Annotated in this window: 95 protein-coding genes and 4 pseudogenes (1 of these 99 running past the window's edge); 58 read left to right on the forward strand and 41 right to left on the reverse strand. The window is 67.3% G+C overall.

Going from position 1 to position 108,202, the window contains the following annotated elements:
- Both AB0G11_RS18885 and AB0G11_RS18890 read right to left on the reverse strand, forming a co-directional pair.
- A protein-coding gene (locus AB0G11_RS18885; protein ID WP_357586998.1) for a hypothetical protein crosses the window boundary here: on the reverse strand, nt 1 shows a 1-nt sliver of it. 446 nt of this gene lie to the left of the window's left edge; only 1 of the gene's 447 nt is visible here; the start codon is cut by the window's left edge — 1 of its three bases falls inside, at nt 1; its stop codon lies off the left edge, out of view.
- Nucleotides 2-20: 19 nt separating this feature from the next.
- On the reverse strand, nt 21-926 hold the full coding sequence (locus tag AB0G11_RS18890) for an AAA family ATPase (protein WP_357587000.1): 906 nt from the start codon (nt 924-926) through the stop codon (nt 21-23).
- Nucleotides 927-1,167: 241 nt separating this feature from the next.
- Here AB0G11_RS18890 and AB0G11_RS18895 point away from each other — a divergent pair, with 241 nt between their 5' ends.
- The 6 genes from AB0G11_RS18895 to AB0G11_RS18920 all read left to right on the forward strand — a co-directional run bounded on the left by AB0G11_RS18895 (nt 1,168) and on the right by AB0G11_RS18920 (nt 11,398).
- Nucleotides 1,168-2,283: an XRE family transcriptional regulator gene (locus tag AB0G11_RS18895; RefSeq protein ID WP_357587002.1), complete on the forward strand. Its 1,116-nt coding sequence runs from the start codon at nt 1,168-1,170 to the stop codon at nt 2,281-2,283.
- Nucleotides 2,284-3,028: 745 nt separating this feature from the next.
- Nucleotides 3,029-3,874, forward strand: a complete 846-nt coding sequence (locus tag AB0G11_RS18900) for a hypothetical protein (protein WP_357587004.1) — start codon at nt 3,029-3,031, stop codon at nt 3,872-3,874.
- 353 nt (nt 3,875-4,227) lie between these two features.
- A complete protein-coding gene (locus AB0G11_RS18905) occupies nt 4,228-5,055 on the forward strand; it encodes a DUF6551 family protein (protein WP_357587006.1) in 828 nt (275 codons plus the stop codon).
- 213 nt (nt 5,056-5,268) lie between these two features.
- Complete coding sequence (locus tag AB0G11_RS18910) at nt 5,269-7,014, forward strand: class I SAM-dependent DNA methyltransferase (RefSeq protein WP_357587008.1); 1,746 nt, start codon at nt 5,269-5,271, stop codon at nt 7,012-7,014.
- Nucleotides 7,011-8,249, forward strand: coding sequence for a restriction endonuclease subunit S (locus AB0G11_RS18915; RefSeq protein ID WP_357587011.1), 1,239 nt, complete (start codon nt 7,011-7,013; stop codon nt 8,247-8,249). Before AB0G11_RS18910 ends, AB0G11_RS18915 begins: the two co-directional genes overlap by 4 nt.
- On the forward strand, nt 8,249-11,398 hold the full coding sequence (locus tag AB0G11_RS18920; RefSeq protein ID WP_357587013.1) for a DEAD/DEAH box helicase family protein: 3,150 nt from the start codon (nt 8,249-8,251) through the stop codon (nt 11,396-11,398). Before AB0G11_RS18915 ends, AB0G11_RS18920 begins: the two co-directional genes overlap by 1 nt.
- 689 nt (nt 11,399-12,087) lie before the next feature.
- On the opposite strand, the gene AB0G11_RS18925 is transcribed toward AB0G11_RS18920, so the two are convergent.
- Nucleotides 12,088-12,243: a hypothetical protein gene (locus AB0G11_RS18925; protein ID WP_357587014.1), complete on the reverse strand. Its 156-nt coding sequence runs from the start codon at nt 12,241-12,243 to the stop codon at nt 12,088-12,090.
- A gap of 154 nt (nt 12,244-12,397) precedes the next feature.
- Here AB0G11_RS18925 and AB0G11_RS18930 point away from each other — a divergent pair, with 154 nt between their 5' ends.
- Nucleotides 12,398-14,563 carry a serine/threonine-protein kinase gene (locus AB0G11_RS18930; RefSeq protein WP_357587016.1) on the forward strand — a complete coding sequence of 722 codons (2,166 nt, stop codon included), beginning with the start codon at nt 12,398-12,400 and terminating at the stop codon, nt 14,561-14,563.
- A gap of 299 nt (nt 14,564-14,862) precedes the next feature.
- Here the strand turns inward: AB0G11_RS18930 and AB0G11_RS18935 are convergent.
- A pseudogene (locus AB0G11_RS18935) lies at nt 14,863-15,156 on the reverse strand (inositol monophosphatase family protein); the annotation flags it as partial.
- 41 nt (nt 15,157-15,197) lie between these two features.
- Here AB0G11_RS18935 and AB0G11_RS18940 point away from each other — a divergent pair.
- Nucleotides 15,198-15,428 carry a hypothetical protein gene (locus AB0G11_RS18940; RefSeq protein WP_357587018.1) on the forward strand — a complete coding sequence of 77 codons (231 nt, stop codon included), beginning with the start codon at nt 15,198-15,200 and terminating at the stop codon, nt 15,426-15,428.
- Nucleotides 15,429-15,657: 229 nt separating this feature from the next.
- Here AB0G11_RS18940 and AB0G11_RS18945 read toward each other — a convergent pair whose 3' ends face one another.
- Together AB0G11_RS18945 and AB0G11_RS18950 are read right to left on the reverse strand one after the other, a co-directional pair.
- Nucleotides 15,658-16,287: a 2'-5' RNA ligase family protein gene (locus AB0G11_RS18945; RefSeq protein WP_357587020.1), complete on the reverse strand. Its 630-nt coding sequence runs from the start codon at nt 16,285-16,287 to the stop codon at nt 15,658-15,660.
- 30 nt (nt 16,288-16,317) lie between these two features.
- On the reverse strand, nt 16,318-17,793 hold the full coding sequence (locus AB0G11_RS18950) for a helix-turn-helix transcriptional regulator (RefSeq protein ID WP_357587022.1): 1,476 nt from the start codon (nt 17,791-17,793) through the stop codon (nt 16,318-16,320).
- A gap of 277 nt (nt 17,794-18,070) precedes the next feature.
- Here AB0G11_RS18950 and AB0G11_RS18955 point away from each other — a divergent pair, with 277 nt between their 5' ends.
- The 5 genes from AB0G11_RS18955 to tgmA all read left to right on the forward strand — a co-directional run bounded on the left by AB0G11_RS18955 (nt 18,071) and on the right by tgmA (nt 20,814).
- Nucleotides 18,071-18,898: an SAM-dependent methyltransferase gene (locus AB0G11_RS18955; protein ID WP_357587024.1), complete on the forward strand. Its 828-nt coding sequence runs from the start codon at nt 18,071-18,073 to the stop codon at nt 18,896-18,898.
- A 5-nt stretch (nt 18,899-18,903) separates the two neighbouring features.
- Nucleotides 18,904-19,050, forward strand: coding sequence for a hypothetical protein (locus tag AB0G11_RS18960; RefSeq protein WP_357587026.1), 147 nt, complete (start codon nt 18,904-18,906; stop codon nt 19,048-19,050).
- A 20-nt stretch (nt 19,051-19,070) separates the two neighbouring features.
- Entirely contained in the window at nt 19,071-19,358 is a 288-nt protein-coding gene (locus AB0G11_RS18965; protein WP_357587028.1) for a hypothetical protein, read from the forward strand.
- A gap of 204 nt (nt 19,359-19,562) precedes the next feature.
- Nucleotides 19,563-20,456, forward strand: coding sequence for a phosphotransferase (locus tag AB0G11_RS18970; protein ID WP_357587030.1), 894 nt, complete (start codon nt 19,563-19,565; stop codon nt 20,454-20,456).
- Between the two features lie 100 nt (nt 20,457-20,556).
- On the forward strand, nt 20,557-20,814 hold the full coding sequence (tgmA, locus tag AB0G11_RS18975) for a putative ATP-grasp-modified RiPP (protein WP_357587032.1): 258 nt from the start codon (nt 20,557-20,559) through the stop codon (nt 20,812-20,814).
- A 15-nt stretch (nt 20,815-20,829) separates the two neighbouring features.
- Here the strand turns inward: tgmA and AB0G11_RS18980 are convergent.
- Nucleotides 20,830-21,767: pseudogene (locus AB0G11_RS18980) on the reverse strand (IS5 family transposase).
- 290 nt (nt 21,768-22,057) lie between these two features.
- Here AB0G11_RS18980 and AB0G11_RS18985 point away from each other — a divergent pair.
- Together AB0G11_RS18985 and tgmC are read left to right on the forward strand one after the other, a co-directional pair.
- Complete coding sequence (locus AB0G11_RS18985; RefSeq protein WP_357587034.1) at nt 22,058-22,801, forward strand: hypothetical protein; 744 nt, start codon at nt 22,058-22,060, stop codon at nt 22,799-22,801.
- 5 nt (nt 22,802-22,806) lie between these two features.
- A complete protein-coding gene (gene tgmC / locus AB0G11_RS18990) occupies nt 22,807-23,940 on the forward strand; it encodes an ATP-grasp peptide maturase system methyltransferase (RefSeq protein WP_357587036.1) in 1,134 nt (377 codons plus the stop codon).
- A 268-nt stretch (nt 23,941-24,208) separates the two neighbouring features.
- Here the strand turns inward: tgmC and ribD are convergent, their stop codons facing one another.
- Together ribD and AB0G11_RS19000 are read right to left on the reverse strand one after the other, a co-directional pair.
- Complete coding sequence (gene ribD / locus AB0G11_RS18995) at nt 24,209-25,120, reverse strand: bifunctional diaminohydroxyphosphoribosylaminopyrimidine deaminase/5-amino-6-(5-phosphoribosylamino)uracil reductase RibD (protein ID WP_357587038.1); 912 nt, start codon at nt 25,118-25,120, stop codon at nt 24,209-24,211.
- Nucleotides 25,120-26,328, reverse strand: coding sequence for a hypothetical protein (locus tag AB0G11_RS19000; protein WP_357587040.1), 1,209 nt, complete (start codon nt 26,326-26,328; stop codon nt 25,120-25,122). Before AB0G11_RS19000 ends, ribD begins: the two co-directional genes overlap by 1 nt.
- A gap of 194 nt (nt 26,329-26,522) precedes the next feature.
- On the opposite strand from AB0G11_RS19000, the gene AB0G11_RS19005 reads away from it, so the two are divergent.
- The 10 genes from AB0G11_RS19005 (at nt 26,523) to AB0G11_RS19050 (ending at nt 39,311) form a co-directional block, all read left to right on the forward strand.
- Complete coding sequence (locus AB0G11_RS19005; protein ID WP_357587041.1) at nt 26,523-27,479, forward strand: thymidylate synthase; 957 nt, start codon at nt 26,523-26,525, stop codon at nt 27,477-27,479.
- Entirely contained in the window at nt 27,476-29,200 is a 1,725-nt protein-coding gene (locus tag AB0G11_RS19010) for a carbamoyltransferase C-terminal domain-containing protein (protein WP_357587043.1), read from the forward strand. The genes AB0G11_RS19005 and AB0G11_RS19010 overlap by 4 nt, the downstream gene beginning before the upstream one ends.
- Nucleotides 29,197-30,252, forward strand: coding sequence for a hypothetical protein (locus tag AB0G11_RS19015; protein WP_357587045.1), 1,056 nt, complete (start codon nt 29,197-29,199; stop codon nt 30,250-30,252). The genes AB0G11_RS19010 and AB0G11_RS19015 overlap by 4 nt, the downstream gene beginning before the upstream one ends.
- Before the next feature lie 81 nt (nt 30,253-30,333).
- On the forward strand, nt 30,334-30,846 hold the full coding sequence (locus AB0G11_RS19020) for a topology modulation protein (RefSeq protein WP_357587047.1): 513 nt from the start codon (nt 30,334-30,336) through the stop codon (nt 30,844-30,846).
- 31 nt (nt 30,847-30,877) lie between these two features.
- A complete protein-coding gene (locus AB0G11_RS19025) occupies nt 30,878-31,723 on the forward strand; it encodes a class I SAM-dependent methyltransferase (RefSeq protein ID WP_357587049.1) in 846 nt (281 codons plus the stop codon).
- A complete protein-coding gene (locus AB0G11_RS19030) occupies nt 31,720-32,472 on the forward strand; it encodes a phosphotransferase (RefSeq protein ID WP_357587051.1) in 753 nt (250 codons plus the stop codon). The genes AB0G11_RS19025 and AB0G11_RS19030 overlap by 4 nt, the downstream gene beginning before the upstream one ends.
- Complete coding sequence (locus AB0G11_RS19035) at nt 32,469-33,116, forward strand: histidine phosphatase family protein (protein WP_357587053.1); 648 nt, start codon at nt 32,469-32,471, stop codon at nt 33,114-33,116. Before AB0G11_RS19030 ends, AB0G11_RS19035 begins: the two co-directional genes overlap by 4 nt.
- Nucleotides 33,113-34,993 (forward strand): NAD-dependent epimerase/dehydratase family protein, encoded by a 1,881-nt coding sequence (locus AB0G11_RS19040; RefSeq protein ID WP_357587054.1) that lies wholly within the window; start codon nt 33,113-33,115, stop codon nt 34,991-34,993. The genes AB0G11_RS19035 and AB0G11_RS19040 overlap by 4 nt, the downstream gene beginning before the upstream one ends.
- A 1,503-nt stretch (nt 34,994-36,496) precedes the next feature.
- Complete coding sequence (locus tag AB0G11_RS19045) at nt 36,497-36,880, forward strand: SSI family serine proteinase inhibitor (protein WP_357587056.1); 384 nt, start codon at nt 36,497-36,499, stop codon at nt 36,878-36,880.
- Nucleotides 36,881-37,463: 583 nt separating this feature from the next.
- Nucleotides 37,464-39,311, forward strand: coding sequence for a bacterial transcriptional activator domain-containing protein (locus AB0G11_RS19050; protein ID WP_357587058.1), 1,848 nt, complete (start codon nt 37,464-37,466; stop codon nt 39,309-39,311).
- Nucleotides 39,312-39,363: 52 nt separating this feature from the next.
- Here the strand turns inward: AB0G11_RS19050 and AB0G11_RS19055 are convergent, their stop codons facing one another.
- Nucleotides 39,364-39,753: a hypothetical protein gene (locus AB0G11_RS19055; protein WP_357587060.1), complete on the reverse strand. Its 390-nt coding sequence runs from the start codon at nt 39,751-39,753 to the stop codon at nt 39,364-39,366.
- Nucleotides 39,754-40,035: 282 nt separating this feature from the next.
- Between AB0G11_RS19055 and AB0G11_RS19060 the strand changes: the two genes are divergently transcribed.
- A complete protein-coding gene (locus tag AB0G11_RS19060) occupies nt 40,036-41,382 on the forward strand; it encodes an ATP-binding protein (RefSeq protein WP_357587062.1) in 1,347 nt (448 codons plus the stop codon).
- Between the two features lie 1,012 nt (nt 41,383-42,394).
- Here the strand turns inward: AB0G11_RS19060 and AB0G11_RS19065 are convergent.
- Nucleotides 42,395-43,042, reverse strand: coding sequence for a hypothetical protein (locus tag AB0G11_RS19065; protein WP_357587064.1), 648 nt, complete (start codon nt 43,040-43,042; stop codon nt 42,395-42,397).
- Between the two features lie 401 nt (nt 43,043-43,443).
- Between AB0G11_RS19065 and AB0G11_RS19070 the strand changes: the two genes are divergently transcribed.
- The 6 genes from AB0G11_RS19070 to AB0G11_RS19095 all read left to right on the forward strand — a co-directional run bounded on the left by AB0G11_RS19070 (nt 43,444) and on the right by AB0G11_RS19095 (nt 48,485).
- A complete protein-coding gene (locus AB0G11_RS19070) occupies nt 43,444-44,757 on the forward strand; it encodes a hypothetical protein (RefSeq protein WP_357587065.1) in 1,314 nt (437 codons plus the stop codon).
- Nucleotides 44,758-45,028: 271 nt separating this feature from the next.
- A complete protein-coding gene (locus tag AB0G11_RS19075; RefSeq protein WP_357587066.1) occupies nt 45,029-46,033 on the forward strand; it encodes a DUF932 domain-containing protein in 1,005 nt (334 codons plus the stop codon).
- 206 nt (nt 46,034-46,239) lie between these two features.
- Entirely contained in the window at nt 46,240-46,710 is a 471-nt protein-coding gene (locus AB0G11_RS19080) for a hypothetical protein (protein ID WP_357587068.1), read from the forward strand.
- 142 nt (nt 46,711-46,852) lie between these two features.
- The gene (locus tag AB0G11_RS19085) at nt 46,853-47,425 is read left to right on the forward strand and encodes a hypothetical protein (protein WP_357587070.1); all 573 of its coding nucleotides are present in this window, start codon (nt 46,853-46,855) and stop codon (nt 47,423-47,425) included.
- Between the two features lie 65 nt (nt 47,426-47,490).
- On the forward strand, nt 47,491-48,030 hold the full coding sequence (locus AB0G11_RS19090) for a hypothetical protein (RefSeq protein ID WP_357587072.1): 540 nt from the start codon (nt 47,491-47,493) through the stop codon (nt 48,028-48,030).
- Nucleotides 48,027-48,485 (forward strand): hypothetical protein, encoded by a 459-nt coding sequence (locus AB0G11_RS19095; RefSeq protein ID WP_357587074.1) that lies wholly within the window; start codon nt 48,027-48,029, stop codon nt 48,483-48,485. Before AB0G11_RS19090 ends, AB0G11_RS19095 begins: the two co-directional genes overlap by 4 nt.
- Nucleotides 48,486-48,638: 153 nt before the next feature.
- Here AB0G11_RS19095 and AB0G11_RS19100 read toward each other — a convergent pair whose 3' ends face one another.
- The 9 genes from AB0G11_RS19100 to AB0G11_RS19140 form a co-directional block, all read right to left on the reverse strand.
- The gene (locus AB0G11_RS19100; RefSeq protein WP_357587076.1) at nt 48,639-49,202 is read right to left on the reverse strand and encodes a hypothetical protein; all 564 of its coding nucleotides are present in this window, start codon (nt 49,200-49,202) and stop codon (nt 48,639-48,641) included.
- 261 nt (nt 49,203-49,463) lie between these two features.
- Nucleotides 49,464-50,447, reverse strand: a complete 984-nt coding sequence (locus tag AB0G11_RS19105) for a C40 family peptidase (RefSeq protein ID WP_357587078.1) — start codon at nt 50,445-50,447, stop codon at nt 49,464-49,466.
- On the reverse strand, nt 50,444-51,382 hold the full coding sequence (locus AB0G11_RS19110) for a replication-relaxation family protein (protein WP_357587080.1): 939 nt from the start codon (nt 51,380-51,382) through the stop codon (nt 50,444-50,446). The genes AB0G11_RS19105 and AB0G11_RS19110 overlap by 4 nt, the downstream gene beginning before the upstream one ends.
- 75 nt (nt 51,383-51,457) lie before the next feature.
- Complete coding sequence (locus AB0G11_RS19115) at nt 51,458-54,037, reverse strand: hypothetical protein (protein WP_357587082.1); 2,580 nt, start codon at nt 54,035-54,037, stop codon at nt 51,458-51,460.
- Nucleotides 54,034-55,878: an ATP-binding protein gene (locus AB0G11_RS19120; RefSeq protein WP_357587084.1), complete on the reverse strand. Its 1,845-nt coding sequence runs from the start codon at nt 55,876-55,878 to the stop codon at nt 54,034-54,036. The genes AB0G11_RS19115 and AB0G11_RS19120 overlap by 4 nt, the downstream gene beginning before the upstream one ends.
- Nucleotides 55,875-56,858, reverse strand: a complete 984-nt coding sequence (locus AB0G11_RS19125) for a PrgI family protein (RefSeq protein ID WP_357587086.1) — start codon at nt 56,856-56,858, stop codon at nt 55,875-55,877. Before AB0G11_RS19125 ends, AB0G11_RS19120 begins: the two co-directional genes overlap by 4 nt.
- Entirely contained in the window at nt 56,858-58,303 is a 1,446-nt protein-coding gene (locus tag AB0G11_RS19130) for a hypothetical protein (RefSeq protein ID WP_357587088.1), read from the reverse strand. The genes AB0G11_RS19125 and AB0G11_RS19130 overlap by 1 nt, the downstream gene beginning before the upstream one ends.
- 320 nt (nt 58,304-58,623) lie before the next feature.
- Complete coding sequence (locus AB0G11_RS19135) at nt 58,624-59,034, reverse strand: pilin (RefSeq protein WP_357587090.1); 411 nt, start codon at nt 59,032-59,034, stop codon at nt 58,624-58,626.
- A 348-nt stretch (nt 59,035-59,382) separates the two neighbouring features.
- Nucleotides 59,383-60,321 (reverse strand): hypothetical protein, encoded by a 939-nt coding sequence (locus AB0G11_RS19140; RefSeq protein WP_357587092.1) that lies wholly within the window; start codon nt 60,319-60,321, stop codon nt 59,383-59,385.
- Nucleotides 60,322-60,819: 498 nt separating this feature from the next.
- On the opposite strand from AB0G11_RS19140, the gene AB0G11_RS19145 reads away from it, so the two are divergent.
- From AB0G11_RS19145 to AB0G11_RS19170, 6 genes are all read left to right on the forward strand, one after another.
- Complete coding sequence (locus AB0G11_RS19145) at nt 60,820-61,173, forward strand: hypothetical protein (protein WP_357587094.1); 354 nt, start codon at nt 60,820-60,822, stop codon at nt 61,171-61,173.
- A gap of 227 nt (nt 61,174-61,400) precedes the next feature.
- A complete protein-coding gene (locus AB0G11_RS19150; RefSeq protein WP_357587096.1) occupies nt 61,401-62,087 on the forward strand; it encodes an HNH endonuclease family protein in 687 nt (228 codons plus the stop codon).
- A 659-nt stretch (nt 62,088-62,746) separates the two neighbouring features.
- Complete coding sequence (locus tag AB0G11_RS19155) at nt 62,747-63,610, forward strand: hypothetical protein (RefSeq protein ID WP_357587098.1); 864 nt, start codon at nt 62,747-62,749, stop codon at nt 63,608-63,610.
- Nucleotides 63,610-64,497: a DNA methyltransferase gene (locus AB0G11_RS19160; RefSeq protein ID WP_357587100.1), complete on the forward strand. Its 888-nt coding sequence runs from the start codon at nt 63,610-63,612 to the stop codon at nt 64,495-64,497. Before AB0G11_RS19155 ends, AB0G11_RS19160 begins: the two co-directional genes overlap by 1 nt.
- A 320-nt stretch (nt 64,498-64,817) precedes the next feature.
- Nucleotides 64,818-65,063 (forward strand): DNA-binding protein, encoded by a 246-nt coding sequence (locus tag AB0G11_RS19165; RefSeq protein WP_357587101.1) that lies wholly within the window; start codon nt 64,818-64,820, stop codon nt 65,061-65,063.
- Between the two features lie 5 nt (nt 65,064-65,068).
- Nucleotides 65,069-66,748, forward strand: coding sequence for a tyrosine-type recombinase/integrase (locus AB0G11_RS19170; protein ID WP_357587103.1), 1,680 nt, complete (start codon nt 65,069-65,071; stop codon nt 66,746-66,748).
- Between the two features lie 676 nt (nt 66,749-67,424).
- Here AB0G11_RS19170 and AB0G11_RS19175 read toward each other — a convergent pair.
- On the reverse strand, nt 67,425-67,730 hold the full coding sequence (locus tag AB0G11_RS19175; RefSeq protein WP_357587105.1) for a hypothetical protein: 306 nt from the start codon (nt 67,728-67,730) through the stop codon (nt 67,425-67,427).
- 483 nt (nt 67,731-68,213) lie between these two features.
- The gene (locus tag AB0G11_RS19180; protein WP_357587107.1) at nt 68,214-68,744 is read right to left on the reverse strand and encodes an ATP-binding protein; all 531 of its coding nucleotides are present in this window, start codon (nt 68,742-68,744) and stop codon (nt 68,214-68,216) included.
- A 245-nt stretch (nt 68,745-68,989) separates the two neighbouring features.
- On the opposite strand from AB0G11_RS19180, the gene AB0G11_RS19185 reads away from it, so the two are divergent.
- From AB0G11_RS19185 to AB0G11_RS19195, 3 genes are all read left to right on the forward strand, one after another.
- Nucleotides 68,990-69,817 (forward strand): helix-turn-helix transcriptional regulator, encoded by an 828-nt coding sequence (locus AB0G11_RS19185; RefSeq protein ID WP_357587109.1) that lies wholly within the window; start codon nt 68,990-68,992, stop codon nt 69,815-69,817.
- Entirely contained in the window at nt 69,808-70,020 is a 213-nt protein-coding gene (locus AB0G11_RS19190; RefSeq protein ID WP_357587111.1) for a DUF397 domain-containing protein, read from the forward strand. Before AB0G11_RS19185 ends, AB0G11_RS19190 begins: the two co-directional genes overlap by 10 nt.
- A 946-nt stretch (nt 70,021-70,966) precedes the next feature.
- A complete protein-coding gene (locus tag AB0G11_RS19195) occupies nt 70,967-78,166 on the forward strand; it encodes a LamG-like jellyroll fold domain-containing protein (RefSeq protein WP_357587113.1) in 7,200 nt (2,399 codons plus the stop codon).
- A gap of 802 nt (nt 78,167-78,968) precedes the next feature.
- Here the strand turns inward: AB0G11_RS19195 and AB0G11_RS19200 are convergent.
- The 4 genes from AB0G11_RS19200 to AB0G11_RS19215 all read right to left on the reverse strand — a co-directional run bounded on the left by AB0G11_RS19200 (nt 78,969) and on the right by AB0G11_RS19215 (nt 85,087).
- Nucleotides 78,969-79,349: a hypothetical protein gene (locus tag AB0G11_RS19200; RefSeq protein WP_357587115.1), complete on the reverse strand. Its 381-nt coding sequence runs from the start codon at nt 79,347-79,349 to the stop codon at nt 78,969-78,971.
- A complete protein-coding gene (locus tag AB0G11_RS19205) occupies nt 79,346-80,551 on the reverse strand; it encodes a recombinase family protein (protein ID WP_357587117.1) in 1,206 nt (401 codons plus the stop codon). The genes AB0G11_RS19200 and AB0G11_RS19205 overlap by 4 nt, the downstream gene beginning before the upstream one ends.
- 1,141 nt (nt 80,552-81,692) lie before the next feature.
- Entirely contained in the window at nt 81,693-82,490 is a 798-nt protein-coding gene (locus AB0G11_RS19210; protein WP_357587119.1) for a hypothetical protein, read from the reverse strand.
- A gap of 248 nt (nt 82,491-82,738) precedes the next feature.
- Nucleotides 82,739-85,087, reverse strand: a complete 2,349-nt coding sequence (locus AB0G11_RS19215) for a hypothetical protein (protein WP_357587121.1) — start codon at nt 85,085-85,087, stop codon at nt 82,739-82,741.
- A gap of 239 nt (nt 85,088-85,326) precedes the next feature.
- Between AB0G11_RS19215 and AB0G11_RS19220 the strand changes: the two genes are divergently transcribed.
- Both AB0G11_RS19220 and AB0G11_RS19225 read left to right on the forward strand, forming a co-directional pair.
- Nucleotides 85,327-85,467, forward strand: a complete 141-nt coding sequence (locus tag AB0G11_RS19220) for a hypothetical protein (protein WP_357587123.1) — start codon at nt 85,327-85,329, stop codon at nt 85,465-85,467.
- A gap of 488 nt (nt 85,468-85,955) precedes the next feature.
- Complete coding sequence (locus tag AB0G11_RS19225) at nt 85,956-86,606, forward strand: 3'-5' exonuclease (protein ID WP_357587125.1); 651 nt, start codon at nt 85,956-85,958, stop codon at nt 86,604-86,606.
- A gap of 407 nt (nt 86,607-87,013) precedes the next feature.
- Here AB0G11_RS19225 and AB0G11_RS19230 read toward each other — a convergent pair whose 3' ends face one another.
- A complete protein-coding gene (locus AB0G11_RS19230) occupies nt 87,014-87,502 on the reverse strand; it encodes a hypothetical protein (protein WP_357587127.1) in 489 nt (162 codons plus the stop codon).
- A 470-nt stretch (nt 87,503-87,972) separates the two neighbouring features.
- Between AB0G11_RS19230 and AB0G11_RS19235 the strand changes: the two genes are divergently transcribed.
- Entirely contained in the window at nt 87,973-88,386 is a 414-nt protein-coding gene (locus tag AB0G11_RS19235; protein ID WP_357587129.1) for a hypothetical protein, read from the forward strand.
- A gap of 333 nt (nt 88,387-88,719) precedes the next feature.
- On the opposite strand, the gene AB0G11_RS19240 is transcribed toward AB0G11_RS19235, so the two are convergent.
- Nucleotides 88,720-88,938 carry a hypothetical protein gene (locus AB0G11_RS19240; RefSeq protein ID WP_357587131.1) on the reverse strand — a complete coding sequence of 73 codons (219 nt, stop codon included), beginning with the start codon at nt 88,936-88,938 and terminating at the stop codon, nt 88,720-88,722.
- A gap of 150 nt (nt 88,939-89,088) precedes the next feature.
- Between AB0G11_RS19240 and AB0G11_RS19245 the strand changes: the two genes are divergently transcribed.
- The 5 genes from AB0G11_RS19245 to AB0G11_RS19265 all read left to right on the forward strand — a co-directional run bounded on the left by AB0G11_RS19245 (nt 89,089) and on the right by AB0G11_RS19265 (nt 91,666).
- A complete protein-coding gene (locus AB0G11_RS19245) occupies nt 89,089-89,376 on the forward strand; it encodes a hypothetical protein (protein ID WP_357587133.1) in 288 nt (95 codons plus the stop codon).
- Nucleotides 89,377-89,432: 56 nt separating this feature from the next.
- The gene (locus AB0G11_RS19250; protein WP_357587135.1) at nt 89,433-89,828 is read left to right on the forward strand and encodes a hypothetical protein; all 396 of its coding nucleotides are present in this window, start codon (nt 89,433-89,435) and stop codon (nt 89,826-89,828) included.
- 112 nt (nt 89,829-89,940) lie between these two features.
- The gene (locus AB0G11_RS19255) at nt 89,941-90,408 is read left to right on the forward strand and encodes a hypothetical protein (protein ID WP_357587137.1); all 468 of its coding nucleotides are present in this window, start codon (nt 89,941-89,943) and stop codon (nt 90,406-90,408) included.
- A gap of 188 nt (nt 90,409-90,596) precedes the next feature.
- Entirely contained in the window at nt 90,597-91,247 is a 651-nt protein-coding gene (locus AB0G11_RS19260; protein ID WP_357587139.1) for an HNH endonuclease family protein, read from the forward strand.
- 167 nt (nt 91,248-91,414) lie between these two features.
- On the forward strand, nt 91,415-91,666 hold the full coding sequence (locus tag AB0G11_RS19265) for a hypothetical protein (RefSeq protein ID WP_357587141.1): 252 nt from the start codon (nt 91,415-91,417) through the stop codon (nt 91,664-91,666).
- A gap of 328 nt (nt 91,667-91,994) precedes the next feature.
- Here AB0G11_RS19265 and AB0G11_RS19270 read toward each other — a convergent pair whose 3' ends face one another.
- Nucleotides 91,995-93,110 (reverse strand): hypothetical protein, encoded by a 1,116-nt coding sequence (locus AB0G11_RS19270; protein ID WP_357587143.1) that lies wholly within the window; start codon nt 93,108-93,110, stop codon nt 91,995-91,997.
- 552 nt (nt 93,111-93,662) lie between these two features.
- On the opposite strand from AB0G11_RS19270, the gene AB0G11_RS19275 reads away from it, so the two are divergent.
- The 5 genes and pseudogenes from AB0G11_RS19275 to AB0G11_RS19295 all read left to right on the forward strand — a co-directional run.
- Nucleotides 93,663-95,195, forward strand: coding sequence for a hypothetical protein (locus AB0G11_RS19275; protein ID WP_357587145.1), 1,533 nt, complete (start codon nt 93,663-93,665; stop codon nt 95,193-95,195).
- 729 nt (nt 95,196-95,924) lie between these two features.
- Nucleotides 95,925-96,206 (forward strand): hypothetical protein, encoded by a 282-nt coding sequence (locus AB0G11_RS19280; RefSeq protein WP_357587147.1) that lies wholly within the window; start codon nt 95,925-95,927, stop codon nt 96,204-96,206.
- On the forward strand, nt 96,199-97,389 hold the full coding sequence (locus tag AB0G11_RS19285) for a hypothetical protein (protein ID WP_357587149.1): 1,191 nt from the start codon (nt 96,199-96,201) through the stop codon (nt 97,387-97,389). Before AB0G11_RS19280 ends, AB0G11_RS19285 begins: the two co-directional genes overlap by 8 nt.
- Nucleotides 97,386-97,871 carry a hypothetical protein gene (locus tag AB0G11_RS19290; protein WP_357587151.1) on the forward strand — a complete coding sequence of 162 codons (486 nt, stop codon included), beginning with the start codon at nt 97,386-97,388 and terminating at the stop codon, nt 97,869-97,871. The genes AB0G11_RS19285 and AB0G11_RS19290 overlap by 4 nt, the downstream gene beginning before the upstream one ends.
- 164 nt (nt 97,872-98,035) lie before the next feature.
- A pseudogene (locus AB0G11_RS19295) lies at nt 98,036-98,158 on the forward strand (IS5/IS1182 family transposase); the annotation flags it as partial.
- 6 nt (nt 98,159-98,164) lie between these two features.
- On the opposite strand, the gene AB0G11_RS19300 reads toward AB0G11_RS19295, so the two are convergent.
- The 3 genes from AB0G11_RS19300 to AB0G11_RS19310 form a co-directional block, all read right to left on the reverse strand.
- On the reverse strand, nt 98,165-98,746 hold the full coding sequence (locus tag AB0G11_RS19300) for a hypothetical protein (RefSeq protein ID WP_357587153.1): 582 nt from the start codon (nt 98,744-98,746) through the stop codon (nt 98,165-98,167).
- Between the two features lie 84 nt (nt 98,747-98,830).
- Nucleotides 98,831-100,051, reverse strand: coding sequence for a tetratricopeptide repeat protein (locus tag AB0G11_RS19305; RefSeq protein WP_357587155.1), 1,221 nt, complete (start codon nt 100,049-100,051; stop codon nt 98,831-98,833).
- A 33-nt stretch (nt 100,052-100,084) separates the two neighbouring features.
- Nucleotides 100,085-100,744, reverse strand: a complete 660-nt coding sequence (locus tag AB0G11_RS19310; RefSeq protein ID WP_357587157.1) for a hypothetical protein — start codon at nt 100,742-100,744, stop codon at nt 100,085-100,087.
- Between the two features lie 234 nt (nt 100,745-100,978).
- On the opposite strand from AB0G11_RS19310, the gene AB0G11_RS19315 reads away from it, so the two are divergent.
- Complete coding sequence (locus AB0G11_RS19315; RefSeq protein WP_357587159.1) at nt 100,979-101,506, forward strand: AAA family ATPase; 528 nt, start codon at nt 100,979-100,981, stop codon at nt 101,504-101,506.
- Between the two features lies 1 nt (nt 101,507).
- On the opposite strand, the gene AB0G11_RS19320 is transcribed toward AB0G11_RS19315, so the two are convergent.
- The 6 genes and pseudogenes from AB0G11_RS19320 to AB0G11_RS19345 form a co-directional block, all read right to left on the reverse strand.
- A complete protein-coding gene (locus AB0G11_RS19320) occupies nt 101,508-102,734 on the reverse strand; it encodes an IS30 family transposase (protein WP_357587161.1) in 1,227 nt (408 codons plus the stop codon).
- Nucleotides 102,676-103,281, reverse strand: coding sequence for a hypothetical protein (locus tag AB0G11_RS19325; protein ID WP_357587163.1), 606 nt, complete (start codon nt 103,279-103,281; stop codon nt 102,676-102,678). Before AB0G11_RS19325 ends, AB0G11_RS19320 begins: the two co-directional genes overlap by 59 nt.
- A 438-nt stretch (nt 103,282-103,719) precedes the next feature.
- Nucleotides 103,720-103,842 carry a hypothetical protein gene (locus AB0G11_RS19330; protein ID WP_357587165.1) on the reverse strand — a complete coding sequence of 41 codons (123 nt, stop codon included), beginning with the start codon at nt 103,840-103,842 and terminating at the stop codon, nt 103,720-103,722.
- 183 nt (nt 103,843-104,025) lie between these two features.
- A pseudogene (locus AB0G11_RS19335) lies at nt 104,026-104,193 on the reverse strand (IS5/IS1182 family transposase); the annotation flags it as partial.
- 384 nt (nt 104,194-104,577) lie between these two features.
- Nucleotides 104,578-105,009: a hypothetical protein gene (locus tag AB0G11_RS19340; protein WP_357587167.1), complete on the reverse strand. Its 432-nt coding sequence runs from the start codon at nt 105,007-105,009 to the stop codon at nt 104,578-104,580.
- Nucleotides 105,010-105,099: 90 nt separating this feature from the next.
- Nucleotides 105,100-106,086: a PIN domain-containing protein gene (locus AB0G11_RS19345; RefSeq protein WP_357587169.1), complete on the reverse strand. Its 987-nt coding sequence runs from the start codon at nt 106,084-106,086 to the stop codon at nt 105,100-105,102.
- Here AB0G11_RS19345 and AB0G11_RS19350 point away from each other — a divergent pair.
- Complete coding sequence (locus AB0G11_RS19350; protein WP_357587171.1) at nt 106,085-106,255, forward strand: hypothetical protein; 171 nt, start codon at nt 106,085-106,087, stop codon at nt 106,253-106,255. The two genes, AB0G11_RS19345 and AB0G11_RS19350, sit on opposite strands and share 2 nt — an antisense overlap.
- 56 nt (nt 106,256-106,311) lie before the next feature.
- Here the strand turns inward: AB0G11_RS19350 and AB0G11_RS19355 are convergent, their stop codons facing one another.
- Complete coding sequence (locus tag AB0G11_RS19355) at nt 106,312-106,647, reverse strand: hypothetical protein (RefSeq protein ID WP_357587173.1); 336 nt, start codon at nt 106,645-106,647, stop codon at nt 106,312-106,314.
- A 60-nt stretch (nt 106,648-106,707) separates the two neighbouring features.
- Nucleotides 106,708-107,043 carry a hypothetical protein gene (locus tag AB0G11_RS19360; protein ID WP_357587175.1) on the reverse strand — a complete coding sequence of 112 codons (336 nt, stop codon included), beginning with the start codon at nt 107,041-107,043 and terminating at the stop codon, nt 106,708-106,710.
- Nucleotides 107,044-107,337: 294 nt separating this feature from the next.
- Here AB0G11_RS19360 and AB0G11_RS19365 point away from each other — a divergent pair, with 294 nt between their 5' ends.
- Nucleotides 107,338-107,583, forward strand: a complete 246-nt coding sequence (locus tag AB0G11_RS19365) for a hypothetical protein (RefSeq protein ID WP_357587177.1) — start codon at nt 107,338-107,340, stop codon at nt 107,581-107,583.
- Between the two features lie 108 nt (nt 107,584-107,691).
- On the forward strand, nt 107,692-107,982 hold the full coding sequence (locus tag AB0G11_RS19370; protein ID WP_357587178.1) for a helix-turn-helix transcriptional regulator: 291 nt from the start codon (nt 107,692-107,694) through the stop codon (nt 107,980-107,982).
- A 14-nt stretch (nt 107,983-107,996) separates the two neighbouring features.
- Here AB0G11_RS19370 and AB0G11_RS19375 read toward each other — a convergent pair.
- On the reverse strand, nt 107,997-108,202 hold a 206-nt coding region (locus AB0G11_RS19375), incomplete at its 5' end, for a hypothetical protein (RefSeq protein WP_357587180.1).

Consider the following 108,202-nt stretch of genomic DNA (forward strand, 5'->3'; position numbering starts at 1 on the left):
CGGGAGAGGCTGCGACCTGCCTAATGCGTAGCACGAGACACCTCCGGCAGACCCGTGTCCGCGACAGCGTTGCGTACCGCGTCGGCCAGGTCGTCTTCGGTGAGGTTGCCGGGGTCCAGGACCGTGTCCAGCCGCTGCGCCAAGGCTTCGAAGACCACCTTACGTGTACGGCGACCGTCCAGCCCGCGAGCTGCTACGGCGATGTGGTCTATCGCCGAGGAGCGCGCCAGCTCACCCAAGGCTGGGTACTTGTCGGCCAACGTCAGCAGCGTGGAGGCCATGATCTCCCGCAGCGCCTCCGGCCCGGGAAGCGGTACGAGGATGGCGGCGTCGGAGCGGGAGAGGAACGCCTCGTCCAGAGCAGTGGTGAAGTTACTGGTCGCGACGAAGAAGAGGTGCGGGTGCTCGGCGGCGTTGAGATCCAAGACGGTGAGAACCGCGTCAGTGGCGCGGTGGACATCTGCCGGGTTGGCGGCCAGCGACGCTGCCGAGCGGGCGACCGCCATCGATTCGACCTCGTCCAGGATCACCACGGTCGGCAGGCCATCCGATGCGAGACCCGGCACGTACTCGCTGAGCAGCTCGCTGACTCGCTGCTGAGACTGTCCGTGCTCGGCGCTCATCAGCCCGTGCGGGTTGATCTCGATCCGCCGGACCTTGCCTCCGGGGACGTAGCAGGCGATCTGCGCCGGCAGACCCCGTGCCAAGGTGGTCTTGCCGGTGCCGGGAGGACCGTAGAGCGTGCACAGACCGTGCAACGCCGTCACCGCGAACGGCAGGTCACGCCGCATGAACAGCGACAACACGGTCTGGTTGCGCAGCCGCTCCTTGATTTCTTTCGGCACCACGATGGCGTCCCACAATGCGGCCTCTGCCGAGTCGGCGGAGATCACCTCGTCCGACAGCACGCACTCCTGCACCCTCATACCTCAACTCCGTCCCCACACGCGCCAGGCAACCTCAGATTTCAACATCATCTTCTCGGTTCACGGTAGACTATAGGGCAGGGCAGATGTGTGGTTGAACACACTTTGCCTGGCGTGTCTGCTGAAAGTCGGGAGACTTGACTGTCCAGTAACCAAGGTGTGCCTAAGATGCGAGCGGAGGAATCAAGATCGAGAGTCGTCCGCTGATCGGTGGACGGTGACTGGCGCGGAGACGAGCGACGTGAACGACCCGCAACTGAATGTCGGCGACATCGCGGCCCTGTTCGATCGCGCCCGACTGCGCATGGCGCGCGAACTTCGCGGTCTCACCCAGGTGCAGCTGGCCCGGGAGGTCGGCTCCGTCACCGCGGCCTCAATCAGCCAGTTCGAGAACGGACACACGAAGCCCGCCGCATCGACGCTTCGCCGGCTCGCGGTCGCGTTGCGCGTACCGCCGTCGTTTTTCGCTGCTCCAGCCCGCCTCCCCGCTAATGATCAGGCTAACGGGTTCTTTCGTAGCCTTCGTTCCACCTCCCCTCGAGATCGCCAACAAGCGCTCGCCTACGTCCACCTCGCACGGGAGCTTGCGCTTGAGCTCGAAAAACACGTCGCGTTGCCCGAGCTCAATGTGCCGCGCATCCCCATCTATGAAGGTAAGCCGCTTCAGCCCGCCGACATCGAACAAGCGGCCGCACAGGTTCGTGCCCACTGGAACATCTCACGCGGTCCAATTCGGGACGTTGTGCGACTGCTGGAAATCAACGGAATTGTTGTCGTCCGCTTTCGCGTCGGCATCGAAAAAGTCGATGCATTCTGCGTCGACTTCCCAGACAGGCCTGTTGTTGCTCTCGGGGCCGATAAGGGCCTGCGTGACCGCTCCCGCTTCGATGCGGCCCACGAACTAGGGCACCTGGTCTTGCATGGCATTAGTGGAAAAATTGGTGACAAAGTCACTGAGAGTCAAGCTCATGAATTCGCTGCCGCGTTTCTTATGCCCTCCATCGACATCAAATCCGAGCTCCCGAGGCAGCTTGATTGGCCCGCTTTTCTTCGCTTGAAAGCAAAATGGCACGTCTCGCTAGCTTCCCTCCTGGTCAGGGCAAAAACGCTCGGCGTCATGAGCGAACACACCTATGCGCAGGGATGGAAAGCCTTGTCCGTCCGTGGGTGGAGGAAAGTGGAGCCAGGCGCTCTCGGAAATCCGGAGGCTCCTGTACTCCTGCATCGTGCGCTAGAACTAATGGAAACAACCGGCATGTCCTTCGCCGATTTTATTAATCGTTCAAGCCTCCCGGAAGCTGACGTTCGAACCCTACTCAGCCGGGACATCAGCGAACGACCCCGTGTAGAACTCTGACCTACCTCTTCTGATCCCCTCTTGTGCCTCCGAGGGCGACCACGCCCATAGCGTCGCCGCCGACGATGACTGCGGTCTCGGGTAGATCGAACACGGATCCATCAATGGCCAGCAACCGCTGGTGCCGCCAAGTCCCGTTGGCATCGCTGAGGTGGCTGGGAGGGCCGCCCGCTCGAACATCTCCTGACCGGCTTGGAATCCAAACGGGCCGTGTCCAAGATCGTGGTGTATGAGATTCGTCCACTCCGCGATCTGAATCCTATTTCAGCACCAATAGCACTATTAGTCACATTCGTATCATTATTGTCTTCTTGGGTCTTCCTCTCAGCAGCCTTACGACAATCAGCGAGGATCTCCAGGCCGAGGTAGCGCCGCCCTTCGGTCCATTCGTCGTGCTGCTCAGCCAGGACGGCGCCGACCAGCCGCACGATCGCGTCCCGGCGAGAACTGCCTGCGACGCCTCGTCACGTACCTACCTCTTCCAGACTTCTGTCAGCTTATGTAGCCGACTGTCCGGAATCTGCTGGGTACCTCAAAGCTGCCGGCAGCGATGTCGGGCGTGAATCAGGTTAGCCAACTGCTTGTACATCGGTCGTCGACGACGCGCGGTGGGCCGTCCCCCACAGAGCCCACAGTTGTGCCGTCAACACCCGGGCGCTGCCGGAGGTCCTGCTCGTTGCGACCCACGATTTGTCGGAGGGCTGTTGTAACGTCTGGCGTTACTGTTGCGTGCGCGGAGGATTAGATGCCACGAAAGGTCACCCCGGCCCAGTTCAAGCGCATGGTCGCCGACTACAACCGTAAGGTCGCCCAGCACAACCGCAAGGTGAAGCGCGCCATCGACGACTACAACCGCGAAGTGCGCGCGTACAACGCGCGCGTGCGCTCCAATCGACAGCGGCTCAACGCTGAGATCGCGCGGTTGAACCGCCAGCGTTCGACGACGCGCTACGTCACGGTGCAGACTTCCACCATCGCGCTGCACACTGCCTACTCCCAAGTCGATGAACAGTCCGAACTTTGGAACGAACGGGGGCAAGAGCTGGCCGACTTGGCGGAAGCTGAGACGGCCAACAGCGCGCACGTCGCCAACGCTCTATTGGGCGAGACAGCGGCCGACACGGAGAAGACCGAGGAAACGTCGCTCACCGACGAACTGTCCGTCCTGTCACTAGACCTGCACAAGCGCTGGGAGGGTGCCCTCTTCGCGATCAATCCGCGAAATCCCGACGCTGCGCGGCACTTCTGCACCAGTGCCCGCGAGGTCATCGTAGAGCTGATCAACATGAACGCACCCGACTCCGCGGTGCTGCGGGCTAAGCCGGACTGCGAGCGCGGACCGGACGGCAAGGCGGTCGCCCGGCGAGAGAAGATCGGTTACCTGCTTACTCAATACGGTGCTGGCTACGAAGCCCTGGGTGACTTCGTAGAGACCAATGTCAACGACGTGATGAACCTGTTCTCCCAGTTCAACAGGGGCACTCACGGTACGGCAGGACGCTTCGACATCTCCACTCTCCGCACGATCAAGCACCGGGTCGAGGACTCGATTCGATTCCTCTCCACGCTGGTCCGAGGCTCCAGCCGTTGACCTTAGGGCCAGAGGTCTGCGCTGGTAGAGGTGCGGGGGAACCCACTTGCTCACGTGCTTGGTGAGTTGGTTTAGGGGTCACCGAATCGTGATGTTCCGTCATGTCACGTTGCTGTACGTGAGATTGTGGTCGCATTACCGTCGCGTCACACGGGTGTACAAGGCGAGCGCGGGTGGGGCGATCGCGCGGACCGTAGGGTGCGACGGGTGGGCAAGCAGACGTTGGGGAGCGGTCGCTGCTGAAGAAGTGGCGGCCTGCGCTGCACCCGATGGTCGGCTTCTCGCGCGATCCCGGGGCGTACTGGACGCCGGGAGCTGATGATGAAGGCCGACGACACCCACGTGGAGGGCAGATGAGCAAGCAGCGGATCCCGATCGACTACCAACTGCCCGAGCACTGCGTGATCTTGGACGGCGGCGCACCCGTGGCACGGCTGGAGCCGTGGGAGCATGCCAGCCATCCCGTTGACCGGGACCGAACCAGACGCCTGGCAGCGACACTCCAGCAGGCCGCCCTTGGGGTGCTCGTGGTGTCGCAGCGGGCGGACGGCAGCCGCAGAGTGCTGGATGGCATCCACCGCCTCGCCGCGTGCAAACTGCGAGGAGTCCGCACGGTCTCCGCCGAGATCCACCACGGGTTGAGCGAGCGCGCAGAAGCCGCGTTGTACCTGCTCAAACATCGTGAGGCACGTCGGTTGTCGGGGCCGCAGGAATACCGCGCTGGCGTTGCGGCGGGCCTGCGCCCCTACACAGAGACCGCCCGGGTCCTGCAGGCGAGAAACCTTCAGGTGGGAGAGCCGGCAGACGACCGGCTCAGCGCCATTACCAGCCTTCTGCGCATCACTCATGACCATGGTCCCGGCGTCTTGGACCAGGCCCTCGGTGTCGCCGAGCGCGCGTGGGGCCGGGAGGCTGACACATGGGACTTCACCCTCATTGGCGGGCTGGCCAGCTTCCTCGCCCACCACCCTGAGGCGGTCGAGCTTAGCCATCTGAGCCAGTTGCTCAGACGGCGAGGGAAGGCGAGTTGGTGGCGATCGCAGGTTGTGGTGATGAGTTCACGAGCAGGCTCCAACTCGGACTACCCCGGTTTCTCCCGGGAAACCATGGCCTACCAGCTGATCGTCAGTATCTGCAACAAAGGCCGCAATGCCCGAAACCGCATCGAGCCCGTCGCCTGAACACTCCGCGCAGTGAGGCGGCACGGCAGCTAAGTGCTGGTGGCGCCAGGCAAGGCCTATGTTCCAGCCGTATGGCACATACGCAGAAGGCCGACGTGCGCGAAGATGGCTTCATGACGCCCCGTCAGCGGACGTGCGTTGTCGTGCCGGGGCACGGCCACCCCGGTGGGCCGGTGCAGCCGTGTCCGTTGAGTGATTCCTGTGAGGAGCCTTGTGAGCACGCTCGGTAGTTTCATCTGGTCGATCGCCGACCAGCTTCGGGGTCCCTACCGCCCCAACCAGTACGGGAACGTGATCCTCCCGTTCACGATCCTTCGGCGCCTGGACTGCATTCTGGAGCCGGACCGCGAGGCCGTCCGGGACCTGGCCGCGAAATACGAGAACCCGAACCGGCTCCGGATGGAGGTCAAGAAGGCCACCGGCCGGCCGTTCTACAGCACCTCGAAGTACGGCTTCGCCAACCTGTTGCAGGACGCGGACGGGCTTGAGGACAACCTGGTCGACTACATCGACCGGTTCTCCGCCGATGTCGATGTGTTCGAGTACTTCGACTTCAAGAAGGAGATCATCGCCCTGGAGAAGGCCGGCCTCCTGCGCGAGGTCGTGAAGTCCTTCGCTGCCGTCGACCTGCACCCTGATGTCGTGTCCAACGCCGACATGGGGGACGCGTTCGAGTACATCATTCGCAAGTTCAACGAGGCCGCGAACGAGACCTCCGGTGACCACTACACGCCGCGTGACGCGATCCGGCTGCTGGTCGACCTGCTCTTCGCCGAGAAGGACGCCGCGCTGGGTGAGGAGGGCATCGTCCGATCGCTGTACGACCCCACCGCCGGCACCGGCGGCATGCTCGCCCTGGCCGAGGAGCATCTGCTCAAGCAGAACCCGGATGCCCGGCTGAGCCTGTACGGCCAGGAGTACAACCCGCAGTCGTACGCGATCTGCAAGTCCGACCTGCTCGCCAAGGGCCACGACGCGTCCAACATTGCCTTCGGCAACACGCTCACCGACGACGCCTTCAAGGACCGCAAGTTCGACTTCTGCATGTCCAATCCGCCGTACGGCGTCGACTGGAAGCAGTATGCCAAGGCGGTCACCAAGGAGCGCGACGAGGCTGGCCCGTACGGCCGGTTCGCGCCGGGCCTGCCCGCCACCTCGGACGGGCAGATGCTGTTCCTGCTGCACCTGGCGCACAAGATGCGTGCCCCCGAGGACGGCGGCGGCCGGGCCGGGATCGTCATGAACGGCTCGCCGCTCTTCAACGGCGCCGCCGAGTCCGGCCCGTCGAACATCCGCAGGTGGCTGCTGGAGAACGACCTGGTCGACGCGATCATCGCGCTGCCGACCAACATGTTCTTCAACACCGGCATCGCCACCTACATCTGGATTCTCGACAACACCAAGCACCCCGACCGCAAGGGCCTGGTCCAGCTCATCGACGGCACGTCGTTCTGGACCAAGATGCGCAAGAACCTCGGCAGCAAGGGCCGCGAGATCAGCGACACCGACCGCGCCAAGGTTCTCCGGCTGTACGCCGACTTCGCCGACGCCGACCCCGACTTCTCCAAGGTGCTGCGTAACGACGAGTTCGGCTACTGGACCATCACCGTCGAGCGCCCCTTGCTGGACGAGGATGGCAAGCCCGTCGTCGACCGCAAGGGCAACCCGAAGCCCGACTCCAAGAAGCGCGACACCGAGAACGTGCCGTTCACTTACGGCGGCTCGACGGCCGGTGCGGCAGGCAAGGTCGAGGTCATTCAGACGTACTTCGACACCGAGGTGAAGCCGCACGTGCCCGACGCCTGGATCGACTGGGCCAAGATCAAGGTCGGCTACGAGATCCCCTTCACCCGCCACTTCTACAAGTACGTCCCGCCCCGACCGCTCGCCGAGATCGACGCCGACCTGGAGAAGCAGATCGCCAAGATCCTTGACCTCTTGCGGGAGGTTGAGGGATGAGCAAGCGATACACCGAGTACGTCGACTCGGGCGTGCCGTGGCTTGGCGATGTTCCAGCAGGCTGGACGACGAGGCCACTTTGGTCGATGTTCGAGCGGATCAAGGACGTTGGGCACCCCGACGAACAGATGCTCTCGGTGTTCCGCGACTACGGTGTCGTTGCGAAGGACTCGCGCGACAACATCAACAAGACCGCCGAGAACCGGAACATCTACCAGCTCGTCCACCCTGGGTGGCTGGTCACAAACCGGATGAAGGCATGGCAAGGATCAGTCGGCATCTCCGGCCTGCGAGGGATCGTTTCGGGGCACTACATCTGCTTCGCCCCTCGACACGATGCAGACTCTCGCTACCTGAACTGGCTCTTCCGGAGCTCTACCTATGCTGCCGGCTACGCGTTGCAGTCTCGGGGCGTAAGGATCGGCCAGGCGGAGATCGACAACGATCTCTACCGAGTGATGCCTGTTCTCCTTCCACCAATTGAGGAGCAGCGCGCCATCGCCGACTACCTCGACCGCGAGACCGCCCGTATCGACACGCTTGTCGAGGAGCAGCAGCGCCTGATCGAGATGCTCCGCGAGCGGCGCGCAGCCGTGATCGCGGGAGAGTTCGATGCGCCCACAACTGGACGACTCCGGTACGCAATCCGATTCGCTCAGACAGGGCCGTTTGGAACCCAACTTTCCGCCGAGGAATATGTCGAAGACGGCGTTCCAGTGGTGAACCCGACTCACATAAAACATGGTGTAATCACCCCGGACGCGATGATTTCCGTGACTCCAGAAAAGGCAGCCGAACTTAGACGGCACCAGTTGGAAGTTGGAGACATCGTTCTTGGGAGAAAGGGCGAAGTCGACAAGTCTGCCCTCGTCTCCGAGGCCGAAGCTGGCTACATCTGCGGATCGGACTCGATGCTGCTGCGTCCAAGTGAGGACGTTGATCCGTCTTACCTGTGGTGGTTCTTTCAATCGCCGGAGTCGCACAGCCAGCTTGAGCAGTGGTCGGTAGGGTCGACGGTGGCTGGGCTGAATCAGACGACGATCTCAAGGATCGTGCTACCGCTGCCCTCAGTCGTAGAGCAGCGCCGCATCGCGCAGCACCTGGATGAGCAGATCGCGAAGACCGACGCGCTCATCGCAGAGGCGCAGCGGCTGATCGAGCTCGCTCGCGAGCGCCGGGCCGCGCTGATCACGGCCGCTGTGACGGGCCAGATCGACGTACGAGAGGCGGCGTGATGGCTGACCACAAGGAGGTCGTCTTCGAGGCCGAGATCTGCGAGCACCTCGCGGCCCACGGGTGGCTGTACTCGGTCAACGACACCGGCTATGACCGTGAGCGGGCGCTGTTCCCCGAGGACCTGTTCGCCTGGCTGGAAACGACCCAGAAGCCGGCGTACGAGAAGGCGTTGAAGGCGGCCGGGTCGCAGGCGAAGTTCCTCGACGTGCTGACCACGGCGCTGGACAAGCCGCTGGAGCACGGCGGCGGGATGTTGAACATCCTGCGTACCGGGGTGCAGTACATCGGCGGCGGCCGGTTGAAGATGGCGCAGTTCCGGCCCGAGACGTCGCTGAACGAGACGACGAACGCCGAGTATGCGGCGATGCGCGTGCGGGTGATGCGGCAGGTGCATTTCTCGACCGCCGATCAGCGCAGCATCGACCTGGTGTTCTTCGTCAACGGGCTCCCGGTTGCGACAGTGGAGTTGAAGACCGACTTCACCCAGTCGCTGAACGAGGCGATCCAGCAGTACCAGAAGCACCGTAACCCGCTGACCAACGGCAGGCGCGAGCCGCTGCTGTCGTTCGGGCACCGCGCGCTGGTCCACTTCGCGGTCTCCAACGACCGGGCCGCGATGACGACTCGGCTGGAGGGCGAGAAGACGCACTTCCTGCCGTTCGACACCGGCTTCGACGACGGTGCCGGGAACCCGCCTGGTGCGGATGGGCGGTCGGCGACGGCGTACTTGTGGGGGCGGGTCTGGGAGAAGCACGCCTGGCTCAACATCATCGGCCGGCTGATGATCGTGGAGACCAAGGAGGAGTGGGACGTCGCGGCCGGCACGTCGGTGCGCCGGACGAGCATGCTGTTCCCCCGGTTCCACCAGTGGGAGGCGGTCACGAACATCGTGGCCGCCGTGGCCGAGGAGGGTGTCGGCCGGCGTTACCTGATCGAGCACTCCGCCGGGTCGGGGAAGACGAACACGATCGCCTGGACGGCGCACCGTCTCGCCCGGCTGCACGTCGATGATGAGAAGGTCTTCGATTCGGTCATCGTGGTCGTCGATCGCACGGTGCTCGACGGGCAGCTTCAGGACGCGATCCGGCAGATCGACGGCACGGGGAAGATCGTCGCGACGATCAGCCCCGAGGATGTGCGCAAGGCCGGTGCGAAGTCGAAGTCCGGTCTGCTGGCTCAGGCGCTGAAGAACGGCGAGCTGATCATCGCGGTGACGGTGCAGACCTTCCCGTACGCGCTCGATGAGATCCGGGCCGACTCCGGCCTGAAGGGCAAGCGGTTCGCCGTCATCGCGGATGAGGCGCACTCCTCGCAGTCGGGGCAGATCTCCTCGAAGCTGAGGAAGGTCTTGACCGCCGAGGAGATCAAGGAGATCGAGGACGGCGGTTCGGTCGACGTCGAGGCGATCTTGGCTTCGGAGATGGCCGAGCGTGCCGGGTCGGAGAACATCTCCTACTTCGCCTTCACCGCGACGCCGAAGAACAAGACCATGGAGCTGTTCGGCCGCAAGGGGCCGGACGGCAAGCCGCACGAGTTCCACCTGTATTCGATGAAGCAGGCGATCGAGGAGGGCTACATCCTCGACGTGCTCAAGGGCTACCAGTCCTACGACACCGCGTTGAAGATCGCCGGCAAGGCCGAGAGCGGCGATGGTGGCGAGGTCGAGGAGTCGGCGGCGCGTAAGGGGCTGATGCGGTGGGTTCAGCTGCACCCGACCAACATCAGCCAGAAGGTGCAGATCATCGTCGAGCACTTCCACGCCAACGTGGCCCACCTGCTGGAGGGCAAGGCGAAGGCGATGGTCGTCACCGACTCGCGCAAGGCCGCGGTGAAGTACAGGAAAGCGATCGACACCTACATCGCCAAGCGGGCCGCCGTGGACGCGTCCTACGATTACCGGGCTTTAGTGGCCTTCTCCGGATCGGTGTCGATGGCCGAGAACGACGAGTGGAGCCAGGACTGGGGGCCGGCGCCGTCGAAGGACGACGAGTTCACCGAGGCCAAGATGAATCCCGGAGCGGGCGCCGACCTGGCTGCGGCGTTCAAGGGCGAGACGTACAAGATCATGGTGGTTGCCAATAAGTTCCAGACCGGCTTTGACCAGCCGCTGCTTTCGGCGATGTACGTCGACAGGAAGCTCTCCGGGGTCACCGCCGTGCAGACGCTCTCCCGACTCAACCGCACCCACCGCACCGCCGGCGGGGAGCAGAAGGCCAAGACGTTCGTCATCGACTTCGCCAACAAGCCTGACGACATCAGGGCCGCCTTCGAGCCGTACTTCACCAACGCCACCCTCGAGACCGAGACCAACCCGTACGTCGTCATCCACCTGGCCGATAAGCTCGCTCAGCCGGGGATCTACACCGAGGAGCAGGTCCGCCAGGTCGCCGACCTGTGGGTCACCCGCAAGGGCAACAACGCGCTCTCGGCGGCGATCAGCCCGGCCCAGCATGACTTCCGGCGTCGCTACGCGGCGGCGATCGAGGCCGGGGACAAGGTCACGCTCAACACCCTCGACCTCTTCCGCAAGGACGTCTCCACCTACGTGCGGCTCTATGACTTCATGAGCCAGATCGTCGACTACGGCGACCCGTACCTGGAGATGCTCTCGATCTTCCTCCGGCTGCTGGAGAAGGTCATCGCCGAGTCCTCGTGGAGCGCCGAGGTCGACCTTTCGGACGTGGTCCTGGTCGGGGTGAAGCACACCAAGAAGACCGCGGTTGACATCTCGCTGACCGGAGACGGTCAGTTGAAGGGGATCAGCGCAGCGGGGACCGGGGCCAAGAAGGAGCCGAAGTACGTCGCGCTCCAGCTCGTCATCGACAAGATGAACGACCTCTTCGGCGCTGAGTCGTTCGCCGAGTCCCAGATCCGGGAGTTCGTGCAGGGGCTCGTACACCGGCTGCTCGACAACCCGGACCTGGTCCAGCAGACCCGGGTGAACTCGAAGAAGCAGTTCATGGAGTCACAGGACTTCCAGTCCGCCGTCACCGAGGTCGTCGCCGACAACCAGGAGGCGCACAACACCATGGCTGACTACTTCTTCACCGACGGGCCAGCGATCAAAGGGATCATCGTGGCGCTCGCCGACGCGTTCTACGAGGCCGCAATCGACAAGGGGGCAGGCGGGCCAGGCTCAGGGCCATGAGGTATCCCTCTGGTTCCTCCTGAACCGCTGCGATCTATGGAGGCCGTACCGCCCTTCTGGCCTCATTGCCGCGGGCGGTTCTTGCGTCGCTTGCGGCTTGTCGTCCGCGCGGACTCCCCTGCGCTGGCACCGCGAGGTCATAAAGAGGCGGCACGCCCGTACCTCTCGGCCGAAGCGGCGTGGGCCTCTGCGCATGATCCGCTCCATCCACAGGATCATCTGCGCCTGGTTCAGGAAAACCTGTCCTGGAGCTACCGGAAGCGGGCTGGCGGGTAGACACCTCGGCCGCTTCGTCGTCGCGCCTTATCGCCGGCGGACACGCCGGAATGGTTGAAGGCGAAGATTGCGTGATGGGTGAGGACCGCGCGTAGGCCGCGGTCAGCCGCCCATCGGTGGCCGGCCGTCTGAGCTGGTGTGCTGTTTGCTCGAACGCGGTGACCCGCTCGGCCCAGCCGGGCTCGGCGTCCTGCCGCTGGGTGGCGTCGGCGTTTAGCAGGACGCATGGCCGCGACTACCAACTCACGCGTGGGGCCGGTGGACGGAGTGAAAAGTGGCCCTGAGCGGCGAGCTTCGCCCAGATGTCGCCGCGATCTCGAATGGGTCTGGGCTGGGGCCAGGGCGGCGCGGCTGTCGGCGCAGAACACGCCTTGAGCGATGGCCATCCCGCCAGGGCCGCCGAATGCTTCGGCTTATAGACGCCGCTGGCCCCGACGACTGGCCAGACCGTCGGCGACGATGCCGTCCGACAGGTCTGCGACCGGGCGCTCGATGCGCAGCTGTAGTCCCGCATCCTTGCGCAGGAAGTGAAATCGCTGGTAGAGCAGCGCGAACAACAGCTTGAGCAACCTCCAGGCGCACCCCGGCGCTGCCAGGAAACGAAACGCTGGCGTGCACCAGCTCTCGCGTCCAGACACCGATGGACTTGGAACGCTTCAATCCCTAGCATCACCTACATCCTTTTGATCTTTGATTGGTGCTGCCAAATTCTAAGGTGCACAAATGGTTCACGATGCTCATGGAGTGGCGCCTGCTCCGCTCCATCCGGTAGACCCGCGTCGGGTGGGGCCGTATCGAGTAGTGGGACGCCTCGGCGCGGGTGGCATGGGCGTTGTTCTTGCTGCCCTCGACACCTCAGGCGCGAGGGTGGCCGTCAAGCTCATTCACCCCGCCTACGCCTCCGATCACGAGTTCCGGACGCGGTTCGCCCGCGAGGTCGCGGTGCTGCGCCGAGTCCGCAGTACCTGCGTCGCCGAGGTCCTGGACGCTGACCCGGACGCCGCACTGCCATGGTTGGCGACTGAATACATTCCTGGACCGACCCTCGAAGCCCACATCAATAAGACGGGCGTTCTGACCGGTGACAGTGTGTTCGGCTTGGCCGCCGGGCTGGCGGAGGCGCTGAGCGCCATCCACGTCACTGGAGTCGTTCACCGCGATCTCAAGCCCTCCAACATCATCCTGGGGCCGCAGGGGCCGCGGGTGGTGGACTTCGGCATCGCACGAGCTCTGGATGGCACAGCGATGACCAGGACCGGAATGCTGCTAGGCTCGCCCGGCTGGATCAGCCCGGAGGAGTATCGCGGCGCCGAGGCTGGCCCGGAGGCTGACATCTACGGATGGGGCCTGGTCATGGTCTATGCCGTGACCGGAACACCACCCTTCGGCACAGGCCGGCCCGAGGTGATCGCCACCAGGGTGCTCGGCGAGACGGTGAAGACCGAGGCGGTGCCCGAGCCGTTGCGCGCACTGGTAGACCGTGCGCTGGCCAAGGAACCGGCAGAGCGTCCCGTCGGGCGTGAGGTCCTTTCCGCAGCTCTCAGCTACTGCCGACACGGCGATGAACCGGCGTCGGACGGCGGCGCAGAAACTGCCGGCGATATCACCACCCTGCTCACTCGTACCTGGACGGCGCCGACCGCGATTGAGTCCGTCTGGTCGGCACCTGCCGAACCCGAAGCCGACCGGACTGGGGATAAGTCCCGTCGGGGCAGTAAGACGCTCATAGCGGTGGTGGCCAGTGTGAGCATCGCAGCCGGCGCCGCGATGCTGCTGCCTCCAGTGTTAGCGCAGCCCTCACGTTCATCCCCCGCCACGACTATGCCAGCGGCGACGGCGGTTGCCGTTACCCCTCCCTCCACCCCTACGGCCGTACTTGCTGCTGGATCTCCTTCGCCCTCCCCCTTATCCTCCTTCAGGGTTACGGCCTTCCGGGGCATTACCTTCGACCTCCCGAGCGACTGGCGGCTGACCGAGGTGGGGGAAACGCTCGCCTGCCTCGAATCTCCTGACGACCACGGGGTCAGCGGTCCATGGGGGCTGCCGTGTCGGCCGGACTCGCTGGTGTTGGAACTGCAGCCCGAGCCCCTTACCTGGCCAGTGGCTAGTATCGACGGCCCGGACCAGGGGTGGACCCAGGGCAACGCCATCCTGCCCTGTCTGGCCGGTGGCAGTGTCACAGCCGATCCGAGGTACGCCTCCGCTGATGTGGACACCAATGAGCTTTCCGCCCGGTTGGCCCATGACGTGCTCGCCTACGATGAATACGCCACAGCCAGCGGCGGAAAGACGGTCGTCTCGGACTTGGAACCTCTTGCCGACGGGCGCAAGGCGGCCCACCGCCGGTGGAAGGTCGGATGCCACGAAGAAGATTGGACGTTCATTCAGGAGGCGTGGTGGCTGCCCGTCTCGCGCGTGGTCTTCTACTCACTGTCGGTCCGCCCCGGAAAGTCGGCCGTCTACGAGCGGATCGTGCGTTCAGCGGACTTGACGGAGTATGCCAAGGCTGCGGTAGCTTCGGCGAAGCCGGCGTTCGCCGAGGTCGAGAAGTTGGGCATGCTGAGCTTGTCGGACGATGCCTCCTCGCTGAGCTTTCAGGAAGCCAAGCGGCAGTGGGTGGACGAGAACGGCAGGCATGTCAGCGCCGCTCGAGGCAGTAACTGGTACGCCGCCGCAGTCGGCACCCCGGTAGAGGCCCAGCTATCCTCGGGCTTCACGTTCTATGCGCTTCGCGATGGCATGTCCGATCGCTACGACATGCGCACTCTGTCGGAGCTGAAAGAGTTCATCCGCGCCACTGCAGGAGTCAGGAGAGGCTTCCCAGCCTTCACCGTCTCCTTCGACGAGCGGGGCCGGATCTACGCCGTGGCGCAGGAATTCCAAGCATGACCTCGGGCATGTCCCCGAGCCCGAAAACTGTGCCTACGCCGATATCTCATTCGCCACGTGAGGCGAGGACGGTGGTGACAAGGCCAGCAGGTCGGCCCAGCTCTGCTGGGCCCTACGGAAAGTGACTTCAGCAGCCGCGAACTCACCGATGCGTGGCTGGGTTTCAGTAGAAGGGCCTCTCCACTCTAGGCGGCGTCGATGGAGGTAATGATGTCGGGTGCGAGGGTGTGGCTGGAGGCGGCAAAGAACTACTGCCGCCGGTCCATGGCCTTGTTGATGTTGGCCATGCTGCCGAACTGCTAATCCAGTGGTAAGGGGTTGCTTTCGAGGCCGAGGACCACGTCGCCCGCAGCTTCGAGGATGTAGTGCCCTGGCGCCAAGTCCCAGACTGCGAAGCCCATCGCGAACTCGATTGTCGCGTCGGTGAAGCTTGCCGCTACGTGGCACAGGCTGACGGATCCGAAGTCGACTCCGATGCGGCCGCGAACGGTGCCGTCCGGCGAAGGTGGGTTGAGCGCGTCGAGCAGGCGGGACTGGCGTCCGAGCGGTTGGAGTCGTTCGGCGGGCTTCATCAGGAAGTTCGTGATCATCGCAGTTCCGCGAAGCGGCGCATGCTCGCTCGTCGGGGGATGGCATGCGCAACACCACGCTGGAGCTGGGCTCCACCGAGAAGAGCTCGCGCGGCCCGCCGGCCACGGTGGCGCCTGACCCTGTCACGGTCACGATGAGCCCCTCACCGCGCAGCAACCGCAGCGCCTGCCGTACGGCGATCTGGCCCAGGCCGTGGATCTGCTGCAATCGGGGATTCGGAGGGGAGCGCGTCGCCGGGCTTCAGCCTGCTGGCGGCGACGTCGGCGCGGAGTGATGTCGGCCAGTTGCTTGTGCACTGGCCGGTCGGCGCCGAAGTTGATCACGACAACCTATGATCCTAGGCACCTCGTCTCCTACTTATGACCCTAGGAGCCCAGGCCCTAGCCTGGGCGAACGCAGTCGTCAGGCGTTCACAACCAGGAGCGAAATCTGTTCGTAGAGCGGCTAGACGAGGGCTGGGACCGCCGCCCTGGTGGGGACGGCGGACCTGACCCTCGCGCGCGTCAGTGCTCGTGTCCGGCCAGAGGCACCGTCTCGCACGGCTCCCACTCGTACATGCGCCGGTCTCGGTTGAGCACGATCAGTTCGGCGCTGCGCACCGGCGCGAGGGCGGGCGCCTCGTCCACCGCGTCCAGCGCCGCCTGCACGGGCTCCACAGGCCCGCTCGCGTTGCTGTAGGCGATGCTCACGTGGGCGGCGAACCCGCGCGCCGGTTCCGGCACTGTCGACCACACGGTGGCGATCGCCTTGCGCACGGCGTTGCGGACGGCGGACACCGGGCCGGATGGTGACGCCTCCCAGCGGATCGCCTCGGGCGTGATCCGCGGCCGGTCCAGCTTCAACTCGAACGGCTCGATGCCCGCGAGCATGGTGCGGGCAGCGTTGACGATGGCCTGGACGTCCTCCTCGCTGACCTCGTCGACGAAGCCGAGACCTTGCATCGTCAGGTGGAGCCACGGATCGGGCACCAGGTCCAGGCCGGGAACGTGGGTCAGACCCTGCCGGTAGCTCTGCGCCAGGCGGTGCACCTCTGGGGCGTTTTCGAAGGTGAGATGCCACGTGTAGAACCGCCGTCCCAGCGCCCAGCCTGGCCGCCACCACCAGTGGTCGGCCATCTGCTGTTCGTCGCTCACGATCCGCTGCCTCCTATGCTGAGATTCTCGTCAGATGATGGGCGGGCTTTCAGAGCAGGCCAGCATGCGCGGGACGGCTTGCAGAGCCCAGTCCTCGATCTCCCCCTGGATGATCTGCGCGGGGCTGCTGGTGGCCAGAGGGGATCGGGCCATTGCCGCGGCGAGCTCCCGCACCCGGCGTGTCACCGGATCCAGGCGTTGGTGCGAGGGGAGGGCCAGCACCGCCCGCAGGGGTGCCAGGGCCCCGTCCGGCTCGCCGAGGGTCAGGTGTGCGGCGGCCTGCACGATCCGCACTTGCGCGAGCGTCCCGTACGCCTCGTGCGGGTGCTGGTGGGAGAAGGCCCGATGGGTTTCGTCCAGCGCCTCGTCGGCGGCGCCCGAGCGCAGCAGGACGGCGGAGGCGTAGTTCGCGTGCCGGAACTCGGTGCAGGAGAAGATGCCGCCGATCTCGTCGCTGTCTGAGAGCGCATCCCTGGCTGCCGCTGCGCGGGACAGCGCATTGCGTGCGTCATCCAACGCTCCGAGGGTTGCCCAGGCGTCCGCTTCCTGGCAGGCGAGCAGGACGGACACCGTGCCGCGTGCCTGGTAGGTGGCGCCCCGGCGGGCGAGGTTGATTGCGTCGCGCAGCCGCCCGTCCCAGAACGCGATCTTGCTGCGGGTGGACAGCACCCACGCGCGCAGGTCGTCATGGCCGGCCAACTCGGCGCACAGCCATGCGGTGCGTCCCTGCGTGTCGGCGTCCCGGAGCTGCCCCACGTCGGAGCTGATCCAGGCCAGCAAGGCGCACAGGTAGCCGGCGACCGCGTACAGGTCAGTGCTCTGGCGAGGATGCTGATGTCCTTCGAGTAACGCGAAGACGCGGTCGCGGAGGGCCCGCGCCCGCTGGAACACCTCCAGCGGGTCTTGGGTGATGTAGTGCTGCGCCAGCGTGCGGGTGTCGGCGTGGAGTTGCTCGAGCGCGATGTCGCCAATGTTGGTGGCCTCGGCCCACTGCGCCCACGTCGCTGATTCGGCGGCGGTCGCCTTCACCAGCTCAACGCCGGTGAGGGCGGGGGGCTCCGGAACCGATGCCGGTGCCGTGGACGGCTCCGCGTCGGCGGGCCCGTCCGGTGTGGCGAGGAGTTTCAGTTCCTCGGCAGGGAGGGCGCGCCGGTCGTCCAGATCGAGCAGGTCGCTGATCGTGCAGCCGTACACCTTGGCCAGGAGGGTGAGAACTTGCAGCGACGGGCGGCGGCTGGATGGCCCCGGCCACTTCTCCCACTTGCCCACGAGGGAGGCGTCGGCGGCCAGCGCGCTGCCACGGCGGGCGGCCGCGGCCTCGTTCAGACGATCTGCGGTCTGCTGGAGACTCCAGCCATGCGCGTGGCGCCACGCCTCGCGGGGGCGGAACCCCCAGCAGGCACGCATCTCGGCCACGATCTGTGCGGCGGTGCAGCCAGCTACGGACAGTTCCGTCCGAAGTGCTTCACGCGCGGCGCGCGCCCCGGGCTTGGGGTCTACGGCCATAGGTTCTCCCTTGGCGGTAGTGCTGTCGAGACAACCACAGTAACGGCGGCCCACCCTCCGTGATCGGGCACATCTTGGCCGGGTGTCCAAATCCGCCGCCCAAGTAGCGCATTCACGCATGTCGGAGCCGCCGTGGGGTGTCCAACGGATATGGACATCACTGCCCGTGACGGTCCCCATGCGGGCAGCGTTCAATGGTTTCAGCAGTTCCACCGCCACAGGAGCAACAGCCCCACCGCATGGCTCCGCGACCCGTATCCGTTAGAGGCCAACGCCCATGACCACATCACCGAGCAGCACCCCCGACGCCGGAGGCAACATCCCTTCGACGCCAGCGCGCATCTACAGCGCGCTCAGCCCCACCGGTAGGGACCATTTCGCCGCCGACCTTGATGCCGCAGCCGCCCTCGACGAGGCTCTGCCCGAATGGCGGTTGATCGCCCAGTCGAACCGCCAGTGCCTGGGCCGCATGGTCGCTTACGCCGTCGAGCTCACCGACCAGGACTCGTCGCCGCAGGTCCTCGACATCAGCGCCGGCCTGCCGGATCAGCCGCCCAACGTGCACGAGGTCGCGCAGCGGGCACGCCCTGACGCCCGGTGCGTGTATGTCGATCACGACGAGCAGGTGTGCGTGGACGGACGCGCCCTGCTGCGTGAGGAAGGCGTGGCCATGGTCGAGGCCGACCTACGCGAGTCCTCCCGGCTCCTGGCGGAGGTCGAGAAGGCGGGTCTGGTCGACTTCAGCCGTCCGGTCATCGTCGTCATGGGGGCGGTGCTGCACTTCCTGGATGACGGCCAGGCCGAGGAGGCGCTGACCGTCCTGCACGACCACCTCGCGCCGGGCAGCCTGCTGCTGGCCACGCATGCCACCCGCGACGTGCCCTGCCCGCCCGACTGGGTCGAGGCTGCCCGCGCCCTGTACGAGCGGCCGACCGGCCAGGCCCTGTATCTGCGGACGCGCCAGCGGATCGGGAAGCTGCTCCTTCCGTGGGGGCCGCTGCACCCTCCCGGCCTGACGACGACCGAGACGTGGCATCCGTACTACGCCACCGCGATGGTGGAGCCCGCCCCTTACTTCCTCGCCGGCGTGGCCGGGCCGAGGTGATGAGCGTGGCGTGGCAGCAGCCCACCCCAGCGTCCCCCGCGACGCCGCTCCTGCCGCGCCACGACGCCGGCCCGGTGACTACATCCGCCGGCACCGCCGGGTTCGGGCCGCCCTTCCTCCGCGGCGACCCGAACCCGGTGCCCAACACGTGAGCGTTTTCCCTGGAGATGTGATGTATGAGGACCTGGACGCTTCGGCCACAGAGCGGCTGTGGCCGTGCTCTGACGGCGATCAAGTGGGCCGCCAGATCGCCGACAACGTGGCGAAGCACACCGGCGGCCGGTGGTTGGCGGTATGGGGCTCCTACAGCCAGGCGTTGACCCTCTTCTGGCGCGGCCCCGCCCCAAGAGGCGGCTACTGCTTCCAGACCGGTCTGGACAGCGTCTGGGACAGCATCGCCGCGGCGGAGCTGGAGATGGCCCTCCAGTACCCGTTCGGGCCGCCCCTGACGTGGAGGTGAGCCTGGTGAATGCCGTTGCGCTGTGGTTCCTGGCCCAGCCCATGGCCAAGCGCAGGAAGCCCGACACCATCCAGGGCAGCCCGGGCGGGCCGGACCCGGCCGAGCCGCCCCAGCCGGAGCCCGCTCCCAGCCGGAGCCCGCTCCCGGACGCTGCCCGAGGCCGAAGAAGGGGAACACATGACGATGAACCGAACGGAGCCTACGATGAGCAGGCTCACATGGGAAGACCTGCCCGAGCCTGTCCGCGACCGCGTCCAGGCGGGGACCGGGCAGGTGGTGAAGACCGAACCGGCGGCCCGCAGCGGTCTCATGCCGGGCCTGACCGCCCGCCTGCACCTCCTTGACGGCAGCAGCCGCTTCCTGAAGGCGATCCGGTCCAGCCACGAAGCCGTCCGGCTGAACTGGGCGGAGGAGTGGGTCAACCGCGTCCTCCCGGCGACGATGCCCTCTCCGGCCCTGCTGTGGCACAGCAACGGCGACGGCTGGCACCTGATGGTGTTCGAGTACGTCAACGACCACGCCCGCCACGCCGACCTGTCACCTGGCAGCCCTGACCTGCACGCCGTGCTGGACACGCTCGCTCTGATGCAGGGGCTGCTCACCCCATGCCCGCGCGGCGCTCTGCCGATCGCCCGGAACCTGGCGCCGCTCCACCGCAAAGCCCGCCACCTGCTCGACAGCGAGCAGGTCAACGACCTGGATCTGTATCTGGCGGCGATCGGCCGCTTCTGCGACGACGACCTCGACGGGGACACGCTGATCCACTACGACCTCAACCCGGGCAACCTGCTCGTCTCCCGAGGCCGGGTGAACGTGCTCGACTGGTCGTTCGGATGCCGGGGCGCGGCCTGGGTGGAAAGCGCCCTGTTCGCGCCCCGCCTCGTCCAGGCCGGCCACACCCCCGCCGGCGTCGACGAGCTGCTCACCACGATCCCCGGCTGGTCCGAAGCGCCGCGTGACGCCGTGGCGGGCCTCGCCGCCCTGTGGACCCTCTTCCGCACCTACAAGGCGCTGCACGGGCCGCAAGAGCACCGCCCGGCCCGCGCCGCAGCGGCATCGGCCGGGCATGCCTGGCTGCTGCACGTGGCCGCCAGGTAGCGCTGCCGCACGCGGCTCTGGCGCGGACCGCCACGCACGAAAGGGAGGCTGGCTCACCTCTCGACGCAGCGACAATCCGTCACCCGAAAGGGGCAACACCATGGCAACTCTGCTGAAGCCCTGGGGCCTGACCCGGGCCACCCCGCAACTCCCAGCATCCGCGCCGCCGTGGGCGGCCACCCAGCTCGACCCCGACACCCAGCTCACCGTGTTCCTCGACGAGCACGGCAACCCGATCGACATCACGAACGGCACCAGCCGCACCTACGTGTCCGTGAGCATGTCGAAGCCCACCGATGGTGACGGCAAGGGCAGCGAACAGGCCGACGACTCGCCCAACGACCAGGAAAAGGACTAGGAGCTGTTTCTTGGATCAGGTTCGGAGCCAGATGACCAGGGCGGCCAGGGTGACGGTGCCGAGGAAGATGTAGGCGCGTTTGTCGTAGCGGGTGGCGACGGCCCGGAAGTTTTTCAGCCGGTTGATCGCCCGTTCGACGACGTTGCGCGCTTTGTAGCGTTCGGCGTTGAAACCGGTTGGCCGTCCTCCGGTTGAGCCTCGTCGGCGGCGATGGGCGCGTTGATCGCGTGGCTCGGGGATGGTGTGGCGGATCTTGCGGCGGCGCAGGTAGGAGCGGTTGGCGCGGGAAGAGTACGCCTTGTCCGCGGCCAGGCTGTCAGGCCGGGTGCGTGGGCGTCCCGGTCCCAGCCGGGGTATGCGGATGGTGGCCAGCACTCGCCGGAACTGCGGGCTGTCGCCGTACTGGCCCGGTGTCAGGACCAGCGACAGTGCCCGGCAGCGGCCGTCCGCCGATAGATGGATCTTGGTGGTGAACCCGCCACGGGAGCGGCCTAAGCACTCCCCAGTCTGACCACCTCCTCCAGCCGGGCGGCCAGTGTCGCCAGCACCGGATCGCCCCGGTTTGTCCCGGCGGTGTCCCCCTTTTGCCGTCCCCGCACGGGCGGGGGCGGTGTGCGGGGCGCGCCGGCGGCGTGCTGGTGGGCCCGCACCGTGGTGGAGTCCACGGAGATGTCCCAGCCCACCCGCCCCTCGGCGTCTTGCTCGGCCTGGATCGCGGCCAGCAGCATCTGCCAGGTGCCATCGGCCGACCAGCGGCGGTGCCGTTTGTAGACCGTGATCCAGGAGCCGAATCGTTCGGGCAGGTCACGCCAGGGCAGGCCGGTGCGGGCCCGATACAGCACGCCGTTGATCGTCCTTCGGTGGTCATTCCACCGCCCGCCCCGCCCGCCGCCCTTGGGAAGCAGCGGTTCGAGCCGTTCCCACTCCGCGTTCGTTAAGTCACCCCGACCCATATGCCCATCGTGACGTCTCAACCACGAACGGTCAGCAGATCTAAGAAACAGCTCCTAGCCGCAATGCGATCCACTCCGGGCACCGTCATGGTGATCACGTCCGAGCAGGACGCCACGGCCAACCTGGTCATCGCCGCGCTGAACGAGCGGGGCGCGCCGGTCGCCCGGGTGGATCCGGCGGACATAGGCGCCGGCCTGACCTTCCACGCCCAGGCCGGTGCCGATCTGCCCGGCTGGTCCGGCCTCCTGCGTACCCCAGCCGGGACATCGCGCTGGAGCAGGTGCGGGCGGTGTACTACCGGCGGCCCTCGCTGTGGCGCTTCGACGACCTGGACGTGCAGGCGCGCGAGTTCGCCAAGGCGGAGGCGCGGCACGGGCTGAAGGGGATGCTGGCCGCGCTGCCCGGCTGCCGCTACGTCAACCACCCCGCGGCCAATGAGCGGGCCGAGGTGAAACCCGCCCAGCTCCAGGCAGCGGCCGACGCGGGCCTCGACGTTTCGGCCACCCTGATCACCAACGACGCCGCCGCCGTGCGCGAGTTCGCCGCCAAGCACGCCCCGATCGTCTACAAGTCGCTGCGGGGTGTCCCGCCCGCGCCCGGCGGCGAGGTCGCGGCGATCTGGACGCAGCGCATCGACCCCGCCGACATCGACGACGACGCGCTCACCCTGACGGCGCACCTGTTCCAGGCCGAGGTGCCCAAGACCGCTGATGTGCGCCTCACGATGGTCGGCAACCACGCGTTCGCTCAGGCGATCACCACCCCGGGCGGGGAACTCGACTGGCGGCGCGGCGACTGGGAGAAGCTCCACCACACCCCCGTCCCGGTGCCGCCGCACATCCACGCCGCGGCACGGGCCTACCTGGACATCTTCGGGCTGGCCTTCGGCTGTTTCGATTTCTCCCTCAACGAGTCCGCCGGCGGCGACGCCGACTGGACGTTCATGGAATGCAACCCGAACGGGCAGTGGGGGTGGCTGCCCGACGCGGCAGCGATAGCGTCCGCGTTCGCCGACATCCTCCTGAAAGGATGAACCACATGACCGACCCGGCCCTCATGGCGCGGAGCGAGCTCGCCGACGCGATCGGCTCTCCAGCCTGGCGCACAGCGGTGGAGGCGGTACCGCGCGAGCTGTTCGTGGGCGGCGCCTTCTATCAGCATGACCCCGTCGCCGGCTGGACGCCCGTGCGCGCCTGCGAGTTCAGCCGGGAGGAGTGGCTGGCGAAGGTCTATCGTGACGTGACGCTGGTGACGCAGGTGTCCGGCGTCCTGGCCGAGCACGCCACCCACGGCTTGGAAGGCGTGGTGAGGCCGACGTCGTTGTCCACGCTGCCCAGCCTCGTGGTGCGCATGCTGGACGCGGCCGAGATCGCCGAGGGGGACACGGTGCTGGAGATCGGCACCGGCACCGGTTACTCCACCGCGCTCCTGTGTCACCGGCTCGGCGCCAGCGCTGTCACCTCGGTCGAGTACGACCCCGACGTGGCCGACAGGGCGGCGGCAGCGCTTGCGCTCGCCGGGTACAGGCCCACCCTCGTGCAGGGCGACGGGCTGCACGGCTACGCCCCCAACGCCCCGTACCGGCGGCTCATCGCGACCTGTGCCGTGCGCGTGATCCCGGCCGAGTGGGTGCTGCAGGTTAGCCCCGGCGGGACGATCACCACGCCGATGCTCGGCTGGACCGAAGGAGCGGCGTTCGCCCACCTGTACGTGGCCGACGACGGGACCGCGTCCGGCCGGTTCCTGGACACGGTGTGGTTCATGCCGGCCCGGACCCATGCCGCCCCGCCGCTGGAGTCGATCGAGCTCGGGGTCGGCACGAAAAGCTACACCCGCACCGACCCGTCCCTGTTGAAGGACGACACCGCCCGGTTCGTGGCCCAGCTCGCCGTTCCGCAGGCCCAGCACGCGTGGGCGGGCGACATCCTGACGCTGGATGACCCCGGCAGCGGCTCCCACGCCGACGTCAGGCCCGACCAGGCGGGCCGCTGGCTCGTCCACCAGCAGGGGCCGGCCAGCCTGTGGGACGACGCCGAGAGGGCGCTGAGCGTGTGGCTCGAAGCCGGGAAGCCCGGCCAGTCCGCGTTCACCATCACCGTGACGCCCGACCGACAGTGGGTGTCGCTCGAGATGCAGGGCCGTGATGACCTGCGGTGGGACCTGCCTGCCTGACCCAGGGCCCCTGCCACAAAGACGACTAACCACCCGGGCGCCCCGCCCGAGACTGGCATCAGGACGAGAGCTGCCTCCATGGGGGTGGCTTCGCATCTGTGGGTGAGAGTGGTCGGTCGCTACTATGGCGCGGGGCGAGAGTCGCGCCGTGGAGGAATACGAGACAGACCCTGGGTCCTGTCGCGCGAGGAACGAATGCGTCGAGCTGAAGACGAGGGAGGGCTCGCCCTCGTCATTGCTCGTCAGTGGCAGTTGACGCTAGTTATCGCTATGGCTGGCCGGGAGTCCCATGAAGCCACCTGGCGGCACCAATCACGATGTGTCCAGCAACTCGGCATATGTCAGTGAGGTGAAACCCAACCGGCACCATCTCCAACTGCCCCGCGCTTCGCGATGAAGCGGACGGACCCTGTTCTGGGATATATGCCACGATATGCCCGATGAGAGCGTCCGCTAGAAAGGCCGCAGCCAGATCCTCACCACCGTCGATCAACAGCCGTCGGACGCCGCCGGAATAGAGCGCCTTCAACAGTTCGTCAGTCCCAAGCTGTAGAGGGTTGGACGGGAGGTGAACCACATCAGGCCCGTGGCTATTGGGTACCGCCTCCTCCAGTCGGCCATCGGCGTGCAAGACAGCGTCGGCCGTGAGAAGCAGGTGTCGGGATTCCGGTACGTGATCGAGGGCTCCCGTCAGCCCTGAGGACGTCTGCGTGTAGACCCAAGTGAGAACGGGACGCCCCTGACGGAGTGCGGTTCTCCACTGATCAAGTGCGAGCAGGGCCTCATCGGCGAGGACATCGGTCTCCACGCTCACCCCGGCCTTACGCAGATCGTTCACCCCGCCATCGCCTCTGGAGGTCGGGTCGAGCAGGGCGACGACCACCCGCGATATACCGGCGTCGATGAGAAGCTGGCGGCAGGCGGGGGCTCGGCCGACATGGTTACAGGGTTCGAGCGTGACCACAGCCGTGCCGCCCTTCGCCGCAGGCCCGGCAGCCAACAGCGCGTTGCCCTCCGCGTGGGCTTCGCCTTTGCGGGCGTGATACCCCTCGCCGACCGGTCGCCCGGCTGCGTCGAGGATCACGCAACCGACGGGAGGGTTGGGGCTCGTGGAGCCGAGGCCATGGGCGGACAGGGCAATAGCTCGGCGCATGGCCTGGAGTTCGAGGGGGGAGGCCATCAGCCGGCCGCCGTGCCTGCGAGAGCCAGTCTGAACGTGGCCACCGACGGAAGACGACGGTGGACGCTCAGCTTGCGCTCGACCGCGGTGAGCACGTTGACGATCCTCACTGATCCGGCTGCCCTGGCGATGGACAGAGCCTCGACCGCGGTGGCGGCGGCGTGTTCCGGCTCGCCTTGACCGGCGTAGGCTTCGGCCAGTCCTGCCAGGGCCATCCCTCGATCTCGCCGGTACACCGTGGGAAGGGCGGGAAGTGCGCTCTCGTAGGCGGTGACCGCGCGTTTGGGCTGGTTCAATTCCAGCCAGCAGCGGGCTCGCTGGGCCTGCACGTAGGCGGCGGTACAGAACGAGCCGTGACCGCCGCGGGCGTCACCGGCGTCGTTCACTGCCAAGGCCAGCGAGAGCGCCTCGTCCAGTAGCCGCTGACAGGCCCGTTCGTCGCCATCGAGGGCGTGCCCTTGGGCCTGTTGCTGGACGATAGCGGCACGCATCGGCGAGGGCAGGTGATCACCTTGGCGCAGTGCGGAGGTGGCCAGGCCGAGTACGTCGCCCGCTCGGCGGCTGCCCATCGCCTGTTGACTACGGCGGAACATCGTCCACGCGATCAATTGGTTGTCACCCACTTCGTAGGCCCAGGTGGCCGCCCGGTCGGTCCAGTGCCCGGCCTGGTCCGCATCCCCGGCGTCCTCGAACAGCCAGGCTGCCGACTCCGCGTACCGAGCGGCCAGGCGAAGCACGTCTACCCGGTCGTCTCCGCGAGCAGGGACAAGTAGCTGCTCAAGGACGGCGATCTGCTCGCAAACCGCTGGAATGGTGTGGCGGGGGCCGAGGAGGTTGTCGCGCTGCACCAGCAGATGCCACTGTTCGCGCAGGTGATCCAGAACGTCGCTGTACTGCCCGCCGATGGGCGTCGCCACCGTCGTGTCATGTCGCCTGGGCGGCAGGAGCTCCGTGGCCTGACCACCGAACAACTCGGCCTCGCTCACTCCTAGAGCCTTGGACAGCAGCATCCGATCAAGGGCGTTGGGCTTGTGGGTGCCAGCCTCCCAGTAGCGGATGTTCCGGCAGATGCTCGCCGTCTTGGGCAACGGCATCCCTTCCCCGGCGACCTGCCGCATCAGCCGGACAAGAGCTTTCTGGCTGAGCAACGCTTCGTGCCTTGCCTGGCGCAGTCGTATCGCCCAGTCGGGCGTCGCCTGGTCGTTCATCCGTTGCACCTCGCCGGGGAGAGGAAGGAGGGGGCGGAAAGCTCCCCTCTTGCTTCCTCCAGTCTCCTCTGCCGCCACGGGGTCTTTCCAGGCTGTGATGAAGCTGTGCCTGCGCGGCACGAGGTGGGCGCCGACCAGACAGCCGCGATTCAGGACATTCCTCTGTCCTTCAAGGAGCCCGGAAGGGAAATCCAGTGACAACCATCTCCGGTGGCACGATCGCTGAGCTGTTCTCCGGCGCGGTCCGCCTGACCCTGAATGGGGAGAAGGTCAAGCCGCGTGGGATGGAGACGCGTGAAGTGCTGGACGTACGGCTGCTCTTGGAGCGGCCTCGCGCCCGTCTGCTCTACGCTCCTCCGGCACGTGTCCTGAACACCGCGTTCGCGGTCGCCGAAACCGTCTGGATCCTGTCCGGGTCAGACGCACCCTGGATCTACGACTTCAATGGTCAGCTACGGCAGTATGCCGAGGACGACGGCATCCTGCGTGGGGCGTACGGGCCTCGGATGCGTCGCTGGGACGGCCACGTCGACCAACTCGCTCAGGTGCTCGTCACCCTGCAGGCCGACCCACATTCGCGGCGGGCTGTCATCCAGCTCTACGACCCCGTCCGCGACGCCGGCGGGCACCGAGACGTGCCCTGCACTCTGGGCTACCGCTTCCACCTGCGCCAGGGACGGCTGCACATGGCGACCACCATGCGCAGTCAGGACCTCTGGACCGGCCTGCCGTACGACATCTTCGCGGCCACGACCCTCCAGGAGCTGATGGCCGGTTGGCTGGGCGCCGAACTCGGCGACTATCACCACCACGTCGACTCCCTGCACCTGTATGAGCGGGACCTGGACAAGGCTGTCGGCGTCGTACAGCCGGGTGAGACGGTCATGCCTGCTCCGGACCTGCCCTCTTTGGAGACGCCTTGGGAGGGATTCGATGCCCTTCTCTCCGACGTGCGGTCTGGCAGGCCGGTCCACCATCCCGGTTGGAAGGGGATGGCCGCGGTGCTGGCCAGCTACCAGCTATGGAAGCGGGGCAACCGCGAGGCCGCTCTGCAGGCGGCTGGAACGATCAGCGGCCCTCTGGGAGACGGGTTGCGAGCCTGGTATGCCGCTCTTCAGAGCAGGGCCGGGACTCAGGAACAGGCAGGGTGATCGAAGTGTCTTCTCACGTTGTCCTGGGCGTCTGCTCCTTCACCCACGACTCGGCGGCGGCTCTCCTGGTCGATGGCGAGCTGGTCGGCTTCGTGGAAGAGGAGCGCCTGTCCGGGATCAAACACACCCGCGCCTTTCCCGAGGAGGCGGTCGGCTGGCTGCTGAACGCGGCGGATGTCACTGCTGAGCAGGTGAACGCGGTCGCCTACAACTTCCATGGTCTTCACTACCTGCGGGCGGCGGCGACGTCGCTCGGCCTGATCGCCACGCCTGCTGCGCGCGGGCGAGCCGTGGCTCGTGCGGCCAGTTTCGCGAAGGTGGGTCTGCGTACCCTGCGGCGGGTACGGAGCCTTGGCCTCCGCTTTCCGCGCGCTCGCGTCCAGCCTGTGCTTCATCACCGAACTCACCAGATGTACTCCTTCGCGGCGTCTGGGTGGGACCGAGCGGCCGTCCTGGTCGTGGACAGTCTGGGCGAGGCGCAGACCACCACCGTGGCGGTAGGGCTTCAATCGGGTGGCGGCCTGCCCGTTCTTCACACCGTGCACGCGATACGAGACCCCGCATCGCTCGGCTACGCCTATGGGGCGGTCACCGAGCACCTGGGCTGGCGGCGTGGAGACGAGGAGGGCACCGTGATGGCCCTCGCCGCTCTGGGAGATCCGGCCCGCTTCCGCAGATTGTTCGCGCGGGCCATTCCTGTGACCGATACCGGGTTCGCCCTGCATCCGGAGTACTTCGCGCCGAGGGTGCTCTCGTCCGCCTACACCCGCCTGACGCCGCGCTTCGCTGCCGAGACCTGTCCCCGCCGCGCCCCTGAGGATCCCGTCACTCAAGTTCACCAGGACCTGGCCGCCGCACTCCAGGAACGCACCGAAGTGGTGATGCTGCACCTGGCCGCCCTGACGAAGACGCGTACCGGAATGAGGCGGTTGTGCCTGGGGGGCGGGGTTGCCACCAACTGTGTAGCCGTGGGGAAGGTCGTCGAGTCAGGGCTCTTCGAGGAGGTCTTCGTGCCTCCCGCACCCGGCGACGCCGGCACCGCCATCGGTGCTGCGGCTGCCGTCTATGTGCAGAGCAACAGCCGCCCCGTTTCCGGTGTCGCCGGTAGGTGCTACCTGGGGCCCGCCTACCCCGACTGGAGTCCAGACCTATCGTCGTGGCCTGGGACGACGGCGCGACAGATTGGTAGTGACATTGCCGACGCCCTGGCCGAGCGCCTGGCAGCAGGGCAGATCATCGGTGTGTTCCGAGGCCGAATCGAAGTAGGCCCTCGTGCGCTGGGTAACCGCTCCATCCTCGCCTCGCCCTTGAGCGCGGGCGTGGTGGCACGGCTGAACGACACGGTGAAGTTCCGGGAACCGTTCCGGCCGTTCGCGCCCATGGTGATGGCCGAACGCGCCGCTGACTACTTCACGCTCGGCCAGGAGGCGCCGTTCATGTCGATGGCCTCGGGCGTGACTGACCTCGCTCGTGATCGCATCCCCGCGGTCGTCCATGCCAACGGCACGGCACGCGTCCAAACCGTCCACAAGGACGGCAACCCGTTCATGTACGCCGTGCTGAGCGCCTTCGCCCAACACACTGGGATCCCGGTTTTGATCAACACCTCACTCAATGTCAAAGGCAAGCCGATGTGCGGCACTCCGGCTATGGCGCTCGATTGCCTGGCCAACAGTGGCCTGGACGCGCTGCTCCTGGAGAGCTGGTGGGTCACCTCATGAAGATCGGATACAGCTTCTGGGGATTCATGGGGGCCGGCATCACCGACACTCCGGACGGCGGACGCAGCCACCGCCGCCCTTTCATCAACGCCATCCAGTCAGCAGGCCATCAGGTCGTCTTCCTCCAGTCGAACCGCGACCTTATCGAGGCCCAGGACACCATCGCCGATTCCTGCCGGTTCGACGCAGGCCTGCCCGAGATCGATGCGCTCTTCATGGAATGGCGCTGGCCCATCCCTGGCCGCAACACCACAGCCTGTGGCTCACTTGGACACACCTGCGACCTGCATCGGCAAGCGGCGCTCCTCGACCACTACACCCACGAGCTCGGCCTGCCGACGATCATCTGGGACAAGGACCGCCGGCTTCCACTCAATGACGCATTGCGCCACCACGCCGCCGTGGCGGTGTGCGAAGCCGCGCTTACACCCTCACCCGGCGCGCGTTCACTGCTGTTCCCGTTGGACGACGCTCTCTTGCAGGCCGCGGACCCGGTGGCGCTCGCGTCTCAGCCTCGGCCCTTTCCGCTGGGCTACATCGGCAATCAGTACGACCGCGACGAGGCGTTCCACCACTACTTCGCACCTGCAGCGGCTCGACTGCCGCACTGGGTGGCCGGCAAATGGCCAGACACCCGGAGATGGCCGCATGTCACCTTTCTCGGGAGGGTGCCCTTCAGCGACGTGGCCCGTATGTACGGGGAGAGCCTGGCCACGGTTCTCCTCCTACCGGACCGGTACGAAACGGCAGGCCAGATGACTCAGCGGATCTTCGAGGCGGGGCTGGCCGGATGTCTTCCGCTCGCGCCCGCCACGATCTCTCACGTGGAGCGGTTCGTTCCCAGCGAGCTGGTCGTCAGCAGCGGGGCCGACGTGGTCGATTCAGTGCGTCGGCTCTGGTCCATCGCCGGCACCACCGAGCATGCTGACTTGATCGCCGCGTGCTTGGCCAAACTGGAGATCTTCCGGCTGGACCGGCAGATCCAGGCGCTGCAGGAGGTCCTGGCCGAACTCGCCGCTCTCCGTTTCCAGGCGACGGGGGCACGTTCATGAGCGTCCCTTCACGGCCCCTGACCTGCTCGCCTGGCTGTAACACCTCTCTGACTTCGTCCGGCCCGGCTATCGTGGAGCGCCATGCAGATGAACCGAGTCGCCATCGTAGGGTCGGGTGGGAGCGGCAAGTCCCACGTGGCCCGCGAACTCGGCCGCCTGCTGGACGCGCCGGTGACCCATCTGGATTCGGTCTACTTCGACGACCAGTGGAACCCGCTTCCGCCGGAGAAGTTCGAGGCTGCCCAGCGAGAGCTGGTGGCGGCACCACGCTGGGTGATCGACGGCAACTACAACTCGTCGCTGCACGTACGGCTCCAAGCGTGCGACACCGTGGTGATGATGGACGTCCCCACCTGGGCCGCGCTCTGGGGGATCTTCTCGCGCCAACTCCGGCACGGCGCCGGACAGCACACCTCTGGGGTCTACAACCGCATCCACTGGGGCGTGCTCACCTACGTGGCCACCTACCGCAGGCGCATGCGGCCCAAGGTGCTGGCCAAGATCCACGAGCTCGCGGCAGGCAAGCAGGTGATCCTCCTGACCGGGCGCGCCCAGACACGGCGATGGCTCCAACAGGTGGCCGCCGGCCGCTGAGCCACCCAGACGGCGCGAACGGGCGGCGTCCATGACGTCGACAGGTAACGCCTTCACCCATCCGTCCACCACCGCCGATCTGTACCGCGACGGTGCCCGGTTGGCCGCCCGAACGTCGGCCTTGCACCAGGCCAAAGTCCAAGGGCGGCCCGTAGCCGAGGTCATCGCCGCACTGGCCGCACATCAGATGCCCGATCGGCGCCCTGCGATCATCGCCGACATCGGCTGCGGGCGCGGAACGAGCAGCCGAGTCCTCGCCGAACGCCTCCGTCCGAGGCTGCTGCTGGCCATCGACGCCTCCGCGGCGATGCTCGCCGCCGCCCGAACGCGCATCGAACAAGCGCGCGTGCCGACGGAGACCAGGTACATCCAGGCCGACTTCCATCGGATGCCCCTCGCGGACGGTGCTTGCGCCCTGGTCGTAGCCGCCTTCTGTCTCTACCACGCCCCTGATCCGCATCCGGTCATCACCGAGATCGCCCGCGTACTAGCCCCGGACGGCCTCGCCATCCTGGTCACCAAATCCACTGACAGCTACCGGTCCCTCGACCAGCTCGTCGCCGCCGCTGGCCTGGACATCGCGGCGATCCGGCGGCCAAGCCTGTACGAAACAGCCCACAGCGGGAATCTGGCAGCCCTTCTCGCTCCGTCCCTCCGAGTCATCCACATGGAGCACGAGGAGCACAGGTTCGCCTTCACAGGACTGGACCACGTCGCCGCCTATCTGGCCACCACCCCGAAATACGAGCTGCCCCCCGGCATGACCGGCAACCCGGACGCGATCGCCACCGCATTGCACGCCCGAATGACAGACCAGCCGATCATAGCCACTTCCACCATCACCTACCTGACCAGCATGCGAGGTGACCTGCCATGAGTCCCGGCACCTTCCGGAAGTCGTACTCCTCGCACCAGGACCTCGGACGCGTCGTCGCCAATCACGCCTGGCTCGCCGAACACGCCAAACCACTCCAGCTACCAACGCTTGTGGCCGTACACGCCGATCACATCGAGTTCGGCTTCATCAACGGCCGACACTGTTCGGTCGATGACGCGCCTACGGTGGCCATCACTCTCGGCCAGGCCCACGCCGCTGCCTGGCAGAGCGACCTGCACCGTGCCATGCTCACCCGCTCGCACCCGACGTCCGACACCCACGAGCTGCCCGACTTCGCCTCCCCGCGAATCCGGGCTCTCGACAGACACCACGAAGCGGGCTTGATCAGCGCATCGGAGCTGGCCGTCGTCCGGCCCCTGCTGGAGCCTCACCCCGCCGAGCTGGCCGCGTTCTACAAGGACACCAACCCGCGCAACGTCATGATCACCAGCGGTGATCCGGTGATGCTGGACCTTGATGACCTCACATTGGCGCCATTCGGCTATGACCTGGCCAAGCTGCTGGTCACCCTGGCCATGACGTATGGACCATTGCCGTCCGGCGCCTACGCCGCCGCGCTGGCCTGCTACAACCGGCCGCTCCTCGATGCCGGGTTGCCGCTCGTGCCCATCCGCCGGCTTCTCGAATATGCGGAGCTGCACCACTTGCTCACCCTGCCCTACCTCGGCATGGGCGGCTACCGGCATCCATGGCCGACCGTCCGTCCCACTTCGGAGGAACTGCAGTGATCGTCACCGAACTGCTCCTCGTCCGGCACGGCGAAGCCCAATGCAACGTCGACGGCGTCGTCGGCGGGCCACGCACCTGCACGGGCCTGACCACTCTCGGCCGCCGTCAGATGACCCTCGCGGCCACCCGCCTTACCGCTGCCCATGAGGCCGAACCCTTCACCCACGTATACGCAGGTCCCCGGCGCAGGCTCCAGGAGAGCGGGCAAATCCTCGCCGACGCTCTCGACCTGCCGCTGATCACCAGCAACAACCTTGACGGACCGGTGCACGGAGAAGCCGACGGCAAGCCCTGGCACCAGGTGAAGACGGCCTTCCAGGGCGGCCCGCACGCACACCCCGATCACCCCTGGGCGCCCGGATCCGACACGTGGAACGGCTATCTCAAACTCGCCTGCGCAGCTCTCGCCGATCTGATCCACAGCCATCGCGGCGCACGCGTGCTGATCGCCGCGCACGGGGAAACGGTTCTCGCCGCCCACACCATGCTGCTGGATCTACGTACCGGCCTGGTGAACGGCTGCACCGTCGATCACGCCTCCATCACCCACTGGCAACTCCACCGCAACCGGTTCGACGACGAGCGATGGATGCTGTTGCGCCACAACGACACAGCGCACCTCAGTGACCTGGAGCGCCCGTGAGCACCTCCGAACATGACATCTTGGCCCTGGCCCGCCGCCATCTGGGTCCTGTCACACGCCTGCCACGGCTCGACCTGCCGGCGCACCTCATGCTCCTGGCCGCGAGCGGCGGCGAGCGGTACGTACTCAAGCGCCACGACAACCTCGACCGCTTCCGTGCCGAAACCCATGCCTACGCCACCTGGGTACGCTCCCTGGGCGACCACGCCCCCCGGCTGATCCACGCCGACCTCGACAGCCTCTCCTTGCTGCTGACCGTCATTCCGGGGCAACGTGCCACCCAACTCCCCGAAGGTTCCGCTGCCGAGTGCTTGGCTCACAGAGCGGCTGGACGCGTCCTGAGGCTGCTCCACCAAGCCTCACCCGGGCGCTCGCAATCCGGAACCGACGTGTCCGCATACCTGGCTGAGCGGATGCGCTGGTGGACCGCCCGCGCTCAACTCGCCCGCCTCATCGAACCCTCCGACCTTCGCGCACTGCACAGCTGGGCAGACCGGATGGCCGTCGAACCTTTGGAGACGGCCATCTGCCACCTGGACTACCAGCCCCGCAATTGGACCCTCGGGCCCACAGGTGACATCGGTGTCCTGGATTTCGAGCACACCCGACCGGACGCCCGTGTCCGGGACTTCAGCCGCCTGGAACACCGCTACTGGCGGCGCACGCCCCACCTGCGCACCGCCTTCTTCGAGGGCTACGGCAGCCCTCTCGCCCCATCCGACCTGGAACTCCTGCAGCGCTTCCGCAAGCTGGAAGCGATCACCGCACTGGTGCGCGGCCACGAATCCGGCAACGCGGGACTCCTCGCCCACGGCCGCATGCTCATCGACGATCTCCCCCGACCACGAAGGACCGCCATGACCACCACTTCGGCCGTCGTGAAGGACGCACGCCCCACGCTGCCCCGCCGGGCCGTAGTCACGGGAGCGGCAGGTTTCATCGGCTCGCACCTTTGCCAAGCGCTGCTCGACCTGGGCATCACCGTCATCGGTGTCGATCGCCGCGACCCCGGCAAGCACCAAAGCGCGGCGACGAACCTCGCGACCGCACGAAGCCACGCGGGCTTCGTCTTCGCGACCGGTGACCTGCGGACCTGTGCCATCGAGCCACTCCTGCTCGACGCCGACGTGGTCTTCCACCTGGCCGGTGTCCCCGGCGTCCAGCCGTCATGGGGAGCCGACTTCGACGACTACGTCGCCTCCAACATCTCGGCCACCCAACGACTCATGCACGCGGTCACCAGACTGCGCATCCCTCGCCTTGTCGTCGCCTCCTCCTCCAGCGTCTACGGTGCAGCCGGTGAACGACCGAGCACCGAATCCGATCACCCCCGGCCAGCCTCCCCGTACGCCGTCACCAAACTTGCAGAGGAGCAACTCTGCCTCGCTCACGCGGCCCGGTCCGACTGCGACACCACTGTGGTGGCCCTGCGGTACTTCACGGTCTACGGGCCGCGCCAACGGGACGACATGTTCGTCCAGCGAGCTCTGACCGCCGCCACCGCAGGGCTGACCCTCCAGATCTACGGAGACGGGCAGCAGCGCCGCGACTTCACCTACATCGACGACGCCGTCGCCGCGACTTTCGCCGCCGGCACCACCTATCTGCCCAACAGCGTGATCAACGTCGGCGGCGGCGGCGCAACCTGCCTCAACGAGGTCGTCGAACAGGCACGCAAGCTGACAGGCCAGACGATCAACGTCCGCTCAACCAGCGCACGAAGCGGCGACGTACCCAGCACCCGCGCGGACGTGTCCACCGCTCGGCGACTGCTCGGATGGGCGCCCACCACTGATCTGCTCACAGGGATGGCCGCGCAGCTCGAATGGATAGCAGCCAATCGCAGCCAATCCCCGATGGAGGTAGAGCCGGCTTGAACGGTCAAAGGGCCAGTACGTAGACATGGCACAAAGATCGTCTTGCTAGCTCTCCTATCACCGAGCCTCTTAAGTTCAACCGCGCTGCGCATCTCCGACTTCCGCTGAGGGCGGTGGAGTAAGCGTCGGCGCCGCCTGTCGTACTCGCCAGTCGCCTGACGCCGTCGACGAGCGAAGGTACGTTGCACGATGACCACTGAAGCCGCCTCCTTGGAGTCCCTGACCTCCTGCGAGCCGCCATGGTCGCCACGCTCATCGAGCGGGGCTCGATTCAGTCGCCGCAGGTGGAAGCGGCCTCCACGAAGGTCCTGCCACCGGTTGGCGCCCGAGGCACCCCGCCGTGTACTCGGACAGAGACACCGTCGCCATCAAGCGCGCGACGTGGCAGCTGTGTCGACCAACTCGATCAGTGCACCGTGGCTCCAGGCCAAGCTGCTGCAGGCCGCCCAGCTTTTCCGCGGGGCGAAGTCGCCGAGAGAGAGCGGCAGCTACAACGCAGCGTTGATCACCGAGATCGTCGACCCCGAAGGCTGGTGGACACCTTCGACATCGCCCCATGGGGCACCGAGCGGCCAATGTACGGTGATCAGCCGAGGAGACGATGGCACGCGATGTTGCGGAGCCGAAACTCGCGTTTGTGTGGCGGAAACAACTGATCGCATTTCCTCTGGATTAGAGAGGGTTGCCCCTCACGCCGGGAGGTACCGGCTAGGGCTGGGCGCGGGTCGCTCGGCGCGCGGTTGGCTCGATGGCCCGATTTGGGAGAGCGACGGCTGGCAGTGGAGGCGGCCGGCGGCTGTTGCCGCAGAAGTCCGTGGCGACGGTGCGGCGTACCCGCATGTGCAGAACCTGCGACCGCGCTCACATGTTTGGTGCCTTTACCGCCGTCGTCCCGGTGTCCCTTCTGCTTGTGGGGAGAATCGGAGAACGCGGTGGCTGAGGCGGACGACGTGCTTGTGCGGCCTTGGGGGGCTGGTGCGAGGGCGATATTGGTGCTGGTGCCTCGCGTGGTGTCGATCACTTGTGGCGTGTGCGGCCGGCCGTCGGGCCTGGCTGCCTCATGGCCGCCCACAGCTATCGCAGTGGCCATGACGAGGCTGACTCCGCTCGCCAGCAGGAGTGGCCTCGTACGAGCTCGCGTGCGTGGACGTCCAACTTCTCCGGCCATGCTCTGCTCCCCGATGCCGTGATCATTACGGTGGGTAGCGTATCTGCGATCTTCGATCGTTCAGCAGGACTTGATCTTTCTTGGACGGTTCGTGTCCTGGGGGAGGCACGGGCCGCCCACCGGGTTTGTTGTCTGCGCCTATGACGCTTTCGTAGCTAGAAGCCATGCGGGGCGGGGCGGGGGAAGGTCCGTCGCGTCTGGCTTTGTACCGAGACAGGCCTTTTCTCGATCGTGCCGAGCTCGTTCTGCAGGTTTACCGACCATATGCCGAGCAGCGCAAGATAGCTTAATGTAGTGTGGCGATTACTTTAGGCTATCTAGGGTTTGGAGTGCTCATGCGCCTGCCTCTCCGTATCGCCAGCGCCGTTCTAGGGGTCAGCCTCATTCTCTCGGCGGCCCCTGCTGCTGCGGCCGCCCGTCCGAACGTGGTCGTCCTCGCGGTCTCGGCTGACAGCGGCGACACTCTGCGGATGATCACCTTGCAATGCCCCGGCCGGACGGACCACCACCCGTATGGGAGGGCGGCCTGTGCCACCATTGATGCCGTTAACGGTGACCTCGACAGGCTTCCGGTCAGCTCGCGCCGGTGTACCAAAGAGCGCGACCCGGTTGAAGTGACGATGAACGGCATGTGGAGAAATCGGGGCATCGGCTGGCAGAAGACCTTTTCCAACGCCTGTTTGATGTATGCAGCGACGGGGCCGATCTTCCGCTTTTGACAGCCCATCAGGTACGGCTGAATACCGCTGCCCGGTGAGACTTGGGTCGTATGTCTGCCTACTCCATAGCGGAATCCGGCGTTCCGCCGCACAGTCGAGGCGTAAGAGATGCCTGGTCGCCAGTCCCGCCCTCAGGAGGGCGAGCGGAGCGCCGGGGCCTCGCTGTGAATGGCGTCGACCATCGACATGAAGCCGACCTGGGTAGGCGCGGAATCGTTCCATGCCTCAGCGCCGACAACCCCGTGCCGTGCGGTCCCTTGCTGATGCTTTCCTGATGCCGCCGACGCCTGTAGGACGGGTGGAGAGGTGTGCGACAACAAGAAAGGAAGCTCTTATCGGGAGTGGCCACAGCCAAGTTGCCTCTATCAAGTACTCCATGCCCGTGTCGGGGACGGGGATCTTCCTGGCTTGCCAGTACTTGCTCGGTTCGCGCGCTTTGTCTGCTGGGGCGCCGTATTGAGGAAGTGCTATTGGCGAGTACAGATGTCAAAATTTGATGGCGTTTATTCGAAGCCCATGGTCTAGCTAGATCTTCGCGACGGTAGATCTGGGGGGTGGTTTTCGGCTCCTCGGAGGTTTCGCTGTGATTCGTGATGAATCGGCAATTGCGGGCATGCTGAGGAAAGCGGGTCAGGCATCTCTACTCGTGTGTGCTGCGGGCGTACTTTTGCTTCTGAGTCTTGTTGTTTGGGCAGCCGGGGTGCGGGCTGATGAGAAGCCCTACTGCCCGCAGGTGTCTCGGCAGGCGCGTCAGATGTACAACATCGACAAATGGTGCGCCTCGGTGCACGGCGACCTGGCGGAAGGTCGATGGCCGGACTTCTGGGGCCGGCTGGGCGAGTCGTCTCGCAAATCGGTGAAGGTGTCGCCTTCTCCTGAGCCGCGGACCAAGCCAGAGCCTCCTGAGTCACAGGAGAGGCCGGTCCCCGACAACGACGTTTCTGCGGTGAACCGATCCCAACTCAAGCCCGAAGCACGGACAGGTCATGGAGTCAGCGAACGGCGCAACTTGAGCGAAGGCCGTCGGAAAGCTGATCAGAGTTCGGGCCATGCCCCTGATCGAGCTGTTCCGGTGCGGGGGGATCGTCAGCGGGGCTCACGGCAGAAGGATGACAGGGAGCGATCGTCGCCAGCAGTCTCCGCCGACGCCTTCGATGCCTCGCCGGTCCCGTCAACCTTGCTCTCGCCAATGCCCTCAACAGGGTTCTCCGTTCCACCGTTCGCGGTGACGCCGGCGCCTGCGTCTGCCTCAACAGATGAGGTGAGAGGGAAACCGGAGGGTTGGTTTGATCTGACCAGGCCGCTGGGTGCTGCGCTGGTATTCGGGCTCGTGGTCATGGCACTGAGCGGTGCGCTGATCGGCCATCTGCGAGTGCGGACGAGAGCACCGGCCGAGGCCTCGGCTGCTGCCCCTTCCGACACCACTGCTCGTCAAAATGAACAAGCAGAAGAACCTGCGGCGGTGATCCCCCCTGGGCTGCAGCCACCCGAGGTCGACTGCGCCATGACGGCGTCAGCTACCGAGTCGGACCGTGATGAGCTTCCGGCGGCGCTGATGTCTCAACCAGACCAGCCCAGTTCCCGTCCCGTGGTTGCCGAGGCAGGCGTGAAGGCCCAGGCGAGGGCGGTGGTCAAGGCGGAGGGTGAGGTACCGGTCGCGCCAGGCACTGCAGCCGGGCTGGGTATGGGGTTTGTCGCGGCGGTGGGAAAGGCGAAGGCCGAGGTGCTGGGGGTTGCACGGCTGTCGTGGGGTGAGTCGGAGGTCCGTTTCGGTCGTGCTGAGGCGCGGGATTTGTATGCGTTGCTTGCGGTGTCGCGGGATGGGGTTTCGGCGGAGGGGATCGCTGAGACGTTGTGGCGGGGGGAGGTTGGCGGGCGGCGGCTTGAGTCGGCGGTACGGGAGATCAACCGGGCAATGCGGCAGGCGATGGGGTGTGCAGCCGGTGTGCGGTTCGTGATCAAGGCTGGCGAGCGGCGGCTGCTGCCCGCGGCATCGTTCGATGTGGACTACTGGCGGTTCGACGAGGCCCGCAGGCTGGCCTCGATCGCACCCGAAGACGCTATGAGGGTGGCGGCGTTGCAGGAGATGCTGTCCTTGTACCGGGGGGAGCTGCTGTCGGGGCGTGATGATCTGTGGGTGCTGCCGGTGCGGCAAGCCGCTCAGCGCCAGGCGGTTGATGCCGCCGAGCGGCTCGCCGTATTGGCGCGCCGAGATGATCCAGATCGGGCGGTTGATGTCTTGCGGTTGGCAGTGGAGCGTATCGATCCGTACAGCGAGGTGCTGTGGTGCCAGCTCATGACGATTCAAGGAGAGCTGGGCCGGCATCTCGCGGTCCGGCGTTCGTTCGAGTTGTTGACGGAGCGGCTGGCGGAGATTGATACGGCGCCCAGTGTGCAGGCGCGGCAGGTCCATGAGCGGCTCCTTCGCTGACCGGCCTGCGTCAGGAGGAGGGAAGGGTCAGATTCTGGCGTCGGCGGGGTCCTCACCCTTCGCCGCGTAGCGCGCGCTGGTCGTGTATCGGGTAGGCGGCCAGCGCCTCGGCGGCGAGCAGGTGTGCGGGGCGCGTGCCGTAAATGTAGGCCAGCAGGCGGAGCGTGAAGACGGACGGCCGCCGGCCAGCTCGCGGCCAGTTCTCGTAGTCGTACAGGCGCGACTCACGCAGCCCAGTGCCGGTGGTTCCGGCAAGCCGATGAAACGCCTCTATCGTCTGCGCCGCGGTGAGCCCGGCTGCGTACCGGTGGAGCCGCAGTGGGCTGGCGGGGTGATCCAGGGCGAGGATGACGGCGATTTGGTCGAGGGTGAAGCCGTGCTGGCGCAGGTATCGGCTGCGTCGTCGGCAGTCGAGCAGCGCCTGATATCCGGTGCCTGACATGCGGATAGGTCCCTGCCTTCCTCAGCGCGGTGGGCGCGTTGTGCGCCGTGGTCGGGGTTCGGGGGACGGTAGGTGACCTTCGGGGAGGGGCTCCAGTCTGGGTGTGGGGTGATCGCGGTTCGATGGCGGCGGTGGTTGGCCGGGAAGGGCGTGGTGTTGCCGCAGGCCGGGGCGTGGTTGGCGCCGGGTGGCGGTTGGGGATGTGATTCGGGCGGCGAGGTGGGTGATCGTGCTGGCCGCTCCGGCACGGTGCCGTGAGCGGACCGGAAAGGGACACCTGTCATGGACACGCGCACGCAGCACACGAGCCCGGCCAAGCCGAGCAGCCCCCTCGTCCCGCTCACCTTCAACGTTCCCCGGCAGGAGCTGCTTGCCGATGAGTTCCCGGATCTGGCACCGGGCCTGGTGATGTCAACCTTCCGGGCGCGGCATGTCTGGAGCGGGGTGGCCTGGCGGCGAGCTTTCCCTGGACGGGGCGATCAGTCGGCTCTCGCGCGCAGGATGGTGAGCCAGCTTCTGGCGGACACGGGGAGGGTGGATGACGCGCGGTGGGTGACGGCCGAGCTGGTCAGCAACGCGGTGCGGCACTCGCGCTCTGGGCAGGCGCGGGGGTTCTTCGTGGTGGAGGTGCTGCGCGGCTCAGAGATGGTGCGGATCGTGGTCTATGACCTGGGCGGCGGCCCGGCCCCGGACTTCTCTCGCTTGCCGGGCACGGTGCCGGAGACGGCCGAGGGCGGGCGGGGGCTGGCTGGGGTGGCGGGGCTGGCTGTCCGGGTGGGGGTGGCGGGTGATGCGGTCTGCGGGCACGCGGTATGGGCCGATCTCGCGCTTACCGGTGATGCTGCTGGGGCGCGGGAGGGTGAGCTGGTCGTAGCCGGGCCGGTGGCAATGGATGACCGCGCGAGCCGAGGCGCTGCGCTCTCCGAGCGTGACAAGTCTCCGGATCAGGTGTCGGCGTTCGGGCAGGAGCTGTGGGCGCAGCAAACCCTCGCGCAACTGCGCCGGGAGTGGCCGGACTGGGCCTTCTTGGTGGTCGGCTACCGATGGCTGGCGATGCGGGGCAAGGTGGTCACCGTCAACGCGGCAGGGCCGGAGGAACTGCGCCATGCGCTGCGTTCCATCCCGGCCCCGGCAAACGCGGCCGAGCCGGTTACTGTGTCGGGTTCGGCCGTGTCTCGCTCGATCGAGTGCGGGCTGTCAGAGGCTGCCATGGTGTTGCCGACTTTGGCCGGACCGCTGCATGGGGAGCCCGGGGTGAGCGGGACGAAGGCGAGCTTGGCGCCGGTCTCCTTGTCAAGGCCGGACGTGGGTGGCATGCGGGGCGATGGTGGGTCCGGTGCGGGGCTGTGCGGCCCGTTGACGGGCTCCGTGCCGTCGCCGGGGGTGATGACCGCCGAACGTTCGGTGACGGGCACGTGGGCGGTCGCTGGCGGCGGTGTGGCGCGGACAGGATGGTGGCCGGGCGGGTGGTGGCGGCTCTGTCGGGGTCGGGGCCGTTCGCGGCCGGGCTCCCATCCGAGGCAAGGCATTGGCTCGGCTTGCAGGACGGCGCCGGTGGCGGAGGGCGAGCCTAGTCATCGCCATGCCCCGTCGAGGCTCTCAGCGCAGGTTGCCGCCATCGCTGCTTGAGGTCGATTTCCGGTGGTGGACGACCGGTATCGGTGGCCGGAACGGACTTGACACCGGGACTGAAGGTGGGCGTTGATGCCGATCCGCGTATCCCAGCGCGCAGGGGCGCTGGGATACGCGGATCTGGGCTGGGCCGCCCCGCGTAGGGGTGAGGCGACCCAGCCTTTCCTCAACCCGGCAGTACATGAGGTGCCAGAGGGACACGAACTGGTGGGGACGTCTTGTGCTGCGGCGAGGCGGCCCCACCTCCGGTTCTGTCAGAGCCTGAGGCGAAGGTGGTGGGGGCCGGTGCATGGTTGGCGGGGTGTTGCGGGCTCCGCTGACGGGGTGTTGATCGGTGCCACATTCGGTGTCGCGTTTTGTTGTCGCGCCCGATGTTGCCGCTGAGATCGCGACACCCTCTGGCGTGCCATCTGCCCAGGTCACGCGGGTTTTGTCTGTTGCGGTGGCCGCCCCGAATCGCCTGAAGGCGACTCTCTTGAATATGTGTGCGCATGTCGTGGGGATATCTGCGTCATTATCTCTTTTCTCTCTTCCGTCTTTGCGTCTCGCCCTACCATTCTCCCGCCAGCAGTTGCCGGCTAGCGGCCTTGCTGTGGGCCGGCCTCGCGGTGACCTCGTCCTGTGCGGCGAGAAGTTCCTCCACCTCGGCTGGTCACGGAGATGCGGGCCAAGTGGAGACGGTGGCGGGACGGCCACACGCAGCAGGCAGTATCGGATCGGGCCGGGAATCGCCGGAAAGCTTTACCTCTAGCCTCAGGAAACGTCGCGTGGGCGGCGGATCCACCGGCCGGGGTGATCGACAACTTTCGTCCGGCCGACCCGATGCGGGCGTGTGAGGGGTGCGACGCGGGGCCGGGGGAACCGTGCGCACGGGGTTGGGCGGGGTTGGCGGCGTTGGATGACGCGATCGGGTACGGGTTCGCCGGTGCGGGCTGACCTGCCGGGGGCAACGGGCGGCCCCGGTACCGCTGTAGGGCGGTGCCGGGGCCGTTCGCCTGCCGGGGTGGGGTTAGGTGGTGGTGGGCGTGTCGGTGTGCTCAGGCGCGTCGGTGTCGTTTGTGGCGTCGCCGGGTGTGAGGGGGGTGCGTGGGTGTAGGGCGAGGTAGGTGGTGATCAGTTCGGCAACGTCGGCGGGCGGGGTGTCGGCGGGGACGTTGGTGGCGGGGTAGGTGACGCCGGGGGCGGTGCGGCCGAGGTAGATCCATTGGATCGTGAGCGGCGACGCCGGGGTGTCGCCGTGGGCGGGGGGCATTGGGATGTTCATCTCGATGCGGTGGCCCTCGAGTGAACGGTATTCCTGGCAGTAGGTGTCGTAGGCCCGGTTGTGATCGCCGGGGTGCCGGGTGCCCTGTGCGTGGCGTTGGTAGCCGTGAGCCCTCAGGGCGCGGGTGTAGGGCAGGGTGAGGGGCATGTAGGCGGCGCGGTCAGCGCGGTCGTCGTAGTAGTCGCCGAGGATGTCGGTCATGTGGTCGGCGATCACCGCGAAGTCGGGCTGCCCGCCCGGCATGCATCCCTCGCAGGCGAAGGCGTCTTTCAGGTTGGGGCAATGTCCGTCGAGGGTGAACATTTCCTCGTATGTACAGATTTCCAGCAGGGTGCCGTCATCGCCGCGCTCGTGACGGCCGATGACCGGCTGATCACGGCCGTCGTCCCACATGATCGCCCACCCGGGTCCGTGGTTGGCTAGCGCGCGGGCGTGACCTGATTTGATGCGGAGGCGGGTACGGGTTCCGGTCCCCGTGTGGGTCATGCGGTGTGTCCTTTCGTATTGCCCCGGTGCGTTATTCCGGTGCGGCGTTCCGGCGGCGTTTCCCGCCTACTTCTATGGACGCTCGATCCCGCGTCTGTGTCAACCGGGATGCGCGTCTATCGCGCATATCTTTTTGGCGGTGGTATTCGGACCAGTTGCATCGTTCGCCGCCGTCCGGTGGAATGCGTGAAGAGTCGGTCTGGCCGTGAAAGTCAAGCCGATGCGACGCTCTGCTAGCGAGATGTTTTCCCAGATCAGCGGTTGTTTTGTTAGGTTAGCCTCTCCAGCCGTTGGGGTGACATTATTTGATGGCCGGTCGGCTTGCCATTCGCGTTATTGGCGAGGGATGGTCGTGGCGCACGGAAAACACCGGCCCGCACCAGGGCCGGGAATCCAACCGGAAAGGGCGTCACGTAATGGCTATTCACACCCCGGAATCGACCGCCACCGAAACCGTCGCCGCTGATGCGGGAATCGCCGTTACCGGTGCGGCCGACGCCGCGCCCCTGACGGCCCCCGCCAGCCCCGCGACCGCCCCGGACACTGACCCCGGGACGGACGCTGACGGGCGCGTGGTGGCCGTGTGGGCGGCGCTGAACGCCGAGCCGGGCGGTTCGGCCACAGTGATCGGGGCGGCGGCCGGTCTGAGCCGGATGGCGACCGGAAAAATCCTCAACGACTTCGAGGCCAACGGCCGGGCGCGGCGAGAGCCGGGCGTGAGCGAGGGCGGGCGCGGGAGGGCGGCCGACCGATGGTTCCCGATCACCCCCGATCCCGTCACCGCGACGGCTACGGCACCGACCGCCGACGCTGAGCCGAACGGCACCGCCGACGCGTCCGCTCCGGCCTCCGAGATGCAGGATGCCGCGCCCGAGGCGGTCACCGCACCGGACACCGACACTGCTGACATCCCGGATGTTGACACGGTGCCCGCACCGGAAGCAGGCGCCGCTCCGGCCGCGATCGACTCGCCCGGCCCGGCCCCGGCAGATGAGCCGACCGGCGAGGAGGACCTGATCGACGACGAGGAAGCGGACGGTCAGTGTTCGGATGGGGCGGACGGTGATCTCGACGCGGCCACCGAGGCCGACGCGTCCGCGCCGGTGACTGAGCCGGTGTCTGAGCAGGTGGCGGATGACCCGGCATGGGCGCGGGCGCACGCCGAACTCACGGAACTGCTCAACCTCTTCAACGGGGTGATCTCGGCGAAGGACGAGGGCAACGCTGTGATGGCGTTGGGGTGCCTGGAAATGGCGATGACGAAGGTCACCGCCGCGCACCGGGCCGCGCGGGCGGCGCTGACCGGCACCGCCGCTGCGGCCCGCCCGGCCTCGCCTGCCCGTCCTGCCGGTGGTGGTGCGGGCATCGGAGGCAGCGTGCGAACGGGCGGGCTACGGGACCTGGTTCACGCGCACCTGATCGAGTTCCCGGACAAGGACTTCACCCCTTATGAGATCGCGAAGGTCATCAACCGGTCGTCCGGCGCGGTGGCCAACGCCCTGGACCGGCTGGTCAACCTCGACGAGGCGGTGCTGACGTGTGAGCGGCCCCGCCGGTTCGGCCTCGCGCCCACCGCTATCCCCACGACTGCCGCGCCCGACGCCGACACCGACGCGGCCTGAGCCCGAGGTTGGGCGGGCCGCCCTGAACAGCCCGCCCGCCCGGTAACGGAGCGGGACAGCCCCACCGCCCCGCTCGCACCCGGCCCACAGCGCGCCCGAGCACGGCCCCGGTCCCGCGTCGTACTACGCGACCCTCTCACCCACTGATCACCGGCACACCGGCCCGCACGGGCCGGGCCGGACCCCACTCACACCTCGCGCGGCATCGCGTCTGTTTCGCCTGCCCGCACACCACAACGCCGCACGTCGGCACCTCAGAAAGGGACATGTCATGGCTCACGAGATCGAGATCTTCGCCAACGGTTCCGCCGGATTCGCCGCCGCAGGCAAGCCCGGCTGGCACGGGCTCGGCTACACCGCACCCGGGCCGATGACCGCCGAGGAGCTTCTGTCGCGGTCGCAGTTGGCAGGGTGGAACGTGCGCAAGGTGCCGGTCGGTCAGGTGACCGATCCCGTCACCGGCCAGCCGGTCATCACGGACGAGGACTTCCTGGTCGTCCGTACCAACCCGGTCACGGGCCAGGCTGAGCGTCTCGGCCGGGTCGGGCGGGACTACCAGGTTCTGCAGAACGAAGAGGTCTGTGACTTCCTCCAGACTCTGGTGGACGAGTCGGGGGCGATCTTTGACACCGGCGGGTCTCTGAACCACGGGCGGCGCGTATTCGTGACCATGCGGCTGCCCGAGCCGCTCATGGTCGGCGGATTCGATCAGATCGACCTCTACCTCGCCGCGTTCTCCCGGCACGACGGATGGGGCGCGTTCACCACGGTTGCCACCCCGGTTCGCGTGGTGTGCGCCAACACCGAACGGGCCGCCTTGGCCAACCACGCCTCCAAATTCACCGTCCGGCATACCGGCAACGTCGCCGGACGCATCGCCGAAGCGCGTGAGGCGCTCAAGCTCACGTGGAAGCACGGGGAAGCGTTCGCGGCCGAGGCCGAGAAGCTGCTCGCGGTCCCGATGGATGTGAAGGAGTTCCGTCAGTTCGCCACCCGCCTGCACCCGCTTGCGGCGGATGCGAAGGAACTGGCCAAGCGGAACCACGACCTGACCATGCGAGAGCTGGAGTACCTGTTCAGTGAGGCGCCCACCCAGGAGCCGATTCGTAACACGCGGTGGGCGGCCTACAACGCGGTGACTGAGCGGCTGGACCACAAGAGCCCCGTGTTCGGCAGCCGCGATATCGCCACCGTCCGCGCCGAGCGCGCCCTGCTCGACGATCACGAAAACGCCAAGATCAAGGCCCGCGCCTTCCGGATGCTCGCCACGGTCTGACCGGGCCGCCCGGTGCGGCCCCCTTATGGGGCCGCACCGGGCACCCCTGGCCGGACGCCGTAGATCCTGCGCAGCCACGCCGAACCTAAGCCCATATGCGGCGTGCGCCGCAGTGGCCCCACCACCCCATGCCCTCGGTCGACAGCGCCCCGCGCCCGGCCGGGCGGCCCACCCGAACCCGTCACCTGATCACGAAGGAGAACATCATGGGTCGGCTCGAAGACCTAGCCGTGCACAACGCCAACCTCGCCCGCTACGAGCTCAGCGAAGCCCTCAACCGCATCGCCCACCTCGACGAGGAAGGGACGTTGCACGACAAGGACCTGGGCCGTATCGCCCACGCCTACCACCGGATGTCGTGGTGGCAGCAGGTCACCGACCTCACCCACGGCCGTGAGGAGACCGTCGACGGCGCAACCGCGCTGCTGACCGTCCGGCAACAGGCCGAGCAACTGCTGATCAACGCTCGCCCGCTGACCAACGGCGGCTTGTTCGCCCTGGCGATGGCCGAGTCCCGCCGAGGGGGCGCGCGCGCCTTCCTGGACGCCACCCAGAAACTCGCCGAGGCACTCGCCCTGCCGCCCAGTCGAGACACCAGCCCGGCCGCCAACCCGCCCGCCGACCTTGCGCCCGCCGGGGCCGAGCCGGTGGGCCCGGCCACGGGCTACCGGCCGTGACCGGCCGCCCCCGCATCACCCGGCCCGATGCTGCCCGCCGGGCGACGCGGGCCGGGCAACACTCACGCCGCCAGAAGGGCGGCTCCATGACCCTCGCCCCTCACCTTCACCGATCCTGTGTCACCGACGAAAGGAACTACCCATGCACGACCGCTACCAGCCCGCCTCCCCGCCCTCGACCAGCGAGACAGGCGGCGACGACGCCCCACCTGAGCAACAGCCGCCTTCGCTCGATGAGGTCACGACCTTGACCATCACCGCCGCCCGCCACGCCTACTACGCGGCAGCGGCCGAGGTGGTCATCGCTCTGCAGAACGGCCAGTTTCTCGGCGGCGAGCAGTTGTTCACCGCCGTCTACACCCAGATCAAGCGCGCCTGGTGGGACCTGGTGGACGGGGAGATCACCCACAAGAAGCTGACCTGCGAACACGCGGTGGTGCGTGTGCGCTCCTGGGCTCGTCACTTCCTGACCAAGCAGACCCCGGCCGCGCGGCCGGGAACGCTGTTCGATCACGCCCTCGCCCACGCCGCCCGCATGGCCGCCCGCGACTTCCTCGCCACCAGCAGCCAGCTCCTGATTCACCGCAAGGCCCAGCCGGGAAATGGAGTCGACGCATCGGCACCGGGCACGCCCTGCGCCCACGACACCCCTGTCGGATCGCCCGTTCCTCCGGCCATGCCCTGGACGCCCTCACCCACAGCCAGCACCCCGTGAACGGCCGACCGGCCACGTCAGCGCCGCCCAGCGCGGACGCCCACACCCCACGAAAGGACGGTCCTATGTGGGACCCGCAACACCCCGACACACCGACACCCGGGACCAACACCGGCACGGACACCACCCACAGTGGCGCTCCCGGTGAGGCGCTGTCGCTGGAGGCGGTCATTGAGCGGGCCCGCACCCTGCGCCAGCACAACGCCGACGACATCGGTCGGCGGCTGGGCCGGGGCGAGAGGCTGACCGCCGAGCAGCTCTACAACACCTTGCGCACCCAGACGCTCGCGACGTGGTGGCTGCTGGTCGACCGGCACATCCAGCACGCATGCGACGACCGGACCACGGGGCAGATCGTGGCCCGGTACGTCTCCTGGGTCAGCCCCTACCTCGAAGAGGACACCGTCGCGCCCGATGTCGCCCTGTCGGTGCACATCCTCGGACCGGACATCGAGCACAAACTCGCCCTCGCCCACTTCGACCGGGCCTTGACCCTCATCCGGCGAGACACAGCGCGAACCTTCATGGCTCAAGCCAAGAACCTCGTGCCGGCCTGCACCGAGCAGACTCCGGCCCGCCCGACCGAGCAGGAGACGACCGCATGACCAACCACAACACCCCCGACACCCACGCCCTCGACACCGCCTCGACAGCAACCCCGGACAAGCCCGCACCGGGCCGAGACGACCGCCCGCACAGGGAGTTCTTCCAGATGCTGGCCTGGCGCTGGGACGTCACCGCCGCCAAGGAGTTCGCGCGAGGCCGGGAAACGGAAGGCCGAATCAACCCCAGGGAATGGGCAGGCATGCTCCACCTGGTCGCCATCGACACCGAACACGCCGCGCGAGTGGACATGTCCGAGCCGCTGATCGTGATCACCGTCCCAGACAGCGGCATGCTGATCATCGACGGCTGGCACCGCCTCTACAAGGCGCTCGACACCGGCGTCCCCGAGCTGGCTGCAGTGATCCTCACAGCCGATGAGGAGCTCGCCTGCCGGATCTTCGGGGGAGAACCACACAACGACGAGTACGAGGAGGACGGCCTTCCTGACGCCTGAGCCGGTGGCGTAGGGGACATGCCCCGCCCAGCACAAGAGAAGTGTGCTGGCCGGGGCATGCCGCCTTCGCCGCCGGATCACGCCGGGATGTTGGGGTTCGAAGCAGGTAGGGGCGGAGCTCAAGGCCGAGGGCGCTAACGTCGTCGCTGGCTCCTAGGCGCTCGCGCGGACTGGGGGCGTGACCGTTGCGACGAGGTTACGGTGGTGGAGAGTGTGGCCGATCAAGCGTAGGACCGACTCGACGGGGGTCAGGTAGTCGCGAAGGCTGACCTCGTCGATATGCGACAGAGTCGGGTCGTGGGGCCGGTTGCGGTTGTGCAGGTTGACTAGCCCGGAGCTGTCGAGGCAGTAGTAGAGCTCGCTTTCGAGCCATGCGGCTTCACTGCTGTTCAATGTTTCGTCGTCGTTGGATGCGTAGCGGATGAGCAGCGCCCGATACCAATGGTCACGCTCTTTGACCTGCCGTAGCACACGACGGCGGAGGCCGGGGTTGGTGGCTTTGCCGACGTAGGCTCCCCACCTGCCCTCGCTGTCGGGGCGGTCGAGAAGGATGTATGCGCCGGGCACGTTCCAGCCTCGATCGAGGCGCCTGGCGTGATTGCGCTCGAGCAGGAGCATGCCGGCGACCTTGTGCTTGGCTCGGAGCTTGATCGGTTCGTCGAGATCCTCGGAGAGGCTGACGACGAGCGGGAACGCGGCGGGCCGTACAGCTGACACGGGGGCCTCCTTCACCGAACTGCCGGAGATCTCCCGTCAGTATCGGTCACATCGCTCTGCGTGACCACAAGTTTCAAGAAGTAGCAAGCCACTCACCTGCGGATTTACCGCGATACGACGCCAGGCCCGTGGCGTCACCCCACGCCGTCACGGCGTCGGGTAGGTGAGCATCACGGTCTGAGCGGGTGTGGGCCCGGGACGGCACCACGGCGGCCGGTGCGGCAATGGTGGCTGTCCTGGCGATCCCGTGGGGGAACACGGTCAGCGCGGGTCGGGCTGGCCGGTGGGCGCGTGGGCAGCGGGGCGGGTGAAGCCGATCAGGTCACCGCGCTGGTAGGTGCCGATTTGGACGACGGTTCGCTTGTTGGGTGCGTGGATCATCCGGCCGCCTCCGATGACGAGGCCGACGTGTCCGGGCCCATCTGGTTGCATGCGGAAGAAGGCGAGATCGCCGGGCTGTTCCTGCCCGTTCGGGATGGGCGGGCCGTAGCGCCATTGGTCGGCGGCGACGCGCGGAATCGAGATCCCAGCGGCTTGAAAGGCGCGCATGGTCAGCCCCGAGCAGTCGAAGCTGTCAGGTCCTTCGGCTCCCCAGACGTAGGGTTTGCCGAGCTGGGCGTGGGCGTAGGCGATGACAGCGGCGACCTGCTCGCCCGGGATGAGGGTGATGCAGGTCCCGGCCACGGCGTCGACCACGCGTTGCGCGAGTGCCTCCCACTGCGCGTAGGCCTCGGGGAGGCCGGAGCGCTGGACGGCCTGGGCGGCGCGGGTGAGCGGGAGCTGCTCCCAGCGCGGCACCTCGACCAGGCGGTCATAGAAGGTGCCGGTCGCATAGCGGGGATCAAGGATCTGCTCACGCGTCCCCCACCCTTGCGACGGACGTTGCTGGAACAACCCGAGTGAGTCGAGGTGCCCGTAAGTCAGGTTACGGAGCTTGGATTCCTGCAGGGCGGTGGCGACGGCGATCACCGCCGCCCGCGCGGGAAGGCCACGTTCGACCGCGACGTGGACGATGAGCGTGGCGTTGGCCTGCTGCTCGCCGTCCAGGTCCAGCGTGGTGAAGCTCGCGGTTGCCGGGGACGCCACGACCGGTTTGCCCGTCGTGCTGCTCGCTGTCGTGACTGGTGTAATCGCGCAGGCCACGCCGCCGGGTGTGGCGGAGCCGGTGAGGATGCTGGTGGCGGCTGCGAGGAAGGCCAAGACGATGAGCAGCAGGAGAACGGCGCCGGCCGCGGCGGCCTTCACCTGCCCGACTCCTCCTTGCCGAGGACGCGATCGAAGAAGGCGTTGCCGTCCCCGCCGGTGGCGGCTTGTTCGGGGGCCTGGCCGAGGGTGAGATGGGGCCACCCGTTGACAAGGTCGGCCAGCCGCATCCGCTCGTGGTCGGAGTGGGCGGTGACGGGTAGCCAGCAGGGCCCGGCCGGGCCGTCATCCAGTTCGGTCTGGACGGCGGTGGCGATCGGCAGGTCAGTGGTGATGATCAGCTTGCGCAGGTTGGCTTCGCGGGTGCGGTTGGGCAGCCAGAACAGCACCGGGGTGACGATGCGGGTGGTGTCGGCGAGGTCGCTGTAGGAGGCGAGCTTGCCGGTGACCTTGGCCAGGGTCATGCTGCCGGTGTCGTGCTCGAGGAAGAAGTCGATCTGGTGACCGTTCTCGGCCCAGCAGCCGTAGGCGTCGGGCCGGGCCAGGTCGCCCCAGATCTTGGCGCACTGCTTTTCCGACAGCCATGCCCGCAGGTGGGTGTCAGGGCGGTGGCGGGCCAGGTGGGCGAGGTTGACGAAGAAGTCGTTGACGCCAACCTGATGGCTCCGCACCGATGACACCGCGACGCTCATGGACCGGTCTGGGTGATAGCCCAGGTCTTTGATCGTGGTCTGGTCGCGTAGGGCGAGCAGTTCAGCTCCGGCCCGGCCGAGGACCCAGTGGTGAGGGTAGGAGCCGGTGGGGGACCAGGGCCGGTAGGGGGTGATCATGCCGAGGTTGCGCAGGATGCCCAGGCGACGGCGGGTGGGCTGGGGCGTGGTGAAGAACAGCCGCTGGAGTTGATGGGTGGTCAGGACCCGGTGGTGAAGAAGGTGCTGCAGGATCTCGTAGTCGCGCGGAGTGAGGCAGGCAACAGCGTCGGCGATGGCAGCGGCGTCGAATCGGGGCAGGCGGAGCGGGTGGCGGGTGACTGGCATGACGGTTCTCCAAGGTCGGGATGGATGCTGCTGCTGGTGGTGTGGCTGGACGGGGTCGGCTGACCGAGGGAAGGCTCAGCCGAGTTGCTCGTCGAGGGCTGCGGGCTGGCCCTGCAGACCGGGGCGCACGTCAGGCTCGGCGGCCACCAGGCGCGCCCTGCGGGCGGGAGGCCGCACCACGGCGTGGGGCTGGGTGAACCGCTCGCGCGACGCCTGCCTGATGGCCTCTTGCCGGCCTTCGATCGGTGCGGGAAGGGGCCTGGTGCGTAGCGTGAAGGCGGTGGTTTGCTGCCCATCGATGATGAGGCGGGCGGCGGCTTGGTAGGCCCCGAGGTGGGTGAGGTCGTACGGGCTGATCAACGGCGCGGTGTGGTGTTTGAGATCGTTGGCGTCCTTGGGAGAGGCGTTGAAGTAGATCTTGCTGCGGGCGTCGGCTGACAGTGCTTCACGCAGGTCGGCGGGAAGCTGGTCCAAGTGCTGGTGGGCGAGCACAAGGGACAGGCGGTATCCGCGTGCCTCGGCCAGGACATCGTTGATGTGGCCGGGCAGGTTCAAGAAGTTGTGACACTCGTCGATGACGAGGGAGGCGTCCGGCCGGTCGGCCTCTGCGAGGTTGGAGCGGCGGGTGGTGGCCTGCCAGGTGTGGGCGAGCAGGATGGAGCCGAACAGCCGGGCGGCGTCGTCACCGAGGATGCCTTTGGGCAGCTGTGCGAGCACCAAGCCGCCGTGGTCGAGGAGCTGGCCGATGGGGACGGTGGTGTTCGGGCTGGCCAGCGCCTGCCGGACGAACGGCCGCAAGAGTACGGCGCGCAGCTTGTTCATCACCGGCCCGATGACGGTTGCCTGTCCGGCTGGGGTGAGGGCTTCGTAGGAATCCCAGAAGCCGCCCAGCAGGCTGTCATCCAGTTTGGCGATGATCTGCGCGCGGAACGCCCGGTCGGTCAGCAATCTCGGTACATCGGCCAAGGTGGCTTTGCGGCCCAGGACGCTGGTCAGGGTGAGGCAGGTGGAGCGGAGCAGGTCGTCCACACGTGGTCCCCAGGCTGTGGAGAAGCAGCGGTGAAAGATCGTGACGACGGAGTCGACGGCGAAGGCGGGGTCGTGCCCGGCGAGGATGTTGATCGACGGCGGCGGCGCGTCATCTTGCGGGTCGAACACCACGGTCTTGCCGATGGCTCGTGGGGGGAGCCGGTTGAGGATGTCGGTGATCAAGTCGCCTTTGGGGTCGATGACCAACGCTCCTCGCCCGGCATGAGCATCGGCGAGGACCAGGTTGGCCAAAAGGGTGGATTTGCCGACGCCGGTTCCGCCGAGGACGTGGGTGTGGTGCCGCCCGTCCGCTACGGGTAGCGCGATGGGGCGCTGTGGGCCACTGTCGGCGTCGCCCAGGATGCGTGCCGTCCCGCCCGCCGTGTTGCGGGGGACGGCCGGTGGCGGGGCGATGGGGCGGGCTCCGGCGCGGGCGATGCCGGGGGCATCGATGTCCCACGGCAGGTGCGCCAGCGCGGCCAGCTCGGCGACCGACAGCAGATATCCGTGATCGAGGCGGCGCGAGCCGATCGCGCGGCCGGGCCGCCAGAGGCGAGCTCGGCGCAGGTACTGGTGACTTCCGGTGTAGAGGGCGAAGACGCCGGCCAGGGTGTGAGCTTGACCTCGAAGCCACCCGCGGACCAGATCCGACGCAGCAGCATCAGCCCGGACGCCGACCGGCTGCTGGGCCGTGGTCGCGGGTTGGCGGCGGATGGAGACGGCATACCGGATGGCCACCTCGTAGCGAGGCTGACCGGCTTTGCCCAAGATCGCGCGGACCTGCTCGGCGCGCTCGGGAAAGACGCGGGCCACCTCGCCAGGCCGGTGGTCGTGCGCGTCCGAAGGCAGCGGGAGGATGACGTCGAAGAAGCGGCCGACGTGGTTTCGGCTGCCGCCTCCCCGTAGATGGGCGGCGGCCCGGTAGGCGTGACGCAGGCGGCGCCCGGTGGTGGGGCGGGCGAGGATCTGCACCACGGCGTGCTCGCCCTCGCGCAGGCCGCCCATCGCTTCGAGCAGGGAGCGGGCGGGGTCGTGGTCGTGGTCGGTGGTGAGCGGGAAGTGCTCGGGTCCGGCCAGGACGAGCCGCCCGCCCGCGACCCTCGCGCCTTCGGGCAGAGGCGAGATGGCGGGCCGGGTGGTGGTGGTCGCGCCGGGCCAGGCGGCTTGGACGGCCTTCTCCACGATGCCGGGCGGGATCGTTCCGGGCACCCACAGGCAGATACGCACTCCGGCGTCGCTGCCGTGGTACTCCCACACCAGATGCGGCTGCCCGGTGAACAACCGCTTCCACGCGGGCCGGAGCAGGCCGACGAGCTGCCGCCACAGCACTACCGCGCCGTCGGGGTCGCTGCGCGGCGGAGAGGAGATTTCGATGAGCCTGGCCTGCGGTGTCATGTCGGCGTGGTGAGCCCAGCCGAGCACGTAGCGGACGGCGGCGGCGACGGACCAGATAGCGGTCAGGGCAGCGAGCAGGTAAGGCCCGTAGGTGAGAGCAAACTCGGGCAGGCGGGCGGGCAGCTCGGCGAGGAAGTCAAGAGCGTCTTGGACATCACGCTCGTCAATGCCACACAGCAGGCACGGCGCGTCACGGCTTGGCGTCGGGCTGGATGGCAGGTTGATGCTCAAAGCGGGTCGCCTTCGTCGTCGTGGTCATCGCTGAACCCGGTGAAGGTGGGTGACTCGGCTGGCGGTTCGGTCTGAGCTGGTGGCGCGTGCTGCTGATCGAGTTCGGCGAGGTGAGCTGGGTCGGTGGTGATCAGTTCGACTTCGCGTGGTGAGGCGATGACGTGGAAGGCGGCTCGGCTGGCGGGGCCGGCGACCAGGAGTGCCTCGCCGCGTTCGGCGGTGAGCAGGAACTGGCGCTCGCCGTCGGTCAGGTCGAAGGCGTCTCCGACCGCGCTGATGGCCTGTGGTGCCTGACGTAGGAGGATCTGGTTGGCGGCGTTGGCTACGATCGCCTGCCCCAACTCCGAGCCGAGCAGGTCCGCGGCGTCTTGGGTGACGACGGCGAGTCCGGCCCAGTGCTTGCGGGCGGCTTTGGCCATCCGGAACAGGAACCGTGCGCCTTCGGGTTCCTTCATCAGCAGCCAGGCTTCGTCCACGACGACGAGGCGCTTCTTGCGGTCGCGGGGGTTGGCGACCCGCCGCCAGATGGCATCCAAGGCCAGCAGGGTGCCGACCGCTTTCATCTCCTCGGGCAGATCCCGCAGTGAGAAGACGGTCAGGTGCCCGGACGGATGGGTGGTGGTGGGGCCGTCGAACAGCTCGCGGTGGGAGCCGGAGACGTAGGGGGCGAGTTGGTTCGCCAGTTCCGCTCCCGCCGATGCGGAGCCACCCTTCTTTTGGGTAAGAGCGGTGACCAGATCGGCGAGAAGGGGGGCGGGCCGGGTCCAGGTGGCCGGGTCGCGGGTGATCCCGGCAGCCTGGTAGGTGGCGATGATCGCCGAGTCCAGCGTCGCCCGAGCCTGCGGGGTGAGCTGGCCGCCGAGCATGGTGGCGATGAGGGTCTGCAGGAACATGGCCCGCCGCGACAACACGTCATCGCGGGGGCCTTGGCTGGTGGGCAGATCGAAGGGGTTCCATCGGACTCCAGTGGCGCCGAGGTGCAGACAGGTGCCGCCGACCGCGCGCGCGAGGCGGGCGTATTCGTCTTCGGGGTCCACGACGGCGACCTCGACGCCTTGGTAGAGCAGGCGCAGGGTTTCGAGCTTGGTGAAGAAGCTCTTGCCGGCGCCGGATCGGGCCAAGACGACGGAGTTGTGGTTGTCCTGGGCATAGCGGTCCCAGAGCACGACGCCGGAGCTGGTGGCGCTCAGCCCGTACAACACGCTCGTCTCGCCGACCTCGCACCCGAGGTCGGGTGAGGTGAAGGGGAAAGCCGCCGCAAGCGCAGTCGTGTCGAACGTCCGCGTTGCTCCGAGGGAGTCGACGCCGAGCGGCAGGCCGGTCGTCCAGCCCTGCAGGGCGCGGAACGTCGCCGGTTGTGCATCGAGGAGCAGCGAGGAGGCGAGCGCCCGGACGCGCTCGACCTCGGCGGCCAGCTCCGGCTCTGTCGGGGCGTGGAGATTGAGGTAGAGGCCGACTCTGAACAGGCGGCCGTAGCCTCGGGCCAGGCTGTCGGCCAGGTCGGTGGCGTCATCGGCGGCGGCTTCGGCGCTGAAATCGGTTAGTCGGCCATGTTGAGCGTCGGAGCGGCTGGCCGATTCCAGGCGAGCGAGCTGGCGGCGCAGCCGCATCGCCGCGATCTGCTGGGGGATGGGTTCGATGTGCAGGGACACATCCAGGTGGCCGGGGTAGGTGAGCAGCGGCTCGAGCCAGCCGGCGCCGACTTCCCGCGGGTAGCCGGTCACGGCGAAGGAGGCAGCCACAGCGTTGGGCAAGGTGATGGTCCGGACACCGACCTCGACGGCTTCAGGGCGGGTGAGAGTGCTCAGCTGATGGCAGTGGGCGCGGCGGCGTAGCTTCACGGGGTGCTCCTGGTCGAGGTGATCAGCTCGTCGGGGAGGGCCTGGCCGTGGGGGAGGGTCTGGCCGGCGGGGTGCCGGCCGCCGGGGTCGAGACACTCGGAGAGTGCTTGGGCGGCTTGGTCGGCGCCCAGGACGCGGGTGGTGATGCCGAGTGCGGCCAGGGCGCGTTCGGCTTCTGCGGCCCGGCGCAGGACGACCGCGGCCGAGGCGTCGCGCCGCGGAGAGCGGCGTCCCCGGCCGCCAGCGGCGGGGTGGTCGCGCAGCACGAGGAGGACCTGGCGGGTCAGGAGCTCGCGCGAGGTGTTCAGCTCGGCCAGGTAGGCGGCGTGCTGGCGAGCCGCCTGAGCCAGCGCCGCATGTGGCAGAACCTCGGCCTGGGCCTCGACGGCCTCGACCAGGTCGGTCAGATCCGCGGGCCGGGCTCGGGCCAGCAGTTGCACGGGTGCCTCGAGCGAGTTCAGCCATCGCGCGAACGCTGCGACCAGCGCGGCCTGCTCGCTGGTGGTGCGCAGGTGGAAGGACAGGGTGCCGGCCTCTACGAGGACGGCTACGCCTCCATCTGCCAGTTCCAGTGCGCCGTCGGTGCGGATGGCGCGTACGGGAAGGCGGAGCGGCGCGGGTAGTTTCCCGCGCAGGCGACACCAGCGAGGCGGTTCGATGATCCCGTTCGGTGCGGCGATCAGCCTCTTGGTCGCCTGGCCGTGGAGCAGGGCGGCCAACGCGAAGCGATCCAGGCTCAGCCCGTCCCGCCTGCCGAGCGCGATGACGAGGCCGAGTGCGAGGAGCGGGAGCAGGATCGCGGCCAGGATGACGACGGGCAGCAGCTGGTGGCCCAAGTAGTAGACGGCGGCGGCGATCCCGCCGGTCAGAGCGATGATGAGGATCTGGCGGATGGTGAGCCCGTAGGCGATCTTGTCCGGCTGGTTGATGTCGGCGGGGATGCGGGCCAGCAGCGGCGGTGGTTCGGCCTCGTGCTTCATCAGTTCCCCTGTCGTGGCTGGCGGTTGGCGAGCGGGATACGGCGGGGCGGCGGGTCAAGGCGGAGGCGGAGCTGGCCGGGGCGGGGCGCTCGGATGGGCATGCCGGGCAGCCGGTCTTGCACCCACGGCGGACGCGGGCGTATCCACGGCCCCGACCGAGGCGTTGCCGCAGAGGCGGTCCCGGGTGGTGTGGGTGGACGTGGGACGCGGGTGACCGGGAACGGCAGCGCGAGCTGTGTGCCCTGCCGAGCTCGCCTTGCTGCAGCGGCGGCTGCCGCCGGGGTGGGCGTGGGCTGGGTGCGAGGCGGCAGGTTGAGGGGGAGTTGGAGTTGCTGTCCGGCGGGTGTGTGGTTGGGCATGGCGGCTCCTGGTGCCGAGCTGGGCGGCGTCCTCGGGCCACGCCGCGATGGGCCGCTTTGGCCGTGCGGCCTGCCGGGGCGGCCTCGACGTGCCCCGCCGTGCCGTTGGGCGGCCCGCGCGTTCGTTGTCCGGGCGGCCGCGCTTCTGGCCTGGCCGCCGATAGCACGGGCGGCACCGAGGGTCTTGTAGACGATCACGGCTTTGAGCAGGCGCTTCAAAACGTTGGGCTGGCCCTGCTGCCAGATCGTCCGGGCGACCCAGCCCGGAATCTTGATCAGGACATACAGGATGCCGATGATGATCAGCACATCCAGGGCCCGGTTGACGGTGGGCCGCATCGTGGCCTCGACCGCATCGCCCACCCCGGGGTTGGCGGGAGGGAGCGGGTAGGCGGCGGCGGAGTCGGTGAGGAACAGCTTGAACGCCAAGATCAGCCCGAGAGCTTGCAGGATCTGGATGGCGAGCAGGCCGAAGAAGCAGCGCCACCACAGGCGCGCGACGCCTTCGGTCTGCGGCAACGCGTGACACAACAAGGCGAGCGGCGCGGCGATGATCAGGAACGCCAGCAGGGTGATGCGGATGAGGCCGATGAAGGCGAGCACGAGCCCCATCAGCGCCGCCGCCCCGACCAGCAGCACGAGGAAGAGCACGGTGCCTTCGGCGTCTTTGATCAGGCCGTCCACCTTGGCGGCGATCAGATTCCCGGCCCGCTGCCCGTCGACTCCGTCACCGAGCAGCGCGGTGACCATGGCGTTGGTCAACTCGATGGCGTACTGGCAGATGATCAGCGAGGCGTTCAACGCGATCGCCGCTATCACCAGGCGCGGGATGACTTCGCCGGGTGTGGTGGAGGTGTGGGCGCTGCCGTAGGCCATGACGATGACGCCAGCGGCCAGCACCATCAACACCAGCAACGCGTTGGCGACCAACCTCACGTGGCCAGTCAGTTCCTGGACCCGCTGGAGCATCATGGGCGGCGGGGCGGCGAGCAGGGCGCTGCCGACGAGGACGAAGGCCGGGTTGATCGCATCGACGACCAGGCTGGTGAACCAGCCGTTCATCGCCTGGTTCAGCTTGCAGCCCACATCGATCCACCCGCACTCCTGCACGCCGGCAGGCGTCGACGACGGGGGCGGCGTTGCCGGCGATGATGAGGACGAGGGTGGTGACGGGGATGGAGATGAGGGTGCAGCGGTAGGTGCGCTCCAGGGCACGAGCGGCGACGGAACCGGTCCCGGAGCCGGGCTCGGGCTCGCCGTGGCGGACGGCGCCGGTGCGGGCTCGGCGTAAGCCGGGACGGCCGCCGCGAGTCCAGTTGCGCTGGTGGCGAGCAGGAAGCCTAGACAGACCCGAGCCAGCCAGCACGGCAATCGTCTTTCGGCCCCAGCACGTTCACGTTGGCAGGTCATTGAGCGCCCACGATGCCTTTGAGGATGGTCACCAGCAGCGGGGCCAAGACGGCGATGCCGTAGCCGAGGGCGGCATAACGCAGGGTTTTCTTGGCGGCATCGACTTCGCCGGGGTCGCCGCCGGCCAGGATGTAGCGGACCCCGCCGACGGTGAGGAAGAGCGTGGCCAGGGCCACCAGCAGTCCGACGATGACGTTGCGTAGGTTGTCGATGACGGTGTTCAGCGATGACGGTGGCGCCGCCGTGCCTGCTGCGATCACGCTGGTGGAGTCGGCGTAGACAGCGGCATGGGCGATCGCGTACTCCAGCAGGATGCCGAAGGTGATGCTGGCGAGGATGACCAGGCAGACGAGGAGGACTTTGAGGTTGAACGCTTGGGATGAGGTGGAGCGGCGCGGGCGGGACATCGTGTGCTGCCTCCCAGAACGGTGGAGCGGACCGACCCTTGCGTGCGGCCCGTAGAGTGCGGGCGATGCCGGGCTGGGTGGGTTGTGTGGGCGGGGAGTGAAGGCGGCGCGGAGGGCCGGGCCCGGCGTGCAGGGCCGTGTGGGCGTCCTCCTTCGAGGTGCGATGGGGTGGGCTGGGCCGGGTGACAGGGACCGGTGACCAGGGAGGTCCCGCCTGCCGGGCTCGTCGCCGTCCGCGCTGCCTTCAACTGGCTAAAGACCGGGCCGAAGAGCCGGATTCAGACATTGAGGCCAGCGGATTTTGTGCAGTCTTTGCTGGCATGGCTCGCGCTGGCCCTGATGCGATCCCTACCGGTTCTCCTGGAGAAGTGCCTGGTAGAGCGCGGATTCAGCGCGTTGCCGGCGCTTGAGGGCGGTGCAGTAGAGCAGGCCACGGCGGCGGCAGTAGGAAATGAGCGAGATGCCCTCCAGCCGGGTGAAAGCGATCAGCTCCGCGTCCGCCCCGGTGATGACGCCCTCGGCGACTGCCTGGGCCAGCAGCAGGTCGGGATGGCCCGCTGGGTAAGCCAAAGCCTGCTGCCCGTTTCCGGCACGCTCAAGGAGGTCGGGATCGGCCAGCAGAGCGGGACATGGGGGAGCGTAGGCGCGAAGGACGGCGCGCTGGGTCAGCCGTGACAGCCGCAGCACCGGATGCGACCAGGCCAGATTCACCCGGACGAGAGCTTCCATGAAGGCGGCCAGAACTTCGGCCTCCAGATCCTCCCGATCGACGCGAGCCAGGCGCTCGCTCAGCCCGGGATGGACCTTGCCCGTCAGGGCGGCGACGAGACGGCGCAGCATCGGAAGGGCAAGTGCGCAGGTGGCGACCATCCACGCGCCACGGTGGGTGCGCGCCTGGTCGATCAGGTGTCGCCACACATGATCACGTGTGGTCCGCGAGCAGGACGGATGCAACAGAATCACGCGCAGCTCATCCAAGGGGATCGCTCGCGCCGGGAGCCCTTCCCCGAGTTTGGCTCCGTCGATCGACAGCGGGCTGGGACCGCGCATGAGCAGCGTGAAGGCGTGCTCGGCCACGTCCAACGCCAGCGAACCCGAAAGGGTCGACTCGTGGCCGAGGTCATCCTGTGCCCGGCTGGCACAGGGGCCGTCGACGTGGGGGACGGACCCAGAAGCGTCATCGGCTGCGGCCGAGCGACGCTCAGTGGTACCGGTGGAGGACGACATGGCGACCGCAACGGTGACGGCCTGATTCACAGCGGCCGGTTTCACAGCGGCGCGGTCCACGGAAGCGGGGCTGGTTACGGTGCCCGCAGACTGGTGGATCGAAGGGTGAGACATGACGACGCTCCCGAGGCGTGATCGGTTCGGACGTCGCTATGCCGCCAGAGGAAGCGGGCAGGAACCGGACTCCCAATGATCAGACATCGAACAAGGTAAAGATCAGATCAAAGACGAATCGCAACCCGAAAATAGCTGTGACCTGGGGAAACAGTCCTGATCGGTGCGCGGTTCCTCCTGTTGGCTTCGAGACTGTGATCTAGGCCGATCGAGGCGGAAAGCCATCTTGACCTGCGATAACGGGGCGATGCTGAAATTGTCGGGTCAAGCTTGAGTCATGCGGCAGATCCGCCTCGGAACGACGCTGAGTCGATGCTGGCCCGCAAGCAGACCACCAAAGCTTGATCAAACTGCGTCAGACAGGGCCTGTCTTCCGAGGCTCGATTAACCAAATAGTTCAGGGTGGCTCCGTTTCACGTCCCCGCACGGAACGGAATACCGCTCGTGTTCACTCGGATCACCCTGGCCGGCGCTGCTGCTGCCTGTCTGCTCCTGTCCCCGTCCGCCCACGCCCAGGCACCAGGCGTCTGGGGAGACCGGGCCCCGTTCGGATCTGTCACCGTCTCGGCCGATCGGCGGCACATCGAAGTCTGCGACCTGCAAGCCGATGGCCACGGCGTCAAGGTCGAGTACGCCACCTCCATGCTCCTCACCCATACGGTGACCGATCCCAACGGTGCCAAACGGGGATGCGGAACAGACCGCGTGTGGATGGGACGCATCGACGTCTTCAAGCTGTGCGAGACCGGATTCGCCAGCTCTGGATGCAACGCATCGATCTGGATCAACAAGCGCTGACCGATCAGTCAATCGATCACGCCTTTCGACGCCTCGGCCGTGGGCCAGACGAACCTCCTGGCCCACGGATCTTCTAAGCCATGATCTTCCAGCGCTGACCGCTTACGGTGACCAGCACGTGTCGACCCGGCCACGAAGGTGTCGCCCTGACGCAGGAGACCGCCCGCTAATTGGTCGCTACTTTCAGTCACTAGTCGATGCTGTCTGTAGTTGTCGAATGGAGATCCATGTCTCGATTTCTCCGCCTGGGCGGCACCGCTCTCATCGCCATCGCCTTCATCCCAGCTGCCAGCTTCCCGGCCGCAGCCTCTCCCGGTGCCGCCGCCCGGGCCGCCGAGGGGCTGCTGCTGGCCGATGCTGTAGCCACTCTCCCCGTAGCAGCCGAGCAGAGAGAGGGTTACAAGCGGACCTCCTTCAAACACTGGACGGACAGCGATCGCGACGGATGCTCGACCCGATACGAGGTACTCCTGGAAGAGGCGGTCACCGCCCCGGAGGTCGCCGATGGATGCCGTCTGAACGGCGGAAGCTGGCACAGCTACTACGACGACAAGACGATCACCGACGCCTCCGGACTTGACGTGGACCACGTGGTGCCGCTGGCGGAGTCGTGGGATTCCGGCGCCTACGCCTGGGACGCGGCCCAGCGCGAGGCGTACGCCAACTATCTCGATCATCCATGGCACCTCGTCGCGGTGACCGCGCGCAGCAACCGATCAAAAGCCGACCAAGACCCCTCAACATGGCAGCCACCCGTCGAGGGCGTGCGCTGCCGCTACGCCGCAGAGTGGACAGCCATCAAGATCCATTGGCAGCTGTCCATAGATCCAGCAGAGCAGCAGGCGCTGAACGAACTCGGCGCCGCCTGCCCGGAGCAGCGCCTGCCCAGCGTCGACGAGCAGCTCGCACGATGACGGCCGAGAAGCCGGCTACGCGGCTGAACGCCATGTCCCTGCTCCTCTGAGGGAGGAAGTGCTCGCCCGGGACCAGTGTCCGTGCCTTCGTCGACGGCAACATTGTGCTCCGCTGGCCTGGAGAACGAGTGCGGATGTTGCCCGGAACTTGTCCAAAGACGCTGTGACCTGCAAAAACAGGTTGTGATCTGAAGGTGCGCTCAATGCGTGGGTGTGCTGGCCCGGCGAGGAGGGCAGCCGGGCCAGCACACCCGAACGGTTCGGATCGTCCTCCAACGGCTAGGCCCTCAGGCGGCACCAGGATCGGCACGATCGATCATGCGTGCACGGTAGGAGTCGCTAGCGAGGTGCGGACATGTGCACGTTCGGATGTGGAGCACAGGAGAGTCCCTGGCGCGGCCGGACTGCGCCGGGGCAATGAGCCTGCCCGAGGCGGGCAGAGCACGGTACAGGCGGGCATTGCTGAACCTTTGCTCAGCCAGCTGTCCGAACTCCAGCCTTAGGACAGGTATTTGGATCAGTGACAGGGATCGGCGGCCTGGTACTCGGGCCACACCCACATGACTGAACCCACTACCTCCACCGCCGTCACCAGCTCCACCATCACTAGTACGTCGTCCACGATCACCACCATGGCTCGGCCTTCCAAGCAACTCGCCATGAGCCGGGCGATCGAAGACGCCTCGCGAGAGCATCTCCCATTGACCGTGTGGCTGGCCGCAGCGGACGCCGAAACGGCCGCCGCCTGCGAGGCGGGCTGCTGCCATCCGGTCAGCGGCCCTCTGGCCCGCCACCTCATCGCCGCCTGCACTCGGCTGGGCGAGACGGTGGTCCACCTCGGAGCCAGCGATCACCAGCTGGTCTCGGCCGCGCTGACGGCGGGCTGCTTTCCGGTAGCCGTCTTCACCGACGAGGTACGCGCGGGCGTGACCTGGACCCGGCTCGCGCGCACCCACCCGGACTCTGACCTGGAGATCACCGACCTGCGCATCATCGACCCGCACGACGAGGCGTCGACGCTTGCCGATCTCACCGGGAGCGCGGGACTGGTGGTCGCGGAACAGCATTGCGGCCAGGCGGGGCAGCGCGCCGGCCACCTGGGCCTGGACGACGATGCCGAGGTGCCCGGCATCGCCTCGGCGGCGGAGCTGGTGAAACCGGGCGGGCACCTGGCCGTAGTGGCCGGCCTGCATCGTCAGGCGCGGGTGGCCGATCCGCTGCCGGAGATCATCGACCAGGTTCGGCAGGCCGGGCTGGCGTATTTGCAGCACATCATCGCCCTGCGTCAGCCCGCCCGGGGCGAACGCCTTCACACCGATTCCTCCCGTCACGGTCTGGCCGCGTTGCGGACACTCCCGGAGCGCGCCGGATCGCTGGCGAGCGCGCGCGTGCACTCGGACGTGCTGCTGTTCACCCGGCCGAAGACCGCCAGCGAGTCTCACGGACCGCAGGCGATACCCGCAAGCGGCGCCGGCTCGCAGGGCAGGCGCGAGTCACTCTCGCAGGCTGGAGGTGAGAGCTGATGGCCGAGGTGACATCGTCGGTGTGGGCGACCGGGCAGCAGCCCTCCCGGGTACAGCGGCGGGGCCGATATGTGCCGGAGTCGATGCGGCATCCGGGCAAGATGCTGCCCTCGATTGCCGCCCGCGTGATCGCCACCTACAGCCGTCCAGGGGAACTGGTGGTCGACCCGATGTGCGGGATCGGCACCACGCTCGTCGAAGCCCTGCACCTCGGCAGGCACGCCACGGGAGTGGAGTACGAGGAACGGTGGGCGAGGCTGGCCGTGGCGAACCTCGGCCATGCCCGCAAAAAGGGAGCATCCGGCTCCGGCAGAGTCGTCGCGGGGGACTCAAGGCACATCGGCCGGCTTCTGCCGGACCTGACGGGGCGGGCGGCGCTGGTGCTGACCTCCCCGCCATACGGCACCTACACCCATGGGCACGTCCGCTCCACCCGCGACACCGGCGAGCCCGGCGTTCGCAAGTGGAACCACCACTACTCAGCCAACCCAGGCAACCTCGCCCACCAACCACTGCCCGCGCTGCTGGAGGGGTTCAGCCGCATCCTGGCCGGATGCGCCGAGCTGCTGCGACCAGGCGGGGTCGCGGCGGTTACCGTGCGGCCCTATCGAGTGCGCGGCGAACTGGTGGACCTGCCCGGCCAGGTCCACCGGGTGGCCGAGCAGGCCGGCCTGGTGTTCGAGGACCGGATCGCGTGCCTGCTGTGCGGGCTCGGTGAAGGTCATCTGCTGAACCGGGCGTCGTTCTTCCAGCTTCACGAGGCACGCAAGGCGTGGGCGCGCGGCCTGCCCGTCCACGCCATCGCGCACGAGGACCTGCTGGTGTTCCGCCGCCCGCAGACGCCGGCCACGGCGATACCTGGTGCCGGCCTTCGAGACAGCCGCTAACGGCAGTAGGGAGCAGGCAGCCCCCGTTCCTGACCCGGATTCGGGCCAAGAACGGGGTGCGGACGTAGACCCGCGGATTTTGCTTGACGCGGGCCATGAAGGTGGGCGTCGATACCGCTGCCATCAATCCGTCGTACCGAACCCAATGCCGGAGGGCGTGACTGGCCCGTCGCGAACGGGGCGGCCACACCCCTGGTGTGTGGTGCCGGACGGGACCGGGTTGGCGGTGTAACGCCCCCACAGCCCGCCCCGCCCCGTACGGGCATCGCATCCTGCACGCCCGGCACGGGCCCTGTTCGCCAACGTCACGGAGGTGATGCATGACCAGCACAACCCCAAGCAGCACGACCCGGCAGGAGCCTGAGGTGATCAGCCTGATCACGGCCGGACGGCTGCTCGGCATGGGCCGCACCAAGGCATACCGCCTGGCCAAGCTGGGCCAATTCCCGTGCCGGGTGCTGCGCATCGGCGGCCGGTACGCGGTGCCGGTGCGCGGGCTGCGGGCGCTGCTCGACCACACCAGCCCATGCAGCGGCACGGACCGCCCGGTACGAGAGAAGGAATGACCACAATGGCAACCAACCCCGGCACCTCGGGGGAGCTGAAAGCGGTCGCCAAAGGCACCACGTTCAAAAGCTGCGCATGCAAGGACCCGGCAACGGGCAGGAGGCTCGGCAAGACGTGCCCCAGGCTCCGGGTTGCGCACAGCGGCGGCGGCCGACGATGGAACACGACGCACGGCACCTGGGGATACCAGCTCGAGCTCCCCACGCACCCAGACGGAATGCGGCGCAGCCCACTGCGCCGCAGCGGCTTCGCGACGCTGGAGGATGCCGAGGCCGAGCTGGATCACGCCCGCGGCCTGCTGGCCCTGGACAACGACCCCGCCGTTCGGCGGCAGATCACCAAGCTGATGCTGTCGGTGCTCAAGGACACCAAGCGCCTGCCGGACACTGAGGAAGTCCGGCGCAAGGTCCGTACCCGGCAGGACCTCAACCGGCACATCACCGTGGCCGAGTGGCTGACAGAGTTCCTCGGGCGTAAGAGGGCGATCGAGGCAACGACGAAACGCTCGTATGAGTCCCATGTCCGGCTCTACCTGAAGCCCTATCTTGGGGAAATCCGGCTGGACCGGCTCCGGGTCTCCGACATCGCGGGCATGTTCGAGGCGATCGAGGAGTTCAACGACACCATCGCCACCGAACGCGCCAGCGGCGACCCCGCCCGCGTCGCGGCCGTCCGCTACCGGAGGCCGGTCGGCCCGACCAGCATGCACCGCATCCGTGCCACCTTGCGTCATGCGCTGAACATCGCGATCCGCCAAGACCGGCTGCTGGACTTCAACCCCGCCGCCGTCGTCGAGATGCCACCGATCGACCGGCCCAGGCCGGTGGTCTGGACCGAGGAGAAGGTAGCCCAATGGCATAAAGATCACGCCGAACACGGGGAACGTCTCAAGCAGGCGCACGAGGGCAAGCGGATCGACTCGGCCGCCGCCTACGTCAGCACGGCCCGGCCGTCGCCGGTCATGGTGTGGACAGCCGAGCAGACACAGAGCTTCCTCGCTCATGCCCGCACCGACCGGCTGTTCGTTCTGTATCGGCTCATCGCTGTGCGCGGTCTTCGGCGCGGCGAAGCAGTCGGCCTGCGATGGCCGGACGTCATGTTCGCGACGTCGAGGATCGGCATTCACTGGCAGATCACTCAGCTCGGCTGGGCCACGATCCAAGGCAAACCGAAAACCGACGCCAGCGACCGCGAGATCGCCGTCGACGCCGAGACGATGACTCTCCTCGCCGAGCACAAAAGACGCCAAGGCCGAGAACGGCTGGCCGCGGGCGAAGACTGGGCCGACAGCGGATTCGTCTTCACCGACGGCATCGGCCGACCCCTGCACCCGCAGCACGTGACCGACCGCTTCTACTCGATATGTCAGCAGGCAGGACTGCCACCGATCCGACTGCACGATCTACGCCACGGCGCGGCCACCGCCATGCTCGCAGCTGGCGTGGACATCAAAATCGTCCAAGAGACCCTCGGTCACACCTCATCCACCTTCACCCGTGACACCTACACCTCCGTCTACCCCGAAGCTGCAGCGGCGGCAGCTGAGGCGACCGCCGCCTTCCTCACGGGGCCCGCTGCCCCCGCGCCTGGGCCGGTGCCACCTATCCGGCGCATCACACGCCCCGAGCCGGGGGAGCAGGACGTGACAAAGGGAGGGACGGTGATCCGGCTGCCCACGAGATAGCCATCACGATGCCGGTACTCAGCATGTCCGATGTCCGGCCCGCCCAAGGGGTGCACCAGACTCCCTCTTCCTATCTCTCAGGAAGGCCATGCGAGAACGGACCGTGCGCCCATGAGTGTTGGCGACCCACGGCCATGCTTCTCGAAGGCTCCCGGCCCGGGAGCAGCACATTGGGGAAGGGCGTGCTGCTGCCGGACGTTGGATGTGGGCGGCCCCTCGCGTCGCGCCTCTGGCACCGCGACGTCACCCTCACCATGGGGCCGCCCGGCGACGATCAAGCGGACGGGGGCTCCGCCATGAATCGTCGCTGGAGGGAGCCTGGCCAGTAGCCTCCTACCGGCCATGTCCCTACGGCAACCGCGTCCACGTCTTTGCACGCGACGTTCGCGGTCACCGCCATCTCGGGAACGCTTCGAGCCGCCTGCGTAATGTCTCTCGCACTCCCGAGAGCTTCAGTGCCCTCATCCGGATTTCCCCGAACACGTCCAGATAAGGGCCATGCCAGCCACAGGCTCCTCCCGTTGGTGAGGTTGTGGCAGACAGGGGTCTGGGGCACTTGTAAGGCCGATGCCGCACTGGATGAGCACGCATCCGGGCTGAGCGATGGACCCCTGCTTCGGTACGGCGACGAGGGAAAGCGGGTGGAGGTCGATGGCGGGTTCGCACTCGTGCAGAGTCAGGTGGGCTGTCGCGCGGCCGGGGTCAGCACGTAGCCGACGCGTTGGGCGGCATTAGCGACTTCACTGACCGGAGTGATCGGCTCTTCCCATGACCACCAGAAGCTCCATACGCCACGCGCTGGCGCGGCTGTGATGACCTCGCACAGGGAGGTGGCGCGTGGATTGATAACTCGCAGTCGTGGCAGCTCCCCCGGCTGGGTGAGCAGGCGGGCGTGCAGGCCCTGTTCTTGGAGCAGCTTCTGCAGGGAGCTGAGGTGGGTGGTGGCTTGGTCGGCAACTGCGACCTGGATGGGATCGGGCATGGAGTCTCCCAGGGATGATGGGCCACATCTGGTGCGGGGCATGGAGTTGATTGCAGTGGCAGAACGTCGTGTGAGGCAGGCCCTTTGCGCAGGACCTCGACGAGGCCGTGAGAATCACGTCGAGTACGCCCCATGCCTCTGCCTGCCGATGCTGAGGCGTAAGAGCCAGGAACGTGGCGGCATGGAGGAACATCAGCGAGTTGATCTTGCGGTGTGAGGTGCGCACGCCCTGGGTGCGCGAAGAGGGGAAGAGCGCTTTGCTGGATTGCACGAGGCGTTCAATGGGAAATGGGTCAAGCTGCGGCGTGCTCGCAGACGGGCGGAGCACGGTGATTGTAGAGGCGTCGGCGCCAGCACGAGCACATCGATGGTGACCGGGGCGGGAGGCTGTCGGACCAGGGCGATCGAGCTGGTGAGGGCGGCGATGACCAGCACCGGCTCAGCAAGATCAAGGGATGGCGACGTAGGTCCGTCCCTCAGTGCTCAGGGGACCAGCATGTCGCTCGGAGAAGTAGACCGGCTATGCGGGGCGTAGAAGAGTGCGTCGTCCTGTGCCGGGATCGGATCGAGGTCGAGATGGCACCACACGAGGCGCTGCCCTGCCGGAGGGAGCAGGTAGCTGCCCCACCGGCCACGAGACAGGGCCTCCACGATCGCCAGCCCCCGCCCGCGCTCAGCGTGCAGGTTCGGTGCCTGAAGAGGAATTATCGACGGTTGCGACGAGGATCCGGGATCGGTCACTGCTAGCCGAAGGTAATCCGAGCCCTGCGACAGTGTGACTGTGATCAGGTCCTGTGTGCCCACGGGAACGGTGGCGGGGTGAGTGTTGTCGGGGTGCTGGACGGCATTGGTGACCAGCTCCGACACTGCCAGCGTTGTGATCTCCCGGGCAGGGTGCGCCCGCTCCAGCCAAACGGCGACAGCTCTTCGGGCCAGACGAGGAGCCCGGTTGCTGCGAGCCAAGTGGGCAGTGCCAATCGCCTTAAGTTGTGGGGGAGGAGCGTAGTAAACCACCAATCCACCTCGCTATTCCTCGATCATCGCTAGTGTCGCTTTTGTGAATAATGCAGTGGCTGTATGCACAGACGATCACTAGTGCGTGTGCAGGGTTTGATGCGTCGAGCCGGCCTGAAGAGACCATCTCAGAAAACCCCAGCGTGCGGGGTATATTGCAAAGCACTTCCCAGGCACAATCCATGTGTGCTACTACACGTGTCCTGTGCAGTTCCTGTGCGCTATAGGAGAGAAGGTGGCCCGTCATGCGAAAGGTCGAACTGGAGCCTGCCCTAAGAAATCCGAAACGGGCATTCGGCGCTCACCTGCGTGAATATCGTAAATTGGCGGGAAAGCGACAAAAAGAACTCGCTACCATATTGGGCTGGTCCGTCTCGAAGATCAGTATGGTGGAGCGCGGGGAACGTCCAGCCAGCGAAGACTTCGCCCGCGCCGCCGACAATGCCCTGGGGGCAGAAGGAGGCCTGCTTGCTCGCTGGCGTGAAACGGTTGAGCAGGCCGGTCGCTGGCCCGTCTGGCTAGCTCAACTGGTCGAGATCGAACAGCGGGCCGACATGCTCCGCGCTTGGGAGCCGCTGATCATTCCCGGCATGCTCCAGACCGAACGCTACGCTCGAGCCGTCTTTCGCGGTAGGCCAGGAACCACACCTGACCTAGTCGAGCAAGGCGTCACCGCGCGGCTGAATCGCCAGCGAATCCTGGAGTGGGAGAATGGGCCTACGCTATGGGCAGTTCTGGACGAAGGAGTCCTCACCCGCCCAATCGGCAGCGAGGAGGTCATGGCCGAACAGCTTGCGCATCTCGCTGTCATGGACGACCATCCCCGTGTCCATGTCCGTATCCTCCCTCATGACGCGTGGCTGACAACTGGCCTGCAGGGTGCCTTCATGCTCGCCGGTGGACCCGAGATGCCGGACACTGCCTACATCGAGTCGATCACGCTGAGCCAGATCACTGCAGACCCCGGTCGGGTTCTGGAGGTCAAGTCGAGATATGAGATGTTGCACGGTGACGCCCTGCCCCGGAGGGCTTCACTCCACTTGATCGAGGAGAAGGCCAAGCGATGGAAGTGACCAACGAAGACCTGGACCGCGCCGCTTGGCGTAAGGCCACACGCTCTGGCGACAATGGCAACTGTCTCGAAGTAGCCCCTCTCCCTGGCGGCATGGTCGGTATTCGTGATACCGAAGCGCCCGGCCAGCCTCCATATGTCGTCTCAGAATCGGTGTGGGCTGCATTCATCGACGGTGCCAAGAAGGGTGAGTTCGACTTTTAGCCTCATCCCTGCAATGGCACAGGATGTAGGAGCTTCGGAGCTCACCGGGGCTTCTCAACTCGACCGGGTCACGGCCGCGGAAGCGAGCACGGACACTGGTCGGTTGCTGAGTGTGTCCATCCGCAATGATCATTTTGTGCCCCGAAGGTCTGACACGGGAATCGCCGGGAGAACGCACTGCTCTTCCTAGAGCTGTCGTTTTAGGCCGCGGTTGATGCTGCCGGCAGGCCTGAGCCCCGGCAAATCCGCTTCTTTGGAGACGTCACTGAGAAGAAGTAGTGCGGGCAGCGACAGTAGACGTCGAGAGACGGTGTGCGCCATGGACAAGAGCGCGGGAGGCGGTCCCAGGCAATCCAGACCAACAGCTCAACGATCTGAGACGACTCGATCGCACTAGGCGAATGGCTCCAGCGCCGACGATTCGTATTCTTCAACCCCGCAGGCCTGCACAGCCTGTCCGCCACGACGTTCCAGCGGACAGGCTGACGAAGGCCGATGCGGGTCAGGGGTCCTCGTTGCCACCCTCCGTGACTGGAGTTCTCATGGCCGGACCAAACCGTCGCTGGCGGTCCCGGCGCGGACGTGCTCGACGGGCGTTAGCCGCTGTCGGAGTGCCGACTGCTGATGACGTTCGGACTGCTGAGAAGCCCTGAGGGCCGCTGCACGACCGTCTCAGCTAACGGACATGGTCGCGCGAGATGCGTATCCGTTACAGACCCTCATGCTCTGCACCTACTGCGAAAATAACTCGGCGTAACCGACAAATGGGGGCTGGTTTCCCATTTGTGATATTCGCCTGCCTTGTCTGACTGATCACGCTTCCGTAGCTTGCCGTCGGAAGTGATCAGCTCCGAGCCGTATCGTCGCAAATAGCGCGTTCTGCTGCGGCGGAGAGCGACGTCTGACGCCCCGGCGGGGTGTCCGTTGTGGTTCGGAGTGGTGGCGCATGCGCCGGGTTTTGTCATGGCGTCGTTCGGCCGGGATCGTTGCCGCGTTGGCCGGTATGGCACCGGGCTTACTGATGGTGCAGGCATTGCCCGCGGGTGCCGCTACGGCTACCTCCACGGACACGTCGGTGGCGAATGATGCCGCGGCCTCGCCCGTCATTCCGAAGCAGATGGCCGGGACCGCGGCTGGGTTCCCGTCGTTGCTTCCAGCGGCGAAGGTTGGGGCCGCGGCTGTGCCGGAGAGCGGCTGGAAGTCGGAGGTGAAGCCGCCCAAGGGCGCGGTGCCGGCTGAGGACCGAGTGCAGGATTCTGCTCCGGCGGCAGAGGACGATCTGCCGGCTGGAGTGCGGAAGGCCGAAGCTGCCGAGCGATCGGTGCTGGCCGTTCCGGGCCTGGTCGACGTGTACCCCAAGCAGGGATACCTGGTCGACTCCTTGACGCCGACGCTACGGGCCTGGGGCGGGAGCAGCAACGGCAACTACCCGGTGTCGTACCGGTTCCGGGTGTGTGACGTCGAGTCGATGTCCGGCACCGGTTGCTTCACCTCGGGGTTCGTGGCGGGCAACCGTAACCACTGGACGGTGCCGGCAGGGCAGCTGGCGTGGGGCAAGCAGTACTGGTGGAAGGTCACCGTCCGCGACTCCTACGACTCCTCGACCACGACGTCGCCGCTGCTAACGTTCACCACCGGTGTGCGGCAGCCGCAGCTGAGCGCGTGGCTGGCCACCCCGGGTACGAGCGGGCAGGAGTTCAACCAGCAGACCGGCAACTACACCGCCTCGTTCACCGATCTGCAGGTGGCGACGGTGGGGCCGCCGCTGTCGGTGGTGCGCACCTACAACAGCCTGGACACGCGCACGGACGGCATGTTCGGCGCGGGGTGGTCGACGCGTTGGGACATGAAGATCGTCAAGGAGGTGCGCGGGGAGTCGACGTCAGCGCTGGTGACCTACCCCGACGGGCGGCAGGTGCGTTTCCGCGCCAATGGCGACGGGAGTTTCCAGCCGCCGCCCGGCACGTACGCCACCTTGGCACAGGAGAGCGGCGGGACCTGGCGGCTGATGGACAAGGCCGCCACCAGCTACCTGTTCAACGCGCAAGGCCAGCTCACCGAGATCACCGACCGGCGCGGCCGTAGTCAGACGCTGACCTACGACGCGGCCGGCAAGCTGGCGTCGATCGCCGGAGTGGGCGGCCGGACGGTGACGTTCACCTGGCAGGGCGGCCAGGTGGCGTCGGTGTCCAGCGACGCCGTCGACGGTCAGCCGCTGACGTGGACGTATGTGTATGACGCGGGCCGGCTGACTCAGGTGTGCGCGCCGGTGGCCGCGCCGAACTGCACCAGCTACGCCTACAGCAGCGGCTCGCTGTATCGCAGCAGCGTGCTGAATTCCGACCCGCACGCGTACTGGCGGCTGGGCGAGGCCTCCGGCAGCACAGGCGCGGATCTGGGTAACGGCGCCGGAAATCTGACCTATCAGGGCATCACCTTGGGCGAACAGGGCGCGCTGGCGGGCACCACGGACACCGCGGCCACGTTCAAGGCCGGATCGGTGGTCCAACTGCCGTCCAACACGATCCCGCATCTGGGGGACCAGATGTCGGTGGAAGCCTGGTTCAAGACCACCCAGTCCGGCGTGATCATGGCCGCCGGCACCGGGCAGAACGCCGCCGGCCTCGCCCGAGGGGCGATGCTGTACGTGGGCACCGACGGCAAGTTGCGCGGCTCGCTGGACACGGTGATGACGCCGATCACCTCTGCCGGCACGGTCAACGACGGCCAATGGCACCACGTGGCGCTGACGGTAGCGGGCCAGAACCAGACGCTGTTCCTGGACGGCGCGCAGGTCGGCACGATGACCGCCACCGTAACCTCCTGGCGAACCTACGCCACCATCGGCAACGGCGTGGCGAACCCGGCGCACTCCCCTGCGGTGCCCCCCACCACAGGCGCGTTCCCCTTCCAGGGTCAGCTGGACGAGGTCGCGGTGTACGGCAAGCCGCTCACCGCCGAGGAGGTGCAGCAGCACTACGCGGCGCGCACTGGCGCGACGCACCAGCTGTCGCAGATCACGCTGCCGTCCGGGATGGTGTGGGCCTCCAACACCTACAACGACAAGAGCGACCGGATCGCCACGCACACCGACCAGCACGGCGGCACCTGGCAGATCGGCGACATCGTCACCGAGCAGCAGTCCGGTGAGGCGCAGGTCACGGTGACCGACCCGGACGGCAACACCCTGGACTACCTGTATGACGCCTGGCGCGGCTACCGCGTCCGCGGTGTCCCGGACGAACTCGGCCACACCACCTGGTACGAGTACGACCAGGCAGGCTTCCTCACCAAGATCATCGACCGCAACGACATCGCGCACGACATTTACCAGGACGAGCGCGGCAACAACCTCGGCCGCAAATACTGCCGGGCGCCGGGGGAGTGCGCGATCGAGTTCTGGCAGTACTATCTCAACGCCGATGATCCGTTTGACCCGCGCAACGACCAGGTGATCGCCTATCGCGACGGCCGCTCGGCCGGTGACACCGACAACACCTTCGCCACCACCACTGCCTACAACACCCACGGCGAGCCGACTTCGCAGACCACGCCGGCCACGCAGGACTTCCCCAACGGGCGCACCGTGAGCACCGCCTACACCGACGGCAGCGAGCCGGCGGTCGGCGGCGGCACCACCCCGGCCGGCCTGGTCGAGACCAAGACCGACGCGCGTGGCAACTCCTGGTCCTACCGCTACACCGCAGCTGGCGACCTAGCCGAACAGACCGACCCCGAGGGGCTGGTCACCAAGCTGGAATACGACGTACTCGGCCGCCTGAGCGCCAGCACCCGGATCTCACAGGCTTTGCCCGACGGTGTGCGGACCACGTTCGCCTACGACGGCCGCAGCCGGATCACCACCAGCACGGCACCTGCGGTGAAGAACGAGCTCAGCGACGTCACGCACACCGCGCAGATCCGCTACACCTACGACGCCGATGGCCGGACGCTCACCGAAACCGTGGTCGATCTGACCGGTGGGGATCCCGACCGCGTCACCACCTACACCTACGACGCGCACGGCCGTCAGGAAACCGTGACCGATCCGGAGGGCGGCGTCGTCCAGCAGGGGTGGAACGAGCGCGGCTGGATGACCAGGGTGACCGACCCGCGCGGCACGGTGATCGAGTCCGGCTACAGCAAGCGCGGTGAACTCACCTCACGCACGATCAAGGGGTGGACGGGCAGCCCGGTCAACCCGCAAGCGGCGCAGGACGTGGTGCTGGAGTCACGCGCGTATGACCCCGGCGGCCGGCTGACGGCCAGCGTTGACGCGATGGGCCGCAAGACCACAACCGTGTACTGGATGGACAACCGGCTCAAGGAGCAGATCGCCGACGACGCCAAGCTCAACGGCTCCACGACGCCGCGTGACGTGGTGGTGCGGGGCGATGAGTATGACCCGGCAGGCAATCTGATCGAGCAGATGACCGGCAACGGCATCACCATCAACGTGTTCGAGTATGACGAGGCGAGCCGGCTGATGTCGCAGACGCTGGATCCGGGCGACCTGGCCCGCACCACCACCCACGTCTACGACGCCAACGGCAACGTCACCCGCACCACCCGCACGGCCGCCGGCACAACGCGCGCCGAGACCACCACGTTCGCCTACAACAAGCTGAACCAGCCCACCCGGGAGACGATCGAAAACGGCGACCAGGACATCATCTCCAGCATCGGCTACGACGACCGCGGCCTGGCCACCTCCATCACCGACCCACGCGGCAACGCCGATGGCGCCACCGCCGCCGATTTCACTCACACACTGCGCTATGACGCGCTCGACCGGCTGGTGGAAGCCACTGCGCCCGAGGTACAAGTCGACAAGAACGGCACAGCTACTCGAGCTCGCCCCACCGTTCGGATCGGTTACGACACCGTGGGAAGCAGAACGCACAAGCAGGATGCCGATGGGCGTACCGATGTGTCGGCCTACGACAGAGCAGGCCGGCTGACGACTTCGGCCGCCCCTTCCTACAGCCCGCCAGGTGGCACCGCCGTTACCCCGGTCATCGAGCGCGCCTATGATGCGGCTGGGCTTCTGGTGTCCGTCACCGATCCACGCGGCAACGTAACCTCGTTCGACTACGACCAACTCCGCCGCCAGGTCCGCGCCACCGACCCCGCCCCACAGGGCCAGACTGCTGGCACGTCAGTCGTTGAGTACGACATGGCTGGCGAGATGCTGGCTACGGTGGACACGACGGGGGCCCGCACGGAAGCCACCTACGACGACCTCGGCCGGCAGATCACTGCCACCCAAATCGAACGCCAGCCGACCACGGCCGCTTACGTCACCACCATGGAGTACGACGACGCCGGGCGGCTGACCAAGCAGATCCAGCCCGGTAACAAGGTCACAACCCTGGCGGTGAACGCAGCCGGCGAGGTGACTTCCTCTACCGACCCGATGACCAACACGACGACGATGGCCTTCGACCTGGCGGGCCGCCTAGTCAAGGTGATCAACCCGCTGGGTAACGCCTCAGTTGCCGAATACGACCTGGCCGGCCGCCAGACCGTCGCCAAGGATCTCGACAGCGGCGGTACCGTACTTCGCACCATCGGCTACAGCTACGACGCAACAGGCAACCCGATCAGCAAGACCTCGGGTGCAGGGCACGTCACACGCCAGACCTTCGACGCTCTGAACCGGATCACTGCGCTGATCGAGCCCGTCAGCAGCGGTGAGATGATCACGACGAGCTTCGGCTACGACGCCACCGGCGCCCGTACCCGGCTCACTGACGGCCGTGGTAACGCCACCTGGACCAGCTACAACAGCCTCGGCCTGGCTGAAACTGTGACCGAACCGGCCACCACTGCCCACCCGAACCTGGCCGACCGAACCTGGACCCACCTCTACGATGCCGCCGGTAACCCGACGGCCACCATCCAGCCCGGCGGTGTGCGCATCGACCGCACCTTCGACCACTTGAACCGGCTCACCCACGAATCGGGCACGGGCGGCGGCGCCACCACCGCGGAGAAGACTTTCGGCTACGACCTCGCCGGCCGCACCACCACGGCGGGCGACCTGACCGTCGCCTACAACGACCGCGGCCTGCCCCTGAGCATCTCCAAGGACGGCAGCCAGCAGACCGCCTACAGCTACGACGCCCTCGGCAACCCCACCCAGCGCATCGACGCCTCCGGCACCGCCGCGTTCACCTGGGACAACGCCAGCCGGCTGAAGACCGCCACCGATCCGGTCACCGGCCGCACGCTCACCTACGGCTACGACAAAGCCAGCAACATCAAGACCATCACCGCCACCACCGGCCAAGGCAGCGCCCAGAGCTTCGACTACGACCCGATGAACCGGCCGATCAGTCACACGCTGAAGAACGGCTCCGGCACCCAGCTCGCCCAGGTCACCTATGGGTGGGACGACGACGACAACCTCACCACCAAAACCACCACCGGTACCGCTGGAGCAGGCACCAACACCTACGGCTACGACCACGCCGGACGCCTGACCTCCTGGACCGCCCCCGGCGGCGCAGTCACCGCGTATGAGTGGGACGCCTCCGGCAACCGCACCAAGGCCGGCGATAAGACGTTCACCTACGACGAGCGCAACCGGCTCACCAGCGGCGACGGCAGCACCTACACCTACACACCGCGCGGCACCCTCGCCACCGAGACCAAGGCCGGCGCCACCACCCAGTTCACCTTCGACGCCTTCGACCGGCTCATCGCCGACGGCGACAGCCTCTACAGCTACGACGCCCTCAACCGCGTCACCTCACGCACCCGCGGCACCAGCAACCAGACCTTCGCCTACTCTGGCCTTGGTAATGACCTGGCTGCGATCAGCGCCGGCGGCACCGTCCAAGCACGCTATGCCCGCGACGCCCACGGCGGCCTACTCGGCCTCCAAGAAGGCGCCGGCGCTCCGCTCGCCGCCCTGTCCGACATGCACGGCGATCTGATCGCCACATTCAACACCGCACTAGCCACCTCCACCGCCTACGACCCCTTCGGTACCGTCACCGCGCAAACCGGTACAGCTACCAGCCTCGGCTACCAGGGCGAATACACCGACCTAGACACCGGTAAGGTCAACATGCACGCCCGCTGGTACCAGCCCAGCACCGGCACCTTCACCAGCCGCGACACCATGACCCTGGCACCGAGCCCGTCCGTCCAGGCCAACCGCTACACCTACGCCAACGCCTCACCTCTGACCGGCATCGACCCCACCGGTCATGCCACCGTCGGCCGCGGTACCAGCGGCGGCGGCGGAACCTTTGGCTGGAACCAAGACCCTAGTGACTTCACCTCTAACATCAACTGGGGCCAAAGTAGCTCCTGGTGCAACCCCACCTGCTTCAACACCCCTAGCGATGCCATCGACTCATGGGGCGGGGAACGCAGGGGAGATGCTCTAAGCACGCCATGCCACTGGGAAGGGGAGGTCCTTGCCTGTGTGGCATCAGTGGCCGAAACGGACAACCGGTGGTATTTCGAGAACTTCATTCTCAACGACGTCGCCCTGGGCGAACGTGCGGTGGCGCCGGACGGCTACTGGGACGCGGACGCACAGGCTCGCGACCTGTACCGAATGGCCTACTACCTGGGCTGGTCGACCGACAAGCTGGCAGACTTGTGGGGTGAACTGCAAGCACTCTCGGGTGGTAGTGCTCCCGGGATGACGGGCGGCATCAGCGGTGGTAGCCAATCAGGGGACAACCGCAAGTGCGGAACCATATGCGAAGTTCTCGTCGGAGTAGTCAGCGCCGTCGTGGGCGGAATTGGATCCGGTGTCTGCACGATCGCCACGGCAAGCGCCGGAGCCGCTCTCTGTGGTGCGATCTTCGGAGGCCTGGCGTCTGGGATCGGCTACTGGGTGGAGACGCTATACACAGGAGAATTCAACTGGGCTACCTTCCGAGACAAAGTCATCACTGGCGCTGTAATGGGGGCATTTGGAGGTCCGGCCGCCAAGGCTTTCTGGCAGAGCGCAGCAGGCAAAACGATATTCAGTAAGATTCAGGCCGGAATTCAAAAAGTAGGTACGGCCGTGGCCAAGGCGATCGATTGGGCCATCGGTTCGCGATCAGGGCGCGTGACCAGTCTTGTAACCTACATCACGGGGCAGCTCGCCGTAATATATAATAACGAAACCAAGGACTAGCGCTGCTCTAATGGGATGCAGAACTCTTCAGGGTGATGATGTTGTCGAAACCTAGACGCGACTCCAAGCCTATGTCACACGGTAATCTCATCATCCTGGGGGTTGCACTATTCGCGTTCAGGCTCGCCCTCATGCCCCTCATTGGAATGGCTGCACCCACTCTCTTCGAGTATCTCTTTTTTGGAGTGCTCGAAACCATTCTGATCGTTGTGTGGGTGCGGCAGAGACTCCGACGGCGCCGCCAGGATCAATGAAGCCTTCGTCTCCTGGCGGCCAGGATGCCGACCACAGCATGATCGCGAGCCTGCCGTTCGCTCGACGAGGTAGAAATCCCTGGTGAAGATGGTTCGGTCACCGCAACCAGATCCGTCACAGCCGGGGGCCGCGGATCCATGTGCGTTGTGCTGCCGTCGAAGCGTTGCGTTCAACGCTGAATTGCGTTCGCCAGAGTGATCCGCCGACAGCGCGAGGTGATCAGGCGGCGAAGAAGATCACGTCGTAGGCGGAGGTGTCCGCGCCGGCCGCTGGAAAGGTCACACCGAGCGTGCTGAGGAAGCGGCCCTGCGCCGGATCGGCCCGGCTCTGCGCCATCGTGCGGCGGCGTGCCGCCCGCCGCGGGCACGATGTCCACCTCGTGTCCGGCTGCGGTGACGATCTCCACGGGCGGGCAGCCTCGGACGGGCAGAAGCCGGCGCCGCGCCCGGTGGAACCCCGGGTCACGTGCATCGGAGTGCACTCGCCGCTGTCCCCAGGGGTGGTGGCGGCTGGCGCGCTCTGCCGCGTGGGCTCTGCCTGGAGGGCGTCACGGTGGTGTCCCAAGGACGTTTTGTGCGTCAGCGATGCGGACGTGGCAGGCCGAAGCGATGTCGCTCCACGTCGCTCCGTCCGCGCGCAGGCTCTGCACCGCTTGTCGTAGGGCGGTGTCGTAGCGCTGGCGTGCCTTGGCCAGGGCGTGGAGTTCGGCGGATCGCGGGTGTATCCGGATGGGCGGGACCGCAGGGGTGTCCGTGGTCAGGGCCAGTGCCTGCTGCGCGCTGGCCTGCAGTGCCTTCAGCGTCGGGGCGTGGACGACGACGCCGTGCGTGCCGGCCTGTGTGGTCCACCGCCCTTCCCGCCGGGTGGCTGCCACTTCGAGGGCGCCGCTGTCATGGGCGGGGTCGGCCGGAGTTCCGCGGCGGCTCACGCGCTCGCCTCCAGAAGCCGGATGACTTCGTCGGCGACCGCGGCTGGCAGCTCTCCGCGTGGCAGGACGAGTTGCCGCAGGCCAAGCTGGTACAGCAGGTGCGTGTCGTTCTCGCGCAGCGCGGTGAGCCGGATCCCGCGCTGGGCGGCGGCCTGGTTCACCCGCTCCCAGCCAGGCATCTGCCGCTCGCGCATCCGCGCGGTCACCAGCTGGGTCTCGTGCCACTCCTGCAGGGTCACGATCGCCGGATGCGCGAGGGCCCGGGACCACACCCAGTCGGCGATCGGATTGGCCCGGCCACGGTCGGTGCGCGCTGCCCGCCGGTTGAACACCTGATAGCCGGAGTACTTCGGCTGCAGGAGCATCCTGCGCACCCGCCGCCCGGTCCACGGGACCTGGCCGTCGGCCAGGGGGTGGCGCTCGAGGTCGACCGCCAGCAGCCGGCCGATCTCCTCATCTGGCATCTGCTCCTGCAGGCGCAGGCGGAACACCTCCTCGACGGTGTCGGCGCGGCGCCGGTCGGGGTGCAGCGCGAGACGCATCTTCGGGCGGTCACCACCGAAGCGGCGGGCGGCCGGCGGCGCGTCCGCGTCGACGACGGCGATGTAGCCGTAGCAGGCCGGGCCGTGCCGGTAGCCGTTGGCGGTGTGCTGGCGATGGCCACGCATGGACTGCTCCTGCATCTCATGCCGGAAGATCTCGGCACGAACCTGTGCCGAGCGGCGCAGCTCCAGTTGCCCGGTTGTCTTGCCGCCACGGGGCTCGTTGGCGCATTCCAGCAAGACGCCGCGGGACTTCAGATGATTCTCGACCTGGAGGTTGGACAGCATGTCGCGAGCGACGCGGCTGACGCTCTCGCACCCGACGCGATCGAGTTCGCCGCGCTCTACCCACTCCAACAGCTCGCGTAGGCCGCCGTCGCGGGCCACCGGGACCCCGAGCCGCGCGTAGTCCTCAGCCGTGCCCTGACTGCGCTCGTCCAGGCCCAGCATGCCGGACTCGACATCCCAGAAGTGGGCGATGAACACCTCGCCGGGTGCCAGCAGCGCACTGGCCTCGGCGAGCTGTCCGGCGATGGACGAGCGGGGATCCTGGTTGTCTTTGGTTGAGCAACGACCGAGAAAGGCAATCCTGGCAGGCCTCGCGCTGGCGGCAGCCCGGTAGCCGGGAAGGCCGGAGAGGTCGATAGGGGGATCGAACATGGCCCGTTCCTTGCGGTAGAAGAGACGCCGACGAGAGCCCTGCCTGATGGAGGGCTTCACCCCCACGTGCGTGGGGAGCATCCCCGCTACAGCGGGGCCTACGGGCAGCCGTTACCGTGGCCTCCCGATCGTTCCGTGATGCCACACCCCCGTGCGGGGCATGATCGCGTCCGGAACCATGCACAAGGTGCCATGCTCGGACCACGCTTGGCAAGAGGCTGGGGTTGCGCCGGCGACCCCAGCCGGTCAGGCGGGCACCGCTTTTCGGCTGTGGCTTGGGTGCTGCCGGCGCTGACGGGTTCCCCGAGGCGTGCGGCTGAAGATCCTCCTTCCGGGGCGGATTCTTATCACCCGTGGGTGAGAAGGGATGCCCCGCGTCGGCTGCCGGCTCCGCGCGGACCCTTGCTATGCGTCATCATGAGCACGCGCCGTCGATGACCTCTGCGCTGTGGCCGTCCGGGCCTGTCCGCCGGATGGTCTGGCGGAGCAAAGGAGAGTCCTGATGGACGACGACGGCCGCGAGCGGAGAGATAGGTACGGCTGGATCCGTACGGCACTGGCGGTGGTGAAGCTGGTGTTGTGGATCTGCTGGGTGCTGTTCGATCCGCGCCACCCCTTCTAAGGGGTGGAGGGCCTCCTACCGGCAAGGCTTCGCACACCGTCTGGTAGGAGGCCCTTCGCGTACTCACGTTAAGTCGTGATGAGACTGGGTGACAACCCGCAGCGGCATGCATCCGGTGGTAGAAATTCACCGCTATAAGCGTTGCTGAGAGGGGATTCGATTCCATCGAGGCGGAGAAAAGCTCCCCCAAGTAGAACAACCAGCGGCAGGACCAGCGCAACCTGGACGCTCGCTCCCGCCCCGAGCCGCACGGGCTGTGCGTGTTCCTGGGCGTGGAGCTTCGCGTGCCCCGCCCGGTACCGCCATCGTGGCGGCCCCGGGTGCGTGTCTGGGGGCGACAGTCCGGGGAGGTCCGCCGGGCCAAGCCCCTCAGTGGCCTCCGTTCATGGGCAGGCCACGCCCCTCCATCGCTCGACCAGACGCTGGCCTGGAGCGGAGCAGATGCTCAGAAGAGCACTTCCCAGGATCGGAGTGATCGTTTCCCGTCCTGGATGCCTCGCCCATGTCTGTGCTCGCCACTCAGTGCTTCAGCTTGTTGAAGGCGATGGTCTGAGCGGCAGGCGGAGGCTTGATGGCGAGCTTCATCCCCCAGTCCGAGTAGCGGACATCCTCAACGAAGCCGTACCAGCCCTGGCCACCAGTGGTGCCCTTCAGCATCTCACCTTCGGGCTGCCGCCACTTGGACCAGGCACGGCGTACGAGGCCGTCTTTGCCGATCCACAGCCGCCAGTCGATCTCCCAGTCGGCGTGTTCATCCTTCATTGAGCCGCCGCGCAGATCCGGTCGGACATCCCACAGCTGACGGAACGAGATCGATCCCTGGTGGAGGGTCGTGGGTGAGCCATCGTAGGTATCCGAAGCTTTGGTGGTCGTCGTGGTCGCCAGCACGGCCGCGAGCACGGCCGGCGTGTCCAAACGGAGGTATCCCGTCTCCAAGGGCTCCAGGCAGGCGTCCTTGATGGCCACCCACTTCTTGCTCTTCGGCCGCTTCTCTGCCGGGTCGTACTCCCAAAGGCGTTTGCCGATGCAGATAACGCGGACGCCTGCGTCCCCCAGTTGGTGGTGCCAGAGGTCGGTCGCCACCACTTCGCCGTCACCGAATCCGACGACGCCCTTCGTCGGCTTGAAACGCTCCCAGCCAGAGGTCGGGCCCGAGTTGAACGTTTTGTATTCGGCGATCCGCACGCCGTGTCCTTTGACCAGCTGACGCTGAATCGCCGCGACCGGGTCGCTGGCCCCGGCCGCACCAGCGGCGGGGATGCCGAGGAGCGCTAACCCTGTCACGGTGAGCGTCCCGACCGTCGTCCATCGCCTCATCAAATGATGCTTCTCCTCCGCGTTGGGCCCGGTACTCGTCGATACGGGCCGAAGCGGCGATCTTCGCATGCATTGGTCTCACCACGATTACAGCAGCGGCCGGTCACACTAGAGATCACAGGTCCGCCATTGCCAGTGGATCGTCCACTCGTGCCTCAGGACCCGTCCGGTGGTCATCGGCCCCGGCCCGTGTTTCGTTGGGAGAAGGAGGCGTCGGGATACAGAATGACTACACGGTCTGGTCTGGCTCAGTCCGCCTCCAGACCATCGCGCCGCAGCCGCTCGGCCTCTTCCACCTGTCCCCGCTTGATGAGCGCCGCAGCCAGCCAATCAGCGGCGACTGCATGTCCGGCATCGACCAGCGCGCGCAGCTCAGCAACATCCTCCCGCCTGCCCAGCAGCTTGGCTAGCTCCAAGGCGGCGGCTGAGTGTCCCGCGTCGACGAGCGCCCACAGCTCCTCGACCTCCCCCCGTTCGGCCAGCAGCCTGGCGAGCCAGAAGACGGTAGTCATGTCTCCGGCGTGGACGAGTCCCCGCAGTTCATCGATCTCCCCTCGTCTGGCCAGCAGCCTGGCCAACTCGAAGGTAGCGACCGGGTGTCCGGCGCCGATGAGCGTGCGCAACTCCTCGACCCGCTCCCGCTCAGCCAGCAGCTTGGCCAGCTCCAAGGCGGCGGCTGAGTGTCCCGCGTCGACGAGCGCCCACAGCTCCTCGACCTCCCCCCGTTCGGCCAGCAGCCTGGCGAGCCAGAAGACGGCGTGCTGGTTCCCAGCACCGATGAGCGCGCGCAGCTGCTCGGCCTCCCCCCGCACGCCGAGCAGCTCGGCCATCACCACGGTGGCGGCTGAGTGTCCCGCGATGACGAGCGCACGCACCTCCTCAACCTTCCCTCGCTCAGCCAGCAGCCTGGCCAACACCCAGGCGGCGGCAGAGTGTCCCGCATCGACGAGCGCACGCACCTCCTCGACTTTGCCGTGCCCGCCCAGCAGTTCGGCGAGCTGGGCGGCGGCGTACTGGTTCCCAGCGTCGATGAGCGCGCGCAGCTCCTCAATCTGCCCTCGCTCGGCCTGCAGTTGGGCAAGCTGGCCGGTAGCGTGCTGGTTTCCAGTGTTGGCGAGCGCATGCAGTTCCTCGACCTGCCCTCGCTCGGCCTGCAATTTGGCCCACTGGAAGACGGCGCCCAGGTCTCCGGTTTGAGCGGCGTTGCGGTAGAGGCTGTTGGAGTAGCGATACAGCAGCCGGCTTTGGGCTGCGTTGCCGACTCGGGTCTGGTCGCTGGGGTCGGTGAGGTGGTCGGTCATGGCTTGCCAGCAAGTGGCTGGGATCTTGGCGCGGCGGCGTTCGGCCTGGGCGTGCTGTTGCAGGTAGTCGGCCACGCGGTAGCCGGCGGTCTGACCCATGCCCCCGTGCGAGCCGGCGATCGGAGCGAGCGCGCTGGTCGCGCCGTGCAGTTCCTCCGTCAGGTAGGCCAGTGCGCTTTCGAACCAGTTGGCGGGGGCTTTGGCGCGCTGGCGGGCATCGCAGTAGCCGGGGGCGGCTTCACGGAGCAGCACGGCCGGTAATGGTGAGGCCACGCCGAGGCGGGTGGCGTCGACCGCGGCGGTGAGGACCGCCGCGGCGTAGGCGTCGGCCTGCCGCCAGCGGCGCATCAACTGAGGGGCGGCGGCGATGGTCTGCGTCACCCCGTAGTCGTCGGAGCGGACGGCGACGGCGAGCCGGACATCCCCGTCCGCAGCGATCTGCTCGGCGCGGACGCGCTCGTCCGGGGCGAAGCATTCGGCGATGTCGACGACGTCGGCGAGCGAGAGCAGTTCTCGTGCCTGCGCGTGGGGGTCCGGCTGGCCAGGCTGCGGCAGGGCTGTGTACGTGTTGTAGCGGCCGGGCCACAAGGCGGCCACCAGCACCACCCCTTGTGCCAGCAGAGCCCGGACCGTGCCCGCGTGCAACTCGCCGGGGCAGTCGAGGTAACGCTGCAGCTCGTCGAGCCACACCACCAGGCGAGCGGGAGGATCAGCGGCGATCGCGCAGACCTGAGCGGTATCGGAGGGGTGCAGCAGCCACCAGTCCGGCAACAGCGCCTGTATCGCCTCGAAGGCGCACCGCGTCTTGCCCACCGATGAACTGCCGACCAGCACGACCAGGCCGCCCCGCCCGCCTGAGGCGGCTTTGCCGATCAGCGCGCGCACGCCTCGGGGAGCGGTGTCGGTATCGCGTTCGACGTAGGCGGGCAGTTCACCGTCGGCGCCGGGAACATCGATCGCGGCGTGCACCCCCAGCCGGCGCGGCTCGGCCTGTGCCACCCTGATCAACCCAGCGGTACGCGGATCACCGGCGCTGTTCGCGCGTTTGCGGGCCTGCAACCAGGCGGTCTCATGTTGAGGCGGCACTGCGCAGGCGCGCAGGAACACCTCCAGCGTCTCCTCGCGAGGGAGCCCCTTTCCGGGGTTGAGCAGGTCCGACACCGTCGATGGCGGCAGCTCCCCGTGGGCGGCCTCGTTGAGGGCGGCGTACGAGCGGCCGGCGCGCAGCAGTTCAAGCGCGTCTTTGAACTCCGCAACGTTGTGGATTTGACCAGGGTCAGGCTGCTCACCACTCACCGGCAGATTCTCCCTCCATCCGCTGCGCCGAGGCCGTCCGCCGCCACCCGCCGGACACCGCCGGACACCGGTCCGACACATACGCGGCCGACAGCGCCCAGCTTGCCCGAACCTGATCGGCGCAGCGGTGTCTTCTCCGGGTTGGTCCGCCTGCACCACCGGACCCCCGCGCCGGGAGCTGTACTCAGGGTCCGCCGGCAGCACACCGCGCCGGAGCGATCAACCGCAGGAGAGAAGCCGTGAACGACCTGATTCCAGCCCTCGTCTCTCTGGCCGTGGCCGTCCTCAACCTGGCCACCGCGCTGGCCGCCCGCCGCACAACGCGAGGCGACCGGCGCACGAACGATCATCCGGACGAGACGGATCCTGCCCTTTCATGAAGGACTTCATGTGTTGCGGGATAGGCGCCGGCGCCCAGGTCGGCGGCAGCCTCGGACTGCCGTCACGGCGCGGCCTGCGCCCTGACCGAGCTGCAGTCACGATCATAAAAGGGAGGAGGCGGGCGGGATGCTCGAGAAGCGCCGTGAACGTGAAGTGCTGCGGTGCCACAGCGGGGCACGACAGGAGCAGAGCTGACGATTCTGTGCACAGCATCTGGCTCTAGGCGATCACATGATCCCTCCAGCTTGGCGAGCACGGCCTAGACCAGAGCGAACGGCCGCGTTGGCGATCGCCGAGCGAACGATCAACCCCTTGCGGACGCATCCCCCGGCGCCCAGCCGCCTTTGCCGCTCCGCTTGGCGCACTCGAGCGGGCGCTGGCAAGCTGCAAGCTGCCCCCTGCCCAGCAGGCACAGCTCGACAGCGGCATGCGCCCGGCTGGCCGAGGCTGCCCGCCATGAACACGACTCACCACCCGGGAGATTCCGATGACCGATCAGCAGTGGACGGCCGTGCCGCTCGTCGCCGTCGACTTGGAAGGGACCGGCAGCCAGGACCGTGACGGCGAGCAGATCCTGGAGATCGCGGCGGTCCCGCTGGAGGGCGGCGGCCCCGACATGGGGGCGGCGTGGGACACCGTGCTTAATCCCGGCCGGTGGATCAGCCCGCGGCCGTGGATCTCGCCCGGCCTGGCCGGGGACGCGCTGGCCGCCGCCCCCGCCCTGGCGGACGTGCGTGGGCAGATCGCGGCCCGGCTGGACGGGCGGGTCCTGGTCGGCCACAACATCGGCGTCGACTGGCGGCTGCTACACCGGCGGCTGCCCGAACTCGCGCCGGCCGGGCTGCTCGACACCGCCCGCCTGGTGCGGCACCTGCGGCCCGGTATCCGCCGCTGGAACCTGGCCGGGGCGCTGGCCCAGTACGGGCTGGAGGAGCGCGTGCGGGCACTCGTCCCCGGAGGGAGGCCTCACCGGGCGCTGTGGGATGCCGTGGCCGTGGCGGTGCTGCTGCCCGTGCTCGTGGCCTGCCTGCCGGGCGGGGGCGCCACGACCGCCGCGGTGCTACGCGGAATCGCGGGTGTCCCGCTCGGCAGCGAGCAGCCCGACGTCGAGGCCGAGCAGTTGACGTTCGACGTGTGATCGGGAGCCGCGAAACACCCGAATGAGTGTCGAGCACATCCGCAGGCGGTTTGGGCCTGGTGGCCAGCACAGCGTGCACGATCCAGCGCCCGCGTCGCGCTCAGGTAGCCGCGCCGCCGTCGTCCAGGCCTGGCAGGTGGCAGACCAAGTAAGGGACAGTCGCGTGGTCGCGGTACGTGGCCGTCCGAGGATTTCGGCTCGAACATGGCGGGATATGTCCGGTCACCGGGCGTTGCCGCAGGCACGGGGCGTCCGCACGTCCAAGATCCTCCGGCCTCCTGCCCAGGTCACCCAGCGAGGTACCTCGGTCGTGTTCCCCCCGAATGTCTCCGATCTTGCCCGGTGGGTCGTAGGGTGTCGGCGTTGTGCTCGCAGGCGGCGGCCGGCCGGGGTGCTCGGTGGGCTGTTCAGGAGGCGAGCAGGTCGAGGTGGAACCCGGCGGCGATGAGGGTGAAGGCGAGCAGTCGTATCCAGTTCAGAACTCGTCCGGTGCGTTCCAGGAAATCGGCGATCTTGTTGGGAATCCACTGGAGCGCAAAGACGGCCAGGGGGAAGAATGCATAGAGGGGAATGTAGATCATGATCTCAAGCCACTCGGGTGCCTCACGGCCATAGACGGCTGTGAGGATAAGCGTCAGGGCGAGGGACGTGAGCGCCGCCAGGATGGCATAGGCATAGAAAGTCCGGCGCGGGCTCGCCTTGCGGGTCTTTCGGCCAAGCGCGCGGATGCGATCGGGCCCGAGGATCTCCAGCAGGACGGTGCAGCCGCCGGTGAACTGTGCGATCTTCCCGATTCGGCCCCACCAGATCATGGGCAGGCCGAGCATGTCGTTTCCGAGCGTGGATTGGCCATCCCACCACATCTGCCATGCCTGTAAGTAGCTGATGTCCCCCACGATCGGGAGTCTAGATCGCTACCGGGCTCCGGGGTGGAGAGTCGGCCTGCTCCGCATGGGGGCGGTGACGCTGGGCGGCGTGTGTAGGGCGTCCGCGTTCGTGGCGGTGTGCCGGGAGGTGCCGGGAAGGTCGGATCGGTGGTGAGTCGGGCCGTGCAACCGTGCGGCGCGTGCGGAGTGGGCCGTGTTCCTGGCGGCTCGGGATGCGCACGCGGACGCGGTGGATGCGTGGCTGGCTGGCGGCGGTGAGGGGGAGCCGCCTGTCGAACCCGTCGTGCCCGAGGTGGTGTGGCGGCCGGGGGAGCCGCTGCACTGCGGACGCTGCCGGGAGACGTGCTGGCGGGCGCTGCTCGTGAGCGACGAACTGGCGGGGAGTCTGGCGGCACGGCCGGGCGTAGTTCGAGCGCAGTCCCGCTGGTCGCGAGTGAAGGGGACGCGCCCGAACGGCAGCCCTCCGGGAGGCGGAGGCGGTGCACACGCTGACGGGGGAACTGCTCGCTGTGCGCCACGACGTGGCCGAGCGGCTGGCGCTGGCGGATCTGGTGCCGGGCGGCCGGTCGGGTGTGATGCGGTCCCGGACGGTGACGTGGCTGGTGGACAAGCTCGACCAGGTGCTGGCGCTCGACGGGCTGATGGTCAGGTCGGCGGTGGGCGACGCGGACCGGCCGGTGGAGCTCGGGCCGGTGGAGTGGGCTCTCGCCTGGGAGTCTCGGCTACGGCGCCTGGTGGACGACGAGCCCGGCTCGACGCCGGCGCGCTGCCCGGGCTGCGGCAGGCGGGAGCTGAAGTGGCAGCCGCGGGCGGGCATCTACGTGTGCGCCGAGTGCGATCATCACGTGAGCGAGGCCGAGGCGATGGACCTGGTCGGGGAGGAAGCAGGATAAGCCTGGCGCTCACACACAGGGAATGACGTTACGAGTGTCGTACTTGAGGCCCAGCCGGTCTGGGCCGAAGGTTGGCCCTTGACTCCAGTTCGTGAAGTTCACCGAATCCCTAGTGAGTGAATCAAAAACGTAGAGATCCACCGACACGCCCTCCGGTACGTGGGGCGCATTGAATCTGACCTGGCTACAGGGAGCGACACTGAAGCCGCCGGCCGCGCCACGAAGTGGCTTTTCGCCGGGCTTGACGGAGGGGTAGGTAGCTATCGAGACCGTCACGATGCGGTTGTTGGAGTTTCGAATGACGCCGTATTGCCGCCGTCCCGATTCCCCTCCCTATTTCCTCCACAAGTGGAGGTTACGGCTGAACGCCGTCCGAGCTTCCTCGGCAGCCTTGGTTTGCGCTTTTTCTCTCTGATCTTCTGCGCGTTGTGCGGCGGCATCGGCCCGCTGCTCTTCACTAAGCTTGAGCGCGTTTATGGAGATGATGAGCGCGGGAATGGACATGAGACCGCCGATGATGCCCGCGATGGCCACCCAATGCTGGACACGCACGGAGACGCCACGTGCGCTGGCCCCGCTTGATGGCGGCGGAGGGTACTGCTCCATACCCTATTGTGCCGCTAAGTCGCCTATGATCGCGCGGCGTGCTGGCGAACGGCCCGAGGCCGAGGCGATGGAGCTGGTCGGCGAGGAGGCAGGCGCATGATCGAGGACGACGGGCCGTGGCTGGTGGACGTGCCGCCCGGCCCGGTCCTGCCGCTCTGGCGGCTGTGGCTCCAGAACGGCGTCCAGCTCGACGGCGACCACCGATGGTTCGTGGAGTGCCGGAAACCGGACTGCGAGCGGGCGGTCCCGGAGGGAGTGCGGTACTGCTGCACGCCGTGCGCGGTGGCGGCCGAGGGCCAGTACGAGATCAGCCAGCACCAGGCGAACTACAACGCGACGTGGGCGGACCGGGAACGGGCGTTGAAGGACCGATTCCCCACCTGAACCACGCCGGCGGGTGCGAGGATGGTGATCCGCCCAGCTTGAGTAGGAGTGCGCCCATGTCATGGCTGTCCCGCCACCGAGAGGCCCAGGCGGCCTGCGCGCGGCTAGCACCGAAGTTCGGCGACGCGGCGACCAAGAGCATGGCTAAACGGTTCGAGGGGTACGCGATGCTCTCGATCGAGGCCGTGACAGCCGTGGCGGGCGGGCTCCGGAAGCCGGACCACGAGGACTACATGGCGACGCCGACGCCCGCGGACGTCGATGACGCGCTGCTCGTGGTGCGTGGCGTTCGCGAGCAGCTTCTGGTGGACGAGCTGGCGTTGATCGAGCGAGCGCGGGCGAACGGCCGGTCGTGGGAGCGGATCGCGGAACTCCTCGACGTGAGCGAGGCGGTGGCGAAGGCCCGCCCGGCGAAGCTCCGGCGCGCTATCGACGACCTGAACCGGATCTGACATCGCCCCGGCGTGGAACTGCTGGCTGACGGATTCCGCCTCCCACACGACGCCGTCCGTGTGAGGGGGTGCCAGCCTGGAACATCTCACGGCGTCATCTCGAATACCTGCTATGGGAACGGATGCGTTCTACGCCACAGCGGCGCAGGTGATGCCGACACTACTGATCGCTCTGGTGGTAGAGGTCGGGTACCTGATGCGAACAACGGGACGTGCGGTCTCTGAACTGCGAAGACACCTGGAAGAAGAGCACAGACGGGAGGCCGGTAGTGGGGCATATGGGTATATCGCGCAGCCGAATCATCCGGCCGAAATTGCCTGGCTGCGGTGGGGTCTGACGTCCATTACGGTCTTCTGGACGTTCACGATCGGGGAGGTACTGGCCGTTCTGGCGCTGGGATTCCGCTGGTTCAACGCTTGGACCTTCTTCCCCATCCTGATCTGCATGTTCGTTCTGATCGTCTTGGCTGCTGCCCTTCCTACCTACCGAAACACTGAAGAAGCTTCCCCGCCACCCGTGAAACGGCCCTGGCAAAACAGGGAAGAGGCTTCCCCGCCGTCTGAGGAACCGCCGTCGTGAGCCCTCGGTGCTTGACGAAGGCCCGCCGCGACGCTGTGGCGGGCCTTCTACGTGGAGACAGCGCCGCGTGGCAGGGTGTTGCCGCATGTCAGGGGAGTGTCACCGGGGCGGTAGTGACCATGCCGCCATCCGCTGTGGTTACTTAGCGCAGGTTGATGCCACGCTAGGTAACCGCCGCTGGAGGCCCCGTGCCACGCCACACCATCCCCGCCATCCTGGCCATCGCCCTCCTCGCCACACCCCTGACGAGCGGCACCGCCCAGGCCGCCGCCCAGACCATGCTCCTCCGCGACGCCGTGGCCAGCCTGCCCACCGGCACCGAAAGCCGAGACGGGTACGAGCGCTCCAGCTTCCGGCACTGGATCGACGCCGACCGCGACGGCTGCAACACCCGCTACGAGGTGCTGATCGAGGAGGCCGTCACGCCGCCCGAGGTCGGCTCTCGGTGCGCCCTGGTGGGCGGCCAGTGGCACTCCTACTATGATGACATCACAGTCGAACAAGCGTCCGAATTGGACGTTGATCATGTAGTCCCGCTGGCAGAGGCCTGGGATTCGGGCGCCCACGCCTGGAGCCCGGCGCAGCGCCAGACGTACGCCAACGACCTGTCCGACCCGAACCACCTGGTGGCCGTCACCGCCCGCTCGAACCGGCAAAAAGCCGACCAGGACCCCAGCACATGGCTCCCGATCGAGCCCGTCCGCTGCCGGTACATCGGCGAATGGACCGCGATCAAACTCCGATGGGAACTGACCGTGGACAACGTCGAGAAGGACACGCTCACCTCGCTCGCTGCCGAGTGCCCGAACGAGCCGATCGAGATCCCCCCGCTGCCGTAGCACTCCAGGATGCGGTGTGACGCCAGCGGGCCGCCCTGGATGGACGGCCCGCAGAGCTGGATGACGGGGCGGCGCTCAGGTCAGAGCGTTGAAAGCCGAGTCAGCTTTGGGCAAGGCCGCACGATCACCTCGTGACGAGCCTCCGGACGCGGCGTAGCCTGTCCGCTATGCCGGACTACCTGGTCGGCCCGGACGGACTCAGGGTGGAGCCCGTCCAGTTGATGCGCGGCGCCGCGCATTGGCTGTTCGCCCGCATCATCGAGCCGACTGCCCAAGAGGGAGAGGTCTGGTACCGGGTCACCCGGCACGGGCAGGCGGTCGGCTTCCCCGGCTACTACCAGCTCGACCAACTCCAGGAGATCGTTGACCTGTCCAAGCTGCGCGGGCCGGACCAGTCCGCGAGCTCCGAGACGGCATAGCCGCTCGCCCGAGCGGATTAGGACCCGGCGGGCGAGGGCTACCGGCTGGACGCATCGGTGTCGCCGATCGTTCTTCACGGGCTCGCAGAATCCTCCTGCTCGGTGCGTACCCGCAGCTAGTGATCTCTGGCGTCGGACAGGGTGATGCCGCATACTCCCTCGCCGAAGTCGCTGCAGTGGTAGGTCCGTGCGGGCAGGATCAGCCCGGTGGCGCCGTGGTCTTGACGCGGATCAAGGCCGTCGCGGTCGCCGAGCACGCCGCGGGTAGGGCGGCGTGCTGCTGTACGGGGCGATGCCGCCGAAGCGGCCTGGACAACTCGCGGCGCGATCAGGCTGGATCGACAGCATCGGCAACCATGGCACGGATGCGGTTTTGCTCCTGCAGAAGCTGCTGAAGCTCGATGAAAGCCAGTGCTGACATCTGGGAACGGTGGCGGGCCTGATGGATGGTGCTGACGAAGCTGGGGTGTGTCATCTCCCACAGAGCCTGGCCAAGCCGGTAGCGCAATGCTTTGGTCAGTGGCCGCCCCCGCGCGATCCGGTCCCGGACATCGAGATTCTGTCTATAGCCCATCCATTGGCACGCGGTCAGGAGTTCTTCGTCTGAGAGTGGGCCAGTGGGAACCAGCCCGGCGGCCTGCAATCGCTCGGCCACATCGCGAATGATGATGGGGTTGGGAAGGTCCGCAGCGATCGTCCGCAGGACTCTGCTCTTGCTCTCGTCCAGGAGACGGCCTGGTGGGTCGGCGCTGAGGCAGCGCCGATAGTGTTCGGTCTCCGGCTGCGGTTGGCGTCCCGTCAACTCGGCAAGATGCTCGACTGCGAGCGTCGCGGTGCCCGGGCGTCCGCTTGGCGCTCCGGTGCCCCAGGACAACGTCCGAGCCGTGACCATCTCCCCCCACAGGCGTGCAACCAAGGCGGCGTCCTCGCGGGGGTCGTGATCCCCGCGGGTTACCGCTCCGCCTCCCGCGAGCCGGTCTGGCACCGTCGGCTTGCGCCGGCGGAGACCGAGCGTTTCCCATGCCACGTCGGACAGGTTGCAGCCGGTGGAGCGTCGGCCACCCCGGAGGCGGTGGGCCAACTCCAGCGTGTCGACCGAACGCCGGATGACCGCATCCGGCACGTCAGTGACCATCGCGACGGCGGTCAGGTCGCTGCGCAGGAGGCCATGCCCCACGATCAGCCGCTGCGGATGCTCACGAAGCACCGCGACCAGGAGGCTGGCCGGATGACGCCCTTCGATCAGCTCGTTGCCCGTGATCTGGCAGCGGCGCCCGTCCCACTCCGCGTACACCAAGCCGGCTCGTGCCATGGCCCAGCCGCTGGGTGGTATCGGGTTGGTTCCCCTGCCGAAGGGCCGGCTGGCCCGATCGAAGTCCAGGTCGCAGAAGACCAGCGAGATGGTGTCCGCTCGCCGACGGCGAACCCGCGATCCTTTGCTCATCGTTTCCTTCCGACACGTAATGTGACAGCTCAGTAGCATGGTGTCAGCAAGGTCCGACAGAACTCGGAGAGTCAACGTCAGATGGGCGTGACGGCGACGGCATCACGTGTGGTGTCTTCGGGTTCTCGACATGAGCGGCAGGTCGCTGCTTCGGGTATCCGTCGCCTGGGCGGTCGTGGAGTGGCGGTAGACATGGAGGTCACCCCGGGTGCACGGTGCAGCAGATGAATGGCCTGGCGAGATAGATCGCCTGGCCAGAAGCAACCTCCAAGCCCTCGCTATGCGCTGACAGCTCCCAAGGCCAGGCACCCCTGCATGAACGCGGCCGCGATCCTTACCAACGCCCGGCCGGCTCGTGCGCCCCTCTCCACCCTTGATCGTCTTGCGTATCCGCCGGGCGGCCATGACCGCCACCAGTTACTGTCCGAGAGTGGCATCCCGTCCGAGGCACGGGCCTGCCGCATCCCCCGCCGCGGGCCGGGCCCCTTCTCCCGGAACGCCCAGCCGACCAGCCGGAGCGCTTGGATGTCAGCTCGAACCCCTCGCCACCGCGTGGACGCCCACGCCCTGCTGCCCGGCGACTATCTCCGGGTCATCTTCGATCAGCACAGTCCGTTCCAGGTTGAGAGGTCGGCGTTCTACGCCCGGGCTGAACACCTCGAGGTCCTTCCTGGCGACGGGTTGGTCAAGACCCGGGGTCTCGACGGGCAGGGGCCGGTGGCCGTCTTCTGTCACGGCGTGCCCGGCCCGCTCCTGCTGCACTGCGGCGACCACCAGGTACTGACCCAGATCGAAGCCGACCGGGAAGGCCACGAGCGGAGGGCCCCATGGTGGCGGTCTCTGCCCTCCCCGTTCTTCACGCGAGCGCATGTGGTCACCGCCTCCCGGCAGCTGCCGGCTGCCCCCGCTGCGGAACCGCCCGTTCGCCGGGACGGCCGCCCATCGCGTATGGCCACCACGGTCACCATGCCCGCCTGTGCGCTGCGCCCCGGCGACTATCTGGAGGCCATCGCGGCCCGCTACCCGGCCGCCGAACGCAGCCCCGATGAAGGCTTCGCGCGCGTGCAATGGATCGAAGTCCTCGACCCCGAGCATGCCGGCCAGCTGACCGCCTATCCCGCCTGGCGCGGCCAGCGGCTCCTGCTGGTCAGGCTGCGCAGCGCCCTGGACATCCTGCTGCTGGGCGCCGACTCCCCAGTCCGAGTGCTGGCCTACGTCAACCCCGAGCGGGCCGCCTTCGAGGGCAGCTTCGATCCCGACGGCGACGGCCCTACCTTCGATCCCAAGGTGCCCGCCTGCCGGCCCTTCACCCCCGCCGAGGAGCAGGCCGCCCATCTATTGCGCGAGCGGCTGCGCCAGGACGTGGATCTGCCCGATGATGAAGCGGCCCTCTACCCGCAGCGCTGCACCGATCCGGCCGAACGCCGCCGTCTGCTGCACGGCGTCAACGGGGTACGGCTGGTGCCGTTGTCGAGCCTGCCCTGGCCTCATGGCTTGTTCAAATGCGCCCACGCGCCCGCAGCTCAACGCCTGACCCGCGGATACCCGAGTGATAAGCACAGCGACAGAGCATCCCAGGCCGCGCACGCCGAACTCTTCACTCAGCTGAGTGCCGACGACTTCGCCGCCTGCCCCTACCATCAAGCCAACTGGCCGCTCATCGGCGAGATCGCCCGCCGCGCCGTGGCCGGCCCTGAGCGCGATTGGTCAAGTGCCCTCACTCCAGCCGAGGCCGACCGGCTTACCGCGCAAGACAAGCGCTGGCTCGGCAGCTTCGCATTTGACCCCATCAACTGGGACGACGGCCACAACGCGATCACCAATGGCCAGCACCGCCTGTGCGCGCTACGCGCAGCCGGGATCCTCGCATGCCCCGTGGACGGCCGGCACGTCCCCGAAGACCCCTATCCCGACCCGCTACCCGCTCTCGAGCACGCCCGACAGACCGTCACCGGATTCTGGAACTGCTACCTGACCAAGCGGCTGCGCAGCCGGAGGTTGGCCGACCTCGCCGGCCGCGTCCTCCTCCGGTGGCCTGGCGGCCGCCGCTACCTGTTCGGCCACCTCATCGACAGAGGCCGGTAACCCGCTCGGGGAAACGGACAGCGCCATCACCGGCATAGATGACAAGTCCGCTCGATCGCCTGTTCCCGCTCACGGCCCTGTCATGTCAGGGCCACCAGGAGCATGATCGAGCGAGCACGGCGGGGGCTCCTTGGGCGCCCTCTTCAGCCGGAGGGGGTGGCGGAACGATCCTCGAGCAGGACAGCGCGGCGGGCGCTGCCGCGCCTCTCCCGGCCAGAGAGACCGTGGGGTCTGCTGCTCAGCGCAGCAGCACACCCCACGGGCATGACGCAGAGTAGGTGCTCGCTCCGACAATTTTCGTCTCGGCCCTGGTCACCGGCCTGAACTGTCGGCGGCGTAAGTGACCCTCGCCCTCGTGTGGTCGCCGGGTTAGTCCTTGCGGGGCGTTCCTGGCCGTTGACGAGGGCCGGCTCGGCGCCCCCTCCAGCTTCCGCAGCTCGCCATCGCCTGGATACGCACCGCAATGGCAGGATGTAGCTGTTACGCCAACTCCTCAGCCATCGGCCAGCTCACGAAGAGGTAGCCATGACCGGATCTGACGCGACCGATGCAGCTCGACGGGTTCGGCTTCCTGCTCCGGAATCGAAGCAGGACCGCGAACTGCTCGAACAGATGGGGTTCCGGTGCGAGGGAAACCGAGCCCGTGATGGCCAGTGGACGACACTTCCCGTCAGGTGGCGGCAATCAGGGCAACCGGCCCGCGTCAAGGTAATCCGAATTGGTAGCCAAATGCGTCAGGCGACCATCGCGCCTCAACCCGTCATCGTCGAGACCTGCGGCATGCCCGGCGCCGAGCACACCAAGGCCCTGTTCCTCAACGCCCGCAGCCGCCGCCTGAGCGCCCGCTCGGCTACGGCGGTGCTCAACAGGATCGCCGACCGCACTGGCATCAGGATCGGGGTGGTGATCGCTGAGGTTCACGGCCACTCGCTGGAGACCGCCCGCCGCTACAGCCTGCCCACCGACGCCGATCGCCAGGCCGCCATCGACAAGCTGACGGTGGGTGAGTGACGCCATGGGCTGGGTGACAGAGATTCCTGTTCGCATATTGCTCAACAATGGGGCGCTGTCTCCCGACCAGGGCGGCTACGCGGCGCTGGTGGTCGTGGTGTCCAGGGCTGAAGGTGACGGGTCGTTGCACCAGCAGCACCTCAACGACTGGCCGAGCATCCACAGCGTGACCGGGCGTCATCTCGCGGTGATCACCCCGGATCCCGAGTGGAGCCTTGCCGTGGACCACGGTGTCGTGGTCCGGGGCCTGAAGCTCTTCGGCCCCGAATGCGAACTCCCGGGTGTCCGTCCCTGGAGTCTCGCAGCTGCGTACGCTCCAGGGCTGCCCAGGTCCATCGGCGAGCACGCGGCCGCGGTCACCACCATCGCCACCGAACTGCAGGAGTATTTCGGCCTCGCAGAGGACGCCCTGCCGTGCGCCCTGATCGTGTGCACGAAACAGCAGCAGGTGATCGCGATAGGACTGAGCTCCAAGATCACCCTGTACGAAGTGCTGAAGCGCATGAAGTCCGCGCTCGAGCCACAGCTCGCGAGGCTCAACCGCGCCACGGCCGAGGTGAACGCCAGCAACCGCGAGAAGCTCCGGGCGGAGTCGGAGTATGACGCAGCCGCCCATCGGGCGAGTACTTGGCGCCGTGCGGTCGCGGAATGCAAAGACCGGGCTGAACGACGTGCGTGGGTGGGCAAGAAGCTGACCGACCTCGCCGGGGACGTAGAGGCGGACATCGCGACGCTGTGCCGGTGGTTCGCCGCCCGCATTACCGATGACCGGGCGCTGGATCACCGTGACACCAAACGTGCGGAAGCGCTGTTGGCGGCATTGCATGGCCGGATCGGCCGCCTGTCCCGTGGGCAGCTCCGGTCGCTGCGACGGGAGCTGCCGCGTGTGGTGGCCACTCTGGGGACGCACAGCGCGCAGCTGCCGCAGGAGCCGGATGACGACCTCGCCGGCCTCGCCGAGTGTGCCGCTCGGAGCCAAGCCGCCTACGACGACGCTCTCTCCTCTCTGCATTCTGCGGCGTGCGATCTCGACATGCCCGGCGCTGTTCGATCCGCTGCCGACACGTTCGGATTGGAGGAATCGCCGTCCGTTCTGCTGCCGTGGCGGGAAACACGGTGGCCAGTGACAGCGTTCATGCCCCCGCCCCACCGCAGTCCGGCCGTACGCAGGGACCGCGGATGAGCCCCGTCGCCTACCACGCTCTCCTCATCGATCAACTGGCCGACGAACGCGCCAAGAAGAACTCCTTCGAACAGCGCGGCATCGCAGTCATCTCGACCTCGGGCACCCTGGTTACCATCACCCTCGGGTTCGTCGCGCTGGCGACCCGTACACAGACGTACGTGCTGGGCGCGACAGTCGTCGTGCTGCTGGTGGTGGCGCTGGCCGGGCTGATCCTGGCTGCCGTGACCGGTCTTGTCGTGAATCTGCCCGCGCGGTTGCCAGTCGTTGATGTCGACGACCTCAGGACCGCGGACGAAGGCGGCGACGATCTAGAGACCGCCCGTACCGAGCATGAGATCCTCGCCCTCGTGCTCACCGGCCTGCGCCAGGTGAACCGACGCCGAGCCCGGATCCTGTTCGCCGCCCTGTTGGTCGAGGTCACGGCGTTGACCGTGATGGCGGCCGCTGTCGTGGCTGTCCTGGCGCCGATGATGAAGTGATCCGCGTTGAGCCTGACCCGCAACAAGCTTCCTTGTTGTGGGTCAACGAAGATCACGTCTGATCAACACTCGAGCGTGGGGCCAGCACGCCTGGCAGATTCTGCATCTCCGCCAGCAACCGCGCGGCCCGTTTCTGCCGTACTCCGGACCCGCCGCATATCGCATCAAAGCTGCACGCCTTCCGACGCCTGCGCATCCGCCGGGAGGGCCGCGCTGACATCCACGAGGCCTTCCTCAAACTGGCCTGCGCGCTCATCTGCTGGCGGCACCTCACTTCATTGTGTTAAGCATTCCTAGGCATCGTCGTGGAGTGGTAGTCCGAAACGGTCGATCATGTCCGCCTCGTCGTCCTTGCCTTGCCGTGTGAGCAGGTTGAGCAGATTCCTGGCCGCGTAGGGAGCGCCGACGCCGACCAAGGCACGCAGCTCTGCGATCTGGCCTTGCTCGGCAAGCAGGTTGGCCAGCTGATGTGCGGCCTCGTAGTGGCCTGCCTCGGCCAGGATTCGTAGCTCCTCCACTCGGCCTTGCCCGGCCAGCAGCCCGGCCAGCAGCCCGGCCAGGGGCCGGACAGCGCGGTCGCGCCCCTCAGCGACAAGCCGGTACAAATCCTCGGTCAGGCCCAGCTCAGCCAGCGGCTCGACGGCGGCGTCGTAGCCCGCGAAGGCCAGTTCGCGCAGCTCCTCAAGGCGCCCCTGCTCGACCAGCAGTTCAGCAAGCCGTTCGGCGGCCAGGTGGTGGCCCGCGTCGGCGAGCTCGCGAAGCTCGTCGACGCGACCCTGCCGGCCCAACCGTTCGGTCAGCCGCCTGGCCGCAAAATGGTGGCCCTTCAGCGCCAGATCGCGCAACTCGTCGATCCGGCCTTGCTCGTCCAGCACCTCGGCCAGCCGGTAGCCGGCAGTGTCGGGATCGGCTTCGGCCAGTGCACGCAGGTCGTCGAGACGGCTCTGGCCGGCCAGCAGCTAAGCCAGCAACGAGACGGTCTCACGACGATCGGCGGTGGCAACCGGGGTCAACAGCGCGATGGCCTCCTCTTCCCGCCCCTGCGTGGCCAACGCCTCAGCCAGCTGGTGAGCGGCATAGGGATGCCCTTCCGCGGCCAGCGCGCGAAGATCGTCGAGGCGGCCGTGCTGAACCAGTAACGTGACCAGTTCACCTGTGGTGACTCGGCTGCCGTCGTTGGCCAGCGCCCGCAGCTCTGCGAGCAGGGCGCGCTCCGCCAGAAGCTCAAGAAGCCGGCGGATGACAGAGCGAACGCCCGTGTGGGCCAGGGCTCGCAGAGCGGCGATGGCCTCGTCCACCTGACCCTTCTCCAGCAGCAGATCGGCCAGCCTGGTGGCGACGATGGGGTGGCGGCCTGGCGGGGAAATGGCGCGCAAGGCAGCGATGGCCTCCTCCGGCGTGCCGCGCTGCAGGAGCAGATCGGTCAACCCGTCAGCTGCGTGGGGGAAGCCTTCGTTGGCCAGGGCACGCAGGGCCTCGGTCCGGCCTTGCCCGGCCAGCAGCTCGATCAGCCGGTCGGCAGCCAGGTCATTGCCGTCATCGGCCAGGGCGCGCAGGTCGTCGAGTCTGCCCTGGTCAGCCAGCAGGGCGGCCAGCGAGTCGGCGGCCGTGGTGTCTCCGTTGTCGTGGAGGCTGCGCCAGAAGGACAGTGCGTCCTCGACCCTGCCCTGCTCGAGCAGCAGGTCGGCGACCAGCCACGGATGAGAGAGCTGACCGCTGTCGGCGCGCAGGCACACTGCCATGGCCTCGTCGGCCCGGCCGTCGGCGACCAGCAGCCCTACCAGCCTGTCGGCGGCGCCAAGGTCGCCGGCTTCGGCCAGGGCGCGCAGGTCCTTGATCCGGTTCTGCTGGACCAGCAACTCGCCCAGCATTTCCGACGCCCGGCCGTCAGCGGCATGAGCGTCGAGGGCGAGAGCTCGGCGCAACAGCTTCTCGGCGCACTCGTACAACAGCAGGAACATCGCTGTGTCGGCGGCGCGCACCAGCTCCTGCGGGTTGCTCACGTGGTCGATCACCGCCCGCCACGTCGTGGCGGGCACCTTGGTGAACCGGCGCTCCCGGCCGATCTTCTGCAGCAGGTAGCCGGCTACCCGGAAACCGTGGACCCCCACGGTGTGCGGTGAGGCGACCGCGTCCAGCACCGCGGCGGTCCGCACGAGCGGCTGCCTCAGGTAGTCCATCGCCGACTTGAACCACTCGGGGGGCGCCTGGCCCTACTGCCGTTCATCACCGTAGCCTCGTGCGGCCTGCTGCAGGAGCTCGGCACTCAGCGGGGAGAGCACGCCCAGCCGGGCGGCATCGACCCCAGCCTCCAACACCGCTCTGGCATACGGATCGGCGCCATCGGCGTGACGGATCAGCAGCGGCACGCCGGCGACCGCCTGGAACGGGTCGTCAGGGGCGATCTGCAAGCCTGCCCGCAGATATCCGTCGTGTTCGGCAGCGGCCCGAACCCGTCCCTGCTCGGCGACGCTCAGCTTGGCGCGGATGGTGATAGGGGTGGCGAGTTTCCTGACCACCTCCCATTCGGCGGCCTCGCCCCGCGAACCCCCTGGACCGGGCAGGCGGGCGTAGGGACGGTAGTACTCCTCGCGCATGGTGGCGATCAGCAGCACGCCGGATCTGGTCAGCCTCCGGGCCAGATCGGGGGTGAGCCCGCTGGTACCGAGCAGATGGTTTTGCAACTCATCCAGCCAGACCACCAGCTGGGCGGGCGGGCTGGCCGCGGCCCGGCGGATCTGCTCGACGTCGTCCGGCTGCAGCAGCCACCAGTGCGGCAGCAGAGTCCGTATCGCCTCGAAGGCGCAACGGGTCTTGCCGGTCGAGGATTCCCCGACCAGCAGCAGCAGCCGCCCCCGCTCCCTGGGGCGCATTCGAGGGGTCGTCGCAACACGGTGATCACTTACTGGCGACGGCCAGCATAGTGAGGCGACTGGGTTTCCGTGTTTCGCCAAGTTGGCGGTATGCGGAAACCCGTGGCCGGAAGCCAGAGGATCGGCCAACGTGGGTGTCGAGAAGCCGACAATCACCCCGGCTTAGCGCTGGACGGGGAGATGCACGAGGCATCGTTCTGTATTGCTTTGCTTCCTGTCGATAGGCTGACCCGCGTGATCATCTGGCTGAACGGAGCTTTCGGCGCAGGCAAGACGACTACAGCTGCCGAACTTGTCCAGATCTTGCCGAAGTCGACGATCCTCGACACCGAGGAGGTCGGCATCATGCTGCGTCATGTGCGAGCCCTGCCACGCGTCGGCGACTTCCAGCACTGGCCCCCGTGGCGAGGCCTGGTCGTTCAGACCGCTACCCACCTGCTGGACTACCTCGGTGGATTACTCGTGATCCCTCAGACAGTCCTGATCGAGCAGTACTGGACAGAGATCCGAACCGGCTTGGAGAAGGCTGGCGTTCCCCTCCATCACTTCCTGCTGCACACCGATCAAGACACCCTGACCCACCGCATCGAAACCGACGCCAAGGGCCCAGGGTCGAAATGGCGGCTGGATCACGTTCCGAAGTATCACGAGGCTCTGCCCTGGCTCCGCCGCCAAGCGCAGGTTGTCGACTCCTCTGCACTCACTCCGAGACAGGTCGCCGAGATTGTCGCAGCGAAGGCGGCACCAATGGTCGCCGACTAGATCACGCGCAGGTTGCCAGGAGCTCCGTGAGACGTTCAGCCGGTGTGTCCCAGTCGAGCGTCTTCCGTGGCCTGGTGTACAACTCGGCAGCCACGGCGTCGAGCTGCTCACGTGTGTGCACCGACAGGTCGGTGCCCTTGGGGAAGTACTGACGCAGCAGGCCGTTGGTGTTCTCGTTGGAGCCACGCTGCCAGGGGCTGGCCGGATCGCAGAAGTAGACCGGCATGTCGGCGGCGACGGAGAACTCGTGGTGGCGCCCCATCTCGCTGCCCTGATCCCAGGTGAGCGAACGCCGCAGCTGGGCCGGTAGCGTCGCGATGGTGTCCAGCAGGGCATCGCGCATGCTAACCGCGCTGTGGTCGTGCGGCAGGTGAACCAGCATCACGTAGCGGGTGGTGCGCTCAACCAACGTGCCGATGGCCGACGCGTGGTTCTTGCCAATGATCAAATCCCCTTCCCAGTGGCCGGGCACGGCACGGTCGTCGGCCTCGGCGGGCCGTTCACTGATCATCACCATGGGCGCGCGGTAGCGGGGCTGGCGCTGCTGGGCCTGGCGGCGGGGCTTGCGCATGGCGCGGCCGGTGCGCAGCGCCCGGGTCAGGTCGCGCCGCAGCTCGCCGCGGCCCTGGACGTAGCGCCTGATAGATGGTCTCGTGACACACGTGCATCTCCGCCCGCTCAGGAAAGGTCCGGCGCAGGCTCTGGACGATCTGCTCCGGGCTCCAGCGCTTGTGCGCAGGTGTTCTTGAATGTAGGCCCGTAACTCCGGGTTCTGCCCGATCCTGCTGGGCTTGGGACGGGGCCGGCGTGCGTCGGCGCGGGCCTGGGCCGCGTGCGGCCGGTACTGGCCGCCTGTGGGGTGCCGGTTGCGGCGGATCTCCCGGCTGATGGTCGAAGGCGCGCGGCCGAGTTCGCGCGCGATCTCCCGGATCGAGGCCTTCTCCCGCACCCTGTCTGCGATGTAGATCCGCTCGTCCTCCCGCAGGTAGCGGGACGCTTCAGAAGGGGGCACCGTCGGTCGTCTGGCCGGCGGTGCCCCCTTCTTCTTCGCCTTGTTCGGTGCCGTGCCGTTCCGCCAGCGCTTCCCGGTCCTGATGTTGATCCCGACGATCCGGCACGCTTCGCGGCTGCTGACTCCTTGATCCATAAGCCGGAAGTATGCCTCTCGCTCACGGGTCAGCTTCTTCGGGCCTTGCCGCTCCCGGCTTGCCCTGATCTCGAAGTCCATCGCACTCCCCGAGCTGGGGTGTTGCGACGACCACTAGAACGGAAGTGGTGACGGCTTGCCGGATCCGCTCGCGTAGCCCGCCTACTGCGAGGTCGGTATCGCGCTCCACGTAGGTGGGCAGGTCGCCGTCGGCCCCAAGCACGTCGATGGCGGCATGCACGCCCAGATCCCGCGGATCGGCATCGTCGACGCGCAGCAGCAGACCGATGAGCGGCCCCAGGCCCAGCTCGCTGCCGTGGCCCAAGGCGCGGCTGCGTGCAGCCTGCCACGCCTCGTGCTGCCCCCGGGGCACGCCGCAGACACGCAGGAACGTTGCCAGCGTCTCTCGGCTGGGCCGCCCTTTGCTGAGCATGTCGCTCACGGTCGTCTTGGGCAGCGACCCGTCCAGGCGTCCAGCTGCATCTTCGACGGCTTTCGGTCCCCGCAGCCCGGCCGCAGCCTTCAAGGCGTGGAGCGCCTTCTTCAGTTCCTCAATGGTGCCAACAATGCCCGGATCCGGTAAGACGCCGGCCGGACCATGCCCGACACTCGGCCGCTGAGATCTCATCTCCCAACACCAGTCCCGGAGATCCCGTCAACGCAAGCGGCTTCCGGATGAACCAGTGAGACAGGTTCGACCTGCAGCATCCCGCTCCACCTCGTCCGAAACGTCCGTCCGGTCCGAAACAGCTGCCGGACGCGTTCACCAGCCCGCCAATGGGATGAGCCGGGCCGGACATCGCCTCGGCCCATCCTCGAACCGACGGAGCGCATATGCATCACCTTCACGAGTACCTCCCCCTGGTCGTCGCAGCCGTCAACCTCATCACCACACTCATCAAGCAACGCGCCGCCAACCAGCCTTCTGAAGGGCAGGGGCGCCCTGCCAGTGCTGACCAGCAGGACACCAAGCCGCGATCATAGCTGCGGCTTTCCGACGATCCCGGCTCTCCGCCCGTGATGCCGCCCGACCGTCACGAATCCGTGCCCTTGCCAGCTGGGGCGCTCAGGGGCGCTCGAAGGAGACGGTCAGGATCGCGGCGGCCAGGATCGCGGCGGCCAGAGCCCGGCCGCCGGCAAGGGTGTGCTCGGGATCGTCGAGCCGAATCTCCTGGTCTTGGAAGTGCAAGTACGACGGCGCCGTCCGGGTCCCGGGCAACGTTGATGCCGGCGTCGGGCAGGGTGACGCCGCGTACGCCGTCGCCGAGGTCGCTGCTGAGGCCGGTCAGTGCGGGCAGCACCAGTCCGGCGGCGGCGTGGGCGGTGGCCAGCCGGTCACGCAGTTGCTGCGTCTGCTCGGTGCGCGGTCGCGGTAGGCCCTGTCGGCCAGTACAAGATCCGGACGGGTCCGGGGCCGGCCACCGCCCGGGCGGCCAACCCGGATCTTGCTCAGCACCGCGATGACCTGCAGGCTGTCTCCTCGGTGACCGGCCGTCACCAGCAGAGCTAGAGGCTTACGGCCCTGCTCACACGCCAGATGCGTCTGCTCGACCTGCACCAGCTGCGCCACAGCGCCGCCACTCACCTCGGCGAGGCCGAAGTACCCCTGCAGCTCATCATGGGTAAGACTCGGCACAAGAACCCCGCACCGCCATGCGCTACACCAGGGCAGCGAAGCAATCGCCGCCGTCACCGAACACCCTGCCCCGCCCCGCCAACGTCACTAAGCAGCACGAACCCCGGCCGCGGTGTCTTTCTCCCGTACTCCGGCTGCCCCATGAAGGGGGAGGAGGTCAGGCAGGTGGTGCCGGCCGGGTCGTGCTGGAGCTGCACCGAGGTGTCGGAGACCATCCGATAGGCGCGACTTGGTGGTGCTCAAGGCGTCGGCCCTGAGTACCACCAGCCTGGAGCGAGGGAGCCGGGGTCAGCTCGCCTTCGTGATGGGCTCCACCGTGGCGACCGGCGGCCTGGGACGACGCAGTTCCCTCGGCAGCAAGTCCTCCGCGAAGTCGCGGAGGGCGGCCGTGGGGTCGTCGAGGCGGTGCATGATGCTGGTGCAGAAGATCGTGAGGTTCAAGGCGATGAGATCCTGTTCGTGGGGCTCCCTGCGGAACCAGATCTCCTTCCACGCCTTTTCCGCCGCCTGAGCAGGGTCGCCCCTCATACCCCACATCGTGAGCAGGATGTGCAGCGAGTCATGCATCGCGAGGTACTGCCGCCACGCCGCCAGGTCCTCACCCTTGAGCACGACCTGTTCTTCGACGGGCTCCGCGCCGGGCGCAGGCGGGTAGGCCGGTGTCACCGACGCCGGCGGCACCGGCCTCCTGCGGGCTTCCTGGATCCTGCTGGATGTCATGGCCCCGGAGCGTATTGAGGGCGAGGCACGGGAACCCGCGAGGAGGGGGCAAGGATGACGGGCCTTTGCCCGATCTTGAGCTGACAAGACTCAGGACGCTGGTTCCTGCCCGGCATCTATGTTCCGCAAGGCCGCCGGATGCAGGGTGCCACGTGGCGGCTTCTTTGGCTTATGGGTTTTGTCGGACAGTTCCAGCCGAATCGCCTCAAGGCCGGCCATCCGAGCCCGCGTCGACATGCCGATGTCACCGGTCAGTAACTTCACGCTCCGGCCAGCGAGTGCCTGAAACGCGACCGCCCGCGCGATGATCTCGTCGTCGGCGCGGGGCAGGCGGACGTGGCCCGGCGGGTCAGGCCACAGGTCAATAGTGATCGCCCCCCAGGGGAAGCTGGGGTTCTCTGGTGCGCTGCCTCGCTGACGGATGACCCCCTGGGGGAGGAGAGTGTCCAGGTGCTTAATCGTCTCCCGGGCGTTCGTGCTGGCCATTCCTTGGCCACGGTCCTTCTGCCGGTCTAGTTCGTCCAGCACCGCCAGCGGCAGGATCAAGTGGACATCCTGACCGGGCAGCGCCTGGGCGTCCAGGCCGACATCCCATTCCTTCAAGCGTTCCGGGTGATGGCAGTAGACGTTGGAGTCCGCGATGACGAGAGGGCCCGACCGCTCGGGCATGTCGAGCAGATTGGACCACTCCGCAAGGGTCGCGCGAGCTTGCGTCAGATTGTGGATGTGCTCGGTGACCTCCAGGATGATCATCTCCCTGATCGGCCCCGTGTCCGGACCGGATATCGAGGCCCATGTCCGGCCAGGGCCCGCGTTCCGCGATTCCACGATGGGTTCGGGGATCTGCATGGCCAGCACCGTGTGGTACCGAGGAGTGGTGACCAGCCGGTCGAGGTCGGTGCTGCTGATCTGCCGGCGAAGCTGGGCACGCGTGTTGTTGACCCACGTGAGATAGGCGAGGCGCATCGCTCGCCCGTTGTCCTGGCGGTAGGACAGATTCTCGGCGGCCACGATGACCTTGTGCAGCGCGCCGACGACGTTGCGGCGATCGGCGCCAGGCTCCAGGGAGATCAGCATGGGACTCAGCGTTGCCCAGGACGACGCCCGGCGCTACCGGTTCCCTCCCAACGGGGTGAGCCATCTCGCCTCGGCAAGGGACGCGGCGCTGTACGAGCGGCGCTCTCAGCCCCGGCACGTGCCGCCGGTGGGCACCCGCCCACGAAAACGGCCCGCCTTCACGTCGTAGCGGAGGGCGAGCCGAGCCGGGGATCCGGCGCGCACCAAGTCAGGCCCGGCCGACGCCTACCCCTGACGCCACCGGCCAGCGGCCGCGCGGACGGCATCGATCGTGTGCGCCTCGACGCCGAACGCCATGTGCACGATGTCGTCGTTCCGGCGGCCGATGCGCAGCTGCTCGACGTCGCGCGGCTCGTAGACCTGCTGGTCGACCGCGTAGAGCGTGTAGTCGTCCAGGGCGTAGCCCTGTCCGGCCAGCAGATCCTTGGCCTTGCGCTCCAGGTGCCAGCCCTGGCCGGTGTCACTCACGAGCGCCCAAGACACAGGCGGCTCGGGCCGGACGCCCTCGCGGCGCACCGCGAGCAGAACGACGTCGGCCGTGAGATGAGGGTTGTTGTGCATATCGGGCCTCATACGCCGCGTGGAACGCGACGGCGATCCGCTCGCGCATGTGCATCGCGCTCATGCGACCTCCCGCTCGGGCAGCCCGTACCGGTCGGGATTCAGCGACATCTCGTGCCGCAGGAGTACACACGCCAGGATGTCCCAGGTGCCGTTCGCGACGGCCTCCGGCGTCACCGGCAGGTCCGTGCCCTTGATCGGCGCGAACCGCTCATTGGACAGGTCGCCCTCCCAGTCGACGACCCACGAGACCTCGGGGCGGCGCCCACCGCGCGACCGGCCAGTGGTGACCCTGAAGAGGGAGAGCTGGACCTGCGTGATGCCGGTGTCGGTGTGAATCCAGCCGTACGTGGGGCCGTCGTGCAGGTCGCGGCGGCGCGTCTTCGGCCCCCACATGCGGGTCGAGCAGGCGGGAGAGCATGAAACCTCCGAGGGAAAGAGCCCGACAGGCGACAACTGCGCCGCCGTGCGTGTGATCATGTGCGGGTGATTGCCGCCCCACCTGCCGTTGGCCCTCAACACCTGAGCCCGCCGAACGGCGAACGGCAGCCAACCCCGATAGCAGAAAGGGCCACCCGCGTTTACGCCCCGGAGCGCAAATGACCCAATCTGGCGATCAGAGTACGCACGGTCTACTTTCTTCGTAACTAGCACAAACAGCCTTTTCAAACCCCCGCGAAAGGAGCGCCATTGAAGCGTTGGGCCCGCCGCATACCCCCGGACGAGATCGCCGAGCTGAAGGCATTCCGGCCGATCGCCTGCGCCCTGATCGCCGTCTGGGCAGTAGGCACCCTCGTCCGCAACTACTTCTTCCCGGCCCAGCTCGACCTCACCGCCACCCAGCAGCAGCTCCTCCTCGTCGTGGAAGCCGTGGCGCTCCTGGCCGCCCGCTCCACCCACCGCGACAACAAACGTGAGGGCGTCTACCAGCAGTGATACCGACTCGCTATCGCACCCCACAGCCCTCCTGAGCTGCGATTAGGCTCTAACTCGATATAGATCGAGGACGATAATACGGAGGGAGCGGTGGCTTCACCCATCCGCATGACCACCACCGTCCGCAGCGTGCTGGGCGCACTCCAGGCAGCAGCTCGCCAAGACACTGCCACCTACGGGCTGGAGATCTGCCGGACGACCAGCCTCGGCGCCGGAACGGTCTACCCCATCCTCAGGCGCCTGGAGCGCATCGGCTGGGTCCGCGCCTACTGGGAAGAGGACGCCCTCGACGCTCGCGGCCCACGCCGCCGCATGTACGAGCTCACCGGTATAGGACGCGCCGGAATGGCTGAAGCTCAGCACACCGGTCAGGTGCGCCAAATGGGGTGGAGCACCTGATGGAGGAATGGGCGTCACATGAGTTGCACGGCGCAATACGAATAATCAACGTCGATACCACTCAAAACATGCCTCGGCTTACGGTGGAATGGAGTTGGAACAACGAGCTTGCCCGTGAGACGTACTGAACGCTTTTCATCCTGCTTCACGGAGTTGAAGAACGAGGATGGCTTTGACGAGCTGACCTGCGAGAAGAGGGCAACACCGTAGCTTGCGAAGG

The organism is Nonomuraea sp. NPDC023979 (assembly GCF_040639085.1).
In the GTDB taxonomy this organism is placed as follows: Bacteria; Actinomycetota; Actinomycetes; order Streptosporangiales; family Streptosporangiaceae; genus Nonomuraea; species Nonomuraea ceibae.

What these genes read in the sequence shown, in the direction of transcription:
- AB0G11_RS18890 (WP_357587000.1), bottom strand. Translation starts at nt 926, where the DNA reads ATGAGGGTGCAGGAGTGCGTGCTGTCGGACGAGGTGATCTCCGCCGAC.
- AB0G11_RS18900 (WP_357587004.1), top strand. Translation starts at nt 3,029, where the DNA reads ATGCCACGAAAGGTCACCCCGGCCCAGTTCAAGCGCATGGTCGCCGAC.
- AB0G11_RS18905 (WP_357587006.1), top strand. Translation starts at nt 4,228, where the DNA reads ATGAGCAAGCAGCGGATCCCGATCGACTACCAACTGCCCGAGCACTGC.
- AB0G11_RS18915 (WP_357587011.1), top strand. Translation starts at nt 7,011, where the DNA reads ATGAGCAAGCGATACACCGAGTACGTCGACTCGGGCGTGCCGTGGCTT.
- AB0G11_RS18920 (WP_357587013.1), top strand. Translation starts at nt 8,249, where the DNA reads ATGGCTGACCACAAGGAGGTCGTCTTCGAGGCCGAGATCTGCGAGCAC.
- AB0G11_RS18930 (WP_357587016.1), top strand. Translation starts at nt 12,398, where the DNA reads ATGGTTCACGATGCTCATGGAGTGGCGCCTGCTCCGCTCCATCCGGTA.
- AB0G11_RS18940 (WP_357587018.1), top strand. Translation starts at nt 15,198, where the DNA reads ATGCGCAACACCACGCTGGAGCTGGGCTCCACCGAGAAGAGCTCGCGC.
- AB0G11_RS18950 (WP_357587022.1), bottom strand. Translation starts at nt 17,793, where the DNA reads ATGGCCGTAGACCCCAAGCCCGGGGCGCGCGCCGCGCGTGAAGCACTT.
- AB0G11_RS18955 (WP_357587024.1), top strand. Translation starts at nt 18,071, where the DNA reads ATGACCACATCACCGAGCAGCACCCCCGACGCCGGAGGCAACATCCCT.
- AB0G11_RS18965 (WP_357587028.1), top strand. Translation starts at nt 19,071, where the DNA reads ATGTATGAGGACCTGGACGCTTCGGCCACAGAGCGGCTGTGGCCGTGC.
- AB0G11_RS18970 (WP_357587030.1), top strand. Translation starts at nt 19,563, where the DNA reads ATGAGCAGGCTCACATGGGAAGACCTGCCCGAGCCTGTCCGCGACCGC.
- tgmA (WP_357587032.1), top strand. Translation starts at nt 20,557, where the DNA reads ATGGCAACTCTGCTGAAGCCCTGGGGCCTGACCCGGGCCACCCCGCAA.
- tgmC (WP_357587036.1), top strand. Translation starts at nt 22,807, where the DNA reads ATGACCGACCCGGCCCTCATGGCGCGGAGCGAGCTCGCCGACGCGATC.
- ribD (WP_357587038.1), bottom strand. Translation starts at nt 25,120, where the DNA reads ATGGCCTCCCCCCTCGAACTCCAGGCCATGCGCCGAGCTATTGCCCTG.
- AB0G11_RS19000 (WP_357587040.1), bottom strand. Translation starts at nt 26,328, where the DNA reads ATGAACGACCAGGCGACGCCCGACTGGGCGATACGACTGCGCCAGGCA.
- AB0G11_RS19015 (WP_357587045.1), top strand. Translation starts at nt 29,197, where the DNA reads ATGAAGATCGGATACAGCTTCTGGGGATTCATGGGGGCCGGCATCACC.
- AB0G11_RS19020 (WP_357587047.1), top strand. Translation starts at nt 30,334, where the DNA reads ATGCAGATGAACCGAGTCGCCATCGTAGGGTCGGGTGGGAGCGGCAAG.
- AB0G11_RS19025 (WP_357587049.1), top strand. Translation starts at nt 30,878, where the DNA reads ATGACGTCGACAGGTAACGCCTTCACCCATCCGTCCACCACCGCCGAT.
- AB0G11_RS19030 (WP_357587051.1), top strand. Translation starts at nt 31,720, where the DNA reads ATGAGTCCCGGCACCTTCCGGAAGTCGTACTCCTCGCACCAGGACCTC.
- AB0G11_RS19045 (WP_357587056.1), top strand. Translation starts at nt 36,497, where the DNA reads ATGCGCCTGCCTCTCCGTATCGCCAGCGCCGTTCTAGGGGTCAGCCTC.
- AB0G11_RS19055 (WP_357587060.1), bottom strand. Translation starts at nt 39,753, where the DNA reads ATGTCAGGCACCGGATATCAGGCGCTGCTCGACTGCCGACGACGCAGC.
- AB0G11_RS19060 (WP_357587062.1), top strand. Translation starts at nt 40,036, where the DNA reads ATGGACACGCGCACGCAGCACACGAGCCCGGCCAAGCCGAGCAGCCCC.
- AB0G11_RS19065 (WP_357587064.1), bottom strand. Translation starts at nt 43,042, where the DNA reads ATGTGGGACGACGGCCGTGATCAGCCGGTCATCGGCCGTCACGAGCGC.
- AB0G11_RS19070 (WP_357587065.1), top strand. Translation starts at nt 43,444, where the DNA reads ATGGCCGGTCGGCTTGCCATTCGCGTTATTGGCGAGGGATGGTCGTGG.
- AB0G11_RS19075 (WP_357587066.1), top strand. Translation starts at nt 45,029, where the DNA reads ATGGCTCACGAGATCGAGATCTTCGCCAACGGTTCCGCCGGATTCGCC.
- AB0G11_RS19080 (WP_357587068.1), top strand. Translation starts at nt 46,240, where the DNA reads ATGGGTCGGCTCGAAGACCTAGCCGTGCACAACGCCAACCTCGCCCGC.
- AB0G11_RS19085 (WP_357587070.1), top strand. Translation starts at nt 46,853, where the DNA reads ATGCACGACCGCTACCAGCCCGCCTCCCCGCCCTCGACCAGCGAGACA.
- AB0G11_RS19090 (WP_357587072.1), top strand. Translation starts at nt 47,491, where the DNA reads ATGTGGGACCCGCAACACCCCGACACACCGACACCCGGGACCAACACC.
- AB0G11_RS19095 (WP_357587074.1), top strand. Translation starts at nt 48,027, where the DNA reads ATGACCAACCACAACACCCCCGACACCCACGCCCTCGACACCGCCTCG.
- AB0G11_RS19110 (WP_357587080.1), bottom strand. Translation starts at nt 51,382, where the DNA reads ATGCCAGTCACCCGCCACCCGCTCCGCCTGCCCCGATTCGACGCCGCT.
- AB0G11_RS19125 (WP_357587086.1), bottom strand. Translation starts at nt 56,858, where the DNA reads ATGAAGCACGAGGCCGAACCACCGCCGCTGCTGGCCCGCATCCCCGCC.
- AB0G11_RS19135 (WP_357587090.1), bottom strand. Translation starts at nt 59,034, where the DNA reads ATGTCCCGCCCGCGCCGCTCCACCTCATCCCAAGCGTTCAACCTCAAA.
- AB0G11_RS19150 (WP_357587096.1), top strand. Translation starts at nt 61,401, where the DNA reads ATGTCTCGATTTCTCCGCCTGGGCGGCACCGCTCTCATCGCCATCGCC.
- AB0G11_RS19155 (WP_357587098.1), top strand. Translation starts at nt 62,747, where the DNA reads ATGAGCCGGGCGATCGAAGACGCCTCGCGAGAGCATCTCCCATTGACC.
- AB0G11_RS19160 (WP_357587100.1), top strand. Translation starts at nt 63,610, where the DNA reads ATGGCCGAGGTGACATCGTCGGTGTGGGCGACCGGGCAGCAGCCCTCC.
- AB0G11_RS19165 (WP_357587101.1), top strand. Translation starts at nt 64,818, where the DNA reads ATGACCAGCACAACCCCAAGCAGCACGACCCGGCAGGAGCCTGAGGTG.
- AB0G11_RS19170 (WP_357587103.1), top strand. Translation starts at nt 65,069, where the DNA reads ATGGCAACCAACCCCGGCACCTCGGGGGAGCTGAAAGCGGTCGCCAAA.
- AB0G11_RS19175 (WP_357587105.1), bottom strand. Translation starts at nt 67,730, where the DNA reads ATGCCCGATCCCATCCAGGTCGCAGTTGCCGACCAAGCCACCACCCAC.
- AB0G11_RS19185 (WP_357587109.1), top strand. Translation starts at nt 68,990, where the DNA reads ATGCGAAAGGTCGAACTGGAGCCTGCCCTAAGAAATCCGAAACGGGCA.
- AB0G11_RS19190 (WP_357587111.1), top strand. Translation starts at nt 69,808, where the DNA reads ATGGAAGTGACCAACGAAGACCTGGACCGCGCCGCTTGGCGTAAGGCC.
- AB0G11_RS19195 (WP_357587113.1), top strand. Translation starts at nt 70,967, where the DNA reads ATGCGCCGGGTTTTGTCATGGCGTCGTTCGGCCGGGATCGTTGCCGCG.
- AB0G11_RS19205 (WP_357587117.1), bottom strand. Translation starts at nt 80,551, where the DNA reads ATGTTCGATCCCCCTATCGACCTCTCCGGCCTTCCCGGCTACCGGGCT.
- AB0G11_RS19210 (WP_357587119.1), bottom strand. Translation starts at nt 82,490, where the DNA reads ATGAGGCGATGGACGACGGTCGGGACGCTCACCGTGACAGGGTTAGCG.
- AB0G11_RS19225 (WP_357587125.1), top strand. Translation starts at nt 85,956, where the DNA reads ATGACCGATCAGCAGTGGACGGCCGTGCCGCTCGTCGCCGTCGACTTG.
- AB0G11_RS19245 (WP_357587133.1), top strand. Translation starts at nt 89,089, where the DNA reads ATGATCGAGGACGACGGGCCGTGGCTGGTGGACGTGCCGCCCGGCCCG.
- AB0G11_RS19250 (WP_357587135.1), top strand. Translation starts at nt 89,433, where the DNA reads ATGTCATGGCTGTCCCGCCACCGAGAGGCCCAGGCGGCCTGCGCGCGG.
- AB0G11_RS19255 (WP_357587137.1), top strand. Translation starts at nt 89,941, where the DNA reads ATGGGAACGGATGCGTTCTACGCCACAGCGGCGCAGGTGATGCCGACA.
- AB0G11_RS19265 (WP_357587141.1), top strand. Translation starts at nt 91,415, where the DNA reads ATGCCGGACTACCTGGTCGGCCCGGACGGACTCAGGGTGGAGCCCGTC.
- AB0G11_RS19270 (WP_357587143.1), bottom strand. Translation starts at nt 93,110, where the DNA reads ATGAGCAAAGGATCGCGGGTTCGCCGTCGGCGAGCGGACACCATCTCG.
- AB0G11_RS19280 (WP_357587147.1), top strand. Translation starts at nt 95,925, where the DNA reads ATGCGTCAGGCGACCATCGCGCCTCAACCCGTCATCGTCGAGACCTGC.
- AB0G11_RS19290 (WP_357587151.1), top strand. Translation starts at nt 97,386, where the DNA reads ATGAGCCCCGTCGCCTACCACGCTCTCCTCATCGATCAACTGGCCGAC.
- AB0G11_RS19305 (WP_357587155.1), bottom strand. Translation starts at nt 100,051, where the DNA reads ATGGACTACCTGAGGCAGCCGCTCGTGCGGACCGCCGCGGTGCTGGAC.
- AB0G11_RS19310 (WP_357587157.1), bottom strand. Translation starts at nt 100,744, where the DNA reads ATGCGCCCCAGGGAGCGGGGGCGGCTGCTGCTGCTGGTCGGGGAATCC.
- AB0G11_RS19320 (WP_357587161.1), bottom strand. Translation starts at nt 102,734, where the DNA reads ATGGACTTCGAGATCAGGGCAAGCCGGGAGCGGCAAGGCCCGAAGAAG.
- AB0G11_RS19325 (WP_357587163.1), bottom strand. Translation starts at nt 103,281, where the DNA reads ATGAGATCTCAGCGGCCGAGTGTCGGGCATGGTCCGGCCGGCGTCTTA.
- AB0G11_RS19340 (WP_357587167.1), bottom strand. Translation starts at nt 105,009, where the DNA reads ATGACATCCAGCAGGATCCAGGAAGCCCGCAGGAGGCCGGTGCCGCCG.
- AB0G11_RS19350 (WP_357587171.1), top strand. Translation starts at nt 106,085, where the DNA reads ATGGGACTCAGCGTTGCCCAGGACGACGCCCGGCGCTACCGGTTCCCT.
- AB0G11_RS19345 (WP_357587169.1), bottom strand. Translation starts at nt 106,086, where the DNA reads ATGCTGATCTCCCTGGAGCCTGGCGCCGATCGCCGCAACGTCGTCGGC.
- AB0G11_RS19355 (WP_357587173.1), bottom strand. Translation starts at nt 106,647, where the DNA reads ATGCACAACAACCCTCATCTCACGGCCGACGTCGTTCTGCTCGCGGTG.
- AB0G11_RS19360 (WP_357587175.1), bottom strand. Translation starts at nt 107,043, where the DNA reads ATGTGGGGGCCGAAGACGCGCCGCCGCGACCTGCACGACGGCCCCACG.
- AB0G11_RS19370 (WP_357587178.1), top strand. Translation starts at nt 107,692, where the DNA reads ATGACCACCACCGTCCGCAGCGTGCTGGGCGCACTCCAGGCAGCAGCT.